The 110,884-nt window shown below is 71.7% G+C and carries 105 protein-coding genes, 1 tRNA gene, 1 pseudogene and 1 riboswitch (2 of these 108 only partly in view); of the genes and pseudogenes, 58 read left to right on the top strand and 49 right to left on the bottom strand.

Annotated elements, in window-relative coordinates; genetic code table 11:
* A protein-coding gene (locus ACIBTU_RS12270) for a TetR family transcriptional regulator (RefSeq protein ID WP_399125967.1) crosses the window boundary here: on the bottom strand, positions 1-56 show its 5' end (the start). It extends 592 nt beyond the left edge of the window; only the first 56 of its 648 coding nucleotides appear in the window; it begins with the start codon at positions 54-56; the stop codon falls past the left edge of the window.
* Between the two features lie 104 nt (positions 57-160).
* Between ACIBTU_RS12270 and ACIBTU_RS12265 the strand changes: the two genes are divergently transcribed.
* Positions 161-1,777, top strand: coding sequence for an MFS transporter (locus ACIBTU_RS12265; RefSeq protein ID WP_399125966.1), 1,617 nt, complete (start codon positions 161-163; stop codon positions 1,775-1,777).
* 144 nt (positions 1,778-1,921) lie between these two features.
* Positions 1,922-2,299 (top strand): peptidase inhibitor family I36 protein, encoded by a 378-nt coding sequence (locus tag ACIBTU_RS12260; RefSeq protein WP_399125965.1) that lies wholly within the window; start codon positions 1,922-1,924, stop codon positions 2,297-2,299.
* Between the two features lie 134 nt (positions 2,300-2,433).
* Here ACIBTU_RS12260 and aceE read toward each other — a convergent pair whose 3' ends face one another.
* Positions 2,434-5,181: a pyruvate dehydrogenase (acetyl-transferring), homodimeric type gene (gene aceE / locus ACIBTU_RS12255; protein WP_399125964.1), complete on the bottom strand. Its 2,748-nt coding sequence runs from the start codon at positions 5,179-5,181 to the stop codon at positions 2,434-2,436.
* Between the two features lie 353 nt (positions 5,182-5,534).
* Between aceE and ACIBTU_RS12250 the strand changes: the two genes are divergently transcribed.
* The 6 genes from ACIBTU_RS12250 (at position 5,535) to ACIBTU_RS12225 (ending at position 10,058) form a co-directional block, all read left to right on the top strand.
* Positions 5,535-5,966 carry a DUF3052 domain-containing protein gene (locus tag ACIBTU_RS12250; protein ID WP_188339140.1) on the top strand — a complete coding sequence of 144 codons (432 nt, stop codon included), beginning with the start codon at positions 5,535-5,537 and terminating at the stop codon, positions 5,964-5,966.
* 159 nt (positions 5,967-6,125) lie between these two features.
* Positions 6,126-6,584, top strand: coding sequence for a peroxiredoxin (locus tag ACIBTU_RS12245; RefSeq protein ID WP_399125963.1), 459 nt, complete (start codon positions 6,126-6,128; stop codon positions 6,582-6,584).
* 153 nt (positions 6,585-6,737) lie between these two features.
* On the top strand, positions 6,738-7,313 hold the full coding sequence (locus ACIBTU_RS12240; protein ID WP_188339142.1) for a TerD family protein: 576 nt from the start codon (positions 6,738-6,740) through the stop codon (positions 7,311-7,313).
* Between the two features lie 103 nt (positions 7,314-7,416).
* Complete coding sequence (locus ACIBTU_RS12235) at positions 7,417-7,992, top strand: TerD family protein (protein ID WP_188339143.1); 576 nt, start codon at positions 7,417-7,419, stop codon at positions 7,990-7,992.
* A gap of 70 nt (positions 7,993-8,062) precedes the next feature.
* On the top strand, positions 8,063-9,202 hold the full coding sequence (locus ACIBTU_RS12230) for a DUF475 domain-containing protein (protein ID WP_399125962.1): 1,140 nt from the start codon (positions 8,063-8,065) through the stop codon (positions 9,200-9,202).
* A 106-nt stretch (positions 9,203-9,308) separates the two neighbouring features.
* The gene (locus ACIBTU_RS12225) at positions 9,309-10,058 is read left to right on the top strand and encodes a Tellurium resistance (protein WP_399125961.1); all 750 of its coding nucleotides are present in this window, start codon (positions 9,309-9,311) and stop codon (positions 10,056-10,058) included.
* A 15-nt stretch (positions 10,059-10,073) separates the two neighbouring features.
* On the opposite strand, the gene ACIBTU_RS12220 is transcribed toward ACIBTU_RS12225, so the two are convergent.
* Entirely contained in the window at positions 10,074-10,931 is an 858-nt protein-coding gene (locus ACIBTU_RS12220) for a TerD family protein (RefSeq protein WP_399125960.1), read from the bottom strand.
* Between the two features lie 257 nt (positions 10,932-11,188).
* Between ACIBTU_RS12220 and ACIBTU_RS12215 the strand changes: the two genes are divergently transcribed.
* The 4 genes from ACIBTU_RS12215 (at position 11,189) to ACIBTU_RS12200 (ending at position 16,104) form a co-directional block, all read left to right on the top strand.
* Positions 11,189-12,364 carry an HpcH/HpaI aldolase/citrate lyase family protein gene (locus tag ACIBTU_RS12215; protein ID WP_399125959.1) on the top strand — a complete coding sequence of 392 codons (1,176 nt, stop codon included), beginning with the start codon at positions 11,189-11,191 and terminating at the stop codon, positions 12,362-12,364.
* Entirely contained in the window at positions 12,361-14,841 is a 2,481-nt protein-coding gene (locus ACIBTU_RS12210; RefSeq protein WP_399125958.1) for a phosphoribosyltransferase, read from the top strand. The genes ACIBTU_RS12215 and ACIBTU_RS12210 overlap by 4 nt, the downstream gene beginning before the upstream one ends.
* 17 nt (positions 14,842-14,858) lie before the next feature.
* Positions 14,859-15,686: an HAD family hydrolase gene (locus ACIBTU_RS12205; RefSeq protein WP_399125957.1), complete on the top strand. Its 828-nt coding sequence runs from the start codon at positions 14,859-14,861 to the stop codon at positions 15,684-15,686.
* A gap of 187 nt (positions 15,687-15,873) precedes the next feature.
* Positions 15,874-16,104: a zinc ribbon domain-containing protein gene (locus ACIBTU_RS12200; protein WP_399125956.1), complete on the top strand. Its 231-nt coding sequence runs from the start codon at positions 15,874-15,876 to the stop codon at positions 16,102-16,104.
* Between the two features lie 13 nt (positions 16,105-16,117).
* Here the strand turns inward: ACIBTU_RS12200 and ACIBTU_RS12195 are convergent, their stop codons facing one another.
* The 3 genes from ACIBTU_RS12195 to ACIBTU_RS12185 form a co-directional block, all read right to left on the bottom strand.
* Complete coding sequence (locus tag ACIBTU_RS12195; protein ID WP_399125955.1) at positions 16,118-16,630, bottom strand: DUF4383 domain-containing protein; 513 nt, start codon at positions 16,628-16,630, stop codon at positions 16,118-16,120.
* A 125-nt stretch (positions 16,631-16,755) separates the two neighbouring features.
* Positions 16,756-18,114 (bottom strand): hypothetical protein, encoded by a 1,359-nt coding sequence (locus ACIBTU_RS12190; RefSeq protein WP_399125954.1) that lies wholly within the window; start codon positions 18,112-18,114, stop codon positions 16,756-16,758.
* 111 nt (positions 18,115-18,225) lie between these two features.
* A complete protein-coding gene (locus ACIBTU_RS12185) occupies positions 18,226-19,008 on the bottom strand; it encodes a DUF4097 family beta strand repeat-containing protein (RefSeq protein WP_399125953.1) in 783 nt (260 codons plus the stop codon).
* A 214-nt stretch (positions 19,009-19,222) separates the two neighbouring features.
* Between ACIBTU_RS12185 and ACIBTU_RS12180 the strand changes: the two genes are divergently transcribed.
* Positions 19,223-19,294, top strand: a tRNA-Val gene (locus ACIBTU_RS12180).
* 78 nt (positions 19,295-19,372) lie between these two features.
* Here ACIBTU_RS12180 and ACIBTU_RS12175 read toward each other — a convergent pair.
* The gene (locus ACIBTU_RS12175; RefSeq protein WP_399125952.1) at positions 19,373-19,738 is read right to left on the bottom strand and encodes a hypothetical protein; all 366 of its coding nucleotides are present in this window, start codon (positions 19,736-19,738) and stop codon (positions 19,373-19,375) included.
* A 106-nt stretch (positions 19,739-19,844) separates the two neighbouring features.
* On the opposite strand from ACIBTU_RS12175, the gene ACIBTU_RS12170 reads away from it, so the two are divergent.
* Positions 19,845-20,087, top strand: a complete 243-nt coding sequence (locus ACIBTU_RS12170) for a DUF2277 domain-containing protein (RefSeq protein ID WP_399125951.1) — start codon at positions 19,845-19,847, stop codon at positions 20,085-20,087.
* Here ACIBTU_RS12170 and ACIBTU_RS12165 read toward each other — a convergent pair.
* Positions 20,075-20,704: a DedA family protein gene (locus tag ACIBTU_RS12165; protein ID WP_399125950.1), complete on the bottom strand. Its 630-nt coding sequence runs from the start codon at positions 20,702-20,704 to the stop codon at positions 20,075-20,077. The two genes, ACIBTU_RS12170 and ACIBTU_RS12165, sit on opposite strands and share 13 nt — an antisense overlap.
* A 247-nt stretch (positions 20,705-20,951) precedes the next feature.
* On the opposite strand from ACIBTU_RS12165, the gene ACIBTU_RS12160 reads away from it, so the two are divergent.
* Complete coding sequence (locus tag ACIBTU_RS12160) at positions 20,952-21,503, top strand: superoxide dismutase family protein (RefSeq protein ID WP_399125949.1); 552 nt, start codon at positions 20,952-20,954, stop codon at positions 21,501-21,503.
* Between the two features lie 63 nt (positions 21,504-21,566).
* Here ACIBTU_RS12160 and ACIBTU_RS12155 read toward each other — a convergent pair whose 3' ends face one another.
* The 3 genes from ACIBTU_RS12155 to ACIBTU_RS12145 form a co-directional block, all read right to left on the bottom strand.
* A complete protein-coding gene (locus ACIBTU_RS12155) occupies positions 21,567-22,019 on the bottom strand; it encodes a DoxX family protein (RefSeq protein WP_399125948.1) in 453 nt (150 codons plus the stop codon).
* Between the two features lie 123 nt (positions 22,020-22,142).
* On the bottom strand, positions 22,143-23,684 hold the full coding sequence (locus tag ACIBTU_RS12150) for a recombinase family protein (RefSeq protein WP_399125947.1): 1,542 nt from the start codon (positions 23,682-23,684) through the stop codon (positions 22,143-22,145).
* A gap of 165 nt (positions 23,685-23,849) precedes the next feature.
* The gene (locus ACIBTU_RS12145) at positions 23,850-24,500 is read right to left on the bottom strand and encodes an HNH endonuclease family protein (protein WP_399125946.1); all 651 of its coding nucleotides are present in this window, start codon (positions 24,498-24,500) and stop codon (positions 23,850-23,852) included.
* A 355-nt stretch (positions 24,501-24,855) separates the two neighbouring features.
* Between ACIBTU_RS12145 and ACIBTU_RS12140 the strand changes: the two genes are divergently transcribed.
* The 3 genes from ACIBTU_RS12140 (at position 24,856) to ACIBTU_RS12130 (ending at position 26,545) form a co-directional block, all read left to right on the top strand.
* Positions 24,856-25,524 carry an HAD-IA family hydrolase gene (locus ACIBTU_RS12140; RefSeq protein WP_399125945.1) on the top strand — a complete coding sequence of 223 codons (669 nt, stop codon included), beginning with the start codon at positions 24,856-24,858 and terminating at the stop codon, positions 25,522-25,524.
* 46 nt (positions 25,525-25,570) lie between these two features.
* Complete coding sequence (locus ACIBTU_RS12135) at positions 25,571-25,960, top strand: VOC family protein (protein WP_399125944.1); 390 nt, start codon at positions 25,571-25,573, stop codon at positions 25,958-25,960.
* A gap of 78 nt (positions 25,961-26,038) precedes the next feature.
* Positions 26,039-26,545: a GNAT family N-acetyltransferase gene (locus ACIBTU_RS12130; protein ID WP_399125943.1), complete on the top strand. Its 507-nt coding sequence runs from the start codon at positions 26,039-26,041 to the stop codon at positions 26,543-26,545.
* Between the two features lie 36 nt (positions 26,546-26,581).
* Here ACIBTU_RS12130 and ACIBTU_RS12125 read toward each other — a convergent pair whose 3' ends face one another.
* On the bottom strand, positions 26,582-28,696 hold the full coding sequence (locus ACIBTU_RS12125) for a DHA2 family efflux MFS transporter permease subunit (RefSeq protein ID WP_399125942.1): 2,115 nt from the start codon (positions 28,694-28,696) through the stop codon (positions 26,582-26,584).
* Positions 28,697-28,865: 169 nt separating this feature from the next.
* On the opposite strand from ACIBTU_RS12125, the gene ACIBTU_RS12120 reads away from it, so the two are divergent.
* A complete protein-coding gene (locus tag ACIBTU_RS12120; RefSeq protein ID WP_399125941.1) occupies positions 28,866-29,696 on the top strand; it encodes a peptidoglycan-binding protein in 831 nt (276 codons plus the stop codon).
* A gap of 3 nt (positions 29,697-29,699) precedes the next feature.
* Here the strand turns inward: ACIBTU_RS12120 and ACIBTU_RS12115 are convergent, their stop codons facing one another.
* Both ACIBTU_RS12115 and ACIBTU_RS12110 read right to left on the bottom strand, forming a co-directional pair.
* Positions 29,700-30,032, bottom strand: a complete 333-nt coding sequence (locus ACIBTU_RS12115; protein WP_399125940.1) for an antibiotic biosynthesis monooxygenase family protein — start codon at positions 30,030-30,032, stop codon at positions 29,700-29,702.
* Positions 30,033-30,062: 30 nt separating this feature from the next.
* A complete protein-coding gene (locus ACIBTU_RS12110; protein ID WP_399125939.1) occupies positions 30,063-30,464 on the bottom strand; it encodes a DUF1992 domain-containing protein in 402 nt (133 codons plus the stop codon).
* 101 nt (positions 30,465-30,565) lie between these two features.
* Here ACIBTU_RS12110 and ACIBTU_RS12105 point away from each other — a divergent pair, with 101 nt between their 5' ends.
* Complete coding sequence (locus tag ACIBTU_RS12105; RefSeq protein ID WP_399125938.1) at positions 30,566-30,967, top strand: hypothetical protein; 402 nt, start codon at positions 30,566-30,568, stop codon at positions 30,965-30,967.
* A gap of 19 nt (positions 30,968-30,986) precedes the next feature.
* On the opposite strand, the gene ACIBTU_RS12100 is transcribed toward ACIBTU_RS12105, so the two are convergent.
* The 3 genes from ACIBTU_RS12100 to ACIBTU_RS12090 all read right to left on the bottom strand — a co-directional run bounded on the left by ACIBTU_RS12100 (position 30,987) and on the right by ACIBTU_RS12090 (position 34,389).
* Positions 30,987-31,676 (bottom strand): O-methyltransferase, encoded by a 690-nt coding sequence (locus ACIBTU_RS12100; RefSeq protein WP_399125937.1) that lies wholly within the window; start codon positions 31,674-31,676, stop codon positions 30,987-30,989.
* 5 nt (positions 31,677-31,681) lie between these two features.
* On the bottom strand, positions 31,682-32,800 hold the full coding sequence (locus ACIBTU_RS12095) for a DUF2330 domain-containing protein (RefSeq protein WP_399125936.1): 1,119 nt from the start codon (positions 32,798-32,800) through the stop codon (positions 31,682-31,684).
* Positions 32,801-32,982: 182 nt separating this feature from the next.
* On the bottom strand, positions 32,983-34,389 hold the full coding sequence (locus ACIBTU_RS12090) for an MFS transporter (RefSeq protein WP_399125935.1): 1,407 nt from the start codon (positions 34,387-34,389) through the stop codon (positions 32,983-32,985).
* A gap of 466 nt (positions 34,390-34,855) precedes the next feature.
* Between ACIBTU_RS12090 and ACIBTU_RS12085 the strand changes: the two genes are divergently transcribed.
* Positions 34,856-37,042, top strand: a complete 2,187-nt coding sequence (locus ACIBTU_RS12085; protein WP_399125934.1) for a phosphatase PAP2 family protein — start codon at positions 34,856-34,858, stop codon at positions 37,040-37,042.
* A 52-nt stretch (positions 37,043-37,094) separates the two neighbouring features.
* On the opposite strand, the gene ACIBTU_RS12080 is transcribed toward ACIBTU_RS12085, so the two are convergent.
* Both ACIBTU_RS12080 and ACIBTU_RS12075 read right to left on the bottom strand, forming a co-directional pair.
* Entirely contained in the window at positions 37,095-38,036 is a 942-nt protein-coding gene (locus ACIBTU_RS12080; RefSeq protein ID WP_399125933.1) for a hypothetical protein, read from the bottom strand.
* Between the two features lie 53 nt (positions 38,037-38,089).
* Complete coding sequence (locus ACIBTU_RS12075; protein WP_399125932.1) at positions 38,090-38,554, bottom strand: ATP-binding protein; 465 nt, start codon at positions 38,552-38,554, stop codon at positions 38,090-38,092.
* A gap of 86 nt (positions 38,555-38,640) precedes the next feature.
* Between ACIBTU_RS12075 and ACIBTU_RS12070 the strand changes: the two genes are divergently transcribed.
* Positions 38,641-39,471: a Scr1 family TA system antitoxin-like transcriptional regulator gene (locus ACIBTU_RS12070; RefSeq protein ID WP_399125931.1), complete on the top strand. Its 831-nt coding sequence runs from the start codon at positions 38,641-38,643 to the stop codon at positions 39,469-39,471.
* Positions 39,449-39,703, top strand: coding sequence for a DUF397 domain-containing protein (locus tag ACIBTU_RS12065; RefSeq protein WP_399125930.1), 255 nt, complete (start codon positions 39,449-39,451; stop codon positions 39,701-39,703). The genes ACIBTU_RS12070 and ACIBTU_RS12065 overlap by 23 nt, the downstream gene beginning before the upstream one ends.
* Here the strand turns inward: ACIBTU_RS12065 and ACIBTU_RS12060 are convergent.
* The 3 genes from ACIBTU_RS12060 to ACIBTU_RS12050 all read right to left on the bottom strand — a co-directional run bounded on the left by ACIBTU_RS12060 (position 39,693) and on the right by ACIBTU_RS12050 (position 43,378).
* Positions 39,693-40,904: a helix-turn-helix domain-containing protein gene (locus ACIBTU_RS12060; RefSeq protein WP_399125929.1), complete on the bottom strand. Its 1,212-nt coding sequence runs from the start codon at positions 40,902-40,904 to the stop codon at positions 39,693-39,695. The genes ACIBTU_RS12065 and ACIBTU_RS12060 overlap by 11 nt on opposite strands.
* A gap of 192 nt (positions 40,905-41,096) precedes the next feature.
* On the bottom strand, positions 41,097-42,647 hold the full coding sequence (locus tag ACIBTU_RS12055; RefSeq protein ID WP_399125928.1) for a DUF6801 domain-containing protein: 1,551 nt from the start codon (positions 42,645-42,647) through the stop codon (positions 41,097-41,099).
* A 146-nt stretch (positions 42,648-42,793) separates the two neighbouring features.
* Positions 42,794-43,378 carry a hypothetical protein gene (locus ACIBTU_RS12050; RefSeq protein WP_399125927.1) on the bottom strand — a complete coding sequence of 195 codons (585 nt, stop codon included), beginning with the start codon at positions 43,376-43,378 and terminating at the stop codon, positions 42,794-42,796.
* Positions 43,379-43,852: 474 nt separating this feature from the next.
* Here ACIBTU_RS12050 and ACIBTU_RS12045 point away from each other — a divergent pair, with 474 nt between their 5' ends.
* From ACIBTU_RS12045 to ACIBTU_RS11975, 15 genes are all read left to right on the top strand, one after another.
* Positions 43,853-44,797 (top strand): hypothetical protein, encoded by a 945-nt coding sequence (locus ACIBTU_RS12045; protein ID WP_399125926.1) that lies wholly within the window; start codon positions 43,853-43,855, stop codon positions 44,795-44,797.
* 490 nt (positions 44,798-45,287) lie between these two features.
* Positions 45,288-46,298, top strand: a complete 1,011-nt coding sequence (locus ACIBTU_RS12040) for an ABC transporter ATP-binding protein (protein ID WP_399125924.1) — start codon at positions 45,288-45,290, stop codon at positions 46,296-46,298.
* Positions 46,295-47,068, top strand: coding sequence for an MlaE family ABC transporter permease (locus ACIBTU_RS12035; protein ID WP_399125923.1), 774 nt, complete (start codon positions 46,295-46,297; stop codon positions 47,066-47,068). Before ACIBTU_RS12040 ends, ACIBTU_RS12035 begins: the two co-directional genes overlap by 4 nt.
* A 7-nt stretch (positions 47,069-47,075) precedes the next feature.
* A complete protein-coding gene (locus tag ACIBTU_RS12030; protein ID WP_399125922.1) occupies positions 47,076-47,882 on the top strand; it encodes an MlaE family ABC transporter permease in 807 nt (268 codons plus the stop codon).
* Positions 47,883-47,885: 3 nt separating this feature from the next.
* On the top strand, positions 47,886-49,124 hold the full coding sequence (locus tag ACIBTU_RS12025; RefSeq protein WP_399125921.1) for an MCE family protein: 1,239 nt from the start codon (positions 47,886-47,888) through the stop codon (positions 49,122-49,124).
* Positions 49,121-50,182, top strand: a complete 1,062-nt coding sequence (locus ACIBTU_RS12020) for an MCE family protein (RefSeq protein ID WP_399125920.1) — start codon at positions 49,121-49,123, stop codon at positions 50,180-50,182. Before ACIBTU_RS12025 ends, ACIBTU_RS12020 begins: the two co-directional genes overlap by 4 nt.
* Positions 50,179-51,255 (top strand): MCE family protein, encoded by a 1,077-nt coding sequence (locus ACIBTU_RS12015; RefSeq protein ID WP_399125919.1) that lies wholly within the window; start codon positions 50,179-50,181, stop codon positions 51,253-51,255. The genes ACIBTU_RS12020 and ACIBTU_RS12015 overlap by 4 nt, the downstream gene beginning before the upstream one ends.
* An 11-nt stretch (positions 51,256-51,266) precedes the next feature.
* Positions 51,267-52,265: an MCE family protein gene (locus ACIBTU_RS12010; RefSeq protein WP_399125918.1), complete on the top strand. Its 999-nt coding sequence runs from the start codon at positions 51,267-51,269 to the stop codon at positions 52,263-52,265.
* Positions 52,266-52,267: 2 nt separating this feature from the next.
* Positions 52,268-53,488, top strand: coding sequence for an MCE family protein (locus ACIBTU_RS12005; RefSeq protein WP_399125917.1), 1,221 nt, complete (start codon positions 52,268-52,270; stop codon positions 53,486-53,488).
* Complete coding sequence (locus tag ACIBTU_RS12000; protein WP_399125916.1) at positions 53,485-54,720, top strand: MCE family protein; 1,236 nt, start codon at positions 53,485-53,487, stop codon at positions 54,718-54,720. The genes ACIBTU_RS12005 and ACIBTU_RS12000 overlap by 4 nt, the downstream gene beginning before the upstream one ends.
* Positions 54,717-55,214 carry a hypothetical protein gene (locus tag ACIBTU_RS11995; protein ID WP_399125914.1) on the top strand — a complete coding sequence of 166 codons (498 nt, stop codon included), beginning with the start codon at positions 54,717-54,719 and terminating at the stop codon, positions 55,212-55,214. The genes ACIBTU_RS12000 and ACIBTU_RS11995 overlap by 4 nt, the downstream gene beginning before the upstream one ends.
* On the top strand, positions 55,211-55,861 hold the full coding sequence (locus tag ACIBTU_RS11990; RefSeq protein WP_399125913.1) for a hypothetical protein: 651 nt from the start codon (positions 55,211-55,213) through the stop codon (positions 55,859-55,861). The genes ACIBTU_RS11995 and ACIBTU_RS11990 overlap by 4 nt, the downstream gene beginning before the upstream one ends.
* A gap of 22 nt (positions 55,862-55,883) precedes the next feature.
* A complete protein-coding gene (locus ACIBTU_RS11985) occupies positions 55,884-56,411 on the top strand; it encodes a nuclear transport factor 2 family protein (protein ID WP_399125912.1) in 528 nt (175 codons plus the stop codon).
* Positions 56,412-56,442: 31 nt separating this feature from the next.
* A complete protein-coding gene (locus ACIBTU_RS11980) occupies positions 56,443-57,189 on the top strand; it encodes a hypothetical protein (protein ID WP_399125911.1) in 747 nt (248 codons plus the stop codon).
* A 45-nt stretch (positions 57,190-57,234) separates the two neighbouring features.
* Positions 57,235-58,497 carry a lytic transglycosylase domain-containing protein gene (locus ACIBTU_RS11975; protein WP_399125910.1) on the top strand — a complete coding sequence of 421 codons (1,263 nt, stop codon included), beginning with the start codon at positions 57,235-57,237 and terminating at the stop codon, positions 58,495-58,497.
* On the opposite strand, the gene ACIBTU_RS11970 is transcribed toward ACIBTU_RS11975, so the two are convergent.
* Both ACIBTU_RS11970 and ACIBTU_RS11965 read right to left on the bottom strand, forming a co-directional pair.
* On the bottom strand, positions 58,471-60,087 hold the full coding sequence (locus tag ACIBTU_RS11970) for a hypothetical protein (RefSeq protein WP_399125908.1): 1,617 nt from the start codon (positions 60,085-60,087) through the stop codon (positions 58,471-58,473). The genes ACIBTU_RS11975 and ACIBTU_RS11970 overlap by 27 nt on opposite strands.
* 29 nt (positions 60,088-60,116) lie before the next feature.
* Positions 60,117-61,367 (bottom strand): cytochrome P450, encoded by a 1,251-nt coding sequence (locus tag ACIBTU_RS11965; RefSeq protein WP_399125907.1) that lies wholly within the window; start codon positions 61,365-61,367, stop codon positions 60,117-60,119.
* A 231-nt stretch (positions 61,368-61,598) separates the two neighbouring features.
* Here ACIBTU_RS11965 and ACIBTU_RS11960 point away from each other — a divergent pair, with 231 nt between their 5' ends.
* Both ACIBTU_RS11960 and ACIBTU_RS11955 read left to right on the top strand, forming a co-directional pair.
* A complete protein-coding gene (locus ACIBTU_RS11960) occupies positions 61,599-62,768 on the top strand; it encodes a steroid 3-ketoacyl-CoA thiolase (protein ID WP_399125906.1) in 1,170 nt (389 codons plus the stop codon).
* Between the two features lie 105 nt (positions 62,769-62,873).
* Complete coding sequence (locus ACIBTU_RS11955; RefSeq protein WP_399125904.1) at positions 62,874-64,118, top strand: alpha/beta hydrolase; 1,245 nt, start codon at positions 62,874-62,876, stop codon at positions 64,116-64,118.
* Positions 64,119-64,342: 224 nt separating this feature from the next.
* Here the strand turns inward: ACIBTU_RS11955 and ACIBTU_RS11950 are convergent, their stop codons facing one another.
* The 9 genes from ACIBTU_RS11950 to ACIBTU_RS11910 all read right to left on the bottom strand — a co-directional run bounded on the left by ACIBTU_RS11950 (position 64,343) and on the right by ACIBTU_RS11910 (position 73,534).
* Positions 64,343-64,750: a transglycosylase SLT domain-containing protein gene (locus tag ACIBTU_RS11950; protein ID WP_399125903.1), complete on the bottom strand. Its 408-nt coding sequence runs from the start codon at positions 64,748-64,750 to the stop codon at positions 64,343-64,345.
* Positions 64,751-65,014: 264 nt separating this feature from the next.
* Positions 65,015-65,839, bottom strand: a complete 825-nt coding sequence (locus ACIBTU_RS11945; protein ID WP_399125902.1) for an ECF transporter S component — start codon at positions 65,837-65,839, stop codon at positions 65,015-65,017.
* The gene (locus ACIBTU_RS11940; RefSeq protein ID WP_399125901.1) at positions 65,836-67,656 is read right to left on the bottom strand and encodes an ABC transporter ATP-binding protein; all 1,821 of its coding nucleotides are present in this window, start codon (positions 67,654-67,656) and stop codon (positions 65,836-65,838) included. Before ACIBTU_RS11940 ends, ACIBTU_RS11945 begins: the two co-directional genes overlap by 4 nt.
* Complete coding sequence (locus ACIBTU_RS11935) at positions 67,653-68,801, bottom strand: energy-coupling factor transporter transmembrane component T (protein WP_399125900.1); 1,149 nt, start codon at positions 68,799-68,801, stop codon at positions 67,653-67,655. The genes ACIBTU_RS11940 and ACIBTU_RS11935 overlap by 4 nt, the downstream gene beginning before the upstream one ends.
* Positions 68,802-68,814: 13 nt before the next feature.
* Positions 68,815-69,483 (bottom strand): SCO2322 family protein, encoded by a 669-nt coding sequence (locus ACIBTU_RS11930; protein ID WP_399125899.1) that lies wholly within the window; start codon positions 69,481-69,483, stop codon positions 68,815-68,817.
* Positions 69,480-70,706 carry a prenyltransferase/squalene oxidase repeat-containing protein gene (locus ACIBTU_RS11925; RefSeq protein WP_399125898.1) on the bottom strand — a complete coding sequence of 409 codons (1,227 nt, stop codon included), beginning with the start codon at positions 70,704-70,706 and terminating at the stop codon, positions 69,480-69,482. Before ACIBTU_RS11925 ends, ACIBTU_RS11930 begins: the two co-directional genes overlap by 4 nt.
* A gap of 91 nt (positions 70,707-70,797) precedes the next feature.
* Positions 70,798-70,913: riboswitch (cobalamin riboswitch) on the bottom strand.
* Positions 70,914-70,961: 48 nt separating this feature from the next.
* Positions 70,962-72,116 carry a flotillin family protein gene (locus tag ACIBTU_RS11920; protein WP_399125897.1) on the bottom strand — a complete coding sequence of 385 codons (1,155 nt, stop codon included), beginning with the start codon at positions 72,114-72,116 and terminating at the stop codon, positions 70,962-70,964.
* A 12-nt stretch (positions 72,117-72,128) separates the two neighbouring features.
* Positions 72,129-72,374, bottom strand: a complete 246-nt coding sequence (locus ACIBTU_RS11915) for a hypothetical protein (protein WP_399125896.1) — start codon at positions 72,372-72,374, stop codon at positions 72,129-72,131.
* Positions 72,375-72,493: 119 nt separating this feature from the next.
* Positions 72,494-73,534, bottom strand: coding sequence for an MBL fold metallo-hydrolase (locus ACIBTU_RS11910; protein WP_399125895.1), 1,041 nt, complete (start codon positions 73,532-73,534; stop codon positions 72,494-72,496).
* Between the two features lie 205 nt (positions 73,535-73,739).
* On the opposite strand from ACIBTU_RS11910, the gene ACIBTU_RS11905 reads away from it, so the two are divergent.
* Positions 73,740-75,197, top strand: a complete 1,458-nt coding sequence (locus ACIBTU_RS11905; protein WP_399125894.1) for an aldehyde dehydrogenase — start codon at positions 73,740-73,742, stop codon at positions 75,195-75,197.
* Positions 75,198-75,200: 3 nt separating this feature from the next.
* Entirely contained in the window at positions 75,201-75,434 is a 234-nt protein-coding gene (locus ACIBTU_RS11900) for a ferredoxin (RefSeq protein ID WP_399125893.1), read from the top strand.
* A 10-nt stretch (positions 75,435-75,444) separates the two neighbouring features.
* On the opposite strand, the gene ACIBTU_RS11895 is transcribed toward ACIBTU_RS11900, so the two are convergent.
* Positions 75,445-76,071, bottom strand: coding sequence for a TetR family transcriptional regulator (locus ACIBTU_RS11895; RefSeq protein ID WP_399125892.1), 627 nt, complete (start codon positions 76,069-76,071; stop codon positions 75,445-75,447).
* A gap of 198 nt (positions 76,072-76,269) precedes the next feature.
* Between ACIBTU_RS11895 and ACIBTU_RS11890 the strand changes: the two genes are divergently transcribed.
* The 4 genes from ACIBTU_RS11890 to ACIBTU_RS11875 all read left to right on the top strand — a co-directional run bounded on the left by ACIBTU_RS11890 (position 76,270) and on the right by ACIBTU_RS11875 (position 80,351).
* Entirely contained in the window at positions 76,270-77,625 is a 1,356-nt protein-coding gene (locus ACIBTU_RS11890; protein ID WP_399125891.1) for a glycosyltransferase family 4 protein, read from the top strand.
* Positions 77,619-78,362: a methyltransferase domain-containing protein gene (locus ACIBTU_RS11885; protein WP_399125890.1), complete on the top strand. Its 744-nt coding sequence runs from the start codon at positions 77,619-77,621 to the stop codon at positions 78,360-78,362. Before ACIBTU_RS11890 ends, ACIBTU_RS11885 begins: the two co-directional genes overlap by 7 nt.
* Complete coding sequence (locus tag ACIBTU_RS11880) at positions 78,359-79,435, top strand: prenyltransferase/squalene oxidase repeat-containing protein (protein WP_399125889.1); 1,077 nt, start codon at positions 78,359-78,361, stop codon at positions 79,433-79,435. The genes ACIBTU_RS11885 and ACIBTU_RS11880 overlap by 4 nt, the downstream gene beginning before the upstream one ends.
* A gap of 394 nt (positions 79,436-79,829) precedes the next feature.
* Positions 79,830-80,351, top strand: coding sequence for a hypothetical protein (locus ACIBTU_RS11875; RefSeq protein ID WP_399125888.1), 522 nt, complete (start codon positions 79,830-79,832; stop codon positions 80,349-80,351).
* A 7-nt stretch (positions 80,352-80,358) separates the two neighbouring features.
* On the opposite strand, the gene ACIBTU_RS11870 is transcribed toward ACIBTU_RS11875, so the two are convergent.
* From ACIBTU_RS11870 to ACIBTU_RS11850, 5 genes are all read right to left on the bottom strand, one after another.
* Entirely contained in the window at positions 80,359-81,366 is a 1,008-nt protein-coding gene (locus ACIBTU_RS11870; protein WP_399125886.1) for an LLM class F420-dependent oxidoreductase, read from the bottom strand.
* 135 nt (positions 81,367-81,501) lie between these two features.
* Positions 81,502-82,365 (bottom strand): hypothetical protein, encoded by an 864-nt coding sequence (locus ACIBTU_RS11865; protein ID WP_399125885.1) that lies wholly within the window; start codon positions 82,363-82,365, stop codon positions 81,502-81,504.
* 147 nt (positions 82,366-82,512) lie between these two features.
* Positions 82,513-83,529 (bottom strand): N-acetylmuramoyl-L-alanine amidase, encoded by a 1,017-nt coding sequence (locus ACIBTU_RS11860; RefSeq protein ID WP_399125884.1) that lies wholly within the window; start codon positions 83,527-83,529, stop codon positions 82,513-82,515.
* A gap of 22 nt (positions 83,530-83,551) precedes the next feature.
* Positions 83,552-84,220 (bottom strand): class I SAM-dependent methyltransferase, encoded by a 669-nt coding sequence (locus ACIBTU_RS11855; protein WP_399125882.1) that lies wholly within the window; start codon positions 84,218-84,220, stop codon positions 83,552-83,554.
* 780 nt (positions 84,221-85,000) lie between these two features.
* On the bottom strand, positions 85,001-86,749 hold the full coding sequence (locus ACIBTU_RS11850) for an MFS transporter (RefSeq protein ID WP_399125881.1): 1,749 nt from the start codon (positions 86,747-86,749) through the stop codon (positions 85,001-85,003).
* A gap of 380 nt (positions 86,750-87,129) precedes the next feature.
* On the opposite strand from ACIBTU_RS11850, the gene ACIBTU_RS11845 reads away from it, so the two are divergent.
* The gene (locus ACIBTU_RS11845) at positions 87,130-89,310 is read left to right on the top strand and encodes an acyl-CoA dehydrogenase (protein WP_399125880.1); all 2,181 of its coding nucleotides are present in this window, start codon (positions 87,130-87,132) and stop codon (positions 89,308-89,310) included.
* A gap of 4 nt (positions 89,311-89,314) precedes the next feature.
* Here the strand turns inward: ACIBTU_RS11845 and ACIBTU_RS11840 are convergent, their stop codons facing one another.
* Positions 89,315-89,905: a hypothetical protein gene (locus tag ACIBTU_RS11840; RefSeq protein WP_399125878.1), complete on the bottom strand. Its 591-nt coding sequence runs from the start codon at positions 89,903-89,905 to the stop codon at positions 89,315-89,317.
* Between the two features lie 97 nt (positions 89,906-90,002).
* On the opposite strand from ACIBTU_RS11840, the gene ACIBTU_RS11835 reads away from it, so the two are divergent.
* The gene (locus tag ACIBTU_RS11835; RefSeq protein ID WP_399125877.1) at positions 90,003-90,695 is read left to right on the top strand and encodes a TetR/AcrR family transcriptional regulator; all 693 of its coding nucleotides are present in this window, start codon (positions 90,003-90,005) and stop codon (positions 90,693-90,695) included.
* Between the two features lie 13 nt (positions 90,696-90,708).
* Here the strand turns inward: ACIBTU_RS11835 and ACIBTU_RS11830 are convergent, their stop codons facing one another.
* On the bottom strand, positions 90,709-91,926 hold the full coding sequence (locus ACIBTU_RS11830) for an alpha/beta hydrolase family protein (RefSeq protein WP_399125876.1): 1,218 nt from the start codon (positions 91,924-91,926) through the stop codon (positions 90,709-90,711).
* Positions 91,927-92,084: 158 nt separating this feature from the next.
* Between ACIBTU_RS11830 and ACIBTU_RS11825 the strand changes: the two genes are divergently transcribed.
* From ACIBTU_RS11825 to ACIBTU_RS11810, 4 genes are all read left to right on the top strand, one after another.
* Positions 92,085-92,990 (top strand): LysR family transcriptional regulator, encoded by a 906-nt coding sequence (locus tag ACIBTU_RS11825; protein WP_399125875.1) that lies wholly within the window; start codon positions 92,085-92,087, stop codon positions 92,988-92,990.
* A 63-nt stretch (positions 92,991-93,053) separates the two neighbouring features.
* Entirely contained in the window at positions 93,054-94,235 is a 1,182-nt protein-coding gene (locus ACIBTU_RS11820) for a CaiB/BaiF CoA transferase family protein (RefSeq protein ID WP_399125874.1), read from the top strand.
* A 26-nt stretch (positions 94,236-94,261) separates the two neighbouring features.
* On the top strand, positions 94,262-95,443 hold the full coding sequence (locus ACIBTU_RS11815) for an acyl-CoA dehydrogenase family protein (protein ID WP_399125873.1): 1,182 nt from the start codon (positions 94,262-94,264) through the stop codon (positions 95,441-95,443).
* A gap of 772 nt (positions 95,444-96,215) precedes the next feature.
* On the top strand, positions 96,216-97,406 hold the full coding sequence (locus ACIBTU_RS11810) for a lipid-transfer protein (RefSeq protein WP_399125872.1): 1,191 nt from the start codon (positions 96,216-96,218) through the stop codon (positions 97,404-97,406).
* A gap of 13 nt (positions 97,407-97,419) precedes the next feature.
* On the opposite strand, the gene ACIBTU_RS11805 is transcribed toward ACIBTU_RS11810, so the two are convergent.
* Both ACIBTU_RS11805 and ACIBTU_RS11800 read right to left on the bottom strand, forming a co-directional pair.
* On the bottom strand, positions 97,420-97,983 hold the full coding sequence (locus tag ACIBTU_RS11805) for a GNAT family N-acetyltransferase (RefSeq protein ID WP_399125871.1): 564 nt from the start codon (positions 97,981-97,983) through the stop codon (positions 97,420-97,422).
* Between the two features lie 67 nt (positions 97,984-98,050).
* Positions 98,051-98,710 carry an SUKH-4 family immunity protein gene (locus tag ACIBTU_RS11800; RefSeq protein WP_399125870.1) on the bottom strand — a complete coding sequence of 220 codons (660 nt, stop codon included), beginning with the start codon at positions 98,708-98,710 and terminating at the stop codon, positions 98,051-98,053.
* Positions 98,711-98,828: 118 nt separating this feature from the next.
* Between ACIBTU_RS11800 and ACIBTU_RS11795 the strand changes: the two are divergent.
* Positions 98,829-100,282: pseudogene (locus tag ACIBTU_RS11795) on the top strand (MFS transporter).
* A gap of 186 nt (positions 100,283-100,468) precedes the next feature.
* Here the strand turns inward: ACIBTU_RS11795 and ACIBTU_RS11790 are convergent.
* From ACIBTU_RS11790 to ACIBTU_RS11775, 4 genes are read right to left on the bottom strand one after another with little or no spacing between them, the layout of a single operon-like run.
* Positions 100,469-101,101, bottom strand: coding sequence for a response regulator (locus ACIBTU_RS11790; RefSeq protein ID WP_399126219.1), 633 nt, complete (start codon positions 101,099-101,101; stop codon positions 100,469-100,471).
* Positions 101,102-101,148: 47 nt separating this feature from the next.
* Positions 101,149-102,423 (bottom strand): sensor histidine kinase, encoded by a 1,275-nt coding sequence (locus tag ACIBTU_RS11785; protein ID WP_399125869.1) that lies wholly within the window; start codon positions 102,421-102,423, stop codon positions 101,149-101,151.
* A gap of 21 nt (positions 102,424-102,444) precedes the next feature.
* Positions 102,445-103,161, bottom strand: coding sequence for an ABC transporter permease (locus ACIBTU_RS11780; RefSeq protein ID WP_399125867.1), 717 nt, complete (start codon positions 103,159-103,161; stop codon positions 102,445-102,447).
* 1 nt (position 103,162) lies between these two features.
* A complete protein-coding gene (locus ACIBTU_RS11775) occupies positions 103,163-104,095 on the bottom strand; it encodes an ATP-binding cassette domain-containing protein (RefSeq protein ID WP_399125866.1) in 933 nt (310 codons plus the stop codon).
* Positions 104,096-104,406: 311 nt separating this feature from the next.
* Here ACIBTU_RS11775 and ACIBTU_RS11770 point away from each other — a divergent pair, with 311 nt between their 5' ends.
* The 3 genes from ACIBTU_RS11770 to ACIBTU_RS11760 all read left to right on the top strand — a co-directional run bounded on the left by ACIBTU_RS11770 (position 104,407) and on the right by ACIBTU_RS11760 (position 107,533).
* On the top strand, positions 104,407-105,261 hold the full coding sequence (locus ACIBTU_RS11770; RefSeq protein ID WP_399125865.1) for a MaoC/PaaZ C-terminal domain-containing protein: 855 nt from the start codon (positions 104,407-104,409) through the stop codon (positions 105,259-105,261).
* 62 nt (positions 105,262-105,323) lie between these two features.
* A complete protein-coding gene (locus ACIBTU_RS11765) occupies positions 105,324-106,400 on the top strand; it encodes a Zn-dependent alcohol dehydrogenase (RefSeq protein WP_384629788.1) in 1,077 nt (358 codons plus the stop codon).
* 194 nt (positions 106,401-106,594) lie between these two features.
* Entirely contained in the window at positions 106,595-107,533 is a 939-nt protein-coding gene (locus ACIBTU_RS11760; protein WP_399125864.1) for a 3-oxoacyl-ACP reductase, read from the top strand.
* A 103-nt stretch (positions 107,534-107,636) separates the two neighbouring features.
* On the opposite strand, the gene ACIBTU_RS11755 is transcribed toward ACIBTU_RS11760, so the two are convergent.
* Positions 107,637-107,807, bottom strand: coding sequence for a hypothetical protein (locus ACIBTU_RS11755; protein ID WP_399125863.1), 171 nt, complete (start codon positions 107,805-107,807; stop codon positions 107,637-107,639).
* A gap of 97 nt (positions 107,808-107,904) precedes the next feature.
* Positions 107,905-109,059 carry a hypothetical protein gene (locus ACIBTU_RS11750; RefSeq protein ID WP_399125862.1) on the bottom strand — a complete coding sequence of 385 codons (1,155 nt, stop codon included), beginning with the start codon at positions 109,057-109,059 and terminating at the stop codon, positions 107,905-107,907.
* A gap of 285 nt (positions 109,060-109,344) precedes the next feature.
* On the opposite strand from ACIBTU_RS11750, the gene ACIBTU_RS11745 reads away from it, so the two are divergent.
* Positions 109,345-110,397 carry an ABC transporter substrate-binding protein gene (locus ACIBTU_RS11745; protein ID WP_399125861.1) on the top strand — a complete coding sequence of 351 codons (1,053 nt, stop codon included), beginning with the start codon at positions 109,345-109,347 and terminating at the stop codon, positions 110,395-110,397.
* Between the two features lie 61 nt (positions 110,398-110,458).
* Positions 110,459-110,884, top strand: partial view of a Nif3-like dinuclear metal center hexameric protein gene (locus ACIBTU_RS11740; RefSeq protein ID WP_399125860.1) — the beginning only. It continues 435 nt past the right edge of the window; only the first 426 of its 861 coding nucleotides appear in the window; the start codon lies at positions 110,459-110,461; the stop codon falls past the right edge of the window.

Below are 110,884 nucleotides of genomic sequence, written 5' to 3'. Positions count from 1 at the left end.
TCCCGGGTGCGCGCCTTCTTGAGTTCACGCAGGTTCAATCCGGCCGCCCTGGTCATCTCTCCGGCTGTTCTCGCAGTTCAGCATAGTGTGAGCGACCTGACAGTTACCGACTTGTGAAATGCTTTGTCAACTGTCAGAGGCTGTCACTAGCGTGTCCCGCATGACTAGTCGGATCACCATCGACAAGGCGGACCGGATACCGGAACCCGCCGCGGCGCCGGACCCCGCACCGGCCAGGGGGCTGCGGGGGCATCCCTGGCTGACCCTGTTCGCCGTCGCGATCGGCGTCATGATGGTCGCCCTCGACGGCACCATCGTCGCCATCGCCAACCCGGTCATCCAGGACAAACTCGACGCGAGCTTCGCCGACGTCCAGTGGATCACCAACGGCTACTTCCTCGCTCTCGCGGTCACCCTGATCACCGCGGGCAAGCTCGGCGACCGCTTCGGTCACCGGCAGACCTTCCTCATCGGCGTGGTCGGCTTCGCCGCCGCGTCCGGCGCCATCGGGCTGTCCGACAGCATCGCGTTCGTCATCACGTTCCGCGTCTTCCAGGGCCTGTTCGGCGCGCTCCTCATGCCCGCCGCGCTCGGCCTGCTGCGCGCCACGTTCCCGGCCGAGAAGCTGAACATGGCGATCGGCATCTGGGGCATGGTCATCGGCGCCTCCACCGCGGGCGGCCCGATCCTCGGCGGTGTGCTCGTCGAGCACGTCAGCTGGCAGTCGGTGTTCTTCATCAACGTGCCGGTCGGCGTGATCGCCCTCGTCCTCGGCCTGTTCATCCTGCTCGACCACCGCGCGCAGAACGCGCCGCGCTCCTTCGACGTCCTCGGCATCGTGCTGCTCTCCGGCGCGATGTTCTGCCTCGTCTGGGCCCTCATCCAGGCCCCGACCTGGGGCTGGGGCGACGGCCTGACCTGGGCGTTCATCGCCGGCTCCGCGCTGTGCTTCCTGCTGTTCGCGGTGTGGGAGAACTTCGTCTCCGAGCCACTGATCCCGCTGGGCCTGTTCCGCTCGGTGGCCCTGTCGGCCGGTGTGGTCCTGATGGTCCTCATGGCCATCGCCTTCATGGGCGGCCTGTTCTTCGTGACGTTCTACCTGCAGAACGTGCACGGGATGAGCCCGATCGACAGCGGCCTGCACCTGCTGCCGCTCACCGGCATGATGATCGTCGGCTCCCCGCTGGCCGGCGCCCTCATCACCAAGGCCGGCCCGCGCATCCCGCTCGCTGGCGGCATGGCGCTCACCGCGATCGCCATGTACGGCATGTCGACGCTGGAGCCGGGCACCGGCAGCGGCGTCATGTCCATCTGGTTCGCCCTGCTCGGCCTCGGCCTCGCCCCGGTCATGGTCGGCGCCACCGAGGTCATCGTGGGCAACGCCCCGATGGAGCTGTCCGGCGTCGCCGGCGGACTCCAGCAGGCCGCGATGCAGATCGGCGGCAGCCTCGGCACGGCCGTCCTCGGCGCGGTCATGGCCTCCAAGGTCGACACCGACCTCCCGGGCAACTGGGCGGCGGCCAAGCTCCCCGAGCTCCCGCCCGCCCAGCTCGACCAGGTCTCCGAGGCGGTCCAGGTCGGCGTCGCCCCGGTCCCGCCGGGCACCCCGGCCCCGGTCGCCGCGCAGATCACCCAGGTCGCGCACGACACGTTCATGTCCGGGATGGGTCTGGCCTGCCTGGTGGCCGCCGCGGTCGCCGCCTTCGCGGTGCTGGTCGCCCTGCTCACCAAGCGCGGCGAGAACGCCGAGGCGGGGGCCGGCGCGGCCCACATCTGACCGTGCCCCGCGTCAAGCCCCCGGGGTTCTCCCCGGGGGCTTTCGCTTATCCGGGTGACGCGCCCCGCCGCCCCCTTCCCCGAAGTCGATCAAGGCCGCAAGAGTCGGACCGGCAACTGATCAACACACCACGGGGGTTGACCCATGCGTACATCCACGACCGCACTGACCGTCTCGGCACTCGCCCTCGCCGCGACGGCCCTCGCACCCGGCCTCGCCACGGCGGCGGCCCCGCCCACGCTCGGCGCCTGCGCCAAGGGCGAGCTCTGCCTCTGGTCGAAGCAGGACTTCAAGGGCGCCCGGCACGTCTACGAACTGTCGGGCACCGACATCGAGAGCTGCACCGCGCTGCCGGCGGGCGTCAGCGCGTCCTCCCTCGCCAACCGCACGGGCCGCCCCGTGACCACGTACCAGTCCGCCGAGTGCGCCGAGACGGGCGAGTTCCAGACCTACCCCGGCACCGGCACGTACGAGCCCGAAAGCCCGTACCGAGTCCGGGCTTTCAAAATCTGGGAGAGCTGAGGTCTCGCCGACGTGCGAGCGCCCCTGGAGACAGCGCACGCAGTGCGCATCTCCAGGGGCGCGGGGAACTGCGCGAGAAGCCCCACCGGCCCGCAGCCGACAATTCGAAGCTCCCCGCACCGACCCGTCAAGCCCTACGCGTCACCACCGGCCGATCCCGGATCGGCCGCCGCGACGTCCAGCAGCTGATACCGGTCGATGGCCTGCTTCAGCACAGACCGGTCGACCTTCCCGTCCCGCGCCAGCTCCGTGAGCACCGCCACCACGATCGACTGCGCGTCGATGTGGAAGTACCGCCGCGCCGCCCCCCGCGTGTCGGCGAACCCGAACCCGTCCGCGCCCAGGGACTGGTACGTACCCGGCACCCAGCGCGAGATCTGGTCCGGCACCGACCGCATCCAGTCCGAGACCGCGACGAACGGCCCCTGCGCCCCGGACAGCTTCTGCGTGACGTACGGGACGCGCTGCTCCTCCTCCGGGTGCAGCAGATTGTGCCGCTCCACCTCGACGGCCTCGCGCCGCAGCTCGTTCCAGGACGTCGCGGACCACACGTCGGCCCGCACGTTCCACTCCGCGGCGAGGATCCGCTGCGCCTCCAGGGCCCACGGCACGCCGACACCGGAGGCCATGATCTGCGCCGGGATCGTGCCCGCGGTCCCCGCGCTGATGCGGTGGATGCCCTTGAGGATGCCCTCGACGTCCACGTCGTCCGGCTCGGCGGGCTGCTGGATCGGCTCGTTGTAGACGGTGAGGTAGTAGAAGACGTCCTCGCCGGGCTTGCCGTCGGCCGTCGGCCCGTACATGCGGCGCAGACCGTCCTGGACGATGTGCGCGATCTCGTACCCGTACGCCGGGTCGTAGGCGACGCACGCCGGGTTGGTCGAGGCGAGCAGCTGGGAGTGGCCGTCCGCGTGCTGGAGGCCCTCACCGGTCAGCGTGGTGCGGCCGGCCGTCGCGCCGAGCACGAAGCCGCGGGACAGCTGGTCGGCCATCTGCCAGAACTGGTCGCCGGTGCGCTGGAAGCCGAACATCGAGTAGAAGACGTAGACCGGGATCAGCGGCTCGCCGTGCGTCGCGTAGGCCGAGCCCGCCGCGATCAGCGAGGCGGTGCAGCCCGCCTCCGAGATGCCGTCGTGCAGCATCTGCCCGGTCGGCGACTCCTTGTACGCGAGCAGCAGCTCGCGGTCCACGGACTCGTACTGCTGCCCGAGCGGGTTGTAGATCTTCGCGCTCGGGAAGAAGGCGTCCATGCCGAACGTGCGGTACTCGTCGGGCGCGATCAGCACGAACCGCTTGCCGATCTCCTTGTCCCGCATGAGGTCCTTGAGGAGCCGGACGAAGGCCATGGTCGTCGCGATGGACTGCTGGCCCGAGCCCTTCTTCACGTTCGCGTACGTCTTGTCGTCCGGCATCTGGAGCGGCTTCGCCCGCACGACACGCGTCGGCACGTACCCGCCGAGCGACTGCCGGCGGTCGTGCATGTACTGGATCTCCTCCGACTTGCGGCCCGGGTGGTAGTACGGCGGCAGGCCGTCCTCGAGCTGCTTGTCGGTGATCGGCAGGTGCAGCCGGTCGCGGAAGCCCTTCAGGTCGTCGACCGTGAGCTTCTTCATCTGGTGCGTCGCGTTGCGGCCCTCGAAGTTCGGGCCGAGCGTCCAGCCCTTGACGGTCTGCGCCAGGATGACCGTCGGCTGCCCCTTGTGCTCCTTGGCGGCCGTCATCGCGGCGAAGATCTTCCGGTGGTCGTGGCCGCCGCGCCCCAGGTGCAGGATCTCCTTGTCGCTCATGTTCTGGACCATGGCGCGCAGCCGGTGGTCGTCGCCGAAGAAGTGCTCGCGGATGTACGAGCCGGTCTCCGTGGCGTACGTCTGGAACTGGCCGTCCGGCGTCGTGTTGAGCCGGTTGACCAGCGTGCCGTCGCGGTCCTGCGCCAGCAGCGGGTCCCAACTGCGGTCCCAGACCAGCTTGATGACGTTCCATCCGGCGCCGCGGAACTGCGACTCCAGCTCCTGGATGATCTTGCCGTTGCCGCGCACCGGGCCGTCGAGCCGCTGCAGGTTGCAGTTGACGACGAAGGTCAGGTTGTCGAGGCCCTCGCGGGCCGCGATGGACAGCTGGCCGAGCGACTCCGGCTCGTCCATCTCGCCGTCACCGAGGAAGGCCCACACATGCGACTTGGAGGTCTCGGCGATGCCGCGCGCCTCCATGTAACGGTTCATCCGGGCCTGGAAGATCGCGCCGAGCGGGCCCAGGCCCATCGAGACGGTCGGGAACTCCCAGAAGTCCGGCATCAGGCGCGGGTGCGGGTACGAGGAAAGGCCGTTGGGCGCCTTCGAGTGCTCCTGGCGGAAGCCGTCGAGCTGGTCCTCGGTGAGCCGGTCCAGGAGGTAGGCGCGGGCGTAGATGCCGGGCGAGGCGTGCCCCTGGAAGAAGACCTGGTCGCCGCCGTCGCCCTCGTCCTTACCGCGGAAGAAGTGGTTGAAGCCCACGTCGTACAGGGAGGCCGAGGACGCGAAGGTGGCGATGTGGCCACCGACGCCCACCCCCGGGCGCTGCGCACGCGACACCATCACCGCGGCGTTCCACCGCGTCGCGTTGAGGACCTTGCGCTCGATCTCCTCGTTGCCGGGGAAGTAGGGCTCGTCCTTGGTCGCGATCGTGTTGATGTAGTCCGTGCTGCGCATCTCGGGCACGGCCACGCGCTTCTCGCGGGCCCGCTCGATCAGCCGGAGCATCAGGTACCGTGCCCGCTCCCGGCCGCGTTCGTCGACCGCGGCGTCCAGGGAGTCGAGCCACTCCTGGGTCTCATCTGGATCGAAGTCCGGGACCTGGCTGGGAAGACCGCCAATGATGATCGGGTTGCGATCGGATCCGGAAGCCACGCTGTTCCCTCACTGTCGGTGATGCCACTGTTCCACTGTCGGTTTGCGCCGAGTCCATCGTGGACCTTGGAAACCGAATCGTCATCTCTACCGCGAGGTATTCGCGGTGCCGCGAACAAATCGCAACGATACGCTCAAGCTGGTGTGGCACAGATCACGATCCGTCGGAGATTCTCGACTGAGGTTGGGGTGAGACGGCCCGGAACGTCACCGTTTAGGCGGTCTCGGCGGCCGGGTACTTGCGCGATCCGTCGCGCACGTGTGGACTACGGCCAACGCTTCGCGCGTGCGCGAGGCTCTGGGGACACCCAGGCAACCAAAGAACTTTCGTAAACATGATCAGGAGGCAATCCGTGAGCGCGACCGCGGACCACGCGGAGAAGAACCTTGCCGAAAGGCTCGGTTTCCAGCCCGACCAGGTGGTCCAGGAGATCGGCTACGACGACGACGTCGATCAGGAGCTCCGCGAGAGCATCGAGGAAGTCATCGGCTCCGAGCTCGTCGACGAGGACTACGACGACGTGGCTGACGCCGTGGTGCTCTGGTTCCGTGAGGACGACGGGGACCTTACCGATGCGCTGGTGGATGCCATCGCGTACATGGAGGAGGGCGGCTCCATCCTGCTCCTGACGCCGAAGACGGGCCGTGACGGCTACGTCGAGCCCAGCGAGATCGGGGAGGCCGCCACCACCGCCGGTCTCACCGCCGCCAAGAGCGTCAGCGCCGGCAAGGACTGGACCGGCAGCCGGCTGGCCACGCCGAAGGCGGCCGCCAAGAAGCGCTGAACCGTCCCGGCGAACGGGACCAGAAGAGAAGGCCCCCGGGGGCGCGCACCGCCGCGCCCCCGGGGGCCTCACCCGTTCCCGGAGCCCGCGCCGCGTCCCGAACCCCCCGCCAACTACGCTGAACCCACCCGAACAGCCCCACCGAGAGGAAGCTTCACCATGGCGATCGCCGTCGGCACCAAGGCTCCGGACTTCGAGCTCAAGAACCAGCACGGCGAGACCGTGAGGCTCTCGGACTTCCGGGGCGAGAAGAACGTGGTGCTGCTCTTCTACCCGTTCGCCTTCACCGGGGTCTGCACCGGCGAGCTCTGCGCCCTGCGCGACGAGCTGCCCAAGTTCGTCAACGACGACGTGCAGCTGCTCGCCGTCTCCAACGACTCCCCGTTCTCCCTGCGGGTCTTCGCCGAGCAGGAGGGCCTCGAGTACCCGCTGCTCAGCGACTTCTGGCCGCACGGCGAGGCCTCCCGCGCCTACGGCGTCTTCGACGAGGAGAAGGGCTGCGCGGTGCGCGGCACCTTCATCATCGACAAGGAGGGCGTCGTCCAGTGGACCGTCGAGAACGCGCTGCCCGACGCGCGTGACCTGAACGAGTACGTCCGGGCGATCGACGCTCTCTGAGCCGCTCCCGGGAGCAGGCCCGAGGGGCGACACCCGGCGACACCCGGCGGGAACCCTCGCGGGGTACGGGAACCCCTCACTAGGATCCAGACGTTGATCCGATGCCAGACGCACTACGGGGGCTCCCCGCCCCTCAGACCACAGGGAGGACTCGTGGGAGTCAGCCTCAGCAAGGGCGGCAACGTATCGCTGAGCAAGGAGGCTCCGGGCCTCACAGCGGTCGTCGTGGGCCTCGGTTGGGATGTCCGTACCACGACGGGTACGGACTTCGACCTCGATGCCAGCGCCATTCTGACGAACGCCGAGGGCAAGGTACGCAACGACCAGGACTTCGTGTTCTTCAACAACCTGAAGAGCGCGGACGGCTCGGTCGAGCACACCGGTGACAACCTGACCGGTGAGGGCGAGGGCGACGACGAGCAGGTCAAGGTCAACCTCGCGGCCGTGCCCGCCGACGTGGACAAGATCGTGTTCCCGGTCTCGATCTACGACGCCGAGAACCGCCAGCAGTCCTTCGGACAGGTGCGCAACGCGTTCATCCGCGTCGTGAACCAGACGGGCGGCGCCGAGATCGCCCGCTACGACCTCTCCGAGGACGCGTCGACGGAGACCGCCATGGTCTTCGGCGAGCTGTACCGCAACGGGGCGGAGTGGAAGTTCCGCGCCGTCGGCCAGGGGTATGCCTCGGGTCTGCGCGGCATCGCGCAGGACTTCGGCGTCAACGTCTGAGCGGACCACCACCACCCAGACACCGTCCGGCGCCGCACTCCAGCAGTGCGGCGCCGGACGCGCTCGATCACAGCACCGTTCCACATCGGGGAGGACCACGATCATGGGCGTCACGCTCGCCAAGGGGGGCAATGTCTCCCTCTCCAAGGCCGCACCGAATCTGGCCCAGGTCCTGGTGGGCCTCGGCTGGGACGCGCGTTCCACCACGGGAGCCGACTTCGACCTGGACGCCAGCGCGCTGCTGTGCAGCGGCGGCCGCGTCATGGGCGACGAGTGGTTCATCTTCTACAACCAGCTCACCAGCCCCGACGGCTCGGTCGAGCACACCGGTGACAATCTGACCGGTGAGGGCGACGGCGACGACGAGTCGATCATCATCGACCTTTCCCGGGTCCCGGCCGGCTGCGACAAGATCGTTTTTCCGGTCTCCATTCACGACGCGGACAACAGGGGCCAGACCTTCGGTCAGGTCAGCAATGCGTTCATCCGCGTGGTGAATCAGGCGGACGGTCAGGAACTGGCGCGCTACGACCTTTCCGAGGACGCCTCCACGGAGACGGCGATGATCTTCGGCGAGGTCTATCGCTATGGCGGCGAGTGGAAGTTCCGTGCGGTCGGTCAGGGGTACGCGTCCGGGCTGCGGGGCATCGCTCTAGACTTCGGAGTCAATGTTTCGTAAAGCCGTGCGCGGAGCGGGGGAGCCCCGTACAACCAGCACGGGGAAACCCGTACACACGATGGGGTAGTCAGTGGTTCTGAAAACCTTCGGCTGGTCGTTCGCGATCACCGTGCTCGGTTTGATCGCGGCGGTGTTCTACGACGGATGGACGGCGTTCGGGGTCGTCGCGATTCTCGCGGTCCTCGAGATCTCTCTGTCCTTCGACAACGCGGTGGTCAACGCCGGTGTCCTGAAGAAGATGAACGCCTTCTGGCAGAAGATCTTCCTCACGGTCGGTGTGCTCATCGCGGTCTTCGGCATGCGGCTGGTGTTCCCCGTCGTGATCGTCGCGATCAGCGCCAAGCTGGGCCCGATCGACGCAGTCCAGCTGGCCTTCGACGATAAGGAGCGCTACCAGCAGCTGGTCACGGACGCGCACCCGTCGATCGCCTCGTTCGGTGGCATGTTCCTGCTGATGATCTTCCTCGACTTCATCTTCGAGGAGCGCGACATCCAGTGGCTGCGCTGGATCGAGCGGCCGCTGGCCAAGCTCGGCAAGGTCGACATGCTGTCGGTCTGCATCGCCCTGATCGTCCTGCTCGTCGCCTCCCTGACCGTCGCGCTCAACGCGCACCAGCACGGCGGCGTCCACGTCGACAAGCAGGCGACGGTGCTCCTCGCCGGTGTCGGCGGCCTGATCACGTACCTGATCGTCGGCGGCCTCTCCGGCTACTTCGAGAACCGCCTCGAGGAGGAAGAGGAGCGCGAGCACGAGGAGGAGGAGCGCGCCGCACGCGAGGGCAAGCCCAAGTCGGCCGTGCTGCTGGCCGGACAGGCCGCGTTCTTCATGTTCCTCTACCTCGAGGTCCTCGACGCGTCGTTCTCCTTCGACGGTGTCATCGGCGCCTTCGCCATCACCAACGACATCGTGCTGATGGCCCTCGGCCTCGGCATCGGCGCCATGTACGTCCGGTCGCTCACGGTCTACCTGGTCCGCCAGGGCACCCTCGACGACTACGTCTACCTCGAGCACGGCGCGCACTACGCGATCGGCGCCCTCGCCGTGATCCTGCTCGTCACCATCCAGTACGAGATCAACGAGGTCATCACCGGCCTCGTCGGCGTCGTCCTGATCGCCTGGTCCTTCTTCTCGTCCGTACGGCGCAACAAGCGCCTGGCGGCCGAGGAGGGCGGCAGCCCGGACAAAGCCGAGGTGACGTCCGGGGTTTGACCCGGGGGTCATTTCTGGAACGCTCTGGACGGGGCGGCCGTACGAGGACGAGTCCTCCGCGGCCGCCCCGTCGGCATGTGGAGGACCACGGAAAGTGGGGGCGGAGATGTCCTTCTGGGACCGGTTGTGGAGCGGACGCTCGGCGCAGTTCGACTTCGACTCGGGCAGCGCGGCGACCAACGCGATCGAGCTGACCAAGCGGCACCCCACGGTCTCCCTGTCCAAGCAGGGCGCCGCGACGGGCAACCTGCGGGTGAACCTCTCCTGGCGGATGCGCACCTCGGACATCGGCCGGCCCGAGAAGAACAGTGTGCTGCGCCATCCGTCCCGCATGTTCAAGCCGGACGTCGTCCAGGCGCACACCCAGTCGATGGTCAACGTCGACCTGGACCTCGGCTGCCTGTACGAGCTGAAGGACGGCGAGAAGGGCGTCGTGCAGCCGCTGGGCGGCTTCTTCGGGGACCTGAACGCGCCGCCGTACGTGAAGCTCAGCGGCGACGACCGGTTCGGCTCGGCGTCGGGCGAGACGATCTACGTCAATCTCGACCACCGCGACGCCATCAAACGCCTGCTGGTGTTCGTCTACATCTACGACCAGACGCCGGCGTTCGACCGTACCCACGCCATCGTCACGCTCTTCCCGAGCAACGGGCCGCGCATCGAGATCAGCCTCGACGAGCGGGCCCCGCAGGCCCGCTCCTGCGCCGTCGTCTCGATCGAGAACGTCAAGGGCGACCTCGTCGTACGGCGCGAGGTGAAGTTCGTGTACGGGTTCCAGTCCGAGCTGGACCGGCTGTTCGGCTGGGGCCTGCAGTGGGGCCGGGGCTACAAGCCGAAGGTGGGCGAGCGCCCCTGAGGCGCCCGCCCCGGGTCACCGACCGATGAACTGGGGGCCCTGCGGCGGCATGCGGAACGCCGGGTCCGGCGCCCCGGCGGCGGCCGCCACCGGCTGCGGATAGCCGTACGCGGGCTGCGAGGGCGGCGCCGGCTGCGTCGCCGGGGCCGGCGGGTACCCGTAACCCGGAGGCTGCTGCGGGGGCACCGGGAAGGCGGGGGAGGGCGGCGGCTGGTGCGGGACCTGCGCCGTGACCGCGGACTCGTCGGACGCGGGGGCCACCGGGGCCGTGACCGGGGTGGCCGAGGCCGGCGGGGCGGGCTCCGGCGCCGGCTCGGGAGCCGTGGCCTCGTCGACCAGGATGCCGAAGTCGGTGGCGAGCCCGACCAGACCGCTCGAGTACCCCTCACCCACCGCGCGCAGCCGCCAGCCGCCGTCCCGCCGGTACAGCTCCGCGCAGATCAGCGCGGTCTCGGCGCCCGTCTCCGGCTTGATGTCGAAGTACGCGAGCGGCTCGGCGGCCTCGCCGGCCCCCGCGTCGTACACGCTCATCCGCAGGCCGGGCACCTGGTCGAAGCTGACACCGTCGTCCGGGGACGCCGTCAGCAGGACCCGGGAGATCTCCGGGGGTATTCCCACCAGATCCGCCTGGATCGTGTCCGTCATCCCGTCGGGGACCCGCTTCTGGCCCAGCCGCCAGACCTTCCCCGAAGGGTGGCGCGGCTGGTTGTAGAAGACGAAGTCGTCGTCGGAGCGGACCCGGCCGTTCTGGCCGAGCAGCAGCGCCGACGCGTCCACCGGCGGCACGCCCTGCCCCGGGGACCACCGGAGAATGGCGCGCACCCCCGTGGCGTCGAGCGGGATGTTCGCCCCCTTGAGCATCGCGTGCGTCATGCGGTCATCCTGCCTTCCCGGCCCCGGCCCGGACAATGCGGGGCCCCGTCATCGCCTGCGCACGACCCTGCACACACCGTCCGGAAGGACGTGTACGACATGCGTGGGTTACCTGAATTTCATGGCACACGGGAACCCTTGACACACGTTTGTACGTACTATTACCGGCCACCTCTTGTCAGCGCGGTCCTGTCTGTGCCGCCCATGTCTGCCGGCACACCAACATCACACCAACGGGAAATCATCGGGGGACTCACATGCGTCATTTCGGGCACATAGCCCCTGAGGTGCGGGAACGGCTGTTCCACGAGGAGCCGCGCGCCTTCACGGCGGAATCCTCGCCCCGGCTGCTCGCGGCGGCGCTCGGCGCCACGCTCTACAGCCCGGCCACCCGCCCGCGCCTCGCCGACGACGTGCTCAAGCAGGCCGGGCGCGGGGTCGTGTCCATGGTGCTGTGCCTGGAGGACTCGATCGACGACGCCGAGGTCGCCGACGCCGAGGACAACCTGGTCCGCCAGTTCGCCGACCTGCACACACGTGTCACGGACGGCGCCGCCGAGCCCCCGCTGCTCTTCATCAGGGTCCGCACGCCCGAGCAGATCACCACGCTCACCGACCGGCTCGGCCCCTCCGTCGCGCTGCTGTCCGGATTCGTGCTGCCGAAGTTCACCGAGGAGCGCGGCGTCCCGTTCCTGGAGGCGCTGACCGGCGCCGAGGCGGCCACCGGGCGACGGCTCTTCGCCATGCCGGTCCTGGAGTCCCCCGAGCTGCTGCACCTGGAGACCCGCACCGAGGCGCTCGCCGGGATCTCCCGCACCGTCGACAAGTACCGCGACCGCGTCCTCGCCCTGCGCCTCGGCGTCACCGACTTCTGCTCCGCGTACGGACTGCGCCGGCCGCCGGACATGACCGCGTACGACGTCCAGATCGTGGCCTCCGTCATCGGCGACGTGGTCAACCGGCTGGGCCGCTCCGACGGCACCGGCTTCACGGTGACCGGGCCCGTCTGGGAGTACTTCCGGCACCAGGAGCGCATGTTCAAGCCGCAGCTGCGCCGCAGCCCCTTCCTCGAGGTCCGGGCCGACGAGCTGCGCCAGGCCCTCATCCAGCACGACATGGACGGCCTGCTGCGCGAGATCGAGCTCGACCGGGCCAACGGACTGCAGGGCAAGACCTGCATCCACCCCTCCCACGTCCTGCCCGTGCACGCGCTGTCCGTGGTCAGCCACGAGGAGTACAGCGACGCCTGCGACATCCTGCGCCCCGAGCGCGACGGCGGCGGCGTCATGCGCTCCGCGTACACGAACAAGATGAACGAGGTGAAGCCGCACCGCGCCTGGGCCGAGCGCACCCTCCAGCGCGCCGAGGCCTTCGGCGTGGCCCGCGAGGACGTCGGCTTCGTGGAACTCCTCGCGGCGGGCCTGCCCGCATGAGCCGTACGAAGCACGCCGGGAAGAACGACGGAAGGAACGAGAACGACGTGGTGTGGACGGGTACCTGGGTCGCCGAGCGGCTCGGCGTCGAGCTGAACGGCGAGCGGCGACTGACGGAGCTGCTCGGCCTCGCGCTGCGCCGCAACCCCAAGCGAGCCCATCTGCTCGTGTCGAACGTGCTGGGCAAGCACGTCCCGCAGCGCCCCTCCGTGGTCCGGTCCTGCGGCCACGACCTGGGCGTACGGGTCCGTGAGCTGCTCGGCGACGCGCAGGCGGCCCGCGCCGTCGTGCTCGGCTACGCGGAGACCGCGACCGGCCTCGGCCACGCCGTCGCCGACGGCATCGAGCTGGCCCCCTACCTGCACTCCACGCGCCGCCCCGTCGAGGGCGTCGCCCGCGCCGGCGGCTTCGAGGAGTCCCACTCCCACGCCACCTCGCACCTCCTCCTCCCCGAGGACCCCGCCCTCCTCGCCGGCGACGGACCGCTCGTCCTCGTCGACGACGAGTTCTCCACGGGGAACACGGTGCTGAACACGATCCGCGCCCTCCACGAGCTGCACGCCCGCGACCACTACGTCATCGTCGCGCTCGTCGACATGCGCTCGCCCGGCGACCAGGGCCGCCTCGACACGTTCGCCGCCGAGATCGGCGCCCGCGTCGACCTCGTCGTCGCCGCGCGCGGCACCGTCGCACTGCCCGACGGCGTGCTGGAGAAGGGGCAGGCGCTCGTCGAGGAGCACGAGGGCGCCGCCGGGCCCCCGCCCCGGCGCGAGCGCGGCGAGATCGTCCGCGTCACCGGGCTCGGCTGGCCCGCCGGTGTGCCCGACGGCGGCCGGCACGGCTTCACGCCCGCGCACCGCACCGCCCTGGAGGCCGCGCTGCCCGCCATGGCCGCGCGCATCGCCCCGCACATCGAAGGCCGCACCCTCGTCCTCGGCAACGAGGAGCTGATGTACGCCCCGCTGCGCCTGGCCACCGCCCTGGAGGACACCGGCGCCGACCTCGCGTACTCCACCACCACCCGCTCGCCCGTCCTCGCCGTCGACGACCCCGGCTACGCGATCCGCACCCGCCTCGTCTTCCCCGCGCACGACGCCCCGGCCGACGGCCCCGGCGACCGCTTCGCGTACAACGTGGCGGGCGGCGGCTTCGACACCGCCGTCGTCTGTCTCGACTCGGCCGGCGACACCCCCGAGCTGAGCGCGCCCGGCGGCCTCCTCGACCGGGTCGCCGAGCACGTCGCCCGCGTCGTGGTCGTCGTGATCCCCTCCTACACGCCCGCGCCTGCCGACGCGCCCGAAAGGCCCCCCATGTCCCTGCCCGAGCCGCTGCGCGGCCCCGACTTCTCCTCGTACGCCCCGGACGAGGTCGGCTGGCTGCTCCAGGACCTCTCGGACGTGACCCTGGAGGCGCCCACCGAGGAGCGCGAGGAGGCCATCCAGAGCGGCGGCGCGCACTACGCGGAGTCGCTGCCGGTCGAGTACCAGCCCAGCGAGCAGTACCAGGAGCTGTTCCACGCCGCGCTCGACAGCTCCGGCGAGCGGATCGCGCGGGCCGTCGGCGTCGTCACCGAGACCGTGCTCGCCGAGCGCCCCGGCCGGCGCCCCGTGCTCGTCTCGCTCGCCCGCGCCGGTACGCCCGTCGGCGTGCTCATGCGCCGCTGGGCGCGCCACCGGCACGACATCGACCTGCCGCACTACGCCGTCTCCATCGTCCGCGGCCGCGGCATCGACGCCAACGCGCTGCGCTGGCTCGCCGCCCACCACGACCCGCGCGACATCGTGTTCGTCGACGGCTGGACCGGCAAGGGCGCCATCACCCGCGAACTCGCCGCGGCGATACGGGAGTTCGAGGCTTCCGGCGGCGCGGCCGGCTTCGACCCGGAGATCGCGGTGCTCGCCGACCCCGGCTCCTGCGTGCGCACCTACGGCACCCGCGAGGACTTCCTCATCCCCTCCGCGTGCCTCAACTCGACGGTGTCCGGGCTGATATCGCGCACCGTGCTGCGCGCGGACCTCGTCGGACCGGACGACTTCCACGGCGCGAAGTTCTACCGCGAGCTGGCGGGCGCGGATGTCTCCGGGGCCTTCCTGGACACGGTCGCCGGACGCTTCGACGAGGTCGCGGACGCGGTGGACGTGGCCGTCAAGGAGCTCCTCGGGGCCGACCGGGAGCCCACCTGGGAGGGCTGGGCCGCCGTCGAGCGGATCAGCGAGGAGTACGGCATCCACGATGTGAACCTGGTCAAGCCCGGCGTCGGCGAGACGACCCGGGTGCTGCTGCGTCGCGTGCCGTGGAAGATCCTGGCCCGCGCGGACGCCGGAGCGGACCTCGACCACGTCCGGCTGCTCGCCGAGCAGCGCGGCGTCCCGGTCGAGATCGTGGACGAACTGCCGTACAGCTGCGTCGGATTGATCCACCCGCGGTTCACGCGCGGGGCGACGGGTGCGGACGGCAAGGCGGTGGCGGCGAAGTGAGCGCGGGGAGTTCTGCCGTGGATGTGAGTGCCGGCGCGAGCGCGGGTGTGTCCGTCGTCGCGAGCGACCTCGACCGTACGTTGATCTACTCCGCCGGAGCGCTCGGGCTCACCATGCCCGACGCGCGGGCGCCGCGGCTGCTGTGCGTGGAGGTCTACGAGAGCAAGCCGCTGTCCTACGTCACGGAGGACGCGGCCGAGCTGCTCGTCGAGCTGGGCCGGCGGTCCGTGTTCGTGCCGACGACGACGCGGACGCGGGAGCAGTACGGGCGGATCCGGCTGCCCGGACCCGTGCCGAAGTACGCGATCACGGCCAACGGCGGGCACCTGCTGGTCGACGGCGTCTCCGACCCGGACTGGCGGGCGGCCGTGGGGGAACGGCTGGCGGACGAGTGCGCGCCGCTCGCCGAGGTGCGGGAGCGGATGGTCGCCGCCGCGGATCCGCAGTGGCTGCTGAAGGAGCGGGTCGCGGAGGACCTGTTCGCGTACCTGGTCGTGGACCGGGCGCGACTGCCCGAGGGCTGGGTCAAGGAACTCGGGGCGTGGGCGGACGGGCTGGGCTGGTCCGTGTCGCTGCAGGGCCGCAAGGTGTACGCGGTGCCGAAGCCGCTCACGAAGGGCGCGGCGGTGCGGGAGGTCGCGCGGCGGGTCGGGGCCGGGCGGGTGCTCGGGGCCGGTGACTCGTTGCTGGACGCGGATCTGCTCGGCGCGGTCGATCTGGGCTGGCGCCCCGGCCACGGCGAACTGGCCGACCTGGGCTGGACGGGGCCCGGGGTGACGGTGCTCCCGGACCGCGGCGTCCTGGCGGGCGAGACGATCCTCCGCGCCTTCCTGAACGCACTCTGATCCGGCGCCGGGAGCCGGATCAGCGGCTCCGCGACGGCGCGTGGTCAGCGGTCCTGGGGCGCACGGAGTGTGCCTTCAGGGGCGCGGGGAACTGCGCGACCAGCCACGACGGCGCGGCACTCGGCGACGATCCGCGGCCCCTGCGGCGGCGACGCTTTCGCGAACCCCCACGCCGTAGGCTGTCCGCATGCCTCGTTATGAATACCGGTGCCGGGAGTGTGGGGAGCTGTTCGAGATGGCTCGGCCGATGGCCGAGTCCTCCGCTCCGGCGAGCTGCCCCGCGGGCCACTCGGACACGGTCAAGCTCCTGTCGACCGTCGCGATGACCGGCGGCGCCGGCCGCGCCGCAGCCCCCGCCCCGGCCCCCAGCGCCGGAGGCGGAGGCGGCGGTTGCTGCGGAGGCGGCTGCTGCGGCTAGGTCCTGGCTGGACCTAGAACTCGTCGGGCCGGTGGCGGGCCTGCCAGTACGGGTTGTCGTGCGGCAGGCCCCCGCTGACCCGCCCGTACATGCCGAAGAACATCAGCAGCAGCCCGACGACAAAGCTGAACAGCACGTTCTGCATCTTGAACGCCAGGAAGTTCGCACCGGTGTCGAGCAGGGCCAGGTTCACGAAACCGCTGAGGATGAACAGGACGCCCAGCGTCATGTTCAGGGTCGAGGCGAAGTTGCCGCCGACGACCATGCCGGCGAACAGCAGCAGGCCGACGCAGATGGACAGCACGCTGAGCGCGCCGTTCGTGTTCAGCCCCGCGACGGTGTCTCCGCCCGTGTCGAAGAAGCCGATCCTGTCGATGAGGCCGAGGATGCCGAAGGCCAGCAGCACGAGACCCATCAGACCCGCCCCGGCACGGTAGACCTGGCTGAGCCGGTGATCGACGGGCAGATGCTCGTCCAGCCTGACGCGCCGCCGGGAGCCTGGGTGGAGTGCTTGCGTGGCCGCCATGGTCGCCTCGCCTCCTCGCGCGTACAACACGTACGGCGCGTACGGCATGTACCGCGCGTACGTACTCCAAGGATCCGCCCGCCGCACGGCGAGTGCCAACATCGCCGGTACCTCCGGCGCGCCGGTCAGGCGACCCCGCCGCGGTCCTCCCGGATCTGGGCGACGACATGGGCGACGGTCTGCCGCACCGCCTCCGTCTCGGTCAGGAAGTGCCAGTAATCGGGGTGTCGGCCCTCCAGGCCGGCGACGGCGCGGTCGAGCCGGGCCACGGAGTCGTCCAGCGGGCGGGCGTGCCGCGGATCGGGCGTCGCGCGGCCCGCCATCGCGAGGCGCTGCGCGTCCCGGATCGCGAACCGGGTGCGGTCGATCTCCTGCTGCGGGTCCTTCGCCACCGCGTTCAGCCGCCGCAGCCGGTCGGAGGCGGCGGAGACCGACTCGTCCGTCGTGTTGAGCAGGGCGCGGACCGTGGAGAGCCGGGACGTGGCGTCCGGCCAGCGCTGCTCGTCGCGGGCCGTGCGGGCCTCGGCGAGCTTGGTCTCGGCCTGTTTCACGTTCTCCGCGGCGAGCTCCGGGACGCGCTGGAGGTCCTGCCAGCACGCGGCCGCGAACCGGCGCCGCAGCTCGCTCAGGACCGGCTCGACCTGCCCGGCCCGGGTGGTCAGGGCCTGCGCCCGGGTGCGCAGCGAGACGAGCCTGCGGTCGATCTCGGCGGCCTTCTCCGGCAGCCGCTGCGCCTCCGCTCGCACCGCCTCGGCGTCCCGGGCGACCCGCTCGGCCCGCTCCAGGGTCTCGGGCACACCGTGCTGCCCCGCCCCCTGGTTGAGCTTCGTCAGCTCGGGGCCGAGGGCGGCGAGCCGGGCCGCGAGGTCGTCGGCCTTGAGCCCGGCCTGCCGGACCGCGTCCAGCGCGGTCGTCGCCGCGAGCAGGGCCTGACGGGCGCGCTCCACGGCGGGCGCGAGCCGCGCCAGCTGGGTCTCGGCCTTGCCGAGCAGCGGGCCGAGCCCCTGCGCGAACCGGTCGAGGTCTCGCTTGACCTGGACCAAGTCGTCCTTCGCCCGCGCCAGTTCGCCCCGGGCGCGGGCGGCGACGGAGGCCTCCAGGTCGTCCCGGTCCAGGTCATGGGCGTCGACCGCGCTGATGTACCGCCCGCTGGCCTCGTCGATGCGGGCGCCGAGCTGCTGGAAGTCGGTGACGGCGCGGCGGGCGGCGGGGGAGTCGTCGACCGCCGTGATGGTCTCGATGGAGATCCGCAGGTCGCGCTGGGCGGTGTCCAGCTCGTAGAACGCCGCGGCGGCCGCGTCCTTGGCGGCCTGCGCCTCGGCCCGCTGGCTCTCCGAGCGGCCGCCGAACCAGCGGCGCGTACCGCCCGCGTGGAACGACGCGGTGACGGCGGCGGCCAGCAGCGGCACCGGCAGCAGGGTCAGGGTGAGGAGGTCCCGCCAGGGGGACGCGGGGACGGGGCGCCGAACGACAAGGCCACGCACCCCTCGGGGACGCTTCGTCGCCGTCGTCACTAACCTCTGACCTCTCCCGTGCCGTCACCAGCCTGACCGGTGTTCATTCTCCCACCGGTTAATGACGAACACACGGCCCGGTTAGTTCGCGGTTCGGAGGGTGACTTTTCCGTCCTGGGTGCGGACCGTGACCCGGTGCGCGCTGTCGGCGTCGCGCGGCACGGACACCCGGACCGAACCGTCGTCCGAGTGCGAGCTCACCTTGTACGCGGCGGAGCCGGGCAGCGCGACATCGACCGAGCCGTCGTCGCTGACGGCGTCGACCCGGTCGGGCACGGTGCGCAGGTCCAGGTCCGCCGAGCCGTCCTGGGTGCGCACGGACACCGTGCGGGCGTCGATCCCGGTGGCCTTCACGGAGCCGTCGTCGGTGCGCACCCGCAGCGGCCCGGCGCTGTCCGTGATCCGGACCGAGCCGTCCTGCGCGGTGATGTCGAGGCCGTGCCGGAAGCCGGTGGCGCGCACGCTGCCGTCGTCGTCCCGTACGACGACCTTGACGTCGCGCGGCACCTCGAGGCGGTGCCGGGCCGAGCAGTCGGCGATGAAGCCGGAGCAGTCGAGGCGCAGCGTCAGCCGGTCCTCGCTCTTGTCCCAGCGCCAGGTGGTCCTCGGGTCGGAGCCGATCACGGTGGAGCCCTCGAACCACCGGGTGACCTTCACCTCGTCGCCGTCGGCGGGGACGAGTTCGAGCGCGGAGTCGTCGGAGTCGACGGTGAGCGTGCGGCCCTGGAGGGCGAAGGAGCGGTGCTCGGGGCGGGTGTCGTCGCGGGCGTCGGCTCCGCAGGCCGTCACGCCGGCCGCGAGGGCGGCGGTGGCGGCGGTGACGGCGAGCACGCGGGCGGTGCGGTGCGGACGACGGACGGTCATGGCGAACTCCCCCTGGGGCGACGGCTGGTGCGGGCCGCCTCGGCGTCCGGCCCGTCATGAACGTACGGGGGGAGCGGCCGGGGCGGGATCCGGCCGGCCACCGGATCCACGGTGGGGTAAACCCCCGCAGTGGCCCGGCCCGATACGGGTTTGCGGTGCACGGCCGTCGGCAAGGTACGCTGTCGGCTCGTCCTGGTCGCAGCGCCAGGCTGCCGGGTGCGTAGCTCAGGGGTAGAGCGCCTGCCTTACAAGCAGGATGTCGGCGGTTCGAAACCGTCCGCGCCCACCGGTTCCACCTCGTACGAAGCCTCTCACCGCGACCGGTGAGGGGCTTTCGTCGTTCTCCGGCGGGAACGGGCCGGGGTCAGCCGGGCTCGTCCGTGCCGGAGCGCTCGGGGAGGTGCTTGAGGGCGGCGCGGGCGCGGACCGCCTCGGTGCCGCTGAGGCCTGACCAGTAGCGGTGGCACGTCACGAAGACGGCCAGCTCCAGCTCGCGCTGCCGGAGCTTCTCGACCTCCGCCTGCTCGTCGCCGGTCCAGCCCGGGGAGGCCGGGCGCTCCAGCTTGCGCCAGCCCTGGGTGTCGCTCACCGCGTCGAGGGGCTCCACGGACCAGGGGAGCCGCTTGAGGAGGGCCTGGAGATCGGCCCGGACCTGGTGCAGCTCCTCCTGGCCGGCGAGGAGATCGCTCGGATAGTCGAAGTCGGGGGCGGAGTCATCGTTCGCTGCCACCCCTCAATGGTACGTCTGTTCGATTTAGTGAGGCGAGCTACTCGGCCCGGTTCACGCGAACGTGTGTACGTCTGACAGGTGCTCCCCGGCGCGTCAGACTGAAGACATGTGCCGCAGCATCAAAACGCTCCGCCCGCCCGCCCAGCCCGAAGAGGCGACCGAGGACGAGATCAGGGCCGCCGCCCTCCAGTACGTGCGCAAGGTGTCCGGCTTCCGGGCCCCGGCCGCGCACAACCGCGAGGTGTTCGACCGGGCCGTGGACGAGATCGCCCGCGCCACCGCCGCCCTGCTCGACAACCTGGAGGTACGCGGCGCGCACTCCAAGCCCGCCGAGGCTCAGGCCTCCTGAGCCCGCGGGGCCGGGCGGCGCATGACGTAGGCCGCGAGGAAGCCCGCGCCCACCAGGGCGAGCAGCGAGACCAGCGTGGACATCCAGCCCGCGCCGAGCCAGTGCGCCCCGAAGTAGCCGAGCGCGACGCTGTACGCGGCCCAGGCGAAGCCCGCCAGGGCGGACCAGGGCAGGAACTCGCGGACCCGGCGGTGCGCGGTGCCGGCCGCGAAGGACACTACCGAGCGGCCCGCGGGCGCGAACCGGGCGATGATCACGAGCAGTCCGCCGCTGGAGCGGCCGAGCGCCCCGCCGAGACGTTCCTGCGCGGTGGACAGCCGCCGGGAGCGGGCGATGGCGCGGTCGAGGCGCTCGCCGCCGCGCCAGGCGAGCCGGTAGGCGACGAGATCGCCGAGGACGGAGGCGGTCGCCGCGCTCAGTGTGAGCGCCAGCAGGTCGGGTACCCCGTGCGGGACCTCCCCGGTGGCCGCGCCGGTACCGGCGGCCGCCGCGGTCGCCGCGGTGATCACGAGGACACCGCTCGGCAGCACGGGCAGGAAGACGTCACAGAGGACCGAGACGGCGACGATCACGTAGATCCAGGGACTGCCGGTCAGCGACCCCACACTCTCCAACACCGCGTGTCCACTCCCCGTACGTCGACCCGTACGACCGTTTTCGTCTTGTTCCTCCGACCGTTCCTCCGGGCTGGGAGCGGCTGATGACAGCTGTACAGCGTACGCCTCAAGAGTTGCTGAAGTGACGCAAGGGGTACAGATGTTCCCCACGTCACGTTCACTCGATCGCCGTGTCGGACCGGGCGCCGGAGGCCGGTGTCCCGTACCAACGGACCAGGGATGCGGGGGGTGCGAGGAGGAACCGGTGATGGTTACAGGAATGGTGAGCGGCGTCCTCGCGGCGGCCGTGCTCGCGGCGGGCGGCGCCGGCGGCGCGAGCGGTGCGCCGGGCGGCGGCGGATCGGACGCGTACTGGCTGCGGGTCGAGGCGCGCTTCGCACCGCCGACGGCGTTCGTGCCGTCGGCCGCGGTCACCTACGACGACCGGCTCGTGCCGCCGGGCGCGTCGATCGAGGTCGAGCAGGAAGGCAGCCGGTCCGAGATGACCGTGCGGCTCGCCGTCGAAGGGCTGGAGCCGGGCCGTGCCTACGGGGCGCACGTCCACCAAGAGCCCTGCGGGGCCGATCCCGAGGCGGCGGGCGGCCACTACCGGCACGAGGAGGACCCCGGGCGGGCGGACGCCGCGAACGAGGTCTGGCTGGACTTCACCACCGACCGGGCGGGCGACGGACGGGCCGTCGTGCACAAGGCGTGGGGGCTGCGCCGCGGCGAGGCCAATTCGGTGGTGCTGCACGACGCGCCCGGTGGGGCGGGGAACCGCGTGGCCTGCTTCACGGTGCCGTTCGCGTCGCTGACCTGACGGCCGGACGCGTCGTGCGGGTGGTGCGGATGGAGCGGGTGGTGCTTGCGGTGCGGGGTGCGGTCAGGCCGTGACCTTCTCGCGCTCGGGGCTCTGCTCCCCGGACGTGCGCGCACCGCGCGCGGCGAACAGCCGGTCCAGGCCGAGGGCGCCGGAGCCGGTGAAGACGAGCAGCAGCATCGCCCAGCAGAACAGCGCCGCGGCGTCGCCGCCGTTGGCGATGGGCCACAGGGCCATCGACTGGTGGACGTCGAAGTAGGCGTAGGCCATCGCACCGGAGGCCAGGAAGGCGGCCGCGCGGGTGCCGAGGCCGATCAGGACGAGGGCGCCGCAGACGATCTCGATGACACCGGCGTACCAGCCCGGCCAGGCGCCGACGGCGGGAGCGGCTCCGCCCATCGGGCTCTCGGGGTAGCCGAAGAGGGAAGCGGTGCCGTGGCAGGCGAAGAGCAGGCCGACGACTATGCGGAACAGGCCGAGGGCGTAGGGCTGGGCGCTGTTCAGACGTCCAGTCATGGTGGGGACTCCTCATGTTGGGGGAGCCCAGAGATTAGGGGAACCTTACTTGAACTTGCAAGTTCAACATTTAGCCATTTGCCCGGGGAGCTGCAAGTGCCGACGCATCCCTTCTCGGTGCGCTCATTCCGTCGCGTCCCGTGCCACGGCGGTGAGCTCGTCAGTAGCCTCCGCGAGGGAGGTATTCGTCAGCCGAAAGGTGACCCGTGAGGTGTCCAAGCTGCGCCAGCCGCCGGCGCGCCCAGGGCGGACGCGGACTTCGGCTCCGGCATTCAGCAGCATCTGGCGACGGGCCACCCTGTCGCTGTCGGTGGCCGTCCACTCCTCCGCGTAAGTAGTCTCGCCGCTGATCACTTCGACGCGCGCCGGTACGGTCTCGGCGGCTTCCAGTACGGCCATGCGCGCGTCCAGTGCACCGATCTTGGCCCGCAGTGTGCGTTGCGCCATCTGCGACTGAGCCGGTTGTTCGAGCAGCAGCGTCATCTCCGCGCTGAGCTCGCCGAGTTCGATCGACGGATCGTAGCCAGGAACCTCGCGCGTCTCGGTGACCCGAATGTCGCGGGCTGTTGCGAGGAACTGTTCGGCCACCCACTCTTCCAGCCAGTCCGCGCGCAACGAGACTGGCTCGTCGCATGGCCGACCGTTGGCGCGGCTGTTGCACTTGTACGTAGGTCGCTGCCCAGGTCGCGACTGCTGCATGTTGAGGTACAACTTCCCTCCGCAGCTGTCGCACAGTGCGACGCCGAGCAGCAGCGACTGTGTGTCCTTCCGGACCGCAGGCTCGCGTGCCCGCTTGTCGATCAGCGCGCCGACGGCGTCGAATTCAGCGGGTGACAGGATCGGCTCGGCGGCGGCCGGGACGGCCTTCCCGTCGGAGTCCAGCACTGCTCTGCCTTGATGGGTCTTGTGGCCGAGTAGTGCCGGGGAGCGCAGCAGTCCCGTGATGGCGGTAGCCGTCCACGGGTGGTTTTCCTGCATCCGACCCTTTTGTTCCCGCCAGTGATCGCGTGGAGATGGCACCCCGTCGGCCGTGAGCGTCAGTGCGATGGACTGCGGCGATTTCCCGTCGGCGAGGGCGGCGACAATCCGCTCGATGACGGCAACGGCCTCCTGGTCCGGTACAAGCGTCCACCCGCCGGACGGCAGCTTTTCCGGCCGGTAACCGTATGGCGGTCGACTGCCGCGCCAACGCAGCGGCATGGTCCGCAGCGCGGCCTGGGCACCGATGACTCGATCGCGAATCGACGCGGCTTCAAACTCGGCGGCGAACGAGAACACCTGCAGCAGCAGCTTCGTAACCAGGTCGAGGCCTTGCCGGAAGTCCAGTACCAGCCGTCCGCCCGGACCTTCGGCGAATACGAGGATCTTCTGGTGATCCGCTGCCCAGTCGGCGAGGCGGGTCATGTCGTGCATGGACCGCACGGCGCGATCGAAGCGCCACCACACCACCACGTCGAAGGCGGAGGCCCGATCGGTCAGCCACGGGCCGAGCTCCGGGCGGCCGAACGGTGAGGTCTTGGAGGCTGACACGCCGAGATCGAGAGCCTCTCCGATGATGTGCGCGCCAATGGCGGCAGAGGCCTGCTGGTTGGCGGCCCGCTGACGTTCCGGTGACGTGCTCTCGTCCGTGAGGACCGACAGGCGGATGGCGCTCAGTGCCTTCATGGTGACGAGTGTTTCAGAACAGCCACTCGTCGGTATCTGGATTGTCAAAACTCATGCAGTTATGCCTCGTGTGTCGTCGTCGGACTTCCTCCGGCGTCCCGCGCCTGTGTGTCAGGAGTGGCACGCCGGAGGCAGGTCGCGTGATTCGGGGGCTCGGAGGTCGGTTCAGCAGCCGCTGAGGCCGGACTGGATCGCGCTCTTCTCCGCCGAGTCGACCGTGAGGTTGTAGTAGTGCTTCACCTGGACCCACATGCGCAGGTACGTGCAGGTGTACGCGGTGCGCGAGGGCATCCACTCGGCCGGGTCCTGGTCGCCCTTGGACTGGTTGACGTTGTCGGTGACCGCGATGAGCTGGGGGCGGGTCAGGTCGTTGGCGAAGCCCTGGCGCTGCGCCGTCGTCCAGGAACTGGCGCCGGACTTCCAGGCCTCGGACAGCGGGACGACGTGGTCGATGTCCAGGTCCGACGCGGCGGTCCAGGTGGCGCCGTCGTACTCCGAGTACCAACGTCCGGACGTGGCTGCGCAGTTGGAGTCTGTGACGACGTTCGTGCCGTCGCGCTTGAGGACGACCTCGCGGGTGTTGCAGGTGCCGGACTGGGTGATCCAGTGGGGGAACTTGTCGCGGCTGTAGCCGTCGCTCGATCCCTCGGCCCTGACGGTCAGTTCGGAGAGGTAGGTGCGGGCGGTGGCGGCGCTGACGGGGGTCGGCGGGGAGGCCTGCGCGGGGGTGGCGGTCAGTGCCGTGAGGAGGGCGGTCGCCGCTCCGGCGGTGATCAGGGCCGTGCGTCGACGCGCGTAGAAGGTGCGGCTGAGCATGTGAACTCCCTGGGTGTGGGGGGCCGTTCGGACGCGTGGTCGTTCGGATGGTGGCCGAGTGGGGTGTCGGGCGGGCGTCCGTTGAGTGACAGGGTCGCGTCAAGTTGACGGTTCGACAAGGGGTCGATCAGGCCCGCGCCGTTGCCAGTTGGGGTCTCGTCACCGGTTGGAGTGTCGTCGTGGCTGGTCGTACGGCTGCCCGCGCCCCTGGCGGCGTTCCGTTCGGGGCGGATTTGGATATTGCGGGCCCGCTTTGTACCGTGGGGGAACAAAGTGGTTCCCGCCCGCCTCCCTGACCGGCGGGCGGGGCCCGCTTTGGACCCGCACCCCCGCCTCCGTTCCCTGGAGCCCCCCGATGACGGCCACGCCCACCGTTCTGTCCGCACGCGCCCTGCTGCTCGACATGGACGGCACCCTCGTCAACTCCGATGCCGTCGTCGAACGCTGCTGGCTCCGCTGGGCCGCCGGTCACGGGCTCGACCCGGACCAGGTCATGCGGGTCGTGCACGGCCGCCAGGGCTACGCCTCGATGGCGCTGCTCCTGCCCGACCGCCCCATGGCCGAGAACCACGCGGACAACGCCCGCATGCTCGCCGAGGAGACCGCCGACATGGACGGCGTCGTGCCCGTGCCGGGCGCGGCCGCGTTCCTCGACACGCTGCTCACCGGCCGGCTCCCGCACGCGCTGGTCACGTCGGCCGACGTCGCCCTGTCGACCGGCCGGATGGCCGCCGCGGGCCTGCCCTACCCGACGGTCCGGGTGACCGCCGAGAACGTCGGCGCGAGCAAGCCCGACCCCGAGGGCTTCCTCAAGGGCGCCGCGGAACTGGGCGTCGACCCCGCCGACTGCGTCGTCTTCGAGGACTCCGGCGCGGGCATCGCGGCGGGCCTCGCCGCCGGCATGCGGGTCGTCGGGATCGGACCCCGGGCCGCCGAGTACGGCCCCACCGTCCAGGTCGACGACCTGACCTCCGTACGCGTCGAGGCGGCGGCCGACGGGGAGATCCTGCTGCACGTGGGCTGAGGAAATTGGGGTGTGGGAGCGCCGGGCGCCCTCCTACGATGGCCCGATGACGTCGATCAAGGAAATCCAGGTCACCTTCGACTGCGCCGAGCCGGTGCGCGTAGCCCACTTCTGGTGCGAGGTGATGGGGTACGTGCCGACGGTCGACGAGGACGGGGACGACGCCTGGGCCGCGGCCTCCGACCCCACCGGCAAGGGCCCGCGCATGTACTTCCAGCGCGTCCCCGAGGGCAAGGTCGTCAAGAACCGCGTGCACCTCGACGTCCGGGTCGGCAAGGGGCTCGTCGGTGAGGAGCGGCTCGCCGTGATCCTGGCCGAGGAGGCCCGTCTGGAGAAGCTCGGGGCGACCCGTGTGCTGCTGCAGCTGGCCGACGAGGAGAACGAGTCGTGTCTGACGATGCAGGACATCGAGGGCAACGAGTTCTGCCTCGACTGACCCGGACGATCCCCGAGCGGCGCCGGTCCCGCGAATATCCGGTTGCGGGGGCACCCCGGGGGTGGAACATCATCGGGGATGCCTGACGTCAGCTGGACCATCGCCGCCGAGCCCCACGACTCGCCCGACGCGCTCGCGCTCTGGCGCGCGTACTACACCGAGGTGAGCGACCGCTGGTACCAGCGGTACGAGGGCCGGGACACGGACGCCGACGAGCTGGAGCGGGAGATCGCCGCCGACCCGGGCGGCCATCTGATGCCGCCGAAGGGCCGGCTCCTCGTGGGCCGGTACCGCGGCGAGCCCGCAGGAATGGCCGGGGTGTGGCTCGCCGACGCCGGCACCGCCGAGCTGACCCGGGTCTACGTGCGCGCGGATCTGCGCGGCACCGGTGGCGCCGCCCGCCTCGTCGCCGCGGCCGAGGACGCGGCCCGGGACCTGGGCGCCGAGCTGATCCGGCTCGACACCCGCACCGACCTCGTGGAGGCCCGCGCCCTGTACGCCCGGCTCGGATACACGGAGACCGAGGCGTTCAACGACGCCCTCTACGCCGAGCACTGGTTCAGCAAGGACCTCAAGGCGGCGTGAAAGGAAGACCTCAAGGCGCCGTGACAGCAGACGGGGTCAGGCGGCCAGGCCCGCCCGCCCGCGCTCCTGCCTCCCGTCGTGCGGCCGCTCCTCGTCCGAGCCGCACATCTCCGTGTTGAGCTCGGCGACGAGCTGGTTCAGGTCGGTCGGGCGGTCCGGCCCCCACCAGTCGCCGAGCAGCTCCGCGAGGGACTCCTCGCGGGCCTTCGCCAGCCGGCCCGCGACCTCGCGGCCCTGCTCCGTGAGCACCAGGTCGAGCCCCTCGCGCCGCGCGAGGCGCCGCTCCTCGACCTGCCGGGCCGCCGCGATGATCACCGGGAGCGGCACGCGACTGCGCTCGGCGAGCGCGGACGGCTCGGCCCAGCCGTACCGGTTGATCCGCAGCACCAGCCAGCTCGCCGCCGGCAGCAGGTCCTCACCCGCGCGGGCCGTGATCTTCTCGTAGATCGCCCGCCGCCCCTCCCGCGTCCCGAGCGCGGAGAGCGCCCGCGCGCACTCGTCGTACGAGGACCGCTCCACGGGGTTGGAGGCGAGGGTCTCGGTCGTGTCGGGGGCGGTCACGGAGGCACGCAGCTTGTCCTCGCGCAGGAACCAGGACAGGACGAACGCGAGCAGCGCGACCGGCGCCGCGTACAGGAAGACGTCGGTGATCGACGACGAGTAGGCGTGCAGCACCTGCGGCTGGAGCGCGGGCGGCAGGCCGGCGATGCCGCGCGGGTCCGCGCCCAGCGACTCCGGGCTGACACCGGGGGGCAGCTGCTGTCCGGCCAGGGCGTCGGTGAGCTTCGTGCCCAGCCGGTTGGTGAAGATCGTGCCGAAGATCGCGACGCCGAACGAGGCGCCGATGGAGCGGAAGAAGGTGGCGCCCGAGGTGGCGACGCCCAGATCCTCGTACGGGACCGCGTTCTGCACGATCAGGACGAGCACCTGCATGACGAGGCCGAGCCCGAAGCCGAAGACGAGGAAGTAGCCGCTCATCTCCAGGGTCGAGCTGTTCTCGTCGAGGTTGTGCAGGAGCAGCAGGCCGAGCGCGGTGACGGCGGTGCCGACGACGGGGAAGACCTTCCAGCGGCCGGTGCGGCTGACGATCTGCCCGGACCCGGTGGACGCGATCAGCAGCCCGAACACCATCGGCAGCATGTGCACACCCGACATGGTCGGCGACACCCCGTGCACGACCTGGAGGAACGTCGGCAGGTACGTCATCGCGCCGAACATCGCGAAGCCCACCACGAAACTGATCACGGCGGACAGCGTGAACGTCCGCACCCGGAACAGCTTCATCGGCAGCACCGGCTCCGCCGCCCGGAACTCGACGAACACGAACACGACCGCGAGCAGCACGCCCAGCACGGCGAGCCCGACGATCTGCGCCGAACCCCAGTCCCAGGTGGTGCCGCCCAGCGAGGCGACGAGCACGAGACAGGTCGCGACGGACGCGATGAGGAAGGTGCCGAGATAGTCGATGCGGTGCTTGCGGGCGCGGACCGGGATGTGGAGCGCGGCGGCGATCACGGCGAGCGCGACGACCCCGATCGGCAGGTTCACGTAGAACACCCAGCGCCAGCTCAGATGCTCCGTGAACAGCCCGCCCAGCAGCGGGCCGAGGACGCTCGTCGCGCCGAAGACCGCGCCGAACAGGCCCTGGTACTTGCCGCGTTCGCGCGGCGACACGATGTCGCCGACGATCGCCATCGACAGGACCATCAGGCCGCCGCCGCCCAGACCCTGGAGCGCGCGGAAGCCGATGAGCTGCGGCATGTTCTGCGCGACGCCGCACAGCGCCGAACCGATCAGGAAGATCACGATCGCGATCTGGAAGAGCTTCTTGCGCCCGTACTGGTCGCCGAGCTTGCCCCACAGCGGGGTCGCGGCCGTCGACGCCAGCATGTACGCGGTGACCACCCAGGACAGATGGTCGAGGCCGCCGAGGTCGCTGACGATGGTCGGCAGGGCCGTGGAGACGATCGTCTGGTCGAGCGCGGCGAGCAGCATCCCGAGCAGCAGCGCGCCGATGGACACCAGGACGCTGCCGCTCTTCGCCGTGTCGTCCGGTACTGGCGCGTGGGTACGGGCCCTGCCCGTGCCGCCGACCGGAGTGTCACCGCCCCGCGTACCACCGTCCTGAGTGCCGCTGTCCTGGGTGCTCATGGCCACCTCCACGGGCCCTTCGGCCCGAACCGGCCGGAGAGCTGACTCCTCCATCCTGGTGGCTGTGCCCCGTTTTGGCCTGTTGAGTCCGGGGCGCGGTGTCCGTTTTCCCCGGACCGACACCACAGGTTCTTCATACGGTCTGCATAATGCGGACAACGCTCAGGGGATGGGGAACAGCACGGTGAGCGACCAGTTCGACAACGACCACGAAGCGACGAACCACCCGGGGACCGACCCGGGCCAGGACCTGGGGGAGGCGGAGGGATTCGGGCCGCTGCGGGTGCGCCCGTACGTCACGCTGCCCGAGCCGGAGGAGCCCGAGCCGCCGCGCGCCTCCCTCCCGTACACGCCCGCGCCGCTGCCGCCGCAGCGCGCGGTGCCGGACGCCGAGCGCGACGATCCCGAGCCGGAGGAGCCGCAGCGCCGCAAGGCGCCCGTGGCGCTGCTCGCCGCCGTCGCGGGCGTACTGAGCGTGGCGGCGCTCGTCACGGTGCTGGTCACCTCGGGCGGCGACTCCTCGAAGGTCACGGCGGACGAGGCGCGGCCCTCGGACCTGGTCGCCTCGTCCGCGCCCGGTACGACGCCGGGGGCGCCGTCCCCGGAGTCCTCCGCGCCGTCGGCCTCCGCCTCCACCTCCGCGTCGGCCTCGGCCTCCGTCTCGGCGTCGCCGTCACCGACCCCGAGCCGCACCAGCGCGAGTCCCACCCCGAGCGAGGAGCGCACCAGCACCGCGCCGAGCCCCTCCCGCTCCGAGCGCGAGGAGTGGGGCGCCGGCTCCGACACCCTGAGCCGAGGCGACCGCGGCCCGGAGGTCTCCGAACTCCAGCGCCGCCTCCAGCAGCTCAACCTCTACACGGGCGAGCCGAACGGCAACTACAACAGCCCGACGGAATGGGCCGTGCGCCGCTACCAGGTGGCCCGGGGCATCCCCACCAGCACACCGGGCGCGTACGACGCCCCGACACGGGCGATGCTGGAGTCGGAGACGAGCGGCTAGACCTCAGGCCTGGTTCTTCGGCGCCGCCTGCTGGACGACCTCGAAGGACCACACCGTGGAACCGGAGGCGGCGGGCTTGGGGCGGTCGCCGCCGGCCTGCGGGGCGCCCTGGTGGGCGGACTTCATCGGGCCCTCCATCCAGGCCTGGAAAGACTCCTCGTCACGCCAGCGCGTGTAGACGAGGTAGTCGTCGGTGCCCTCGATGGGACGCAGGAGCTCGAACCATTCGAAGCCGTCGGAGTTCTCGACGGCACCGGCCCGCGACGCGAACCGCTTCTCCAGGACCTCGCGCTGCTCGGCGGGGACGGTCAGGACGTTGATCTTCACTACGCTCATGACGTCATCCTGCCGCACCCGCCGGGCGCGTCAGGCGCGGGCCTGCCGCCAGCGCTCCACGATCTCGTCCACGTCGTAGGGCTTCAGGCCGAGGGGCGGGCCCGGGGGCGGCTTGAACATCATGTCGCGGATCTTGGCGTTGAGTTCCGTCATGCGGGTGCGCACGACGCGCTCCGAGGGGGCCGACGTGATCGCGGCCAGGGTGTCCTCGGCTTCCTTGCGCAGTTCCAGGGAGGGCGGCAGGACGGAGATGCCCTCGCGGGCGAGCTTCTGCTTCACCCACCAGTTCTCGTCGTAGAGGGTGTCGGGCGATGTGTCGAGCGGCTTGCCGGCGCCGGGCAGCGAGGAGAAGTCGCCGCGGCGCTGCGCGTCACGGATCTGATGGTCGACGAATGACTCGAAGCTGACGCCGGGTGGTTTGCGTTCGGTCATGGGAACAGTGTCCCAGAGGCGGCGTCGGCGGCCTATGATGCGCGGCGTCCCGGCCGAACGACAGGCCGGGAGGAACAGCGCGGAACGCTTGGGGGAGTGCGGTGCTCGAACTGACCATGGCCACGGTGGGTGGCGAGGACGCGGGGGCCACGGCCGGCATGGTGATGGCCGAGGCGGACAGTGTGCCGGGCGCCGTGCTGCGCGTGGGGCGGGACACCGCCCAGTGCCGGCTCGTGACGCCCGACGACTGGCTGTTCGTGTCGCGGGTGCATCTGGAGTTCCGGTGCGGGCCCGGCGGCGAGTGGAGCATGGAGTGGCTGCGCGGCTCGCAGGACGATCCGGCGTCGGAGGTGCGGGTGCGGTTCGGCAGCCCGCAGGGGCCCGGGCAGCCCGTCCCGTACGGCGGGGTCGTCGAGCTGCCGCGCGGCGCGTCCGGTGAGGTCGTCGTCCTCGACCGGAGCGGGCCGCGCAGCGTCAACGTGGGCTTCTACCAGGAGGATTGAGCAGAGGGCCGGGCGGGCGTCAGTCCTTCACGCGGGCTAGCGCGAAGCCGTCGTAGCCCTTGACGCCGACCGTCTGGATCGCGGTCGCGTCCAGCTTCGGGTGCTCGGAGAGGAACTTGAGGGCGGCGCGGGTGCCGGTGATGTCCGGCTCCGTGTCGTCCGGGTCGACGACGCGGCCGCCGCGCACCACGTTGTCGACGACGATCAGGCTGCCCGGGCGGGTCAGCTTCACCGCCCACTCCAGGTAGTTCGGGTTGTTCGCCTTGTCCGCGTCGATGAAGACCAGGTCGAAGACGTGGCCCTCGTCGGCGAGGACCGGCAGCGAGTCGAGGGCCGCGCCGACCCGTACCTCGACCGTCTTGTCGAGGCCGGCGCGGGCCAGGTTGGTCCGCGCCACCTCCGCGTGCTTCGCGCTGTACTCCAGGCTGATCAGCGCACCGTCGGCGGGCAGCGCGCGGGCCAGCCAGATGGTGCTGTAGCCGCCGAGCGTGCCGATCTCCAGGATGCGTCGGGCGCCCTGGGTGAGGGCCAGCAGGTGCAGGAGCTTTCCGTTGGTGGCCGAGACGTTGATCCGGGGGAGACCGGCGGCCTCGCTGTCGGCGAGGGCCGCGGCGAGGGCCTCGTCGGCCGGGGCGAGGAGTTCGCTGAGGTAGGCGTCGACAGCGGTTGCGACATCGGGCTGGCGGGCTGCCGGGGAGTCTGTCGTCATGTCCGTCAGCGTAGGGGCGGCGGCGCCTGCACGGGGGCAGGCGGGACGACGGGTCGCCTGCGCCGGGCGCGGATCACGAGCAGGATCACCGTCGTCGCCACGGCGGCCAGTGCGCCGAGCACGGTCAGGAGCCAGACGGGCAGGTCCGGTCCGACGGTCAGCAGTTCGTCGTCGTAGTCGACCTGCCGGTACGCGGTGTCGTGCGCGGAGCGGCGCAGTTCGTGGTCGCCGTCGATCGCGGACGGGGTCGGGAAGTCCTGGGTGTACGCGGTCAGGTACGGGGTGCCGGCGGCGAGCTCGGCGAGTGGGCCCTGCGTGTTGGTGACCCGCCCCGCGTACGTCAGCTCGGGTTCGTCGCCGCCGATCGTCGAGCGGGGTTCCATGCGGTGGCCGGCGAGCACGTACAGGTTGAGGTGCTGTTCGGTGCGGGCCAGGCGGGACAGCCGCATCGGGTAGACGGGGCGCTCGCTGGCGAAGGTGAGGTGCAGCGGGTCGAGGCGGCCGGTCATCGGGAGGTTGTCGGCGGTGGCCGGGGCGAGGCGGACCGCCACGTACTCCCAGCCCTGGTCGACGTAGGGGCGCAAGGCGCGGTCGAGGCGGTCGGGCAGTTCGAAGCCGTTGTCGTGCAGCCAGTCGGCCAGCGCGTCCGGGTCGGTGGCGGTGAGCCGGGCGACGTCGAAGGGGCCCAGGCGCTCGCGGCCCACGACACCGACGCCGGAACCGGCGGCGGACGGGGTGGCGGCGGCGCCGTCTCCGGCGCCGCCGTCGAAGGGCCAGTCGTCGCCGCGGGGCCAGAAGTAGTGCCGGGTGCGGATCTCCGGGGCGGTCGCCAGGGTCAGGTCGTCGAACAGGGCGACGTCGCCGAGCTTCACGGTGGCGCGGTGCGGGACGGGCATCACCCACGCCGCGTCGTGGGCGCTGCCGTGCACCGCGAGGCGCATCACGATCTGTTCCGTGCGGCCGTCCCAGCGCAGCACCGAGGTCTCGTCGTCCACGCTGATCTGGCCTCGGCTGGGGACCATGGCTCCGCAGCCGCACGCATTCGCCGGGGCGGCGAGCGTGAGGAGCTGGAGCAGGAGTGCCGCCAGGGTGATGAGGGCGGCCCGGGCCCGGTTGGTCTGCATGTCCGTTCCGACGGGGTGATCGTCGGGGCGGGTTCCCGTCGTTACGGGGCTGTTGCGTGGCGCGCAGGCGCGAAAGCCGCAGACGCGTCTGCTCGTTCACCGAGTAGTCGCGTCTGCGGCTTTCGTCGTGGTTGCTCGCGCAGTTCCCCGCGCCCCTGACGGGGCGCGTCAACCCGCCGCCGTCAGACCGCCGGAGCCGAACCCGGCAGCGGCTTGCCCGCGCTCTCGCGCATGCGCCACGCCGCGATTCCGCCGATGACGGCCGCGGCCATCATGTAGTACGCCGGGATCATCAGGTTCCCCGTGGCCGCGATGAGCGCGGCGGCGACCAGCGGGGTCGTGCCGCCGAACAGGGACACGGAGATGTTGAAGCCGACCGACAGGGAGCCGTAGCGGACCTTCGTCGGGAAGAGGGCCGGGAGCGCCGACGGCATCGAGGACGTGAAGCCGACCAGGAGCAGACCCAGCGCCGCGAGGCCGAGCGCGATGGACCAGGTCGAACCGGCGCGGATGAGCAGGACGGCCGGGACGGACAGCAGGACGAAGCCGACGCAGGCCGCGCCGATGACCTTGCGGTGACCGAAGCGGTCGTTGGCGGCGCCCATCGGGATCTGCACGCACATCATCAGGACCATCACGCCGATGAGGATCAGCGTGCCGTGCGTGGCGTCGTAGCCCATCTCCTCGCTGAGGAAGGTCGGCATGTACGACAGCAGCATGTAGTCGGTGACGTTGAAGACGAGGACCAGCGCGATGCACAGCATCATGGCGTTGCCCGCGCCCTTGCCGACGAACATCTCGCGCAGCTTCGGCTTGGGCTGCGCCTTCTGCTTGGCCTCGGCCTCCTCCGCGAGCTTCTGGAAGGCCGGGGTCTCCTCCAGCTTCATCCGCACGTACAGGCCGACGAGACCGATCGGACCGGCGACGAGGAACGGGATGCGCCAGCCCCAGCCGTACAGGTCGCCGGACGACATGAGCGTCGTCAGGGCGGTGGCCAGGCCCGCACCGGCGACGTAGCCGATGAGCGTGCCGAACTCGAGGAACGAGCCGAAGAAGCCGCGGCGCTTGTCGGGCGCGTACTCGGCGATGAAGGTGCACGCGCCGCCGTACTCGCCGCCCGTCGAGAAGCCCTGCACCATGCGCGCCACGATCAGCAGCACGGGCGCCCACACGCCGATGGTGTTGTAGGAGGGGATCAGGCCGATCGCGAAGGTGCCCGCCGCCATCATGATCATGGTGATGGCGAGGACGCGCTGCCGGCCGATGCGGTCGCCGAGCGGGCCGAAGAAGGCGCCGCCGATGGGGCGGACCAGGAAGGCCGCGGCGAAGGTGCCGAGCGTGGACAGGACCTGCGCGGTGCTGGACGCCGTCGGGAAGAAGACGTGTCCCAGGGTCGCGGTCAGGTAGCCGTAGACACCGAAGTCGAACCACTCCATCGCGTTGCCGAGCGCTGCCGCCTTGACCGCCCGCTTGACGAGGGACGGGTCGGTGACGGTGACGTCTTGCTGCTCGGCGGTGGTGCGGCGGTCCGGTGCCGGGGAGGCTCCGGACCTGCTGGTACCGGGGGCGACGGAGAGAGTGGACGACAAGGTCTCGCTCGCCTGCCTTTCGTGGGGGACAAGGGCAAAGGCCGTTCACGCGGAACGGCCCTGAACGGACGATAGGGGCGCACCGGGCGGTAACGGGTAGTGTTCGCTCCGCAGCGCTCCGTGGTGATATCCGGCCTGGCCTGGGGAAACGCGGGAGCGGGCGCGCCTTCGCGATCAGGCTTCCTGTGAGGTTTGTCGCGGAACCGATCCATGTAGCACGCAATTAACGCGTGATGTGGCACGCAATCGACACGCGATCCGCACGCCATGCATCGGGCCCGTTGTGCCGCCCTCCGGCCGGAAACAGGTCGAAGTCAGGTGAACCGGTGGCAGCCCGCGTCTCTCGGTACGGGACGGTGCGAACCTCTGAAGAGGACGCCAAAAAGTCCACGGAGGAGGATTCAGGGACGGAACGGGCGCTCGCCGTGCGCGGGTGTCGAGACAGGCGGCTGGAGGCCGACGGCACGTGGCGAACGCGGAGCGGGCAGGACGACGGGACACCGGGCGCGGGACGGGACCGGCGGGCAGGACGGGACCGGCGGGCGGTACGCACGGCTCCCCGGGCCCCCAGGGCACACCCGGCACCCTCGGCAGACCCGGTGCCACCGCCCTCGCCGCCGGTCTCACCGACGGCACCGGCCGGCTCACCGCCGCCCGCGCCCTCCTCTGGCTGCTCGCCGCGCTCCTCGCGACCCGTCAGCTCGTCGCCGTCCTGTCCACCCCGCGCGGCGAACGCCTCACCGACCTGGAGACCTGGATCGGCCCCGAGGGCGTCCTGCACGTCAGCGGCTCCCTCTACGAAGGCGCCGACGGCAGCGACCGCTTCACCGGCACCCCGTTCTCCGGGCTCGTCCTCAGACCCTTCTCCATCGCCGCCGAACAGGCGCTCGGCTGGGGCTGGACCTTCGGCTCCCTCGCGCTCGTCGTCGCCCTCGGGCTGATCGCCGCCCGCACCCTCCCGCAGCCCGCGGCCCGCCGCACCTCGCTCCTCGCGGCCCCCGTCGCGATCAGCCTGCTCATGCTGTCCCTGCCGGTCCGCAACACCTTCACCACCGGCCAGACCAGCATCATCCCGGTCCTCCTCGTGCTGCTCGGCTGCTTCGTCGTCCCCGGAGAGAAGGCCTCCGGCGTCCTCATCGGCGTGGCCGCCGCGCTCCAGCCGACGGTCCTCCTCTTCGCCCCGCTCCTCTGGTTCACCGGCCGCCGCCAGGCCGCCACGACCACCCTCGGCACCTTCGGCGCGGCCACGCTCCTCGCCTGGGCCGTCATGCCGCAGGACTCCTGGACGTACTGGATCCACCACCTCGCCGGCGCGGGCCTCGCCGCCGACCCCGCCGCCACCGCCAACCAGTCCCTGCACGGCGCGCTGCTCCGCCTCGGCCTCGAAGGCGGGCCGGAGATCGCCCTCTTCCTCGCCCTCGGCGCCGCCGTCACCTTCATCGGCCTGCGCCGCGCCGTCCGCTACGCCCGCGACGGACAGCTCCTCCTCGCGGTCGCCGTCACCGGCTGCGTCGCCGTCGCCGTCTCCCCGACCACCTGGCAGCACCAGCTCCTCTGGGTCCTGCTCGCCGTCGTCGGCCGTGTCGGCAAGCGCGCCTGCGACCGGAACATGTGGCCGGTCCTCGTCGTCCTCGCGCTCACGCTGCCCGCGACGATGATGCTGCCGAACATGACGTTCCTGGATCCCGTCCGGGACAACGTCGTCCTCATCGCGGCCCTCGCCGCGGCCGTCGCGGTCCCCTTCCTCCCGCGCACCTCACCCCTGTACGCGACCCCGATCCCCGTCACGTACGCGCCCCAGGCCCCCGCCCGCTGGAAGCACGTCCCGCTCCTGCCGTTCCTGCGCCGGGTCACGGACCGCCCGAACCTGATCCTCGAACTCATCCTGATCCGCGTCGGCTACTCCGCCTACCAGCAGGTCCGCCTCGCCGCGACGGGCGGCACGATCTCCGGCGGCCGCGCGACCGCCGAGGCCCACGGCCACCAGATCCACACGATCGAACGGATCCTCGGCCTCGACGTCGAGCACGGGATCAACCACACGGTCGCCACCCAACTCCCGTGGCTGAAGGACTTCTTCAACTTCTACTACACGACCTTCCACTTCATCGTCCCGCTCGCGGTCCTCGGCTTCATGTACGTGCGCCGCCCCGCCGAGTACCGCTGGGGCCGCGCCGCGCTCGGCTTCGCGACCCTCCTCGCCCTGATCGGCTTCTGGGCCTACCCGCTCGCCCCGCCGCGTCTGATGCCAGGCCTCGGCTTCATCGACACGGTCCACGGCGTCCAGGACTTCACCAGGCCGGACTACGGCACCCTCACCCAGCTCACCAACCAGTACGCCGCGATGCCGTCCCTGCACTTCGGCTGGTCCCTGTGGTGCGGCATCGTCATCGCGATCCTGGCCCGCCAGTGGTGGCTGAAGGCGCTCGCCCTCCTCCACCCCCTGTTCACGGTCTCCGCGATCGTCGCGACGGGCAACCACTGGGTCCTCGACGCGGTCGGCGGTGCGGTCGTCGTCGGCCTCGGCTTCCTTCTGACGTACGTGCTTCAGGGCCCCCGCGCCAGAACGCCCAAGTCCCGCCCGTCGCGGCCCGAGCCACGGTCGGACAGTGACGCGGGGGAGGTCACGGCCGGCGCATCGAGCCCGTCATGACGACGGCCCCACCGACGCGGAGTCGGCGGGGCCGTGGTCGGGGGGAGGGGTGTCAGGCGGACGTGGTGTCGCCGAGTACCTGGTCGATTGACGTGGCGGTGATGGCGCGGTCGAGCCAGGTGTCGAGGACGTAGGTGTCGGAGCAGCCGGAGATCGTGGCGCGGGCCTCGTCCGGGACAGCGATGCCGCGCGCGTCGAGAACCCGGAGCACGGCCTTGGCCTCGCCCTTGGCTTCGCCCTCCTCGCGGCCCTCCTCGCGGCCCTCCTCGCGGCCCTCCTCGCGGCCCTCCTTGCGGGCCTCCGCCCGGATGTTCTGTGCGGTCTGGGAGCGGAAGAAGGAGAGGTCGACAGCCACCAGGTGCCTCCAGATGTCTGCGGCCGGGATGCCCTCCAGGCCGAGTTCGGTGAATTCGGAGAAGATCATCGCCGTGTCCAGGTCGATGGTCTTCAAGGCGCTGCTCAGCGCTTTGAGTATGGCAGCGATGTCCGGGTTCTTCCCGTGTGTGATCGCGGAAAGCGTGGCGAGCGGGATGTCCTGCGCGGCCTCCTCCGGGTCCGTGATCATCGGCACGTTGTGCGGGCCGAGGACCAGTGGCCGGACGGTGAGCGCCGGCCACTGCGGGGGCCCGATGTCGATGGGACGCTCCGCCCAGTGCGCCGTGTGCTTGTCCTGCGTCGTGACGACAAGCACCGGCGGAATCCGGTACTTGGCGTACACGAAGGCCAGGTAGTACGCCCAGGCGCTGGGCTTCTCCGTGGAGGGACGGCCCTGTGACTCGACGGCGAGAAGGTAGCCGTCGCCGCGGGCTGTGTCGAAGCGCAGCAGTGTGTCCACGCGCCGCTCCACCGGGCGCAGTTCGGTGAGGTCCGTCGGCATCAGGGAGACGGCGACGGGTTCGGGGAAGTCGATGCCCAGTTTGCGGAAGGACCGGACGAACATCGCCGGGTCCTCCTGAAGGATCTGGTGCATCGCCTCGTGAGGTGAGCTGACCATGAGAGGGACCGTACGAGCGGAGCCGAATATTCCAGAGGGATATGCCGCACCGTTCACCCGCACGGGTTGGCTCTGGCCAGAGGTCCGGACTCCTGCGGTACCGGGGCCTGCGCGCACTCGAACCACACGGCCTTGCCCGCCGGCAGCAGCTGAACGCCCCACTTCTCCGTCACCGCCGCGACCAGCGCCAGGCCGCGCCCCGACTCCTCGTACGGGTCGGCCGGGCCGGGCAGCCGGAGCGGGAACGGCGGACCCTCGTCCGTCACCTCGACCCGGACGCGCCCGGCGTCCGGATCGTGGCGCAGTCGGACCACGGCCCGGCTCCCCGGCACATGCCGCACGACGTTCGACAGCAACTCCGTGACGCCCAGGGCGACGTCGTCGCGTACGCCTGCCGGGACCGACCAGTCGGCGCACAGGGTGTGGACGATGCGGCGGACGTGGCGGGCGGAGTGCGTGCCGACGGTCAGATGCAGGGTGTAGGCGTGCGGCTCGCTCCGCTGATTCTGCTGGTTCATGGGACGAGCGTCCCGAGTGCTGGTTACGCTGTGCAATCGACCGGATACAACTGGCCCCTCTGTGGGCCTGGTTGAGGGGGCTGCGCATGGTCCACATCAATGTCCTCGACCCGAGCGCCTCGCCGCTCGACTACTACGGCTTCGAGCTGCGCCGCCACCGGGAGGCCGCGGGCCTGACCCAGAAACAGCTCGGCCAGATCGTCAATTACACGGGTTCCTTGGTCGGCCAGATCGAGACGGCCCGGAAGCTGCCGACGCTCGAGTTCAGCGAGCGGTGCGATGCGGCTCTGGGGACGGAGGGGTTGCTTTCGCGGTTGATCGACCTTGTGTTGCGCAGCGAGCTCCCGGCCTGGTTCCGCCAGATCGCGGAGTTGGAGTCCCGGGCGACGGAGATCCAGGCTTTCCACACGCACCTGATACATGGGCTTCTGCAGACCGAGGAGTACGCCCGGGCCGTACTCGGCTACGTGGACCGGACCGGCCTGGATCGCAAGGTGGCGGCTCGGTTGGGCAGGCAGCGCATCCTGGAGAACGGGCAGGCCCCGCTCCTGTGGCTCGTCCTCGACGAGGGAGTGCTCCACCGTCAGGTGGGAGGCGCCGCCGTCATGCGAAAGCAACTGGCGCACCTGTTGGGCTACGAGGCGAATCCTCGGGTGAACGTTCAGGTGCTGCCGTTCGGCGTCGGCGCGCACGCGGGGAGCCCCGGGCCCTTCGACATGTTCCGGTTCAGCAAGGACCCGGCCATCGTCTACACGGAGGACTACGAGACCGGTCGTTCGACCGCAAACCCGGAACGGGTCGGTGAACACTCGCTCCGTTACGCTCATTTGCAGGCGGCGGCTCTGTCGCCCGTGGACTCAGCGCTGCTGATCCGGAGCGTGATGGAGGAACGGTATGGCGAGCATCCCCTGGCGTAAGTCCACCTACAGCTCGGACACGGGCGGCTCCTGCGTCGAGTGCGCCCCCCTGGGCGGACTGACCTGGCGCAAGTCCTCGTACAGCGGCGATCAGGGCGGCGCTTGCGTAGAGATCGCCGAAACCCCCCACGCCCACGTAGTCGTCCGGGACTCCAAGGACCCGGCCGGCCCCCGGCTCACGTTCACGCCGGAGGCGTTCCGCGTGTTCGTCGCGGGGCAGGTCAGCGGGTGACGCTGCCGCCATGGAGGTGGAGTGCTCGTAGCGCCGCCTCCATGGCGAATCGACGGTCCGCGTCGTCGAGTTGGCCGTTGAAGTGGGCCTCCAGGTTGCGCAGGCGGTAGCGGACCGTCTGGGCGTGGACGCCCAGGGCGTCGCCCACCTGCTCGGCGGTGCCGCGCGTGGTCAGCCAGGCGTGGAGGGTTTCCACGAGGCGGGCGCGGCGGGTGCCGGTGGACTTGTCGAGCGGGGCCAGTTCACGGGTGGCGATCTCGGTGACGAGGGCCGGGTCGGAGAGCAGCCACAGGGTCACGAGATGGTCGGCCGTGTCGAGGACCCGGGCGTCGGCAACGATGTCGTCGTCGACGAGTTGAAGCGTGCGGCGGGCCCAGCGGAGCGAGTCGGCGGCCTGTGCGGTGGGCAGCGGGAGGCCGATCGCGATCGGGGTGCCGTAGGTCGCGGACTCCAGCATCGCGCGGCGCTCGGGGGTGAGCGGGCCGGGGATCAGGAGATGAGGCTGCGGGGCGCCCAGGTCGGCGAGGACATCGATGTCCAGGTCCGCCTGGATGGCATCGGGCGCCGGGGTGCGCAGGGCGATGAGGGTGGCCTGCTCGGGCAGCGGCCAACTGGCCTGTTCGCACAGTTCGTTGATCGTGGCGTGAGTGAGCGGGGTGCCGGCGAGGAGAAGGTGGAGCAAGCGTCTTCGGAGCGTTTCCATTGCCGAGCCGGACTTCGCCTGTACTTCCAGATAGCCCTCGCGTGAGAGCGCTCCCAGTTCGTCGATGTACGCGAAGAGCGCGTCGGCGAAGGTGAGCAGGAGAGTGGGGGACAGGTCGAAGCGGCGGCCGATCGTCTTGGCGCGGCGCAGGGCGACCCGGGCGCCGAGCCGGTAGGCGCTCTGGAGGGTTTCCAGGTCCCGGCCCTCGTAGGCCTCGACGCGGCCGAACTTGCGGAGCAGCTCGTCGCGGGCGATGGAGGGCGCGGCGGGGTCGGCGACCCGGTCGACGAAGGCCGACAGGGCGTGCTCGACACCCTGGCGGATCGCCGCCCCGCTCGGGCCGTTGAGGAGTTGGGCGTACTCGGGATACGCGCGGGTGACCTCGACCCGGATCTCCTTGATCAGGCCGGGGATCTCGGGCCGCATGATGGCGGCGAACTCGCGGGGGAGCGGACCCAGCGGTTCGTTGACGTCAGGGGGCTGTACGCGCGGAGGCATGTGCGGTCCTCGCTGTCCGGGCGCCCGGTGGGGAACGGCGTCGCAAGGGCCGAAGGGTGTGGCCCGTGTGGCCCTTGCGTGGCCGTCAGGTGCGTACCTTTGGGAGCTCCTGAAACTAGAGCAACTTACGTGTGATGTACACCACTCGGCTTGAGGTTGGCTGTAAAGCGCGGGTGGTGCACGTCGGAGGGGTCAGGGGGTGGGGAGGGTCAGTGCGGGGAGCGTGGTGGGGGCAGGGGGGCAGCCGTTGCGGCCGGCGGGGAACTTGGGGATGCAGGCCGTCGCCTGATTCATGGCGACCAGGTTTCCTGGCCCGCTGATCGCCGCAGTGAACAAGGCGTCGATGTCCTCACCCTTGGAGCCGCATCCCGAGAAGGCCGGGATGTCGACCAGGTGGTTCTTGGTGGTGAGGAGTCCTCCGAGAAGCACGTTGGTGTAGGTGCCTTGGGTGCCGTTGGGGCCGAAGGAGCCTTCCAGTACCACGCGGAAGGGTGCCTTGGTCCGACAGTTCGGCCCGACGTTCAGCGGTGTTCCGTTCACTTTCACATCGTGCAGGCGAAGGCTCTGGTCGAAGCTGATGGCAGCCCAGGTTTCCCTGTTGGGGCTGGCGCCGCGGGTTCCGGTGGTGGCCGTGACGGGACCGGTTTCGAAACTCACTTTCGCGGATACGGGGGTGAAGCCGAAGGTGAGGAACGTCGACTCGGCGTCGGGGAGATCGATCCGGCCGATCGAATCGGTTCGATTGTAAACAAGGGGGGTTCCGGGCTTGGAGGAGTAAGTGTTCACGCTCGCTCGAATATTCATGAGCGCAGGTCGACGCGAGGGGTCATTGATGATCATGGAGCCGTTCTGTTTGCGCACGGTGGCGACACCCGCCGCATAGGCGCAGACTCGAGCCTCACTTCCGTGGTACACGTCCTTCAGCTGTGTGCCCGGCAGCCACTGCAGTCCGTAGGTCATGTCCGGTTCGCCCTCAATGGTGACGTCAGGGCAGGTCTCCGGGACATCGGGGGTGGTCTCGTCCACCTCGGGGGACACCGACAGACCGGTGCGGCCTTCCTTGTCCGAGGGGGCGCTGCTGCTCGGCGTGGCTGAACCCTCGCCACCCGACACCGGCACGGTCGCCAGGATGCCGTCCTGTCCTTCCGCGAGCGAGCACACCAGTGCCACGGGACCGCCGCCGGGGGCCATGTCCGCGGACGGGATGAAGCTCAGGCGCAGTTCGCCGACAGACAGGGCGACGTCGCCCGGTGATCCCACGGTGATCGTCGATGCCTTGCCCATGTGGGTGAGGCGAAGTTCCTCACCGGGGCCGGGGACGAGACTCTGGGCGGTCAGCTGGGACCATGTCGCGTCGGCCGTCTCGCCGTCGTGCCGGACATGTATGGCCAGCTCGGCATTGCTTGCCAGTGTCGTGGTTCCCTCGGGCAGCAGGCCGGCGAGGTCGTCGAATGACTGCGTCGTGTCGACCGTCACCTGACCCGGATCGATGGGTACGCCGACCGAGGCGTTGGCGGGCAGGCCGGTCTGCACGCGAGCCGTCACCCGCGTCGATCCGGCCGAACTGCCCGGCAGCGGGCAGTCGTAGGTCAGTGTGACGGCGTCGAGCGCCTCGTCGGCACGGGAACCGGCGCCGGACGTCACGCCCAGGACGAGGGCGATCGCCGTCGCCGTGGCGATACGACGGGTCGTCCGTCGTCCCCTGCGGCCGGCCCGCGAAGGGTGCTGCTCGCTGACGTTCATCGTGGGCTGTCTCCTCTGCCCGGCTGCCGCCCTCCGGCATCCGTCGTCGTCTCGTGGTGCGGCCTGCTCCGGGACGCGCCGAGCGCCCGCCGCCGAGTGTCAGCTCGGTGGCGGGCGTCGGTCGGTGCCTGGTGCGTGATCGTCGGTCAGCCCTGGGAGATCGTCTGGGCGCTCGTCAGCTGGTAGTCGCCGAAGAAGTCCGCCGGGTCGCCCGGGTTGATGAGGCCGAGACAGTTCGCGTCGTCCTGCGCCGCCAGGGTGCCGCCACCGGTGACGTGCAGGATGTTGGCGCCGTTCTCGTACCAGCCGGTCACGCTGCCGGCGAAGGTCGCCTCGCAGCCGAAGCCGGTGATCTTCGCGACGATGCCGGTGATGGTTCCGTCGGCGCGGGTGGCGCTGCTCATGCCGGTGACGTTGATCTTCCACGGCAGCGCGGACGGCGTCACGTCGAAGTCGATGCCGTTCACGTTGCAGCCGGTGAAGGAGATGCTGTTGATGTCGCCGATGCCGACACCGTCGGCGGAGGAGGACTGCAGGGTGCCCGCCGCGTGAGAGCTGTCGCAGGTGAGAGTGGCACCCGGCACGCCCAGCGTCGGGTTGACCGCGTTGGCCGCGAAGGCGCCGCCCGGGGACACGACGTAGCCGGCCTGGGCGGTGGCGGAGGCGGAGGACACGGAGAGGCCGACTGCGGCGGCGAACGCGGCGGCGGCTACGGCGGTGTTGCGGGTCATTCTGCGCACGGTGAATCCCTCCAGGGATGTATGGCGTACGAGATGGGAAGGGCCGTCCCTCGGGAGGTGCGGGACGGATTGTGTGCAACTCCGGGCGGAAGAGGGGTGAGTGGGGGGCGCGCCCCTTCCCTCGCCTGCCTCATGGACGTTACGAGCAAGTAACCAGGGCTCGCAATGGGATGCCGGAAGAATTCGGCGAAGTGGTTGAAGTCGGGGTTCTTTTTGTCTTCGGCCGATCAGGCCATCGCGCGGGCCTTGTCCGAGAGTGAGCATTTTCCGGGCCGGGCATATTTCTGCTCACTTGCCGAGTGAATGCCCGGACGGATTGCTCACTCGTTGATAAACGGGGCGGTAGTGGAATTTCTGTCAACGAGGGGCATTGCCGCAGGGGTTTCCCGCCAGTAACGTCCCGGCTGCTCCCGCAGTTCTCCCCGCTCACGCCCGACTTCTGCCCTCCGTGAAGGGAAATCCGCCATGCGCTCGACGAGACGTACGCAGAATCTGACCCGTGCCGGTGTCGTGACCGCCGCGACGGCGCTCGCCACCCTCGCCTCGCTGGCTCCGGCCGGCGCCGCCACCGAGATGGACGGCGCCTGGGCCCCGTTCAGCCGGTGTCCCGTCGACGCCCCGAGCATGCTCGCCGCCGACGGCAAGACCGACGTGGCGATCTGCATCTCCTCCAGCTCGGACAGCGGCTCCATCAAGATGGGCAGCTCTGTCGTGCCGACCGGTCGCACCGACCTCCAGGCCGGGGTCATCACCCACTCCGACGGCACGACCACCGTCGTTCCGCCGGCCGACGGCGCTCTGGTCGCGGCCCCGGCTCAGCTGCCGGGCGGGCTGCTCGGGCTCATGTGCCCCAGTGACATCCCGCTGGTGACCGACATCTGCAGGCAGCTCACGGACGTCAACCTCAACCGGGTGACCGCGAAGGTCCAGTCCGTGAACACGCCGACCGACTTCAAGCTGCTCGCGGGCGTGACGCAGGGGCAGCCGATCATCAGCCTGCCGGTCCGGATCAAGCTGGAGAATCCGTTCCTCGGTGACAAGTGCTACATCGGCTCCTCCTCGAACCCGATCGTGCTGCGGCCGCAGAACACCTCGGCGCCGGCGGTCAAGCAGCAGCGCTTCAACCCCGACGGCACCCTCAACTCCACGGGAGTGCTCAATCAGCTGAGCATCCTCGGGGCGAACCAGGGCGACTCGACGTACGCCGTCCCCGGGGCGAACGGCTGCGGCCTGCTCGGCGCGCTCGACTGGGCGGTCAACCTCAAGTCCGGGCTGCCGTCCGCGTCCGGCGGCAACAGCCTCGCGCTCAACAGCACGTCCACGTATGTCGCGGCCTTCGCGTCGCCGAGCAGCGTGGTGCCGAACGAGGGCAAGCTGCTCTCGCAGTACTGGCACGAGGGCGTGAAGTGACGGACGTGAGCGCGCGCCGTTTCATCACTCGCTGACAGAAGGCGCGGCCGAATCCATTTCCCGGCATCAAAGAATTCCGGGTCGGCGGCGGGCTACGGGAAAGTTCCGAGCCCGCTATTGCGAGGCAAGGTTACTCGGCCGTAGCGTCGATGCGGTGGCCACTGGACTCCTCGTCGACACCCCCCTGTCGACCAGGAGTTAAAACGGGGAACGCCGGTCCGATCCTCCTTCCGGGGCGGTCCCCGAGGGTGGGGTCTCGTGAAATCCACCCCCCCGGAACACGAGACCCCGCTCGCCCCCACCCCCATGCAACTGCTCAGCCGGAGACAAACGCCCCGCGCAAGTTTGTCAGCCGGTGACAAAGCCCGGATGACAAAAAGGAATTCACCGTCCGACCGCTTGTCCCGGCGCAGGAAATCTACTTACCGTGCGCCCCCGGTGCACATCGAGCAACAGAGCAACCGAACCACGAGTGCTTGCTGGAGGTGACATGGGAATCGAAGTAAAGGTCGAGGGCCTCACGAAGTCCTTCGGCAAGCAGCAGATCTGGCAGGACGTCAGCCTCACCCTGCCGGCCGGCGAGGTGAGCGTCATGCTCGGACCCTCCGGTACCGGCAAGACCGTCTTCCTGAAGTCCCTGATCGGGCTGCTCAAGCCCGAGCACGGCCGGGTCCTGGTCGACGGCGTCGACATGGCCCGCAGCCCCGAACGGGACATCATGGAGGCCCGCAAACTGTTCGGGCTCATGTTCCAGGACGGCGCCCTGTTCGGCTCCATGAACCTCTTCGACAACATCGCGTTCCCGCTGCGCGAGCACACGAAGAAGAAGGAGTCCGAGATCCGTCGCATCGTCATGGAACGGATCGACGTGGTCGGCCTGTTGGGCGCCGAGGGCAAGCTCCCCGGTGAGATCAGCGGCGGCATGCGCAAGCGGGCCGGCCTCGCGCGGGCCCTCGTGCTCGACCCGCAGATCATCCTCTGCGACGAGCCGGACTCCGGCCTCGATCCCGTACGGACCGCCTTCCTCTCGCAGTTGCTGATCGACCTGAACACGCAGATCGACGCGACCATGCTCATCGTCACCCACAACCTCGACATCGCGGCGACCATGCCCGACAACATGGGGATGCTCTACCGGCGCAACCTGGTCACCTTCGGGCCGCGGGAAGTCCTGCTGACCAGCGAGGAGCCGGTGGTCCGGCAGTTCCTCACCGCGGATGTGGTCGGGCCGATCGGCATGTCCGAGGAGAAGGACGCGGCGACGCTGGCCGCCGAGGCTGCCGGCGGGGCGGCGGCCGTCTCCGCCCCGCGGTCGCTGGTGCCGCAGCTCCAGCCCTCGCCCGGGCTGGGGGAGCGGGCGGCGGTGGCCCGGCGCCGGGAGCGGGTGCTGAAGCTGCTGCCCAGCCTGCCGGAGTCCGCGCAGACCGCGATCCGGGCCACGTACGGGGCGGAGCCACTTGAGCCGACGGTGGTCATGCCCGGGGCGAAGGGCGCCGTATGAGCACCCCGCTTCTCGGCCCCCTCAGACAGACCGGGCAGCTGTTCGCGCTCGCGCTTCAAGTGGCTCGGGCCGTCTTCCGCAGGCCGTTTCAATTCCGTGAGTTCATCGAGCAGTTCTGGTTCGTCGCCAGTGTGACCATTCTGCCGGCGGCGCTCGTCTCGATCCCGTTCGGCGCCGTCATCGCCCTGCAAGTCGGGTCGCTCACGCAGCAGTTGGGGGCGCAGTCCTTCACGGGAGGCGCCAGCGTACTGGCCGTCATCCAGCAGGCCAGCCCGCTCATCGTCGCCCTGCTCATCGCGGGCGCCGGCGGATCCGCCATCTGCGCCGACCTCGGGTCGCGGAAGATCCGCGAGGAGCTCGACGCCATGACCGTCATGGGTGTCTCGCCCGTGCAGCGGCTCGTCGTGCCCCGCGTCCTCGCCACCATGTTCGTCGGCGTGCTGCTCAACGGCATGGTCTCCGTCGTCGGCACCCTCGGCGGGTACTTCTTCAACATCGTGCTCCAGGGCGGCACCCCGGGCGCGTACCTCCAGAGCTTCTCCGCGCTCGCCCAGCTCCCCGACCTCTACATCAGCGAGCTGAAGGCCCTCATCTTCGGGTTCATCGCCGGGATCGTCGCCGCCTACCGGGGGCTCAATCCGCGGGGCGGGCCCAAGGGGGTCGGTGACGCCGTGAACCAGTCCGTCGTCATCACCTTCATCCTGCTCTTCTTCGTGAACACCGTGATGACCGGCATCTACCTCCAGATCGTTCCGCCGAAGGGAGGCTGAGCCCGTCATGACCTCCCCCCTCGTCTGGCTCGACCGTGGTGGCGACCAACTCCTGTTCTACATACGGGCGTTGGTGTGGATCCCGCGCACACTGCGCCGCTACACCAAGGAGGTTCAGCGGCTGCTCGCCGAGGTCGCCTTCGGCTCCGGCGGACTCGGAGTCATCGGCGGCACCATCGGCGTGATGATCGCGATGACCGCCGCCACCGGCACCGTCGTCGGCCTCCAGGGCTACGCCGCCCTGGACCAGATCGGCACCGCCGCCTTCACCGGCTTCGTCTCCGCGTACTTCAACACCCGCGAGATCGCCCCGCTCGTCGCCGGACTCGCCCTGTCCGCCACCGTCGGCGCCGGCTTCACCGCGCAGCTCGGCGCCATGCGGATCAACGAGGAGGTGGACGCGCTCGAAGGGATGGGCGTGCGGTCCATGCCGTACCTCGTGACCACCCGGATCATCGCCGGCGTCGTCGCCATCATCCCGCTCTACGCGATCGGCCTGCTCTCCTCGTACCTCGCCTCCCGCATCGTCACCACCGTCTTCAACGGGCAGTCGCAGGGCACGTACGACCACTACTTCAACCTCTTCCTGTCGCCCACGGACGTGATCCTGTCGGTGCTGAAGGTGCTGATCTTCAGCGTGATGGTGATCGTCGCCCACTGCTACTACGGGTTCCGGGCGAGCGGGGGACCGGCCGGGGTCGGCATCGCGGTCGGGCGGTCCGTGCGGAACGCCATCGTGCTGATCTCCGTCACCGACTTCTTCCTCTCGCTGGCGCTCTGGGGTGCCACGACGACCGTGAAGGTGGCGGGCTGACCCATGGAGACCCTGCGCCGCCGGCTCGCCGGAGTCGTCTTCCTCGTCGTGCCCGCCCTGCTGATCTGGCTCGCCGTCGCCGTCTACAACAAGGACTTCGTCGACTCCGACGAGGTCGTGGTCGAGACCGGCAGCGTCGGCAACGAGATGCACCTGGGGGCCGAGGTCAAACTGCGGGGCGTCGTCCTCGGCGAGGTGCGGGACATCGACGCCACCGACACCGGCGCCCGGCTCACCCTCGCGCTCGAGCCCGGCGCCCGCGACCACATCCCCGACGACGTGCGCGCCCAGATGCTGCCGACGACCCTGTTCGGCGAACGGTACGTCGCGCTCGTCCCGCCGAGCGCGCCCAGTACGCGGATGCTGCCGGCCGGGGCGACCATCCCGCAGGACCGGTCCGCCAACGCCATCGAGCTCCAGCAGGTCCTCGACGACGTCCTGCCGATGCTCACCGCCGTGCAGCCGCAGAAGCTGTCCTCGACGCTGTCCGCTGTCTCGCAGGCGCTCGAAGGGCGCGGCAGCAAGATCGGCGAGACGCTCAGCACGCTCGACGCGCACCTGAAGAAGTTCAACCCGAACCTGCCGACCCTCAACGAGGACCTCAAGCAGCTGGTCAGGGTCTCGCACGTCTACGCGGACGCCGCCCCCGGCATCCTCGACGCGCTCACCGACTTCACCACCACCAGCGGCACGATCGCCGAGAAGGAGAAGGACCTCGCCGCGGCCTACGGCAGCACCACGCGCACCGCCGAGGACCTCGACGCCTTCCTGCGGGCCAACCAGGACAACATCATCCGGCTGTCCGCCACCTCACGGCCCACGCTCGAACTGCTCGCCAAGTACTCGCCGTCGTTCCCGTGCACCCTGCGCACCCTCGTCGACTTCGTGCCCCGCATGGACAAGGCGCTCGGCAAGGGCACCGACGAACCCGGGCTGCACGTCGACGTCACCACCGTCGCCTCGCGCGGCAACTACGTCCCCGGACGCGACACCCCCTCCTACTCCACCGGCGGCGGCCCGAACTGCTACCCGGTGCCGTACCTCGGCGCCGCCGCCCGCGCGCCCGTCACCGCCACGGCCTCCGCCGAGCAGAACCTCGGGCCCGCCAACTCGCCGCAGGAGAACGACCTGGTGAACGAGCTCATCGCACCGGCCGCCAAGACCGCGCCGGGCGACCTGCCCGACTGGTCGAGCCTGCTCGCCGGACCCGTCTACCGGGGGACGGAGGTGAAGCTCAAGTGAGTGCCAGCGACACCGAGTTCGCGCACGTGCGGCGGCGGTCCGTCGCCGGGCCGCTCGTCAAGTCCCTGATCTTCCTCGTCGTCACCGCGCTGGCCACCGCCCTGCTCGGCCTGTCCATCGCCAACACGGGCGTCGGCACCGACACCACCACCTACCGCGCCCTGTTCACCGACGTCACCGGACTCATCGACGGCGACGGCGTGCGGATCTCCGGCGTCAAGGTCGGCGAGGTCACCGACGTACGCGTCGTCGACCACCGCACCGCCCAGGTCACCTTCACCGTCGAGAAGGGCCGGGAACTGCCCCGCACCACCACGGCCGCCGTGAAGTACCTCAACATGGTCGGCCAGCGGTACGTGGCCCTCGAGCGTGGCACCGGGGACGACACGGGGGATCTCGACCCCGGTGCCACCATCCCGCTCGCCCGCACCCGTCCCGCCCTCGACCTCACCCTCCTCTTCAACGGCTTCAAGCCGCTCTTCGAGGGCCTCTCCCCGAAGGACGTCAACGAGCTGGCCGGCTCCATCGTCAAGGTCCTCCAGGGCGAGGGCGGCACCGTCGACAGCCTCATCCAGCACGTCGGCTCCCTCACCACCACCGTCGCCGCGAAGGACCAGGTCATCGGGCAGGTCGTCGGCAACCTCACCGAGGTCCTGAAGACCATCAACGACCGCGAGGACAAGTTCGACGACCTCGTCACCACCCTCACCCGGCTCGTCTCCGGCTTCAACGAGGACCGCAAACCGCTCGGCGACGCCGCCCAGGCCATGGGCGACCTCACGACCGTCACCGCCGGGTTCCTCCAGGACGCCCGTAAGCCCCTGAAGAACGACATCAAGCAGCTCGGCCGGCTCTCCGGCACCCTCGGCGACGGCATCCCGCAGATCGAGAACTTCCTCGACAAGACGCCCGCCAAGATGACCGCCCTGTCCCGCCTCTCGTCCTACGGCTCCTGGTTCAACCTCTACCTGTGCCGGGCCAAGGTCGACGGCGTCACCATGTCCGACGGGTCGAAGCCCCCCACCGGCATCGTCGTCGAAGATGCGAGGTGCCAGTGAAAAGGCCCAGCGCGAAACGGCCCCGGTTCCTGGAGATCAAGCCGGTCCAGGAACGCAACCCCGTCGGCATCGCCCTCGCCGGACTCCTCGTCCTGGCCCTGCTGGCCCTCGCCGCGCTCAACGTCAGCAGCCTGCCCCTCGTCGGCGGCGGCACCGACTACAGCGCCGACTTCAGCGAGGCCGCCGGACTCGGCGACGGCGACGAGGTACGCATCGCCGGCGTCAAGGTCGGCGAGGTCACCTCCGTCAGCCTCGACGGACCCAAGGTCAAGGTCGCCTTCCGCATCGAGGACGACAGCACCTGGATCGGCGACCGCACCACCGCCGCCATCGCCATCAAGACCCTGCTCGGCGAAAAGTACGTCGCCCTCGACCCGCTCGGCGGCGGCGAGCAGGACCCCGGGTCCCGGATCCCGCTGGCCCGCACCACCTCCCCGTACGACGTGACGGAGGCGTTCGAGGACCTCAGCGGGACCATCGACGCCATCGACACCAAGCAGCTCGCCAAGAGCTTCGAGACGATCTCCGAGACCTTCAAGGACTCGCCGCCCGACGTGCGCGCCGCCGTGAAGGGCCTCTCCGCCCTGTCGAAGACCGTCTCCTCGCGCGACACGCAGCTCGCCGAACTCCTCGCGGGCAGCAAGCAGTTGACGAAGACGCTCAAGACGAAGAAGTCGAGCTTCGAGACCCTCATCGACGACGGCGGCTCGCTGCTCGGCGAGCTCAAGAAGCGGCGTACGGCCATCAAGGCGCTGCTCACCGGCAGCAAGGCGCTCGGCGTCCAGCTCGACGGGCTCGTCGACGACAACGAGAAGCAGCTGAAGCCCACCCTCCAGGCCCTCGGCCGCGTCACCACCGTCCTGGAGAAGAACAAGAAGAAGCTCGACCGCACCCTCGCGCTCGTCGGGCCCTACTACCGGCTCATCGGCAACACCCTCGGCAACGGCCGCTGGTTCGACAGTTACCTGTGCGGCGTCGTGCCCCGCAACTACCTGCCGGAGACCTCGCTGCCGAAGACCTCCTGCATGCCGCCCAAGAACGGGAAGTACGACGTGAAGGGTGGGGGCCAGTGACATCCGCGGGCATGTCCCTCAAGTGGAAGCTGCTGGTCGGCGGGGTCGCCCTCGCCGTGCTCGTTGCGGCCGGCGTCGTCGGCGTACGCGCCGCGGACTCCGGCGGGATGCGGATCACCGCCTACTTCGACCGGGCCGTCGGCATCTACGCCGGCTCCGACCTGCGCGTCCTCGGCGTCCGCGTCGGCAAGGTCGCCGAGGTGCGGCCGCAGGGCACCCGGGTCCGGGTCACCCTCGCCGTCGACGACGGGGTGAAGATCCCCGCCGGGGCGCGTGCCGTCGCCGTCGCACCGAGCGTCGTCGCCGACCGGTACGTGCAGCTGACGCCCGCGTACTCGAGCGGGCCGCAGCTCAAGGACGGGGCGAAGCTGTCCGCGTCCCGCAACCGCACCCCCGTCGAGGTCGACCAGCTCTACGACAGCATCACCGAGCTCAGCAAGGCGCTCGGACCCGGCGGCGCCAACGAGAAGGGCGCCCTGTCCGACCTCCTCGGCACCGGGGCGAAGAACCTCAAGGGCAACGGGGCCGCGATGGGCGACAGCATCGAGCAGTTCGGCAAGGCCGCCAAGACGCTCGACGGGCGCAGCGACGACCTGTTCACCACGCTCGCCCAACTCCAGTCGTTCACGACCATGCTGAAGAAGAAGGACGGCGGGGTGCGCACCGCGCAGGAGAACCTCGACGACGTCACCAGCTACTTCGCCGACAACCGGGACGATCTCGCCGGCGCGCTCAAGGAGCTGGGGATCGCGCTCGGGCAGGTGAAGAAGTTCATCAAGGACAACCGGGGCGAGCTGCGCAAGAACGTGCGCAAGCTCGTGCCGATCACACGGGCGCTGGTGGAGCAGCGGGCGTCGTTGGCGGAGGCGCTGGACGTCGCGCCGCTCGCCGCGCAGAACGTCGTCAGTGCCTACAACCCGCGGACCCGGACGCTCGACGGGCGGGCCAACCTGAACGAGCTCAGTCAGGGCGGGCCGTTGCTGCCGCTGCCCGCCGTGGGGGGTGAGTAGCCATGCGGCGAGGTCTTCTCGTCGGCGGGGCCGTCTCCGTCGCCGTCGCCTTCTGCGTGACCCTGGGTGTCGTCGCCCTGCCCGCTCCCTCCTTCAGCGGCATCGAGGACCTGCCGCTGCCCGGCGGCGCCGACCTCGGGGACCACCCCTACACCGTCACCGCCGACATGAAGGACGTGCTCAGCCTCGTCCCGCAGTCCGCGGTCAAGGTCAACGACGTCGCCGTCGGACGCGTCACCAAGATCCGGCTCGGCAGCGGGCGGAACTGGAACGCCCGCGTCACCATGCGGATCAACGGCGACGTGCAGCTCCCCGCCAACACCGGGGCCCGGCTCGAACAGTCCAGCCTCCTCGGCGAGAAGTACGTCCAGCTCGTCGAACCCGCCAAGGGCGCCACCGGCGCCCTCACCGCCGGCGACCGCATCCCGCTCTCCCGCACCGGACGCAACTCCGAGGTCGAAGAGGTGTTCGGCGCCCTGTCCCTGCTGCTCAACGGCGGCGGCGTCAACCAGCTCAAGAGCATCACCAAGGAACTCAACTCCGCGCTCGGCGGACGCGAGAGCGAGGTCCGCTCCACGCTGCGCCGCGTCAACACCCTCGTCACCAACCTCGACACCCACCGCGGCGACATCACCGCCGCGCTCGACGGCGTCAACCGGCTCTCCGCGACCCTCGCCCACCGCAAGGAAGACGTGGCCACCGTGCTCACCGATCTGTCGCCCGGCCTCAAGACCCTGGAGGACCAGCGGGGTTCGCTCATGACGATGCTGCGCTCCCTCGACCGGCTCAGCGGCGTCGCCGTCGACACGGTCGACCGGGGCAAGGCCGACATGGTCGCCGACCTCAAGGCCATCGCCCCCACCCTCAAGGCGCTAGCCGACTCCGGCAAGGACCTGCCCGACTCGCTCCAGGTGCTGCTCACCTACCCGTTCACGGACGAGGTGCTGCGCGGCGTCAAGGGCGACTACCTCAACGTCTATCTGAGCATGACGGCGGCGCCGGGCACCCAGCTCATCCCGCCGCTCACCAAGGGCTCGCCCTCGCCGACGCCGAGCGCGACCGCGCAGAAGCAGACGCAGCGGCAGAAGGAGGCGCAGAAGACGGCCTCCGGTGGTGCGAGCGAGCCCGCGCTGCCGCTGCCCGCGACCTCGGACCCCGGTCCGTCCGCCTCGGCGTCGGCCCCCGGCCCGTCGGCGTCGGCCTCAGGGGGTGAGGGGCAGTGATCACGCTCGCCATCCGCCTCAAGAACCTCGCGTTCCTCGTCATCGCCGTCCTCGTCCTCGCCTTCCTCGGGATCCGGTACGCCGACCTGGGGAGGTACGTGGGGGCCGCCGACTACTACACCGTCACGGTCCAACTCCCGCGTACGGGCGGCTTGTTCACGCACTCCGACGTCACCTACCGGGGCGTGTCCGTGGGGCGGGTCGGACCCATCGGGCTCACCGCCGACGGGGTCGAGGCCGAGCTGCGGATCAAGAAGTCCGCGCCCCGCATCCCCGACGACACCCAGGCCGTCGTCGCCAGCCTCTCCGCGGTCGGCGAGCAGTACATCGACCTTCGGCCCAAGCGCGGGGACGGCCCGTACCTGGAGGACGGTGCGCGGATCGACGCGAGCCGGACCGCCGTGCCGCGGCCCGTGACCGACGTGCTCGCGAGCGTCGACGACCTCACCACCTCGGTGCCGCTCGACGACCTGCGCACCGTCGTCGACGAGTTCGGCAAGGCCTTCGAAGGACGCGGCGAGGACCTCCAGGTCCTCCTCGACAACGGCACCGACTTCGTCCAGGCCGCCGACCGGGCGCTGCCCAGCACCACGACCCTCATGAACGACGGCGCGATCGTGCTCCGCACCCAGGCCGAGGAGGGCAAGGCCATCCGCGACTTCGCGTCCGGCGCCAAGGACCTCGCCGCCACGCTCAAGGGCTCCGACGCGGACCTGCGCCGGCTCGTCATGGCCGCCCCGGACGCCGCCACGCAGGTCAGCGGGCTGCTCCGGGACATGGACCCGGACCTGAGCGTCGTCCTCGCCAATCTGCTCACCACGTCCGAGGTCGCCGTCACCCGGCAGCGCGGCACCGAGGAGCTGCTCGTGCAGCTGCCCCGCGCCGTCGCCGCCGGCGCCACGGCCGTCGACGGAAAGAAGGTCAACTTCGGCATGACGGTCACCTTCTTCAAGCCCCTCCCGTGCACGGCCGGCTACGGCGGCACCCGCTACCGCCTCGGTACGGACACGAGCCCCGCGCCCGCGCTCAACACCAAGGCCCGCTGCACCGCGCCCGCGTCCAGCGGGGTCGGCGTGCGGGGATCGGCGCATGCACCGGGCGGCGGTCCCGTGCCGAAGCCGGCCCGACCCGGCGCACTGAACCTGCCCTCCCTCAAGGAGAGCGGCGCCGACGGCTCCTCCGGCGACATGGCCGGACTGCTCGGCCTGAACGGAACGGGGGACGGCTCATGAGACGGGTCCTCACGGGCATCGGGCTCGCCGCGGCCGTCGCCCTGTGCGGGGCGGGCACCTGGTCGTACGCGCAGGCCCGCGGCGACGACGACCTCGCGTACGCGCGGGCGCGGGACGCCGCGCTGGACGACGGCCGCGCCGCCGTGGCCACGCTCTCCACCCTGGACGCGTCGTCGACGGCCCGCGCCAAGGCCGGCATCGGCACCTGGAAGTCGGTCACCTCCGGCCCCCTGCGCACCGAACTCGCCCGCCTCGCCCCGGCCACCGGCCCGTCCTCCCGCGGAGTCGTCACGGACGCGGCGCTCACCGCCCTCGACGATCACGCGGGCACCGCCAAACTCATCGCGACCCTGCGCGTGGAGACCACCCCGAAGGGCGCCAAGTCCCCGGCCACCGACCGCAAACGCCTGGAGGCGACGCTGTCCCGGTCGGACGACGGCACCTGGAAGGTACGAGCACTGAACGCGATCCCGGTGACGGCGGTGGGCGGATGAGCGACACCAAGAGCGAAGCAAAGAGCGACACCAAGAACGACACGAAGAGCGACGCGAAAGGCGACGCGAAGAGCGAGGCCATCGGGCCCGTCCTCAAAGCCGAGCCCGAGGAGACAGACGCCGCCGGGACCGACGCCCGGCCGACGCGGTGGAGCCGCGCGGCCATCGGCGTCGTCACCCTCGGCGTGCTCCTCGCCCTCGCCGGCGGCGTGCTGCTGTTCCAGGCACACTCCCTGCGCGCCGCCCCCGCCGCCCGCAACCACGCCCTCACCGACGCCGCCGCCACCGCCCGGGTCAACGGGGACGTGAGCAATGCGCTCGGCAAGGTGTTCTCGTACACGCCCGACGGGACCGAGGCCACCGAGCGGTCCGCGCGGGCCGCCCTGTCGGGGCGTGCCGCGAAGCAGTACGCGCAGCTCTTCGCGCGGGTCCGGGCCGACGTACGGGACCAGAAGGTGAGCCTGTCCACGCAGGCCGTGCGCGTCGGCACCGTCAGCCTGCGCGGGCGCACCGCGCACCTGCTCGTGTTCCTCGACCAGACCGCCCGGCGCGGCACCAAGAAGCCCACGACGTCCGCCGCCCAGCTGTCCGTCACCGCCGAACTGCGCGGCGACGTCTGGCGCATCGTCGACATCAAGGCCCGGTGAACGGCCGTTGAAAGGAACCCGGATGGACCGCATCGGACGGCCGCTGCTGCTCGCCGCGCTCGCCCTGACCCTCGTCGCGGGGGCCTTCGCCGCCTGGGCCGGCTGGTCCTGGTACGGCGCGGCGCACGACGACACCGCCGCCTACGCCACCGCCCGCGACGACGCCCTGGAGGCCGGCGAGCAGGCCGTGCAGAACCTCAACACCCTCGACCACAAGAACCTCGCGCACGGTCTCGACCTGTGGGAGTCGTCCACCACCGGCGAGCTGCACACCCAACTCGCCGGAGGACGTTCCGGGTTCGAGAAGCAGGTGCGGGAGGCCCGCACGGTCAGCACCGCGAAGGTCCTCGACGGGGCCCTCACCGAGCTGGACGAACGCGCCGGCCGCGCCCGGGTCATGGTCGCCCTGCGCGTCACCGTCACCGCCTCCGGCGGCAAGTCCTCGCAGAAGGACAGCCGCATGCTCGGCGAACTCACCCGCACCGACGGCCACTGGAAGCTCAGCGCCCTCGGCCAGGCCCCGGTCGGCGACAGCGCGACCACCGACTGACCGACCCCCGAACCGTTGGGAGCGGACCCCGATGTCCACGACGCGCCACACCACCCGCCACCACCTCAACCGGCAGCGCCGCCTCGCGGCCGTGCCCGCGCAGACGCCGGTACGTGAGAAGCCCGAACTCAAGACGCCCGAGCTCAAGACGCCCGAGCCGACGAAGCCCGACCTCAAGAAGCCCGCGCCGAACAAGTCCGCGCCGAAGAAGCTCGTACCGAAGAAGGCCGTACCGAGCAGGCCCGTGCGGCAGGCGCCCCGCGTCCCGAAGGCCCTCGTCGCCCTCTGTCTGCTCACCCTCCTGCTCGGCACCTTCGCCGGCTGGGCGTTCCACCGGGCGCAGAGTCTCGACGGCGGGGCCGCGGCACGGAACTCCGCGTTGTCCGATCCCGCCCGGACCAGCGAGGTCAAAGGGCAGGCGGAGAAGGCGGTCGAGGCGCTGTTCTCGTACGACCAGGCGGATCCCGGCGCGGCGCGCACGGCGGCCGGCCGGCTGCTCACCGGGAAGGCGGTCGAGCAGCACCGCAAGCTGCTCGCGCCGGTGCTCGCGCAGGCCGAGAAGCAGAAGACGGTCGTCACGACGACCGTCACCGACAGTGCCGTCGAGCGGATCGACGGCGCCCGCGCCCGCGTCCTCGTGTTCGCCGACCAGAGCAGCACCGGCACCGCCGCCAAGTCCGGGGCCGCCGCGAACTACGCGGGCGCCATGCTCGCCGTCGACCTCGTCCGGAAGGACGGCCGCTGGCTCGTGTCCGGCATCGACACGTTCGGCAACTGACCGGCACCCCACCGACCCGCACGCGACGAACGAGAGGGGCACCCCTTGCGCACCCCGCGCAGCACCCTGCGTATCCGACGCCGCCCGCGCCGCGCCACCCGGCTGAGCCGGGGCCTGCGCGGCACCGCCGTGGCCGTCGCCGCCACCGCCCTGCTCACCGCGTCCCAGGCGCCGGAACTGCTCGGCGACGCCGGCTCCGGTGCCGACAAGGCGGGCCGCAGCGACCCGTTCGCCGTGCTCGACGAGCCGTTGCCGCCCGTCACCTCGCAGGGCGACGACTCGTACCACACCGAACTCCCGCCGCTGAAGATGCCGGACGCCCCGGGCACCACGTTCCCCCGCGAGCAGGTGCGGGCGGAGGCCGGCATCCCGGCGACCGTCCTCGCCGCCTACCGCCGCGCCGAGGCGTCCGTCGGCCGCACCGACCCGGGCTGCCGGCTGCCCTGGCAACTGCTCGCCGGGATCGGCAAGGTCGAGTCCGGGCAGGCCCGCGGCGGTGACGTGACCGCCGACGGCACCACCCGCCACCGGATCACCGGACCGCCCCTGAACGGCAAGGGGTTCGCCCTGATCCGGGACACCGAGGGCGGCGCCTGGGACGGCGACGCCGTCTACGACCGGGCCGTCGGCCCCATGCAGTTCCTGCCCGGCACCTGGCGCCGCTGGGGCGCCGACGGCAACGGCGACGGCCGCGCCGACCCGAACAACATCTTCGACGCGGCCCTCGGCGCCGGGCACTACCTGTGCGCGGGCAGCCGGGACCTCGGCACCGCGCGCGGCCTGGAGCGCGGCATCCTCAGCTACAACTACTCGCGCGACTACGTGCGTCTCGTCCTGTATTGGATGGAGTTCTACCGCAGCGGCGTCCACAAGGTGCCGGACGGGAAGGGCGTCGTGCCGGTCAGCCCCGGCGCCGGGTCGAAGACGCCCGCGACGAAGCCCGTCGGCGACGGCCGGGACGGCGGATCCGACGGCGGAAAGGGCGGGGGCGGCGGCATCGTCATCGGCCCCGAGCCGACCCGCACGCCCGGCACACCGAAGCCGTCCGACCGGCCCACGGAAGGACCGGACCCCAGCCCGGGCCCCTCGGACAGCGCGCCGCCGCCCACGACGGAGCCGCCCACCACACCGCCCGTCACTGGTGACCCCACCGGCGACCCCACGGGCGATCCGACCGACACGCCCACCGACCCGGGCACCCCGACCGACTGCCCCTCCGACAGCGCGAGCCCGACCGACTCCCCGAGCCCCAGCCCCACCGACACCCCCACGGAGACCCCGTCACCCTGCACCACACCCGGCACCTGACGGCCCCTTCGACGGCTCCTTCAGCGCCGAGCCGACCCGGTACGTCCCGGCGGCGGGTGCGGTCAGCTCGGTGAACTCGCCGCGCTGCCGCACCCGCAGGCACCCGTGCTCGGCCCGGAGCCACGGCGAGTACGCGACCCGCAGCGTCGCCGTGCCCGCCCGCCGGAAGCGCACCGTGACCCGCGCCCCGTCCGCATCCGTCACGGACGCGGGCGCGGACACCAGCGGCACCGCGCCCCGCACCCGGTAGACCCGCCAGTGCGCGTCCCGCCACACCGGCTCCAGAAAGCGCGTCCCGTGCCGCACGAGCGCCGCCTCCTGCTCCGCGAACCCGTCCGGCTTCCCCTCGGGCAGCACCACGAACCCGACCGCCCAGCGGTCCAGCCAGGCCCGGTACGTCGCCGCCGAGAACGAGCCGTCGTAGAAGAGGCGCCCGCGCTCCACGTCCAGCTGCCGGTTCCAGCCGCGCGCCATGTTCACGTGCGGGGCGAGCGCGCTCGCCTCGCGGTGATTGCGCGCGGGGACGACCTCGACGCGCGTACGGTCCGCGCCGAGTCGCTCCAACTCCCGTACGACACCGTCGGTCCGCTGCGCCCAGGCCGGGACCCGCGTCGACACCCTCAGGTCGTCGAGCGTCTTCTGCCCGACCCAGTACGAGGACCAGACGAGCGCCGCCGCAAGGAGGAACACCTGGAGCCGGCGCAGGCCGGGGACGCGCAGGGCGGCCAGGAGGACGGCGGGCGCGGCCAGTTCGGCGAGCCGCTCCACGTTCGTACCGACGGGGGAGGGGACCAGATACGTGAGGACCGTGCCGAGCGCGTACACGGCGGCGGCCCCGCGCGCCGCCCGCCACCGCGCCGGCCCCGCCACCACCAGCGCGAGCGCGAACAGGAACGGCGGCCAGATCCGGCCCACCGGCATCAACTGCTCGCCCTGGAACGGGAAGAGGACGGTGGTGACGCCCACGACGGCCGCGGGCGGCAGCAGCAGCGCCGCCGCCGGACCCCACCTCCGTACGAGGAACTGGCCGGCCCCGACGACGGCGAGGAAGAGTCCGGCGACCGGTGACGCCAGCGTGGCGAGCGCCGCGCACACCGCGGCCGCCGCGCACCGCCGCCGCCCGGTGACCGCCACACACGCGCCGAGCCCGAACGCGACCCCGAGCGCGAACGTCGTACGGCCCGACGCCACGTCGCACCACAACGCCAGCGAGAGGAGGACGGCGGGCAGGGCCGGGCGGCGCACCCCGCAGCGCACGAGCAGCACGGCGCCCAGCCAGGACGCCGCGATCCCGGACAGCACGGTCACCGTCCGCACCCCGGCCCACGCCATCAAGTAGGGGGACAGGACGGAGTAGTTGGCGGTGTGCGTGCCGCCGTACCAGAACAGGTTGTACGCCGACCCGCCGTGCTCGGCGGCGAAGGCGGCCCACGCCTCCTGGGCCGCGAGGTCGCCGCCGCCCGTCGCGAGGAACAGCGCCCAGACCGCGTAGAGCGGCAGCACCGGCGCCGTCGCGCACAGTGCCGTCCGCTGGGACGCGGTCAGGGTGAAGCGGCGGAGGAGTAAGAAGGGCAGTTCGACCGTGGCCACGGTCGCCGATCCTACGACCCCCGGGTCACTCATGGTGCCGAGGTGGACACCTGCAGTTCCTTCACGCCGTTGAGCCAGGCGGCGCGCAGCCGGCGCGGTTCGCCGGTCAGCCGCAGGTTCGGCATGGCGTCCGCGATGGCGTTGAAGATGAGGTCGATCTCCAGGACCGCGAGGGACTTGCCGAGGCAGAAGTGCGGTCCGCCGCCGCCGAACCCGAGGTGCGGGTTCGGGTCGCGCTTGATGTCGAAGGTGTCCGGGTCGGTGAAGACCTCGGGGTCGTGGTTGGCGGAGGAGTAGAAGAGGCCGACCCGGTCGCCCGCCTTGATCTTCTGGCCGCCCAGCTCGGTGTCCTGGGTGGCGGTCCGCTGGAAGGAGACGACCGGGGTCGCCCAGCGCACGATCTCCTCGGCCGTCGTGCTCGGACGCTCCCGCTTGTAGATCTCCCACTGTTCGGGGTGGGTGAGGAAGGCGTGCATCCCGTGCGTGATCGCGTTCCGGGTCGTCTCGTTGCCGGCGACGGCCAGCAGGATGACGAAGAAGCCGAACTCGTCGGAGGACAGGCTGCCCTGGTCCTCGGCCGCGACCAGCTGGCTCACGATGTCCTGGGCCGGGCACTCCTTGCGCGCCGCCGCCAGGTTCATCGCGTACGAGACGATCTCCATCGCCGCCTCGGCGCCGATCTCCTCGGTGATCGCGTACTCCGGGTCGTCGTACGCCACCATCTTGTTCGACCAGTCGAAGACCTTGGCGCGGTCCTCCTGGGCGATGCCGATGAGCTCGGCGATCGCCTGGAGCGGCAGCTCCACCGCGACGTTCGTGACGAAGTCGAAGCCACCGTCGCTCGTGTCCCGCTCCACGGCCTTGGTGACGATGTCGAGGGCCCGGTCGCGCAGCTTCTCCTCCAGGTAGCGGATCGAGCGCGGGGTGAAGCCGCGCTGCACGATCTGGCGCACCCGGGTGTGCTCCGGCGGGTCCATGTTCAGCATGATCATCTTCTGGACCTCGATCTGGTCACGCTGGATCGAGGAGTTGAAGCGGATCACCGCGGTGTTGGTGTTGGAGGAGTAGATCTCCGGGTGCGTGGAGACGTATTTGACGTCCGCGTGCCGGGTCACCGCCCAGTAGCCCGCGTCCGCGAAGCCGGAGATCCCGGGCTCCTGCGGTATCCAGCGAACCGGTTCGGCCTGCCGCAGCTGGGCGAACTCGGGGTACGGCACACGGTCTTGCAGCAGATCGGGGTCCGTGAAGTCGAACCCGTCGGGCAGCGCGGGGCACGGCATGAGTCACTCCCGTATTGGTTCTGACGATCCGTCAGTTCTGGCTCGAAAGGTAGTAACCGGTTCTAGAAGTGGCAAGGGCTGTGGCTGTGTCGGTTCCGTGCGATGTACGTGCACGCCCCTTGCGTACCCGGGGTAAGCGCGTCGAGACTGCACGGAGAACTGGTACGCGTTCTAGTTTTGCGCGTCGCCCGTCGGTCCGGTGGTCCGGGATTGTGTGGAGGGACGAAGGTCATGGCAGCGGAACCCGTCATCGTCGAAGCCGTACGTACTCCGATCGGCAAGCGCGGTGGCGCGCTGGCCAATCTCCACCCCGCGTATCTGCTGGGCGAGACCTACCGCGAACTCCTCGGCCGCACCGGCATCCAGGCGGACTGCGTCGAGCAGATCGTCGGCGGCACCGTCACGCACGCGGGCGAACAGTCCATGAACCCGGCCCGCACCGCCTGGCTCACCATGGGCCTGCCCTACGAGACCGCGGCCACCACCGTGGACTGCCAGTGCGGCTCCTCCCAGCAGGCCTCGCACATGACCGCCAACATGATCGCGGCCGGCGTCATCGACGTCGGCATCTCCTGCGGCGTCGAGGCCATGTCCCGGGTGCCGCTCGGCTCCGGCTCCAAGCACGGCCCCGGCAAGCCGTTCCCCGACGAGTGGAACGTCGACCTGCCCAACCAGTTCGAGGCCGCCGAGCGCATCGCCCGGCGCCGCGGACTGACCCGCGAGAACGTCGACTCCCTCGGCCTCATCTCGCAGGAGCGGGCGGCCGCCGCCTGGGCCGAGGAGCGCTTCAAGCGCGAGACCTTCGCCGTGCAGGTGCCCACCACCGAGGAGGAGCAGGCCGCGGGACACGGCATGTGGCGGCTCGTCGACCGCGACGAGGGCCTGCGCGACACCACCATGGAGGGCCTCGCCCGCCTCAAGCCCGTCATGCCGACCGCGATCCACACCGCGGGCAACTCCTCGCAGATATCCGACGGTGCCTCCGCCATCATGTGGGCCTCCAAGCGCATGGCCCGCGCCCTCAAGCTCAAGCCGCGCGCCCGCATCGTCGCCCAGGCCCTCGTCGGCGCCGACCCGCACTACCACCTCGACGGGCCCGTCGACGCGACCCGCGCGGTCCTCGGCAAGGCCGGCATGACCCTCAAGGACATCGACCTCGTCGAGATCAACGAGGCCTTCGCGTCGGTCGTCCTCAGCTGGGCCCAGGTCTTCGAACAGGACCTGGAGAAGGTCAACGTGAACGGCGGCGCGATCGCCCTCGGCCACCCCGTCGGCGCGACCGGCGCCCGCCTCATCGCCTCCGCCCTCTACGAACTGGAGCGCAGGGACAAGGAGTTCGCCCTGATCACCATGTGCGCGGGCGGGGCGCTCGCCACCGGCACGATCATCCAGCGGCTCTGACCCGCCGCCCGGGGCCGCCCCCTGGTGCGGGTGGACATAACACCACCCCGCACCAGGGGGCGCCTCGGATGTCGCCGTACGGGCTCCGCTCCCTACGGTCGTCCCATGACCTCGAACCCGGACAACTCCCGTGCCCGCACCACGACTTCACGCATCCGTAGAGGCCTCGCCGCGACCGCCGCGCTGCTCCTCGCCGGAGCCCTCGCCGCCCCGGCCGCCGCGGCTTCCGCCCCCGGCGCCGACCGCGCCCCGGCCGCCCGCGGCACCCTCGTCTCCGTCACCCCGCTCGACGGGCTCGACCGGGCCGGGGTCACCCGCTGGCTCGCCGACCGCGACATGGACACCGGCACCGTCCGCCACGGCGTACGCGCCTACCGCCTGACCTACCGCACCGTCGACGCCTACGGCCGCCCCACCACCGCCACCGGCCTGCTCGCCCTCCCGGCCGGCGGCCCCCGCCGCCTCGACCTCGTCTCCGACACCCACGGCACGATGGTCCACCGCGACTACGCGCCCTCCGTCACCACCGACTTCGGCCGCGTCCCCGCCTACCTGAACGCCGCCGCCGGCAAGGCCGTCGCCGCACCCGACTACCTCGGCCTCGGCAAGGGCCCCGGCGTCCACCCCTACATGGACACGGCGTCCTCCGTCACCGCCTCCCTCGACATGCTGCGCGCCGCCCGGCACGCGTCCGCCGGGCTCGGCCGGCCCCTCACCGGCGACGTCTACGCCACCGGCTTCTCGCAGGGCGGCCAGGTCGCGATGGCCCTCGGCAAGGCCCTCGAATCCGGCGCGGACCACCACTTCAGGCTCCGCGCCCTCGCCCCCGTCAGCGGCCCCTACGACCTCTCGGGCCAGGAGATCCCCGCGCTCTACGACGGCCGCGTCAACGACACCAGCGGCCTCTTCTACACCGCGTACTTCCTCGTCGCCCAGAACCGCCTCCACCCGATCTACAAAGACCCCGCCGAGGTCTTCCGCGCGCCCTACGCGGACCGCGTCGAGGCGCTCTTCGACGGGGAGCACGGCGAGGAGGACATCGTCGCGGCGCTCCCCGCGTCCGTGAAGCAGCTCCTCACCCCCGAGTTCTACGCCCGCATGCAGCACCCCACCGGAGCCCTGAGGGACGCCATCGCCGCGAACGACGGCGCCTGCGCCTGGAAGCCCTCGGTTCCGGTCCGCCTGTACGCGGCCGAGGGCGACACGGACGTCCCGATCGGCAACGCGCGGAGCTGCGCGGCTCAGCTGGGTTCTGGGGCCCCGATCCTCAACCAGGGCCCCACGGACCACTTCGGCAGCTTCAAGGCGGCCGCCCCCAAGATCACGAAGTGGTTCAACAGGACGTCGTGAATCCGCGCCCCGGTGGGGGCTGGTCGCGCAGTTCCCCGCGCCCCTGGAGGTGCGCACTTCGTGCGCTACCTCCATAGGGGGCTGGGCTATCGGGGAAATGCGCCCGAAGGGCATGCATTTCAGGGGCGCGGGGAACTGCGCGACCAGCCCCCACCGGCCGGCACTGTGACGACAACCCAAAAAAGGCGGGCGGCACCCGAGGTGCCGCCCGCCTAAAGTCCAGCTCAGTACCAACCGTTGACCTGCCAGTGCGCCCAAGCGCCGCAGGCACTCCCGTACCGGTCCTTCATGTAGTCGATGCCCCACTTGATCTGCGTCTCGGGGTTCGTCTTCCAGTCGGACCCGGCGGACGCCATCTTGTTGCCCGGCAGCGCCTGCACCAGCCCGTACGCGCCGCTGGACGCGTTCGTCGCCTTCGGGTTCCAGCCGCTCTCGTGCGACACGATCTTGTCGAAGCAGGAGAACTGCGCCGAGTCCGCGATCTTCTGCTGCGCGATCGCCTTGGCCGAGGTCGGCGCGGCGGCCTGGGCCGAGGCCGAGGAGAAGATCAGGCCGGTCGTGGCGGCGGCGAGCGCGGCACCGGCGAGAGCCTTCTTCGGGGTGGCGATGCGGCGCAGGAGCGTGGCGGTCAAGGCGGAACCTTCCGTGGGGGACGGGGGGCGTACGTCGGCGCCGGGCCCTGGCGGGGGCTGCGGCGCCGTGCGACTCCTCCACAGAAACAGCCCGGCGAGGCCCGCGCAATGCCCCCCTTTACTAGTGGAAGTCGCATCAGGGTGAAATGTCCGCGATGTGACGTGGCTCGCAAAGTCCAGGTCAGAAGGGGTGCGACCCCGCCCGCCCCGCTCGGCGCCGCCTACGACCGCGCCTAGTACGTGACCTGGGTCATGTGGGCCGGTTCACGGGCGCGGCCCGTCGAAAGTGACCTGCGCCTCGAAGGCGGCCCGCCGCGTCGCCCGCCGCAGCGCCTTCAGGACGGCGCCGCCCGCGACGAGCGTCAGCACGACGGTCAGCGCCGCCCGCCCCAGGTCCCAGCCCAGCGACGTCGCCAGGCAGTACGCGAGGAACCGGGCCAGATTGTCGTGCAGCGCCGCGTCCGGCTGGTACGCGACCGAGGAGGCCAGCGCGTTCATGAACGGCCACCCCGCCAGATTCATGAGCGTCCCGTACGCGAACGCGGCCAGGAACCCGTACGCCGCGAGCATCGCCAGCTCGGCCCGGCCGCGCAGGGCGTGCGGCCCCGGCAGCAGCCCGGCCCCCATCGTGAACCAGCCCATCGACAGCATCTGGAACGGCATCCACGGCCCGACCCCGCCGGTCAGCAGCGCCGACGCGAACATGCTGAGCGAGCCGAGCACGAACCCGAACCCGGGCCCGAGCACCCGCCCGCTCAGCACCATCAGGAAGAACATCGGCTCCAGGCCCGCCGTGCCCGCCCCGATCGGCCGCAGCGCGGCGCCGGCCGCGGCGAGCACCCCGAGCATCGCGACCGCCTTCGGGCCCATCCCGGACTCCGAGATCGTCGCCGCGACGACCGCGACGAGCAGCACCAGCAGCCCGGCGAACAGCCACGGGGCGTCCTGCGCGTGCGCGTTCACCTCCGACCCGGGGCCGGTGATCAGCGGCCAGCCGATCGCCACGAGCCCCACGGCGCCGACGAGCAGCAGCGCCGCCACCGAACGCGGCCCGAGCCGGACCGCCCGCACCTGCCGGTCGCCGCTCATGCCAGCGCCTCCCGCACCTGCGTGACCGTGAGCCACTCCTGCGGGGCGAGGATCTTCGCGACCTGCGGGGCGAAGGAGGGGGACGACACGACGATCTCCGGGGTCGGCCCGTCGGCCACGATCTCGCCGTCCGCGAGGATCGCCACCCGGTCGGTCAGCTCGGCCGCGAGTTCCACGTCGTGGGTCGCCATGAGCACGGCGTGTCCCGCGTCGGCGAGCCGCCGCAGGATCGTGACGAGGCGGGCCTTCGCCGCGTAGTCCAGACCCCGGGTCGGTTCGTCGAGCAGCAGCAGGGGAGGGGCGGCGGTCAGCACGATCGCCAGCGCGAGCGTGAGCCGCTGTCCCTCGGACAGGTCCCGGGGATGGGTGGCGTCGTCGATCCCCGGCAGCAGTTCGCTCAGCAGCCCGCGACAGGTCCCGGGCTCGACGCCCGCGTCCTGATCGGCGGCCACGCACTCCGCGCCCACGGTGTCCGCGCACAGCAGATCCCGGGGCTCCTGCGGCACGAGCCCCACCTTCCGGATCAGCTCACGCGGCTTGACCCGCCGGGGATCCACCCCACCGACCCGCACGTCCCCCGCCCCGACCTTGACCATCCCGACCAACGCCCCGAGCAACGTGGACTTCCCGGCCCCGTTCCGCCCCATGAGCGCGACGACCTCACCCCCACACACCTCCAGATCCACCCACCGAAGCACCTCGCTCCGCCCCCGCCGAACCCCAAGTTTCCGCACGACAGCAGCAGCCTCGCCCTTCTCGCCCCCGGGCCGCACCGAGCGCCGCCCCGAGCGCCGCTCCTCAGGCGCACGGAGTGCGCCTTCAGGGGCGCGGGGCTGTGACACGTGCGGCTCCGCCGCGGGGCGCGACGGCCGAAGCCGGGACCCGCGCTTGCCGGACGCGGGCCGATCCGAGCGCTCCTGAGGCGCACGGAGTGCGCCTTCAGGGGCGCGGGGAACTGCGCGCTCAGCCCCCACCGGCCCGCGCTCGGCGGACGACCCCAACCCGGCAAGACGTTCCCGCAACGGCCCGGCCGCACGCCGCGCGTCCCGAACCGTGAGCGGCAACGGCGACCACCCGGCCACCTTCCCCAACCCCACCACCGGCGGAAAAACGGGCGACACAGCCATCACCGCCGCCGGATCCCCCACCAGCAAAGGCTCCCCGCACCCCCCGAGCAGCGCCACCTGGTCCGCGTACTGCACCACCCGCTCCAACCGGTGCTCAGCCATCAGCACGGTCGTCCCCAGGTCGTGCACGAGCCGCTGCAACACGGACAGCACCTCCTCCGCCGCGGCCGGGTCGAGCGCGGACGTCGGCTCGTCGAGCACCAGCACCCGCGGATGCGGAGTGAGCACGGACCCGATCGCGACCCGCTGCATCTGCCCGCCCGAGAGCGTCGAGATCGGCCGGTCCCGCAGCTCGACGAGCCCCAGCAGATCGAGCGTCTCCTCGACCCGCCGCCGCATCACCGGCGCCGCGAGCCCCAGCGACTCCATCCCGTACGCCAGCTCGTCCTCGACCGTGTCGGTCACGAAGTGGGCGAGCGGATCCTGCCCCACCGTGCCGACGACATCGGCGAGCTCGCGCGGCTTGTGGGTCCGGGTGTCGCGCCCGGCGACCGTGACCCGCCCGGCGAGCGTCCCCCCGGTGAAGTGCGGCACGAGCCCGCTGACCGCACCGAGCAGTGTCGACTTGCCGACCCCGGAAGGGCCGGCGAGCAGCATCAGCTCGCCTTCCGGCACGTGCAGCTCGACGTTCCGCAGCGTCGGCCCAAAGGCTCCTTCGTACGTCACCGAGACGTCCTCGAAGCGGATCATGACGAGGCCTCCACGGGTACGGCGGCGGACGGGACGGGATCGGTACGAGGAGCGGGCACGGGCGCGACGAACGCCGGGAGCAGCCCGACCAGCACGCCGGCCGCGGGCAGCAGGGGCAGCGCGGGCAGCGTCAGCGGCACCACGGACGGCTGGAGGGAAGCGGGGTCCCGCACCCCGCTGACGATCATCACGGCCGCGGCGACGACCCCGGACGCGGCGACGAGCCAGGCCCGCACACCCCACACATCGGGCCGGTACCGGGTCCGCACCGAGCGCCGCCCGCCGAGCCACAGCCCGCCGAGCGCGGCAGCGACCCCGCCGAGCAGCACCGGCAGCCCGTACCCGGCACCGGACGCGGCGAGCAGCCCGTACGTGCCGGCGCAGACGCCGATCAGCCCGCCGAGCGTCAGCACGGCCGTGGCCCGGCGCACCCCGCGCGGCACCTTGGCCGTGCGCCCGTACCCGCGCGCGTCCATCGCGGCGGCCAGCGCCACGGACCGCTCCAGGGCACCTTCGAGCACCGGGAGACCGACCTGGAGCAGCCCGCGCAGCCCGCTGTCGGGCCGCCCGCGCAACCGCCGCGCGGCCCGCAGCCGGCGCACGTCCGCGATCAGGTTCGGCGCGAACGTCATCGCCACGACGACCGCCACACCGGCCTCGTACAGCGCGCCCGGCAGCGACTTCAGCAGCCGGGACGGGGACGCGAGGGCGTTCGCCGCGCCGACGCAGATCAGCAGCGTGGCCAGCTTCAGACCGTCGTACAGCGCGAAGGCGAGGCCCTCCGCGCTGACCCGGCCGCCGATCCGCACGCCCTGCGCCCAGTCCGGCAGCGGCACCTCCGGCAGCGTGACCAGCACGTGCGTGCCCGGGATCGGCGAACCGAGGACCACCGCGAACACGAGCCGGATCCCGAGCACGGCGAGCCCCAGCTTCACGAACGCCCCGTACGAGTGCGCCCACGGCGCCTCCGTGCGGCGCGCCGCGACGACGTAACCGGCCACGCCGATCAGCAGCGCAAGGAGCAGCGGGTTCGTGGTGCGGGACGCGGCCGTGCCGAGACCGAGCGCCCAGATCCACCAGGCGCCGGGATGCACGGAGTTCGCACGGTGAGCCCTCGGGGCCCGCAGGGTACGGCCGGAATCCATGGTGACGAGCCGCTCAGCCGCGGCGGCGCCGCGCCTGCCAGACGGCGCCCACACCGAGCGCGGCGACGAGCACGACCGCGGTGATCACACCGACGGACGGCCCGTGCGTGCCGGACGAACCGGTGGACCTGGGGGTGGCGTCCGGCGAGCCCGCCGGCTCGGCCTCACCGCTGCCGGACACCTGCTCGCCGCAGCCCGCCGACGGGTAGCCGGCGATGGCGCACAGCAGCGCGTTGCTGTTGTAGCGCAGCGGCTTGGCGACGGAGGCGAGCGCGTCCGCCGTCGTCGCGTCCTCGTCCACCAGCGCGCACGCCTGACGCGGCTTCGGCGGGTGGTCCCCGGCGGACGGCGCGTCCTTCGCCGTACCGAAGTCGATGACGAGCGCGATCCGCTTGCTGCCGTCCTTCGCGGGCGTGTCCGCGCAGATCGCGTCGAAGTCGGCGGCGCCGCGCGGCTGCGTGGCGTCGGCCGAGTCGGCGCTCACCGCGAACCGGAAGCCCTGCACGTCCCCGTCCGACGGCTTCGTCTGCGAGGGGCCCGTGGACGCGTACGACCACGCCTTGCCGTCCCGCTCCCAGAACGACCAGTACCGGTACCCGGCGGCCTGGGCCGGGGCGACCGTCACCGCGAGCAGCGCGCCGAGCAGCGCGAGCACGAGGCCGGCGCATCTGCCGCGGGTCACAGCTGCTGCTTCTTGCGGCCGCTCAGCAGGAATCCGGCGCCGACGGCCGCGACGAACATCACGCCGACGATCCACCAGGTGCCGAACCCGCCCTTGTCGTCGTCCTTCTTCTTCTCGTCGGACGCGCTGTCGCCGGACTTCGCGGAGGCGGGCGCGGGGCCCGTCTCGTTCAGGGCGCTCACGAGGTCGGTGCCGCCGAAGTCGCGCGGGTCGTTGCCCGTGGCGTGCGCGGCGAAGATCAGCTGGGCGTAGGCGGCGGGACCGGACTGCTTCGCCCAGTCACCCGCGTTCTTCTCCAGCCAGGCGTACGGGTCCTTCGTGTACTTGACGCCCTCCGCGGCGGCGACGGCGGCCACCGCGTCGGCCGTGTTGCCGAAGTCGGGCTGGTCCTCGGCGCCGGCCAGCTGCGACTTCAGGTACTCGTGGGTGTTCAGCTGGTTCTGCAGGTACACGGCGCCGTTGTGCGCGAGGTCCGCGGGCTTCCTGCCGTTCTCGCAGGTGTACGCGTCGGGGGCGTCGCCCTTGCCGGGCGCGAACCCGGAGCCGAGCGAACCGAGCACCGAGGCGGCCGTCGCGTCGGCGTTCGCGGCGAGCTTGCCCTTCTTGTCGGGCTGGTAGGCGAACGCGCCGCCGTCCTTGCCCTCGGAGCAGGGCAGGGCGAGCTCGGCCAGAGCGTCCATCCCGGACTTCCCGGTGCTCGACTTCACCTCGGCGGGCTTCTCACCGGCGGCGACGAGGGCGCCGATCACGACGGACGTGGAGTTCGCGTCGCTGGCGCCACCGGGGTTGTAGCCCCAGCCGCCGTCGGCGTTCTGGTTCTTCTTCAGCCAGCCGACACCCAGGTCGACCTCGCCGTCGCGGCCGCCGACCGCGGCGAGGGCCTGCACGGCGGCGGCCGTGCTGTTGCTGTCGACGACCGTCTTCTTGTCGCACTCCTTGCCCGGCACGGCGCGGAACGCGGCGAAGCCGCCGCCCTGGCACTGCTGGCCCGCCAGCCAGTCCACGGCCTTGTCGGCGGGCTTCACGCCCACCGTGTCCTGCGCGACGAAGGCCAGCGACTGCCGCCACACGCCGTCGTACGTCGGGTCGCCCTTGCCGTACAGGCCCGAGGGCGTGACGACCTTCGGCGAGGGGGAGGCACCGTCCGCGACGGCGGCCGGCGCGGCGGCCGCGCCGATCACGACGGTCGCGGCGACGAGCGCGGCGCTGCGGCGAATGTTCATGGTGGGGCGGGTGCCTCTCCCTGCGGGGGGCCGGGAGGCGCGGCACGCGTCGGCGCCGGGCGGCTCCGGCTCCGTGTGCCTCGACGGTTCCGAGCCGATCACTACGGGCGTGAGGCATTCCGGCTCTACGGCTGCGGGTCAGCGCCGGACTCCCACCGGCTTCCCCTCACACACGCACAATGACGACGCACCTACCTTACCGGCGCCCCTGGAGGTACCCGCAGTGTGCCCTCCAGGGGCGCCGGGACAGACGAGTCACCGAATATCGACGGGCCCGTCATCGTTCCGCTCACCCGAACCCCGATACGGCTCCACATCCGACCCCACGGGCTCACCGCCGAGGTTCTTGCGCACCGAGTCGAGAATGGTGAGCCCCTGCCCGACAAGACCGGCCGCGATCTCCCCGAGCCCGTCGGCCCCGTTCAGCACGTTCACGTTGGCCCCGGCGAGGCCCGCCGACGCCTCCTTCACGATCTGCGGCAGCTGGTCGATGAGCATCCGGTCCAGCGCGACCCGGTCGTAGGACGCCGCCGCCTCCGCCTGGATCTTCATCCGCTCGGCCTCGGCGAGGGCAAGGACCCGGATCCGCTCCGCGTCCGCCTGCGCCGGCTTCACGACCTCGGCGATCAGCTGCTTCTCCCGCAGCTCGGCCTGGCGCAGCGCCAGCTCGGTCTGCGCGGCGAGCACCTCCTGCTGGGCGTGCGCCATGGCCAGCGGTCCCGCCTGGTCGGCCTGCGCCTTGGCCCGGTCGACCTCGGCGTTGTACTCGGCCTGCACGACCGCGGTCTGCCGCGCGTACTCGGCCTGCTTGCGCGCCGCCGCCTGCTCCGCCTCGGCGGCGGCCTGCGTGGCCTGCGCCTGGGCGATCTGCGCCTGCCGCTGGATGGCCGCCTTGTGGGGCCGCGACATGGCCTCGATGTACCCGGTGTTGCCGTCGTCGATGGACTGGATCTGCAGCGAGTCGACGTGCAGCCCGATCTTCGCCATCTCGGACTTCGACGTGTCGAGGACCTCGGTGGCGAGCTTCTGCCGCTCGGTGACGATCTCCTCGACGGTCATCGAGCCGATGATGGAGCGCAGGTGACCGGCGAAGATCCGCCCGGTGAGGACGGACATCTGCTCCTGGTCGGACAGGAAGCGCTGACCGGCGTTGACGATCGACTCGTGGTCGTTGCCGACCTTGAAGGCGATGACGGCCCGGACGGTCAGTGCGATGCCCTGTTTGGTCACGCACTTCTCGACGACCTCGGACTCCATCATCGCGAGCGAGAGGAAGCGGGTCTTGCGGAAAACGGGCAGGACGAACTTCCCGTGCCCGGTGACGACGCGGAACGGCGCTCCCCCAAGTCCCCGCCTGCCGCCCGAGATCAGCATCGCCTCGTCGGGTGCGGGAACGCGATAACCGAACATGCTCACGTCTCCTTAGCGGGCGTCGCCGGTGCCGTCGCCGAGCAACGGATCGGTCCAGGCGATGACTTCGACCTGCCGGGTGCCGCGGGACTCGATGACCAGCACGGTCGAACCCTGCTCCAGCGGAGCGTCCGACCACGCGAGGAACGTCTCGGTCCCGCCCCTGACGCGCACCAGCACCTCGCCGGGGCCCGCGGGCCCCCGGGTGCCGATGAGCAGTCTCCCCGTACAGCCGACCACGGCCTCGTCCGGCGCCATCGGCGGCCGCCCCCTTGTCGTTCCGGCTCGTGAGAGCCCTGAGAGCCAGACCATACGCCCGCCCGGACCCCCCGAACCATCACCGGGTGGCAAAGACCGTCACCGCGTCGCCGCCCTCGTCAACCCGTCGCCACGTATGTCACCGGATCGCTGCCGTGGACCGTTTCCACGTGTCCCAGTTTCACCAGTCGGCGCAGGTGTGCCTCGGCCTCGGAGACCGCGATGTTGCGGGAGCCGTAGGGGATGTCGGCCCAGGGGCGGTTCCACTCCATGCGCTCGGCGAGCTGCCACGGGGTGAGCGGGGTGGCGAGGAGGGCGCGCAGATCGGCGAGGCGGGCCTCGTGGTGCTCGAGCAGTTCGGCTACGCGGGCGGGGGCGTCGGTGAAGGGGTGCTGGTGCGCGGGCAGGACCTCGGCCGGGCCCAGGGCGCCGATCAGTTCGAGCGAGGCCAGGTAGTCGCCCAGGGGATCCGTGACGGTGGCGTCGTCGGGGTCCTCGTACAGGCCGATGTGGGGGGTGATGCCGGGCAGGACGTGGTCGCCGGAGAACAGGCGTCCGCGGCCAGGGAGTTGGAGCGGGTGGTCCTCCTCCAGGTGGAGGCAGACGTGGCCGGGGGTGTGGCCGGGGGTCCAGATGGCGCGCAGCCGGCGGCCGGGCAGGTCGAGGAGGTCGCCGGGGGTGATCGCGCGGTCGGGCAGCGCCGGGTCGAGGCCCGGCAGCTTGCGGGGGCGGCCCGCGTCCCGGGCCGCGATCAGCGGGGCCACGTGCGCCTCGGGCGCCCCGGCGGCCACCAGCTTCGCCGCCATGTACGCGTACCAGCGCGAGGTCGGGTTCTCCCGGGTGCGGCGCACGACCGCCGCGTCCGCCTCGTGCATCGCGATCCACGCGCCCGACGCGTCCCGCACCTTCGCCGACAGGCCGTGGTGGTCCGGGTGGTGATGGGTGATCAGGACACCGGTGACGTCCCTGACGTCGGTGCCGCAGGCGGTCAGGCCGGCGGCCAGGGTGTCCCAGGACTCCGGGTCGTCCCAGCCGGTGTCGATCAGGACCGGGCCCGCGTCGGTGTCCAGGAGGTGGACGAGGGTGTGGCCGAGCGGGTTGTCGGGGATCGGGACGCGGATGCTCTGCACACCGCCGCCGTGGTCGGTCACCTGCGTCATGGGTCCGCCTCTCCGCCCGATCGCCGCGATCGATGCCACGGGCACTGTAAGGAACACCTAGAACTTGTTTCAATGGTCGCCCCGGCAAACCGGTTCCGCCGCCCTCCTCGCCCTTCCGCATCGGAACTAGAACTGGTATCAGTTCTGAAACACGGTTCTGAAACACCGTCAGAAAGCGACACGCCTCACGGAAGCGGAAGCCGCCATGCCCGAGCTCGTGGAACACGGACAGCTGTTCATCGGCGGGGAGTTGACCGATCCCCTCGGCAAGGACGTCATCGAGGTCGTCTCCCCGCACACCGGCGAGGTCTTCGGGCGGGTGCCGCACGCCGCGCCCGCCGACGTCGACCGCGCCGTGGCCACCGCCCGCCGCGCCTTCGACGAGGGCCCCTGGCCCCGCATGACCCTCGAGGAGCGCATCGAGGTCGTCGGCCGCATCAAGGACGCCATCGCCGTCCGCCACGAGGAGATCGCCAAGGTCATCTCCCAGGAGAACGGCTCCCCCTACTCCTGGTCCGTCCTCGCCCAGGCCCTCGGCGCGATGATGGTCTGGGACAGCGCCATCAACGTCGCCCGCGGCTTCACCTACGAGGAGACCCGCGACGGCGCCCTCGGCAAGCTGCTCGTCCGGCGCGAGCCCGTCGGGGTCGTCGCCGCCGTAGTCCCCTGGAACGTCCCGCAGTTCGTCGCCGCCGCCAAGCTCGCGCCCGCGCTGCTCGCCGGCTGCACCGTCGTCCTCAAACCCTCGCCCGAGTCGCCGCTCGACGCGTACCTGCTCGGCGAGATCGCGCGGGAGGCGGGGCTGCCGGAGGGCGTCCTGTCGATCCTGCCCGCCGACCGCGAGGTCAGCGAGTACCTCGTCGGGCACCCCGGCATCGACAAGATCTCCTTCACCGGATCGGTCGCGGCCGGCAAGCGCGTCATGGAGGTGGCCTCACGCCATCTCACCCGCGTGACCCTGGAGTTGGGCGGCAAGTCCGCCGCCGTCGTCCTGCCGGACGCCGACCTGGAGTCCACCGTCGCCGGGGCCGTCCCCGCCGCCTGGATGAACAACGGGCAGGCCTGCGTCGCCCAGACCCGCATCCTGCTGCCCCGCTCCCGCTACGACGAGTTCGCCGAGGCCTTCACCGCCGCCGCGTCCGCCCTCGTCGTCGGCGACCCGCTCGACCCGGCCACCCAGGTCGGCCCGCTCGTCGCCAGGCGCCAGCAGCAGCGCAGCCTCGACTACATCCGCATCGGACAGGACGAGGGCGCCAAGATCCTCACCGGCGGCGGGGTCCCCAAGGGGTACGAGCAGGGCGCGTACGTCGAGCCGACCCTCTTCGGCGACGTCCACAACGGCATGCGCATCGCCCGCGAGGAGATCTTCGGCCCGGTCATCTGCCTGCTCCCGTACGGGGACGAGGACGAGGCCGTGAAGATCGCCAACGACTCCGACTACGGGCTCAGCGGCAGCGTCTGGACCGCCGACGTCGCCCACGGGATCGAGATCGCGCGGCAGGTGCGGACCGGGACGTACAACGTCAACACGTTCAGCCTCGACATGCTCGGACCGTTCGGGGGCTACAAGAACAGTGGTCTCGGGCGGGAGTTCGGGCCGGAGGGGTTCGGGGCGTACCTCGAGCACAAGATGATCCATCTGCCGGCCGGCTGGGAGGGCTGAGTCTTGGGTGACCGGTGGCATGTGGAGGTCGACCGCGGGGTCTGCATCGGGTCCGGGATGTGCGTGAGCCATGCGCCCGGGGCGTTCCGGCTGGACACGGCTCGGCAGTCCCGGCCGATCGAGGCGGATGTGGATGCGGGTGAGTCTGTGCTGGCGGCGGCTGAGGGGTGCCCCGTCGAGGCGATCTCGCTGGCGCTGGCCGAATCGGGGGAGGTCGTGTTTCCGCCGGAGGAGTAGGCCCGTCCCCTCACGGGGTGGGCTTGTCCTCCTCGACCAGGTCGATCAGGCGGCAGACCGTTTCGATGTCGATCTTCACCTGGGCGATCGAGGCCCGGCCCGAGAGCCAGGTGATCAGGGCCGAGTGCCAGGTGTGCTCGATGACCCGGACCGCCGAGAGCTGCTCGGGGGTCGGGTCGTCGAGACCCATCGCGTCCAGGATGATCGCCGTCGTCTGGCGGGACACCTGGTCGACCTCGGGGCTGACGCTGCGGTCCGCGAAGGTCAGCGCCCGCACCATCGCGTCGGCCAGATGCGGCTCCCGCTGCAGGGCGCGGAACGCCCGCATCAGGGTGTCCGCGACCTGCTCGGCGGGGGAGTCGGAGGACGGCGGGCGCTTGCGGACCGTCGTGTGCATGTGCTGGAGCTGGTCCTGCATGGTCGCGACCAGCAGATGGACCTTGCTCGGGAAGTACCGGTACAGCGTGCCGAGGGCCACCTGCGAGGACTCGGCGACCTCGCGCATCTGCACCGCGTCGAACCCGCCGCGCGCCGCCAGCTGCGCACTCGCGTGCAGGATGCGGCGGCGCCTGGCCTCCTGGCGCTCGGTGAGCGCGGGAGTGCCGTGCGTGCTGGTTCTGGCGTCCGGAGCTGTCATCTGTCCGCTTCCGTCGTGGCCGTGGCGTGAATCACCTGATCCACCGGTCACAGCGTGGCTACCTGCCGGTAGATTCGGTGCTCCTTGAACGATCAAGTCTGGAACTTGTTCTAGATTAGCGTCCCCACGTAGTGTCGGCGGTCCCCAGGGGGCAGGCCGGGATGTCCACGGGCAAGCAGGAGAGAAGGGTGGCCTGGAGTGACCGCGGAGTCGTTGCGCATCGCTCTCCTCACGTACAAGGGCAACCCGTTCTGCGGTGGCCAGGGCGTGTACGTACGACATCTCTCCCGTGAGCTGGCCCGCCTCGGCCACCGCGTCGAGGTCATCGGCTCCCAGCCCTACCCCGTGCTCGACGAGGGCGAGGACCTGGACGGGCTGCGCCTCACCGAACTGCCCAGCCTGGACCTCTACCGCAGCCCCGACCCGTTCCGCACCCCCAAGCGCGACGAGTACCGCGACTGGGTGGACGCGCTCGAGGTCGGCACCATGTGGACCGGCGGATTCCCCGAGCCGCTCACCTTCTCGCTGCGCGCCCGCCGCCATCTGCGCGCCCGCCGCGGCGACTTCGACGTCGTCCACGACAACCAGACGCTCGGCTACGGCCTGCTCGGCGACCTCGGCGCCCCGCTCGTCAGCACCATCCACCACCCCATCACCGTCGACCGGCAGCTCGAACTCGACGCCGCCGCCGACTGGAAGCGCCGCATGTCGGTGCGCCGCTGGTACGCGTTCACCCGCATGCAGAAGCGCGTCGCCCGCAAGCTGCCCTCCGTGCTCACCGTCTCCGGCACCTCGCGGGACGAGATCGTCGAGCACCTCGGCGTACGCCCCGGCCGCATCCGCGTCGTCCACATCGGCGCCGACACCGACCTCTTCTCGCCGAACCCGGCGATCGCAGAGGTCCCCGGACGCATCGTCACCACCTCCAGCGCCGACGTCCCCCTCAAGGGCCTCGTGTACCTCGTCGAAGCCCTCGCCAAGGTCCGGGCCGAGCAGCCCGACGCGCACCTCGTCGTCGTCGGCAAGCGCGCCGAGGACGGGCCCGTCGCCCAGGCCATCGAACGGTACGGCCTCGAAGGCGCCGTCGAGTTCGTCAAGGGCATCAGCGACCAGGAGCTCGTCGACCTCGTCCGCTCCGCCCAGGTCGCCTGCGTGCCCTCCCTCTACGAAGGCTTCTCGCTGCCCGCCGCCGAGGCGATGGCCACCGGCACCCCGCTCGTCGCCACCACCGGCGGCGCCATCCCCGAGGTCGCCGGACCCGACGGCGAGACCTGCCTCGCCGTGCCGACCGGCGACGCCGGCGCCCTGGCCGCCGCGCTGACCCGACTGCTCGACGACCCCGCGCTGCGCACCCGGCTCGGCGCCGCGGGCCGCACCCGGGTCCTCGACCGGTTCACCTGGGCGCGGGCTGCGCAGGGCACCGCCGAGCTCTACCGGGAGTCGATGGACGCGGCGCCCCCGCGCCCCGCCGCCGACGGCTCCGTACGACCGCGATCGCAAGCGCACGCACACGCGCACCAGGAAACCCCCCAGGAAAGCAGGGCCACGTGCTGACCGTCGACTTCACCCGTTTCCCGCTCGCCGCGGGCGACCGCGTCCTCGATCTCGGGTGCGGGGCCGGACGGCATGCCTTCGAGTGCTACCGGCGCGGGGCCCAGGTCGTCGCCCTGGACCAGAACGCTGAGGAGATCGCCGAGGTCGCCAAGTGGTTCGCCGCCATGAAGGAGGCCGGCGAGGCCCCGGCCGGCGCCACCGCCACCGCGATGGAGGGCGACGCGCTCGCGCTGCCGTTCCCCGACGAGTCCTTCGACGTCGTCATCATCAGCGAGGTCATGGAGCACATCCCCGACGACAAGGGCGTGCTCGCCGAGATGGTGCGCGTCCTCAGGCCGGGCGGCCGCATCGCCGTCACCGTGCCGCGCTACGGGCCCGAGAAGGTCTGCTGGGCGCTGTCCGACGAGTACCACGAGGTCGAGGGCGGCCACATCCGCATCTACAAGGCCGACGAACTGCTCGGAAAGATGCGCGAGGCCGGCCTCAAGCCGTACGGCACGCACCACGCGCACGCGCTGCACTCGCCGTACTGGTGGCTCAAGTGCGCCTTCGGTGTCGACAACGACAAGGCGCTGCCGGTCAAGGCGTACCACAAGCTCCTGGTCTGGGACATCATGAAGAAGCCCGCCCTGACCCGGGTCGCCGAGCAGCTGCTCAACCCGGTCGTCGGCAAGAGCTTCGTCGCCTACGCCACCAAGCCGCACCTGCCCGCCGCCGACGCCGAGGCCACTGCGTGAGCAGCCCCGAGCGGACCGAACTCCTGGTCCTGGACGGGGTGCTGACGGCCGATCAGGCGCGCCGGACCGTGCGCGGGATACTCGACGTGCAGCGGCCGGACGGCGCCATACCGTGGTTCCGCCGGCACCACCTCGACCCGTGGGACCACACCGAGGCCGCCATGGCGCTCGACGTGGCCGGCGAGCACGAGGCCGCCGAGCGCGCCTACGAGTGGCTGGCCCGGCACCAGAACGCGGACGGGTCCTGGTACGCCGCCTACCACGACGGCGACGCGGACGACGTCACCGACCGGGGGCGCGAGTCGAACTTCGTCGCCTACATCGCGGTCGGCGTCTGGCACCACTACCTGTCCACCGGCGACGACGCGTTCCTCGACCGGATGTGGCCGGCCGTGTGCGCCGCCGTGGAGTGGGTGCTGCGGCTCCAGCAGCCCGGCGGGCAGATCGGCTGGAAGCGCGAGGACGACGGCACGGCGGTGAACGACGCGCTGCTGACCGGCAGTTCGTCCGTCCACCATGCACTGCGGTGCGCGCTCGCCATCGCCGAGCAGCGCGAAGAGCCGCAGCCGGACTGGGAGTTGGCGGTCGGCGCGCTGCGGCACGCCATCCGGCGGCATCCCGAGCGCTTCCTCGACAAGAGCCGGTACTCGATGGACTGGTACTACCCGGTCCTTGGCGGTGCGCTGCGCGGCGACGAGGCCGCGGCCCGGATCGCCGGGGACTGGGACAAGTTCGTCGTGCCCGGGCTCGGGGTGCGGTGCGTCGTGCCGAACCCCTGGGTCACCGGGGGCGAGAGCGCCGAGCTGGCGCTCGCGCTCTGGGCCGTCGGCCAGTCGGACCGGGCGCTCACCATCCTCCAGGACATCCAGCATCTGCGGGATCCGCGGACGGGGCTGTACTGGACGGGCTACGTCTTCGAGGACCGGGCGATCTGGCCCGAGGAGTTGACGTCCTGGACGGCGGGATCGGTGCTGCTGGCCGTCGCCGCGCTGGGCGGGGACGAGGCGACCTGCGCGGTCTTCGGCGGCGACTCCCTCCCCAACGGCATCGACCCCGAGTGCTGCCCCGCCTAGGCGCCACCTCGCCGTAGCGGCCTTCGTCGCGGCGGCCCAGGCGCCGTAGCAGCCTCGGCCACGGCACGACTGCCGCGCCGTCGTGGCTTCCCGCGCCCCTTTTGCCTGGCCTCGGGCACGGGTTCTTGTCGTCCTGGGTGGGTGGGAGGAGGCCTGGGGTAGGGGCGCGGAGGTATGGGTACGGGTGGCGTCCCGGCGGCGGGGCGCGTTCAGTCGGCCGCGGGGCACGTCGGACCGGCCCCGCGCGGCAGCGCCCGGCGCCGGAGTTGGTCACCGTGTGTGAGGTCGAGTGGCGGGTGCGGGGATCGCGGGGGAGGGTGCTGGGAGGGGGATCTGCCTGGAGGTGTGCGTGGTCGGGAAGTCTCTTTCGGCGCGACGGGGAATCATCGCCCTGATGTTGTGCGGCGCACTGCTCGTGGGTGGCACAGCCTGTGCCGGTGGCAACGGCAGTACGGAGGCCGTGGCAAGGCCGGCGGCGGCCAGCAGCAGCCCGGCGGTCGAGCGCCAGAAGCTCGCCAAGACACGGTTCGTGGCCAACGCGGGCCTCGCCGCGGGCGCCACGTACCAGTGGATCGTGAAGCCGTGGAAGGCCGGGAAGTTCAAGAAGGGCGCGAAGGGCCGGAAGTTCGCCCTCGTCAAGGCGGGCCTCGCGGGCGCGTTCACGTACAACCGGCTCAAGGCCGCGCAGCGCAACGCCAAGGGTGACCCGACGCTGTCGAAGGCGGTCGCCCCGCTGACCGCCGGCATCGACAAGCTGAAGGACCTGCCGAAGCAGCTGCGCAAGGGTGACGGCGTCGACTCGGTCTCCGGTTCGTTCGACGACATCATCAACGGCGTCAAGGACGCCGGGAAGAGCGCCGGTGCCGAGGTGAAGGACAAGGTCCCCTCGGCGAAGGAACTGGCGAACGGGTCCTAGGACAGGGCTAGTTCAGCTCGGCCAGGACGCGGAGCGTCTCGGGGTCCGGTGACAGGAGCAGCAGATCCGTCACCGGGCCCTTGCGCCACAGCTCCAGGCGTTCGGCGATCCGCTCGCGCGGCCCGATCAGGGAGATCTCGTCGGCGAACGCGTCCGGCACGGCCAGCACCGCCTCCTCGCGCCGGCCCTCGGCGAACAGTTCCTGGATGTGCCGTGCCTCGGCCTCGTACCCCATGCGTGCCATGAGGTCGGCGTGGAAGTTGCGGCTCGCGTGCCCCATGCCACCGATGTAGAAGCCGAGCATGGCCTTGACCGGCAGCAGTCCCTCCGCGACGTCGTCGCAGACCTTGGCGCGGGCCATGGGCGCGATCATGAAGTTCTCGGGGAGGTCCGTCAGGGACGCCTCGTAGACGTCGGTGCGGGTCGGGGACCAGTACAAGGGGAGCCAGCCGTCCGCGATGCGGGTCGTCTGCGCGATGTTCTTGGGGCCCTCGGCGCCGAGCAGGATCGGCAGATCGGCGCGCAGCGGGTGCGTGATCGGCTTGAGGGCCTTGCCGAGGCCGGTGCCGTCCTCGCCCCGGTACGGATGCTGGTGGAAGCGCCCGTCGACTTCGACCGGCCCCTCGCGGCGCAGCACCTGCCGCACGGCGTCCACGTACTCGCGGGTCGCGGTGAGCGGTGAACGCGGGAACGGACGCCCGTACCAGCCCTCCACCACCTGCGGCCCGGACAGGCCGAGGCCCAGCGTCATGCGGCCGCCGGAGAGGTGGTCGAGGGTGAGGGCGTGCATCGCCGTCGTCGTGGGGGAGCGGGCCGCCATCTGCGCGATCGCCGTGCCCAGGCGGATGCGGGAGGTGTGCGCGGCGAGCCAGGTGAGCGGGGTGAACGCGTCGCTGCCCCAGGACTCGGCCGTCCACACGGAGTCGTAGCCGAGCGCCTCCGCCTCCCGGACGAGCCCGACATGGCGGGGGTCGGGGCCGCGCCCCCAGTAACCGAGTGCGATTCCGAGCCGCATCTCCCCACACTCCCTCCGCCGCCCACCGCCAGGTATCTGACGGTCCGTCAGTTCAGCTGTCGCCGGGTGACTGTACGCGAAAGGCCTCCCGCCCGGAAGTACGGGCGGGAGGCCTTTCGGCGAACGGGGTCCGGATCAGCCGCGCTGGATCCCGGACGTGTCCTGCAGGACGCCGCGACGACCGTCCTGCGTCTGGGCGACGAGGCCCGGGCCGCGCTGCTCGACGGCCAAGTACCAGGTGCCCGGCGCCAGTTCGGCGATCGGCGACGGCGAGCCGTCCTCCGCGTACAGCGGACGCGGCACCGGCACGGCGAACCAGAACGGGGAGAAGTCCCCGGCCGGCTGACCGCCCTGCGCCGGCTGACCACCCTGCGCGGCCTGCGGCGCCGGAGCGGCCGCCTGCGGCTGCGGCTGGCCGCCGTAGGGCTGGCCCGGACCGGGCTGACCCGGCTGCGCGCCGTAGGGCTGACCCGGCTGCTGCTGGGCGCCCGGGTAGCCGTAGCCACCCTGCGGCTGCTGGCCGCCGTACGGCTGCGGCTGGACGGGGCGCGGGGCGCCGACGAGCGGGGCCTTGAGAGCGGGGACGAGCGAACCGGCGACGGCGCCGCCCGCGAGGGCGAGCGAGGCGATGAGGCCGATGATCAGGCCGGCACCCGCGTCGAGGTTGTCACTGACGTCGATGAGCGTCCACAGCATCGTCCAGGCGGTCAGGACGGCGAAGCCGGTGCCGACCATGCCGAGGTCCAGACCGAGCACCTTGCGCGGCTGCGGCTGGGCCCGGTTGAAGACGATGAGAGCTGCGCCGATCACTCCGCCCATGAACGTGCCCAGGCCGTAACCCAGGTTGTCCCAGGCGTTGGGGCCGTCGATGTTCGCCGACGCCGAGCCACCGAAATTCGTGCCCGAGTAGGAGTAGAACTCGAGGAACGAGGCGATGAACAGCAACACCGCTGCTCCGATCACCACGCCGTCGCCTCGAGTGAGGGAGCGGATATTCACTTCAGGGTCCTTCGTAAGTCGTCCGGTCGCCCGGTCAAGTCGTCCGGTCATCGGTGGAGGCGGCGCAAGGCGCAGGGGTGGCCCCACATCGTAGGGACACTATCGTCCGCGAGCTGGAGGTGTCTGCCGGGTTCCACAGCGTGACCTCTACCTGTGCAGGAAACTCACGATTCCCGCCGAGATACCCTGGGCCGCCTTCTGCCGCCAGGAGCCGGACGTGAGCCTGCCCGCGTCCTGCGAGTCCCTCATGTTGCCGCATTCGATGAAGACCTTGGGCACCGTCGACAGGTTGAGTCCGCCCAGGTCGCTGCGGGTGTCCAGGCCGGTGCGGTCCCCTACGTAGTTCGACGGGCCCATGCCCGTGAACTGCACGAACTTGCCCACGATGCGCTCGCCGAGGTCCTTCGACGGGTCCACGATCGGGCGGGTGTCGGCGGCGCCCGCGTGCACGGATGCGGGAAGGATCACATGGAATCCGCGGTTGCCCTCGGCGGAGCCGTCCGCGTGCACGGAGACGACGGCGTCGGCGTGCGCCACGTTCCCGATCTGCGCCCGCTCGGTCACGCACGGGCCCCAGGCGCGGTCCCCGTCCTGCGTGAACTTCACCGTCGCGCCCTGCTGTTCGAGGATCGTCCGCGCCCTGCGCGCGACGTCCAGGGTGAACCGGGCCTCCGTGTAACCCGAGTTGGTGGACGTGCCCGTGGTGTCGCACTCCTTCGAGCCGTTGCCCACGTTCACGCTCTTGTTGATATCGGACGGGTGCGAGAAGTTTCCCGGATTGTGACCCGGGTCGATCACGACGACCTTGCCCTTGAGGGGGCCGGTGCCGCCGCCGGCGGGCTTGTGGGGCTTCTTCGACGCGGAGGCCGAGGCGGACGCTGAGGCGGACTTCGAGGGGGACTGCGAGGGCTTGCGCGACGCCCCCTCCTTCGACGGGGTCGGCGTCGCGCTCGACGAGGCGCCCGGCGCGGGCAGCACCTTCGGCGGCTCGCTCTCCCCGGGACCGCTCACCACCTGCCACACCATCCAGCCCGCCAGGGCCGTCGGCACCAGTGCGGCGAGCGCGACGAGCAGGGGTCGGCCACCGAAGCGACGGCCCTCCCTCGGGGCGTCGCTCCGGTAGAACTCGTCGAAGTCATCGGGGTCCGGGCCTACGTACGACACGCCCTAGACCCTAACCGTGACCTCAGAGTCCCGGGCCCGTTCGGCGCAGGACGCGCAGCGAGTCACATACCGAGACCTCGGTGAACGCGCCGGACTCCAGTGCCCTGAGGTACACGCGGTACGGGGCCTGGCCGGTCCACTCGTCGTGCTTGACGGGGAACACGTCGTGGATGAGCAGCAGCCCGCCCTCGGCGACGTGCGGCGCCCAGCCCTCGTAGTCCGCGGTGGCGTGCTCGTCGGTGTGGCCGCCGTCGATGAAGACGAGGCCGAGCTTCCCGCCCCACGCCTTCGCGACCCGCGGCGACTTCCCGACCAGCGCGACGACGTGGTCCTCCAGGCCCGCCGCGTGCAGCGTGCGCCGGAACGTCGGCAGCGTGTCCATCAGGCCGACGACCGGGTCGACGGTCTCCGGGTCGTGGTACTCCCAGCCCGGCTGCTGCTCCTCGCTGCCGCGATGGTGGTCGACCGTGAGGGCGCTCACGCCGGCCGCGCGGGCGGCGTCGGCGAGCAGGATCGTCGAACGCCCGCAGTACGTGCCGACCTCCAGGAGCGGCAGCCCGAGCGCCCCGGCCTCGACGGCGGCCGCGTACAGCGCGAGCCCCTCGTCGAGCGGCATGAACCCCTTGGCGCCCTCGAAGGCGGCGAGGACGTCGGCGGCGGGACGTGCGCTTGTGGTGGTCATGCCGCACATGCTGCCGCAAGCGGGTGTAGGGGCCCGCACCGGGGGCGCGGGCCCGCCCAGCTCTCCGGCTCCGTCGCGGCCGGCGATGACGGTGGGCGGCCAGTGGTACGCGGCGCCGGGTGCCGCCCGATCGGCCAGACCCCGTTCCCACCCACCCGCCCCCTCCGGGGGCGTCGGCCCGGCACCGGGGCGCGGCACAGCACGAATCAGCGGCTCCGCCGCGGGGCGAGATTCAGGCGAGGGCAGATGTGCCCCGTCAGGGGCGCGGGGAACTGCGCGACCAGCCACGATGGCGCTGTAGCCGGCGACGATCCTCAGGCCCTGCGGCGGCGGCGCTGGAGCCGAGGCCGACCGATTGGCGCATCCGGCGCCGGGGTGCCGCTTTGCCCACCCGTGCCGCCCCAGGCGGCAGACTGCCCAAGGCTAGGTCGACCGGAGGGCGTACCCGGAGTTGGGGTGCGGCCTCAAGGCGGGGGAGTCCGGAACCCGTGCCCAGGGCTGGGAGCGCTGCCCGAGGCCGGGCGCCGGGCCCGACGCCCCCGGAGGGCGCGGGTGGTGGGATATGGGGGCGGGCCAAGGGGGAGGCGCCGGGGGCGCTATTCATCCGGCTCCGGATACGGCCTCCACCGTAGGGCCGAACGCCGTCGCCGGTTACAGCGCCGTCGTGGCTGGTCGCGCCCACGCGGCGGAGCCGCATGTCGATACAGCCCCGCGCCCCTTGCGGGGCGCACTGGGTGCTGCCAGGTGCTGCCCGAGGCCTGGCGCTGGGCTGCCCCGCCGCCGGGCTCGTCAGCGGACCTGTTCCGTGAGGGGGGTCAGGGAGAGGTCCAGGGGGATCGGGTGCGGGGCGCCGGGGTGGGTGGCGGAGGAGGCGTGCGGGGCGTGGCCGGGGGCGGTCGCGGCCAGGACGTAGGCGCCGCCGTCCGGGACCGACAGGGAGTAGCTGCCGTCCGCGTCCGTGAGGGCCGCCCCCGCCTGCCGGCCGCGCCGGTCGATCAGGGTGACCTTGGCGCGGGGCAGCGGGACCCCGGCCGGATCGAGGACCCGGCCGCGGAACGCCGCGAGGGCCTCCTCGGCGCGGGCCAGACCCGCGTCCTCCTCGCTACTGGCCCGCAGCTGCACTGCCGCGGCGCGCCGCCCCGGCAGGAACACGGCGAGCACCACTCCGCCCACCACCGCACCGGTGGCGATCAGGAACGCGATGCGGAAGCCGTGCATCGTCGGGATCGCGGCGCCGCCGACGTGGTCCGCGGTGTTCGCGAGGACCATGCCGATGACGGCCGAGGACACCGAGGTGCCGATGGAGCGCATCAGGGTGTTCAGGCCGTTGGCCGCACCCGTCTCGGACGGGTCGACCGCGCCGATGATGAGCGCCGGGAGCGAGGAGTAGGCGAGGCCGATGCCCGCGCCGATCACGACCGAGATGATGATGGTCTGCCAGGCCGCGCTCATCAGGCCGAGCCCGGCTCCGTAGCCGACGGCGATGATCAGCATGCCGAGGATCAGCGTGATCTTCGGGCCGAAGCGGGCCGAGAGACGGGCGTACACCGGCGCGGTCAGCATCATGGTCAGGCCCAGCGGCGCCACGCACAGCCCCGCGACGACCATGGACTGGCCGAGGCCGTACCCGGTGGCGGTGGGCAGCTGCAGCAGCTGGGGCAGGACCAGGGAGATCGCGTAGAACGCGACGCCGACCATGATCGAGGCCAGGTTGGTGAGCAGCACCTCGCGGCGGGCGCTGGTGCGCAGGTCGACCAGCGGGGCCTTGCGGCGCAGCTCCATGACGCCCCAGCCGACGAGCACGACGAGGGCCGCGGCGAACAGGGCGAGGGTCGTCCCCGAGCCCCAGCCCCAGTCGCTGCCCTTGGTGATCGGCAGGAGCAGCAGGACCAGACCGGCGGAGAGACCGATGGCGCCCGCGAGGTCGAAACGGCCGGGGGCGCGCAGCGGGCTCTCCGGCACGAAGGCCAGGGTCAGCGCGATCGCGACGACGCCGAGACCGGCCGCGCCGAAGAAGAGGGCGTGCCAGTCGGCGTGCTGGGCGACGAGCGCGGCCAGCGGCAGCGCGAGACCGCCGCCGACGCCGATCGAGGACGACATCAGGGCCATCGCCGAACCGAGCTTCTCCGGCGGCAGCATGTCGCGCATCAGGCCGATGCCGAGCGGGATGGCGCCCATGGCGAAGCCCTGGAGGGCGCGCCCCGCGATCATCACGAGCAGGTTGTCGGTGAAACCGCAGACGAGCGAGCCGACGACCATGACGGCGAGACTGGCGAGCAGCATCCGCCGCTTGCCCGCGAGGTCACCGAGGCGCCCCATGATCGGGGTGGAGACGGCGCCGGCGAGCAGGGTGGCGGTCAGGACCCAGGTGGCGTCGGAGGGCGCGGTGTCCAGCAGCGTCGGCAGGTCCTTGATGACCGGGACGAGCAGGGTCTGCATGACGGCGACGACGATGCCGGTGAAGGCGAGGACGGGGACGATGCCGCCGGCACGGCGCGGCGAGGTCGTCGGTGGGGACATGGTCGTCGGTAGGGACATGAAGGAGGGCCTCCGGAGGCGTTCTCGGTCGAGCTGCGGGACGGCGGTGCTTCGGTGCTCCTGATCTCGGAGCGGCGGGACGGCGGATGCTGCGGGACGGCGGGTGCTTCGGGACGGCGGTGCTGCCGATGTCGGAAGAGCGGGGCGGCGGACCGGGTGTCACGCGGGAGCGTCACGCACACCGCTGTGCGTGACGCTTGCGTGTATCCCGAACCCGTTTCCTCGGGCGACTATTCCGACGATCTTCGTACGAGCCGGAAGCTTGACCTTTTCATTACGGACCCGGCGTGCGCCCGCCCCCGGTCCCGGCCGCCGGGATTTCTGACACAGCGTCAGATTGGGTCTTCCGCTCTACTGGAACGTGTTCTACCGTGCGCCGCATGGGCATCGCCATCACGCAGGAACAGCGGGAACTCGCGGACTCCGTGCGCGGCTGGATCGCGCGCGCCGTACCGCCCGACGAGGTGCGCAAACTGCTCGACGCCCCGGCCGCCCCGGGCGTCCGGCCCCCGCACTGGGACGGCCTCGCCGCCCAGGGCCTGCTCGGCCTGCACCTGCCCGAGGACAGTGGAGGCGGAGGCGGCACCCTGCTCGACCTCGCCGTGGCCGTCGAGGAGGCCGGCCGCGCCGCGCTGCCGGGCCCCTTCCTCGGCAGCGCCCTCGCGGCCGAGGTGCTGCGCCGGGCCGGGGAGCGCGAGCTCGCGGGCGCGCTGGCCGGCGGGGAGCGGATCGGCGCCGTCGCCTTCGGCTCTGGCGGGCTCACCGCCGTCACCGGACCCGACGGACTCGTCCTGGACGGCGCCGCGCCGCCCGTCCTCACCGGCGCCGACGCCGACCTCCTCGTCCTCGCCGCCGAGACCGCCGACGGCACCGTGTGGCTCGCCGTCGACGCCGCCACCCCCGGCCTCACCGTGCGCGCCCACGACAGCGCCGACCCGACCCGGCCCACCGCCGGGATCACCGCGAGCGGCGCCGCCGTCCCCGCCGACCGCGTCCTCGCCGTCGACGCCGGGCTCGTCCGCGACCTCGCCGCCGTACTGCTCGCCGCCGACGCGTGCGGCGGCGCCGCCTGGGCGCTGGCCACCGCCGCCGAGCATGCCAAGGTGCGCGAGCAGTTCGGGCGGCCCATCGGCCAGTTCCAGGGCGTCAAGCACCTCTGCGCCGACATGCTCGTCCGCGTCGAACAGGCCTGCGCGCTGGTGTGGGACGCGGCCCGCGCCCTGGGCGAGGAGCACACCGCCCCGGAGGCCGGGGCGCTCGTCGCCGCGCTCGCCGCCGGGACCGCCCTCGACGCCGCCTACACCTGCGCCAAGGACTGCATCCAGATCCTCGGCGGCACCGGCTTCACCTGGGAACACGACGCCCACCTCTACCTGCGCCGCGCCGTCGTCGCCCGGCAGCTCCTCGGCGCCGGCGACGCCCACCGGCTGCGCGCCGTCCGCCTCGCCGAGACCGGCGCCCGCCGCGAACTCCGCCTCGAGCTGCCCCCCGAGGCCCAGACCCACCGCGACAGCGCCCGCGCAGCGCTCGCCCCGGCCCACGGACTCGACCCGCGCGCCGCCCGCCGCGCGCTCGCCCCCACCGGATACGCCGCCCCGCACCTCCCGCCCCCGTACGGACTCGGCGCCGGACCCCTCCAGCAGCTCGCCGTGCAGCAGGAACTGGCGGCCGCCGGGATCAAACTCAGCGACCTCGGCATCGCCACCTGGGTCGTCCCCTCGCTCCTCTCCCACGGCACCCAGGAGCAGCGCGACCGCTATCTCGCCGCGACCCTGCGCGGGGAACTCCTGTGGTGCCAGCTCTTCTCCGAACCCGGCGCCGGATCCGACCTCGCGTCCCTGCGCACCCGCGCCGAGCGGCTGCCCGACGGGCGCTGGCGGATCAACGGGCAGAAGGTGTGGACGAGCGCCGCCCAGTGGGCCGACCACGGCATCCTGCTGGCCCGCACCGACCCCGACGCCCCCAAGCACAAGGGGCTCACGTACTTCCTCGTCGACATGAAGAACACGGAAGGCATCGACGTCCGCCCGCTGCGCGAGATCACCGGCGACGCCCTCTTCAACGAGGTGTACTTCGACGACGCCGTCCTGCCCGCCGACGCGGTGGTCGGCGAGGTCGACGACGGCTGGCGGGTCGCCCGGCACACCCTGGGCAACGAACGCGTCCACATGGCCGACCAGTTGACCTTCGACACCGGTCTGGAGGCCCTGCTCGCGCGGGCCGGCGATCTCGACGGCTCCTACCGGGCCCGGATCGGCTCGCTCGCCGCCCAGGCCCACGCGCTCGCCTGCATCGGGCTGCGCACGACGCTCCAGCAGGTCGCGGGGGAGGGGCCCGGGCCCGGCGCCTCCGTCCGCAAACTCGTCCAGACCCCGCACCAGCAGCAGGTCGCCGAACTGGCCCTCGAACTCCTCGGCCCCGCGGGCGCGTTGCGCGAGGGACCCGGGCAGCGGGCCCTGCACGGCTTCCTGATGTCCCGCTGCCTCACGATCGCGGGCGGCACGACACAGGTGCAGCTCAACGTGGTGGCGGAACGGATCCTGGGCCTGCCCCGCGACTGAGGTCCTAGGTGTGGGTGGCGGTGTGGGTGGCGAACACCTCCCGCACCGCCGCCAGGTCCACCGGCCGCTCGTAGTACTCCTGCGCCCAGTCGCGGAACGCCTCCGGGGTGCCGTCGACGAGCAGGCGGAGCAGCCAGGCCGCGCCGTCGCCGTCCGGCTCGCCCTCCGGGAAGGTGATGTCGCCCGTGTGCCAGCGGGAGTCGCCGGTCTCGCGCCAGATGCAGGCGGTCACGAGCGGGATGTGCTCGTCGTTGAACGCCGGCTCGTCCACGTACCGCCGGAAGACGTCCGGGACGGAGTCGAGCACGCCGGGCCACGGCTCCTCGTCGTCGGTCGTGTACGGGCTCATCCACGACTCGTGGTCGAAGACCCGTATGTAGACCCCGGCGGGCGAGAAGACCACCGCGGCGTCGTCGCCCGACCCGTTGACCACGAGGAGCACGTCCTCCCCGGCGCCGCCCCAGCCGGTCTCGTACGCGTAGTAGGTGTACCTGCCCGACGGGTTGACCATGGCCTCCGCCGCCGCGACGGCGCGGCAGCGGGCGCGGAGGGTCGGGATGTCGGGCAGTCGGCAGGCCACGTCAGGTGCGCTCATGAGCAGATTCCAGCACGGGCCACTGACAGCGGCCCGGGGCGGAAAGTGACGCCCGCTCCGGCGGTCGACCGGCGACTGGGAGCGGCATGATGGGCCCATGTCCGCAACGCCCGTGTCCGAGACACCCGCAAGCGCCCCGCGAGGGACCCGAACGGGCCGCCCCCGCGTCACCTCGCGCGAGCAGATCGTCGCGGCGGCCCGCCGGCTCATCGACGAGGACGGCTGGGAGAAGCTCTCCATGCGCCGGCTCGCCGCGGAGCTCGGCATCGGCGCGACGACCCTCTACCACCACATCGAGGGCAAGGACGACCTCCTCGTCCTCCTCCTCAACCACTACGTCGAGCAGGTCGAGCGCCCGGCCCTGCCCGACGACCCGCGTGACCGCGTCGTCGCCGCCGCCCTCGCGATGCACGACGCGCTCGCGGCCTGGCCCTGGGCCGCGGAGATCCTCACCGCCGACGGCTTCGTCGGCCTGCTCGACGAGTCGGCGCTGTGGATGGTCGAGGCCGTCCTCGCCGCCGCCCAGGACCACGGCTGCACCCCGGACCGATCCGTCGAGGTCTTCCGGCACCTCTGGTACTACACGGTCGGCGAGATCCTCGTCCGCGCCCACTCCCCGCACCGCCGCGCCGACCGCACCCCGGCCGCCTTCCGCGCGACCTTCGACGCCGGCCGGGTCCCGCACCTCGCCGACGTCGCCCCCCGCTGGGCCGCACTCACCGCCCGCGACACCTACCCCGAGGGGCTGCGGACCTTCGTCGACGGCCTGCTGGGGCCGGCCGGGGCCTGAGCGGGCCGGGCCGTCAGGCCGCCGGGCGCTGGAAGACGACCTCCGGGTTCGCGGCCGAGGGGCCGTCGAGCAGCGGGGCGGACCGGCCCCGCAGATGGCGGTCGAAGAAGGCGGCCACGTACGCGCTGGTGATCTGCCAGCTCCGCGTGCCCGACAGCGGCACCGACGGGTCCGGCAGGCCGAGCCGCTCCGCCACGTAGGGCAGGTCGGTGAACGTGTAGTGCCCGGAGCCGGTGACCGTCAGCCACCGCTTCCAGCCGTCGAGGCGGGACCAGGCGGCGGGCCAGTCCGTGCCCGGTGAGCCCGGGGCGTGGGTGCCCGCGGTGCCCATCATCAGGAACGGGCGCCGGCCGAGCCCGGCACCAGGCTCGGGCAGGTAGAAGTCGCCGTCGAGGTTCACCCCCGCCCGTACGCGGTCGTCGGCGGCCATCGTCGCCGCCGCGGACGCGCCCCCGATCGAGTGCCCGGCGGCCCCGACCCGCCGGAAGTCGATCATGCGGGACACGGCGCCCGCCCGGTGCGGATCCGCCAGCTCGTCGAGCACGAAGGACAGGTCGGCGGCCCGGTTCCGTACGGCGGCCACCCGTGCCACCGGGTCGTTGTCGACCGGCTCGCACGCCGCGCAGGGCAGGATGCGGTGCCCCGGATACTCGGTGCCGACCGACTCGTACGCGTGGTCCACCGTCGCGACGACGTAGCCGCGACTGGCGAGCTCGTCGGCGAGCGAGGTCAGCGTGGTGCGCGGCATCGAGAAGCCCGGCGAGAGCAGGACCAGGGGGAAGCGCCCCGGCGCGGGAGCCGCCGACAGGTACGCGTGCGTGCGCGTCCCGGCGACCGTCTCGGCCCGCACCAGACCGCCGAGCCCGCGCGCCTTCAGCAGGAGCCGCGCCTCGTCGACGGTCATGTACGGCGCGGCCGCGCCCCGGGCGGACCGGGCCGGATAGGACAGGGACACCATCAGCTCCCGCCCCTGCGCTGTCGGCATCCAGAGGTCCTGACGGCTGCGGTCGACGAGATGCAGCGTGCGGCGCCCCACGGGGTGCGCACCGCCGGGAACCGGCAGTTCCGGTACGACGGCGTCCGGCGCCGGGGCGGACGCGTAGATCCCCGCGGACGGCGACGGAGACGGCGACGGTGACGCGGACGCGGACGCGGCGGCCGGGAGGAGCGGCACGGACAGGGCGAGGGCGAGGGCCACGGTCACGGCGGACCGGCGTGAACTGATCGTCATGCAGAGGAAGTTAGGGCCTGGAGCGGGCCGGGTCGTCGGCGCACGGGGGGACATCCGCGTAGTACCACGGGCCGACCACCGCCGCCCGGACGGCACCCCGGGCCCACGGGCGGCGCCGCCACGGGCGGCGGCACCGGCCGGGCCGTATCGTCGCACCCGTGGAGCTCAGACACCTCACCGGATTCGTCGCCGTCGCCGAGGAACTGCACTTCGGGCGGGCCGCCGAGCGGCTGCACATCGCCCAGTCGCCGCTGAGCCAGCAGATCCGGCTGCTGGAGCGGGACCTCGGGGTGCGGCTCTTCGAGCGCACCACCCGGACCGTGCGGCTCACCTCCGCCGGACAGGCACTCGTCGAGCCGGCCCGGCGGCTGCTCGCCGACGCCGCCGCCCTGCGTCGCACCGTGCGCGCCGCCCAGCTCGGCGAGACCGGCCGGGTCACCGTCGGCTTCGGCGGCGCCAGCGCCTACGCCGCGCTGCCCGCCCTGACCCGCGCCGTGAACGCCGAACTCCCCGGCGTGGAGCTGGTCCTGGAGGGCCAGATCTTCACCGGCGAGGCACTCGCCCGGCTCACCGACGGCACCATCGACCTCGGCGTCGCCGCCCTGCCCGTACGCCGCGGCATCACCGCCCGCGTCGTCCGCGCCGAGCCCCTCGTCTGCGCTCTCCCCGAGGACCATCCGCTCGCTGCCCGGGACGGGGTGACCTTTGCCGACCTCGCCGACGAGCGCGTCGTCACCTTCCCCGTCGCCCGCGGCTCCGCCGTCCGGGAGGCCATGGTGCAGGGCTGCCACGACGCCGGGTTCGCCCCGCGCATCGCGCAGGAGGCCCCGGACTCGTACAACCTGCTCGCCCTGGTCGGCGCCGGGGTCGGGGTCGCCGTCGTCGTCGGCTCCGCGCGCTCGATCCACCTGGAGCACGTGGTGTTCCGGCCACTGGTCGGCGCGGGCGTGCCCGTCCTGCCGATCGCGCTCGCCTGGCGCACCGGCAACGACAGCGCCGCCCTCGCCGCCGTCCTGGAGATCGCCGAGCGCGTGCTCCCGACTCCGGCGGATTATGTGGCGTAGCGGCACACTGCGGTCCGGAATCGGTCTTGGACAGCACTTAATCCCCGGGGCAGAGTGAACGCCATGCCCGATCCGCAGCCGCAGCAGCCCCAGACGCAGGTACGGCAGCCCGCCGTGCCGCTCGCCGGGATCAAGGTCGTCGACCTGTCCAAGATCCTCGCGGGGCCGTACGCCACCATGTCCCTCGCCGACCTCGGCGCCGACGTGACCAAGGTCGAGCACCCCGAGGGCGGCGACCCGACCCGCCGCTGGGGCCCGCCGTTCCAGGGCGAGGACGCCACGTACTACCTCGCCGCGAACCGCAACAAGCGCTCCGTCACCCTCGACCTCAAGTCGGCCGACGGGCAGGCGGCCGTGCACCGGATGCTCGCCGACGCCGACGTCCTCGTGGAGAACTTCCGCCCCGGCAGCAGCCTCGCCCGCCTCTTCGACTACCGCGAACTCACCGCCCGCTACCCGCGCCTGGTCGTCCTGCACATCTCCGCCTTCGGCGAGAGCGGCCCGCTGCGCGACGAGCCCGGCTACGACATGGTCGCCCAGGCCGCCGCCGGCCTCATGTCCCTGACCGGCGAGACGGACGGCCCGCCCGTCAAGGCGGGCTTCGCGATGGGCGACCTCGGCGCCGCCCTCTTCGGCCTCATCGGCATCACCTCCGCCCTCGTCGAACGCGCCCGCACCGGACGCGGCCAGTACGTCACGACGTCCCTGTACGAGACCCAGCTCGCCCTGCACGCCAACTGGGCCACCGCCCACTTCGCCACGGGGGAGCGGCCGACCCGGCTCGGCTCCGGGCACCCGAGCCTCGTCCCGTACCAGGCCTACGAGGCGTCCGACGGGCACTTCGTGATCGCCGTCGGCAACGACGCGCTGTTCCGCCGCCTCGGCGAGGCGCTCGGCCTCGACTCTCTCGCCGACGACCCGCGCTACGCGACGAACGCCGCCCGCGTCGTCAACAGGGCCGACCTGAACGAGCAGTTGGGCCGTGTCCTGAAGGGCGACACCGTCGCCGGCTGGTGCGAGCGGCTCAAGGCGGCGGGCGTGCCCGCCGCCGCCATCCGCCACCTCGACGAGGTCTACGCCTGCCCGCAGACCGAGGCGCTCGGCATGGTCCAGGAGGTGGACCATCCCACCGCCGGGCGCTTGCGCCAGGTCGCTTTCCCTGTGAGTTTCGACGGCGTACGCCCCGCCGTACGCACCGCACCGCCCCTGCTCGGCCAGCACGACGACGACGACCGTAACCAGTAGTGATCAGCAAGGAGTCTGAGACCCTCATGGCGTTCCCCGCACTCGACCCCGTCGACCCGCTGAACCTCGAAGCCCTCCTCACCGACGAGGAGCGCGCCGTGCGCGACACCGTGCGGCAGTACCTCGACGACAAGGTCGAGCCGCACATCGCCGAGTGGTTCGAGAGCGGCGAGATGCCCACGCTGCCCGAACTCGCCCGCGAGTTCGGCAAGATGGGCCTGCTCGGCATGCACCTGGAGGGCTACGGCTGCGCGGGCATGTCGGCCCGCGCGTACGGCATCGCCTGCCGGGAGCTGGAGGCCACCGACTCCGGCCTGCGCTCCTTCGTGTCCGTGCAGGGCTCCCTCGCCATGTTCGCCATCCACCGCTTCGGCTCGGAGGAGCAGAAGCAGGAGTGGCTGCCGCGGATGGCCTCCGGCGAGGCCATCGGGTGCTTCGGTCTGACCGAGCCCGACCACGGCTCGGACCCCGCGTCCATGACGACGCGGGCCCGGCGCGACGGGGACGACTGGATCCTCGACGGCCGCAAGATGTGGATCACGAACGGGTCGGTGGCCGCCGTCGCCGTCGTCTGGGCGCAGACCGAGGACGGGGTCCGCGGCTTCGTCGTGCCGACGGACTCGCCCGGCTTCTCCGCGCCGCTCATCAAGCACAAGATGTCGCTGCGGGCCTCGGTGACCAGTGAGCTGGTGCTCGACGGGGTACGGCTGCCCGCCTCGGCCCGGCTGCCCGAGGCGCGGGGTGTCGGTGCGCCGCTGACCTGCCTGAACGAGGCCCGATACGGCATCGTGTGGGGCGTCACGGGTGCGGCCCGTTCGGCCTGGCAGTCGGCGCGCGACTACGCCCTTCAGCGGGAGCAGTTCGGCAAGCCGATCGCCGCGTTCCAGCTCACGCAGCAGAAGCTCGTCGACATGGCGCTCGAACTTCACAAGGCGACGCTGACCGCGCTGCACCTCTCGGCGCTGAAGGACTCGGACGCGGGTGTCCACCCGGCCCAGATCAGCTTCGGCAAGCTGAACAACGTCCGCGAGGCCATCGAGATCTGCCGCACCGCCCGTACGATCCTCGGCGCCAACGGGATCTCCCTCGAGTACCCCGTGATCCGCCACGCCAACAACCTCGAATCGGTCCTCACCTACGAAGGCACCACGGAGATGCACACCCTGTCCCTGGGCCAGGCCCTGACGGGTCACGCCGCGTTCCGCTGACCGGGGTTCGCCCCTGCCGTCGGGCCCGCGCCGCCATCGCGGCCGCGGCCTGGCAGGGCCTGACCGCGCAGTTCTTCGCGCCCCGCCCCGGGGGACTCCCGCCCCAGGGCACTCCCCGCCCCAGGGCACTTCCCGCCCCAGGGCACTCCCCGCTCCGGGGGGCTCCCACCCCGGCGCCTCACGCCTCCGGCGCGGGGAGCGTCTCTCGTAGCCCGCCCCCTTCTCCCACCCACCCGCCCCCTCCGGGGGCGTCGGCCCGGCGCCCGGCCTCGGGCAACACCCCAGTCCCGGCCCGCGTTCCAGTTCTCAGGTCCGCACTCCGGCACCGGCTACGGCGCCCCGCCGTAGGGGCCGAACATCATCGTCGACCATCGCGCCGTCGTGGTTGCTCGCGCAGTTCCCCGCGCCCCTTACGGGGCGCACCTGCTCCTGCCGGCGCCTTGATCGCGCTCACGCGGCGGAGCCGCACATCGAAACAGCCCCGCGCCCCTTACAGGGCACGCCTGCTCTCGCCTTGATCGCGCTCACGCGGCGGAGCCGCTGATTCGCCCAGCCCCGCACCCCGGTGCCGGGCCGACGCCCCCGGAGGGGGCGGGTGGGTGGGAGCGGGGCTGGGCCAGTGACGGTCGCGACCCCGTGGTGGAGTCGCACATCGGCGCCGGGGATGGAGGGGACGGCCCCTCTCGCGGTGCGGGCCCCTTCACATGCGGGCCCCGGGGTGTCAGTATCTGACGGTCCGTCAGGTGCTGGGAGTCGGGAGGGGACCGTAGCCATGAAGTCGTACATAGTCGGCGTCGGCATGACCAAGTTCGAGAAGCCGGAGAGTCGCGACTGGCAGTACTGGGACATGGCGAAGGAGGCGGGGGAGGCCGCGCTCGCCGATGCCGGGGTCGCGTACGAGGACGTGCAGCAGGTGCCCGTCGGATACTGCTTCCAGGCGTCGACGGCCGGCCAACGGGCCGTCTACGAACTCGGGTTGACCGGCATCCCGGTCTACAACGTCAACAACAACTGCGCGACGGGCTCGAGCGCCCTGATGCTCGCCCGCCAGTTCGTCGAGAGCGGCGTCAACGACTGCGTCCTCGCCCTCGGCTTCGAGAAGATGCAGCGCGGGGCGCTGGGGGGAGGAGCCGACGGCGGGGACTTCAAGACCTCACCCGTCGCCCGTCACTACGGCATCATGGCCGCCCGCCACGGCTTCGAGATGAGCCCGCCCACCGCCCAGATCTTCGGCGACGCGGCCCGCGAGCACATGGAGAAGTACGGCACGACCGCCGCCCAGCTCGCCGCCGTCGGCGCCAAGAACCACCGCCACTCGGTGAACAACCCCTACGCCCAGTTCCAGGACGCGTACACCGTCGACGAGGTCCTCGCCGCGAAGACGATCCACCAGCCGCTCACCAAGCTCCAGTGCTCCCCGACCTCCGACGGCGCCGCAGCGGCCGTCGTCGTCTCCGAACGCTTCGTGGAGGAGCGGGGGCTGGGGGACAAGGCCGTCGAGATCGTCGCCCAGGCCATGACCACCGACACCGAGGAGTCCTTCGCGTCCGGCTCCTGCATCGACGTCGTCGGGCAGCCGATGTCCCGCGAGGCCGCCCGCCAGGTCTACGCCGCGTCCGGCCTCGGCCCCGAGGACCTCGACGTCATCGAGCTCCACGACTGCTTCTCCATCAACGAACTCCTCACCTACGAGGCCCTAGGCCTGTGCGACCCCGGCGAGTCCGGCAAGCTCGTCGAGTCCGGCGCCACGACGTACGGCGGCCGCTGGGTGGTCAACCCGTCGGGCGGACTGATCTCCAAGGGCCACCCGCTCGGCGCCACCGGCATCGCCCAGGCCGCCGAACTCACCTGGCAGCTGCGCGGCACCGCCGGCGCCCGCCAGGTCGAGGGCGCCCGCGTCGGACTCGCCCACAACATCGGCCTCGGCGGCGCCGCGGTCGTCACCCTCCTGCGCCGCCCCTGACCCGCGGCAGGCCTCAGGCCGCCCCGGGCCACTCGTCGGCGAGGGCCGCCATCAGCACCGCGTCCCGCCATCGCCCGTCCCACCGTTCGGCCTGGCGCCGTACGCCCTCGACGACGAAACCGGCCTTCGCGTACACATGCAGGGCCCGCTCGTTGTCCGCGTACGCCTCCAGCTGGATCCGGTGCAGCCCGGCCGACTCGAACGCGTACCGGACGACGAGCCGCAGGGCCTCCGAGCCGAGCCCGCGGCCCCGCCCGCGCGCCCCGATCGCCGTACGGAACGTGGCGCAGCCGTGCTCCGGCTCCCACTCGTTGAGGACGACCTCGCCGACCAGCTCGCCCGTCGCCCGGTCCGTCACGGCCAGGTCGAGCCGGTCGGTCTGCGCGGCGCGCGAGCCGTACCAGGCGCGCAGCCGCTCCAGGGTGAACGTGCCGCCGCTCGTGAACCGTTCGACCTCCGGGTCGGTGACGACCCCGGCCATCACGACCGCGTCCTCCTCGGTGAACGGGCGCAGCAGCACCTTCTCGCCGGTCAGTACGGGTTTGTGGGTGAAGGCGGTCTCCGCCGGCGTCGTCATCCGGTGCATTCTGGTCGAGGCGGCGCGGGCCCGGCCACAGAATTACGACCGACCCCGCGCGCCGGGCTCAGTCGTCCAGCTCGCACTCGAGGTCCTCGCGCAGCTCCTCCAGGCGCGTCTCCCAGAAGTCGGAGAACTCCGGGCCCAGACGCAACCGGTTGAGCACCGCGGTCAGTTCGTCCAGGCCGTCCAGTGCCGCCCGCGGCTCCGCGTCCTCGAACTTGCGCCGGTACAGGGTGACCACCCCGAGCGCGATCAGGAACTCGGGGACCGAGTCCGCCGCGTAGCCGCCGTAGCCCGCCGCGTGGTCCCAGCCGTCCGGGTCGTAGACCTCGACGGTGCCGGAGTCGCCCGACACCATCAGGTGCAGCACGCCCCACATACCGATGCAGTACGAGTAGCGGCTCGGCGGCGAGTCGTCGTCGGGGTAGCGCTCGCCGAACAGTTCGTCCGGGTCCGCCTCCCACATGCCCTCCTCGGGCAGCTTCGCCGAGTCGTAGTCGACGGCCTCGGGCCGTACCGCCGGGACGCCGATCTCGGTGAGGAAGGCCCGGGTCGGCTCGTGGGTCAGCGCGGCGGGCAGGCCGGCGGGGGAGGGGCGCCACAGGCTGCCCGCGCCGAAGCAGGACTCCAGCCAGGCGGCGCTGGGCTTCCCGGCGGACAGTTCGGGGAGTTCGGAGAGTTCGGAGAGTTCGGGGAGTTCCGAGGGTTCGGTGGTGGAGATCATCGAGTCACCCTAAGGACGCGCCCGCCGGGGCCGGGACCTAGGTCCCGGGACGTATGACCTGAGACCCGTCACAGGTGCACCGAAATCCTGATGTACGGGGCGTCGGCGGCCTGGGACCATGACACCCATGCTGCGAACGCCCGCCGGCTCCACCGGCTCCGAGACCGAGATACGCGCGGCCAGGCCCACCCCGCCCGCCTGGCTCGTCGTGGCCGTGGCCTGCGCCGGACAGTTCCTCGTCGTCCTCGACGTGTCCGTCGTGAACGTCGCCCTCCCTTCCATGCGCACGGACCTCGGGCTGAGCGCCGGCGGCCTGCAGTGGGTCGTCAACGCGTACTCGATCGCCTTCGCCGGTTTCATGCTGCTCGGCGGCCGGGCCGGCGACCTCTACGGACGCAAGCGGATGTTCCTCGTCGGGCTCGGCCTGTTCACGCTGGCCTCCCTCGGCGGCGGGCTCGCCCAGGAGGGCTGGCAGCTGCTCGTCGCCCGCGCCGTGCAGGGCCTGGGCGCCGCCGTCCTCGCCCCCTCCACCCTGACCCTGCTCACCGCCGCCGTGCCCGAGGGCGCCGCGCGCGCCCGCGCCATCGCCACCTGGACCGCCGTCGGCGCGGGCGGCGGGGCCGCGGGCGGACTCGTCGGCGGCGTGCTCACCGAGGCGCTCGACTGGCGCTGGGTCCTGCTGATCAACGTGCCGCTGGGCGCCGTCGTCCTCGCGGCCGCCGCCCGCTGGATCCGGGAGTCCCGGGCCGGCGGCACCCGCCGGCTCGACCTGCCCGGCGCGGTGCTCGTCACCGCCGGCACGGCCGTCCTCGCGTACGGCATCGTGCAGACCGAGGCGGAGGGCTGGGGCGCGGCCGGCACGCTCGTGCCGCTGGCGGCCGGCGTGCTGCTCATCGCGGCGTTCCTCGTCGTCGAGGCCCGTACGAAGGTGCCGCTGATGCCGCTCGCCCTGTTCCGGGTGCGGACCGTGGCCGTCGCCAACGCGGCGATGTTCGTGTGCGGCAGGGCAGTTTCGCCATGTGGTTCTTCATGACCCTCTACGCGCAGAACGTGCTCGGGTACACCCCGATCGAGGCCGGACTCGCCCTCGTGCCCAGCTCCCTCGCGGTCGTCGCCGGCTCCAAGCTCGCGCCGCGCCTGATGCGCAGGATCGGGGCGCGGAACGTGGCCGCGCTCGGCGTCGCCGTCACCGTCGCCGGATTCTTCTGGCAGTCGACCATGACGGAGCACGGGGTGTACGTGACGACGATCATGCTGCCCGGGATCCTGATGATGGCCGGCGCCGGGCTCGCCATGACACCGCTCGCCTCGCTGGCCACGTCGGGGGCGGCGGCCGCGGACGCGGGGCTCGTCTCCGGGCTGGTCAACACGTCCCGCACGTTGGGCGGGGCGTTGGGGCTCTCGGTGCTGTCGACCGTCGCGGCGAGTCGCTCCGCGGGTCGGTCGGATCCGGCGGGGCTCACGCATGGGTATGCGGGGGCGTTCCTCTGGGGCGGGTCCATATTGCTGGTGGCGCTGGTGATCCTGATCGCGGGGCTGTCGGGAGGGCGCGGCAAGGCGTCTGCCCAGTAGCTGTCGCGTTGCCGGGTGCGCGCTTCGTCGTGGCTGGTCGCGCAGTTCCCCGCGCCCCTGAGATGCGCACTCCGTGCGCGATCTCAGCGGGCGCTGGCGCATCGGGGAAATGCGCCCGAAGGGCATGCATTTCAGGGGCGCGGGGAACTGCGCGACCAGCCCCCACCGGCCCGCAGCCGCCGACGGTCAGAGCCACCCCCGCTGCCGCGCCTCCCGCACCGCCTCCATCCGATTCCGCGTCCCGGTCTTGCCGATGGCCGACGAAAGATAGTTGCGCACCGTCGACTCCGACAGGTGCAACTTCCCGGCGATGTCGGAGACGGTCGCACCATCCACGGACGCGCGGAGCGCATCCGCCTCGCGCGCCGTCAAAGGGCTGGGCCCCGCCGAGAGCGCGGCCGCGGCGAGCGCCGGGTCCACCACGGTCTCCCCGCGGAGCACCGCCCGGATCGCCTCGGCGAGTTCCTCCACCGGCCCGTCCTTGACGAGGAACCCGGCGGCGCCCGCCTCCATGGCCCGCCGCAGATACCCGGGCCGCCCGAACGTCGTCAGGATGAGCACCCGACAGTCGGGCACCTCCTCGCGCAGGTCCGCCGCCGCGTCGAGCCCGCTGCGGCCCGGCAGTTCGATGTCCAGGAGCGCCACGTCGGGCCGGCACTCCAGGGCCTTGTCGACGATGACGTCACCGGCCGCGACCTGCGCCACGACCTCCAGATCCGGCTCCAGGCCGAGCAGCAGCGCCAGCGCGCCCCGCATCATGCCCTGGTCCTCGGCGAGCAGCACCCGCACGCTCTTGGCGGGCCGGTGGTCCTGCGGCATCTCGGTCACAGGGGAGAGATTACGGGCCCGGGGCGCGCCCGGCGCGTTCAAGCCCGCTCGGCGAGCGCCGCGTCCGGCGTCGACTCCGGTTCACCGGCCGGGAGTTCGGCCCGTACGACGAACCCGCCGCGCGGACCGGGCCCGGCCTCCAGCGAACCGCCCGCCGTCGCGAGCCGCTCGGCGAGCCCCTTGAGCCCGGTCCCGCCGACGGCGCCCGGCGCGGGGGCCGCCTCGCCCACCCCGTCGTCGGAGACCCGCAACCGCACCCGCTCGCCCGTACTGTCGACGGTGATGGTGCAGCGCTCGGCCCCGCTGTGCCGTACCGCGTTGGTGACCGCCTCCCGCACGACCCAGCCGAGCAGCGCCTCGTTCTGCGCGGACAGCGGCGCCCCCGACTGCCGTACGACGGGCTCGATGCCGGCCGCGGTGAGCGCCGAGCGGGCCCGGTCCAGTTCGGTGGCGAGGCTGCCCTCGCGGTACCCGGTGACGGCCTCGCGGATCTCGGTGAGCGCCTGCCGGCCGACCGCCTCGATGTCGGAGACCTGCTCCAGGGCCGCGTCGAGACCGTGCGGGGCGAGCCGCCGGGCCGCCTCCGCCTTCACGACGATCACCGACAGGGTGTGCCCGAGCAGATCGTGCAGGTCGCGCGAGAAGCGCAGCCGCTCCTTCTCCACGGCCTGCCGCGCCAGTTCCTCGCGGGCCGCCCGCAGTTCCCGTACGGCCTCGGACAGGGACAGGATCGCGGCGGTCACCATCGTCGACAGGAACGTGCCGTACGCGACGCCGATCGCGCCCCAGCCGTCGCGCAGTCCGGCGACCACCGCCGACAGGACGGTCAGCGCGAGGCCGATCCTGCCCAGGTGCGGGCCCCGGGCGACCGCGCCGACGGCGAGGCCGAGCAGCGGGAAGAACGCCAGCCAGCTGCCCCCGTAGACGCTGACGAGACCGCAGGTCAGGAGCGTCATGACGACGAGCGCCAGGCGGGTCGACAGAGCCTTGCGGGTCTGTGGCCGGAACGCGCGGAACACCACGAAGATGTAGAGGGAGTTGAAGGTCAGCAGACCCAGGCCGCCGATGACCGGGTCGGTGGTCCTGTCCTGGAACAGGTTGGACAGGGCGCCCATGCCCATGAGCAGCCAGGGCAGCAGGGCGAAGCCGTTGGGCGCGGGGGCCATCTCCTCCGGCGGCCGGCCCTCGCCCTTGGCCCGCCGCTCGGCCTTCACGCGCCGGTGCTCCTCCTTCGCGTACGCGTGCTCCGTCTTCCACACGTCCAGCGAGCGCCGCCACGCGGTCCAGCCCTGTCGGATTCTCGTCCCGGCCATGTCTCTGACTCCCCGTCCCGATCAGATGGTGCGCGCGGCCCTGCGGTACGAGACCACAGCGTACGAACCGAAGGCCAGCAGCCAGGCGGTCAGGACGGCGAGCGCCGCGAGCGAGGGCGCGTGCCCGTCGGCGACGGCCGTGCCGAGCTGCGAGAAGCGGTTGGTGGGCGTGAAGGAGGAGACCCGCTGGAGCCAGTCCGGGAACAGGGTCACCGGGAACCACAGGCCGCCGAGGACCGCGAGGCCCAGATAGCAGAGCATGTTGATGCCGCCCATGGCCTGCGAGGTCATCCGGTAGCCGTTGCCGAGGCCCAGCATCGTGAACGGCAGCGAGCCCAGCCACAGCACGAGCGCGATCACCGGCCACTTCCACCAGTCGAGCCGCACCCCGTTGACCAGCGCGCCGGCCAGCATCACCGCCGTGATGGCGGGCAGCACCGTCACCGCGCCGGTCAGGGCGCGCCCGATCACGCCCTGACGCGGGGTCATCGGCGTGATCCGCAGTTGCCGCAGCCAGCCGATCGCCCGGTCCTCGGCGACCCCGCCCGCCGTGTTCAGCGCCGCGCCGAGCGCCCCGTAGGCCGCCATGCCGATCATCGAGCCGGTCTTCCAGGTGCCGTCCACGTCACCGAGGTTGGTGAACAGCAGGTACATCATCACCGGCATCGCGACCGAGCCGATCACGAACCGGCCGTCGCGCAGGGTGCGCCGCACTTCGAGCCGCAGGTAGTCCCACATGTCACACACGCTCCAGGTCGCGGGGGTCCGCGGTCAGCGCCATGAAGGCGTCGTCGAGGGAGGCCGGTGCGACCTCCAGGTTCCGTACGGCGTCCAGCGCGGCCAGCGCCATGACCGTCGCGTCCGGGTCCTCGGTGCGCAGCCGGGCCCGCTCGCCCGTCACCTCGACGGACACGACGCCCGGCAGCAGCGCGAGGCCCTCCGTGCCGCGCCCGGCCAGGTCGAAGCAGACCAGGCTGCCGCCGGCCGCCCGGCGCAGCTCCTCGCCCGTGCCGTCGGCCACCACCCGGCCGTGGTCGATCACCACGATCCGGTCCGCGTGCGCGTCGGCCTCCTCCAGGTAGTGCGTGGAGAACAGGACCGTGTGGCCGCGCCGCGCGTACGCCCGCATCGACGCCCAGAAGGCGTGCCGCGCCTCCACGTCGAGGGCGGCGGTCGGCTCGTCGAGGACGATCAGCGCCGGGTTCCCGGCGAGCGCCACCGCGAAGCGGACCCGCTGCGTCTGACCGCCCGACAGCTTGTCGACCCGGCGGCCGGCCAGCTCCTCGATCCCGGCCAGGCGCAGCGCCTCGCCCACGTCCATCGGGTCCGGGTAGCGCCCGGCCACGAAGGAGACCAGCTCGCCGACCGTGACCCGGGGCACCGCCTTGCCCTCCTGGAGCATCGCACCCACCCGGCCGGCCCGCACCGCGTCCTGCGGCGCCCCGCCGAACAGTTCCACCCGGCCCGCGTCCGGCTCGTCCAGGCCGAGCAGCAGGGAGATGGTGGTGGACTTGCCCGCGCCGTTGCGGCCGAGCAGCGCGACCGTCTCGCCGGGCGCGATGGCCAGGTCGAGCCCTGCCACGGCCCTGACCTCGCCGAACGTCTTGACGGCCCCCGTGAAGGACACGGCGGGCGCGGGGCCCGGGCCGGTGTGCGTCGTCTTCGTCGTCATGTCCGAGACGCTACGGATCCGGGGTGGTCCGGCGGCAGATCCGCTTGTCCGGACATCGGCAGTACAAATGTCACGGCCCCCGCGCGGCACAGTTTCTGACGCCACGTCAGAAATGCGGGCCTCGGCCCTTCCCAACATCCGCCGCCTTGGCTATACATGAGGATCGCCGGACAGAATGAAACAGGTTCTAGATCCGGCCCCTGACGACCTCGGCGCGACCGACGGTGCGGACGGCCGCGCCGAGGTCTTTCACCACCCGCACCACCAAGCACCACCCGTACGAGACGTACGACGTGAGGAGCGCTCGCCCCATGCCCATCGACGCCGCGAAGGCCGTAGCCGCCGAGCCCCGGTCCGCCGAGATCACCTGGGACCACAAGGACATCCAGCTCTACCACCTGGGCCTCGGTGCCGGCATCCCCGCCACCGACCCCGACGAGCTGCGCTACACCCTCGAGTCGAAGCTGCACGTCCTGCCCAGCTTCGCGACCGTCGCGGGCGCCGGCATGGGGGTCGTCGGCGGCCTGTCCAGCCCCGGGGTCGAGGTCAACCTCGCCCACGTGCTGCACGGCGGCCAGACCATCGAGGTGCACCGCCCGATCCCCGTCAAGGGCAGGGCGACCACCACCTCCCGCGTCGCCGCCGTCTACGACAAGACCAAGGCCGCCGTCCTCGTGCTGCGCTCCGAGGTCGCCGACGAGGACGGCCCGCTGTGGACCAGCGACGCGCAGATCTTCGTCCGCGGCGAGGGCGGCTTCGGCGGCGAGCGCGGACCCTCCGAGCGACTGGAGGTCCCGGACCGCGCGCCGGACCGCACCGTCGACCGGCCCATCCGCGAGGAACAGGCCCTCCTCTACCGCCTGTCCGGCGACTGGAACCCGCTGCACGCGGACCCCGAGTTCGCCAAGCTCGCCGGCTTCGACCGGCCCATCCTGCACGGCCTGTGCTCGTACGGCATGACGCTCAAGGCCGTCGTCGACCACGCGCTCGGCGGCGACGTCTCCCGCGTCACCCGCTACAGCACGCGCTTCGCCGGTGTCGTCTTCCCCGGCGAGACGCTGCGCGTGCGGATGTGGCAGGAGCCCGGCCGGGTCCAGGTGACGGTCTCGGCGGTGGAGCGGGACGAGGCGCCGGTCCTCGCGGACACCCTCATCGAGCACAGCTGACCGAGCACAGCTGACAGAAGGCATCCGTACCCCACCGGTACTCAGGCGAAGGAGCCGCACCCATGCGAGCAGCCGTACTGCACGAGATAGGCCAGGACAAACTCGAGGTACTGGACGACGTCGAGGCGGTCGGCTTCGGTCCGGGCAAGGTGAAGATCCGGGTACGGGCGACCGGCCTGTGCCACTCCGACGTGTCCGCGATGAACGGGGTGCTGCCGCAGCCCGCCCCGTTCATCCCCGGCCACGAGGGCGCCGGCGAGATCCTCGACGTCGGCGACGGCGTCACCCACGTCAAGCCCGGCGACCGCGTCCTCATGTGCTGGCTGCCCTCCTGCGGCGCCTGCCCCGCCTGCAAGCGCGGCCAGACCCAGCTGTGTCTCGCCGGGTTCATGAACGCGGGCACGCCCAACTTCAAGCGGCCCGGCGGCGACGTGTTCGGCTTCGCCGGGACCGGGACCTTCGCGGAGGAGGTCGTCGTCGACGCCGGGTGCGCCGTGCCGATCCCCGACGACGTGCCCTTCGACATCGCCGCGCTCATCGGGTGCGGAGTGACGACCGGGCTCGGCGCCGCGGTCAACACGGCGGACGTGGAGGCCGGTTCGTCGGTCGCGGTCATCGGCTGCGGCGGCGTCGGCATCTCGGCGATCCAGGGGGCGCGGCTCAAGGGCGCGGCCCAGATCGTGGCGGTCGACCCGGTCGCCTCGCGGCGGGAGGCGGCGCTCAGGTTCGGGGCGACGGAGGCGGTCGCGCCGGACGAGCTCGCGGACGCCAAGCAGCGGATCACGGCGGGGGAGGGCTTCGACTACGTCTTCGAGGTCGTCGGCAAGTCGGCCACGGCCCGGACGGCGTACGAGACGACCCGCCGCGGCGGCACCCTCGTCGTCGTCGGCGCCGGCGCCCTCGACGACTTCCTCCAGCTCAACATGTTCGAGCTCTTCTTCGACGAGAAGCGGATCCTGCCCTCCATGTACGGCGGCGGCGACGTCCTCACGTCCTACGAGCGCGCCATCGCCCTCTGGCGCGCGGGCCGCATCGACCTGGCCTCCCTCATCACCCACCGCGTCCCCCTGACGGACATCAACGAGGCCCTGACCCAGATGCGCACGGGAGTAGCCCTGAGGACCTGCATCGAGCTGTAGCAACCCTCGAAGCTGCAACGCCCCTGAGATGCCACCCGAAGGGTGTGCATCTCAGGGGCGCGGGGAACTGCGCGGCCAGCCCCCACCGGGGCCGCACCCGGCAACGAGCCACCACGCCCCCCACGGCGCTGAGCCGTGCCCTGAACACCAGCCACGACGACACCCGCACAGGCACACGGACAAGGAGCCCCACCATGGACCAGCCGCTCAAGGGCCGCACGGCAATCGTCACCGGAGGTGCCCGCGGCCTGGGCCGGGCCGAGGCCCTGGAACTGGCCCGCCTCGGCGCGAACGTCGTCGTCAACGACTTCGGCCAGCCCGGCCGGGACGGCTCCGGCGCGGCCGACACCAGCCCCGCCGAACTGGTCGCCCAGGAGATCCGCGCGGCCGGCGGCGACGCGACCCCCCACACCGGCGACGTAGCCGACCACCAACAGGCCGGAGAACTCGTCCAGTTGGCCGTCGACACCTACGGGCAGCTCGACATCCTGGTCAACAACGCCGGCATCCTGCGCGACCGCATGATCTTCTCCATGTCGGAGGACGAGTGGGACTCGGTGATCCGCGTCCACCTCAAGGGCCACTACAACACCACCCACTTCGCGGCCCGCCACTGGCGCGAGCGCTCGAAGACCACCGGCGCCCCGGTCTACGGCCGCATCGTGAACACGTCCAGCGAGGCCTTCCTCGCGGGCTCCGCCGGCCAGCCCAACTACGCCGCCGCGAAGGGCGGCATCGTCGGCCTGACCACCTCGACCGCCCTGGCCCTCGCCAAGTACGGCGTCACCGCGAACGTCATCTGCCCGCGCGCCCGCACCCGCATGACGGAGGACGTCTTCGCCGGGTTCGCCGAGCCGGAGGAGGGGCTCGACCCACTGGCCCCCGAGCACGTCGCCCCGCTCGTCGGCTACCTGTCCTCGCCCGCCGCGGCGAACGTCAACGGCCAGCTCCTCGTCGTGCACGGCGGCATCGTCGTCGTCGTCGACCGCCCCCGCGTCCAGGCCAAGTTCGACACCGCGCACGAGGCGTTCACGTACGACGAACTGGACGCGCTGCTCACCCCGCACTACAAGGACCGCCCCGCGAACGAGACCTTCGCCGCGGCGGAGATCCTCGGCCTCAAGCACGACTGACCCGAGGCGGCACACCCGCACCCGCACCCGCATACAGGAACGGGCCCGGCGACATCCGAGATGTCGCCGGGCCCGTCACGCGTCCCGCACCGAAGCGGAGCGCCTACGCCTCGTCGGCGCGCGCCCCCCGGTGCCGCCCGCGCGGCTGCGGCTGCGACTGCTCATGGCTGTCACTCTGCGCGGACGCGGAGACCGCTCCACGGTGCCGCCCGGAGCCGGATCGTTCCTGCTCCGGCATGCACACCGCGACGTTCGTACCGTTGCCTTCCGTCATGGGAGAGCTCACCCCGTAACTTCTTTTCCCCGTTGACTGAACACCTGCCCGGACAACACGCCCCGGACAAGATCTTTCTCGATACAGCCGGGCGAGTCTAACCGGCCGCCGGACGCCCACCGAGGGGCGCCTGCCCCAACGGCACCGGCCGCTGTACCGCAGGTGCCTGAGGCGCCTGCACGACCGGTTCGCGCGGCTGTGGCGGCTCGGGGGCGGGGATGCGCGCGAGCCCGCACGACACGTCGTCCGTGACGTACGGCAGCGCCAGGACCCCGTCCCGCGACCAGAAGCCCGTACCGGCCAACCACCCTACAGGCGCCGCCAGTTGATGCAGGTGCGACACGGCGGGACGCCACACGCCGAACCACGGCGCCCCGCCCTCGGCCGCGGCCGGCCCGTCGATGCGCAGCGCCACCGCGCAGCTCTCGGGCAGCAGGGTCTGCCCGGGCTGGACGGCGAACGGGGTCAGCGTGCAGTCCGCGAGCCGCAGCGCCTGCGGGAAGCGGATCGGCAGCGTGCTGCCCAAGACCCCCCAGCCCAGCCGGAGTTCGCCCGGGGTGGCGGCGTCCGAGCGGAGCAGGATCAGACCGCTGTCGGGGTCCGCGAGCAGCAGCCGGTCCTCGCTCTCCTCGGTGATCTGCAGCAGCGGCGACACCTCGCCGTCCCGGTCCAGATCCACCGCGACGGTCTTCACCGGGCCGTCCCCGTCGGCCGGTTCGCGGTCGAGGGCGAGCAGTCGGCCGGTGCGGTCCAGCCACACGCCGCCCGAGCAGCGCCCCGGCACCGAGGCCACGTGCTCGGGCCCGAACGCCCCGCCCGCCACCCGCCACACGTCGGTGCTCTGCTCGCCCGGGGCGAGCGCGTACGCGCACCGGCCGTCCGGCGCGGGCGGAAGCAGGGTCAGCTCCTCGCACTCCACGGATCCGAGGAGCACCTCGCCGGTGCCGGGGCCGGTCGGGTAGAGCAGCGAGAACAGATGGCGGCCGTCGGCCCGGCGCCGGACCAGGACCCGGCCGTCGGACAGCGGCAGTACCGCCGTGTCCGGTTCCTCCGGCTGGTTCGTCGGCAGCGGCACCGCGTACGGCTCCGGTCCGTCCAGCGTCCAGCGCTCGGGGAACCAGGAGGGGGCCGCGCCGTCCGCCCCGTCGTGCGCGAGCCGGGCCGCGTAGGACCCGTCCGCCGTGATCACGCATCCGGTGCGCGGCGGCTCCGGCCGCGTCCCGGTCGTGGGCTCGATCGCCAAGGCCGTCATGGATCTGCCACCTCCGGTTCTGTCCCGGTTCTGTCGCCTCCGGTCGTTCGCGGTCGAAGCTAGTTTTCGCACGCACCTCCGTGGCACCGGGCGCCCGACGCTTCACCCCAAAGGGTGGCGAAGCGGCGAATCCGCTGAGGGCGCTGTGCCGGGTGTGCTCGCGGGGTGCGGGCGGGCCCGGAGAGGCCCGCCGGGGACGTGACTGTAAGGTTTGCCTAACCAAACCATGCGGGTGGGCGGAGTGCCGCACGCCCGCACCCCTGTGACCGCTGGAGCCGAGCCGAGATGTCCCTACGCCACCACCGCACCCGGATCGTGGCCGCCGCCGTCACCGCGGCCGCCGCCCTCACCCTCACCGCCTGCGGTTCCGGCGGCACCGGCGGCTCCGGCAAGGACGACAACGGCACGGGCTCCAAGGCCGTCGCCCAGGGCGGCGACGACTTCTCGAAGGCCGCCGAGCAGACCGCGAAGATGGGCACGACCGCGAAGGGCGGCCAGTTCCCGCGCACCGTCACGCATGCCATGGGCAAGACCGAGCTGAAGGCCCAGCCCAAGAGGGTCGTCGTCCTCGACGTCGGCGAGCTCGACAACGTCGCCTCCCTCGGCGTCAAGCCCGTCGGCTACGCGCCCACCGAGGGCGACGAGGGCATCCCGTCCTACCTGAAGAAGGAAGCGGGCAGCCCGAAGAACGTCGGCACGATCAACTCCCTCAACCTCGAGGCGATCGCGAACCTCAAGCCCGACCTGATCCTCGGCAGCGAGCTGCGCGCCGCCAAGCTCTACCCGCAGCTCTCCAAGATCGCCCCCACCGTCTTCTCCATCCGCCCCGGCTTCACGTGGAAGGAGAACTACCTCCTCAACGCGTCCGCCCTCGACAAGAAGGACCGGGCCGAGGCGAACCTCGCCGCGTACGAGAAGGACGTCAAGCAGCTCGGCGCCGACGTGAAGAAGGCGAACGGCGGCAAGGCCCCGACCGTCACGATGCTCCGCTACATGCCGGACCGCATCCGCCTCTACGCCAAGGCCTCCTTCATCGGCACGATCCTCGACGACGCCGGCATCCCGCGGCCGAAGAATCAGCAGATCAACGACCTGGCGACCGAGATCAGCCCCGAGAAGATCGACTCCGCGGACGCCGACTGGATCTTCACCGGCGTCTACGGCGACGCGAAGAAGACCCAGCGCTCGAGCGCCGAGGACAACCCGCTCTGGAAGAACCTGAAGGCCGTCAAGGACGGGCAGGCCAAGGACGTCCCGGACGAGACCTGGTACCTCGGCCTCGGCGTCACCGCCGCCCACGAGGTCCTCGACGACCTCCGAGGCGACCTCGTCAAGTAAGGCCCTGCCCGGACCTGACCACGCTTGGGGCTGGGGCGCGCGGCGCAGGTAACCTGTCTGCGTGCCCCGTCTGTCTGAAGTCACCGCCGCGCTCGACGCCCTCTGGCCCCCGGCCCTCGCCGAGGGATGGGACGCGGTCGGCACGGTCGCCGGCGATCCGGACGCCGAGGTCGGCCGGGTCCTCTTCGCCGTCGACCCGGTCCAGGAGATCGTCGACGAGGCGGTGAAGCTGGGCGCGGACCTGCTGGTCACGCACCACCCGCTCTACCTGCGCGGCACGACGACCGTCGCCGCGGACACCTTCAAGGGCCGCGTCGTCCACACGCTGATCAAGAACGACATCGGGCTGCACGTCGCGCACACCAACGCCGACCGGGCCGACCCGGGCGTCTCCGACGCGCTCGCCGGCGCCCTCGACGTCCGCGTCGTACGCCCCCTAGTGCCGGACCCGACCGACCCCGCGGGACGCCGCGGCCTCGGCCGGATC

This window comes from Streptomyces sp. NPDC050145 (assembly GCF_044460245.1).
Lineage (GTDB): Bacteria > Actinomycetota > Actinomycetes > Streptomycetales > Streptomycetaceae > Streptomyces.
This window is presented reverse-complemented; position numbering and strand designations above follow the sequence as displayed.

Bases quoted from the DNA above. Each gene is read 5' to 3' on its own strand.
- ACIBTU_RS12265 (WP_399125966.1), top strand. From the start codon at position 161: ATGACTAGTCGGATCACCATCGACAAGGCGGACCGGATACCGGAACCC.
- ACIBTU_RS11895 (WP_399125892.1), bottom strand. From the start codon at position 76,071: ATGACAGCTCCGGACGCCAGAACCAGCACGCACGGCACTCCCGCGCTC.
- ACIBTU_RS11855 (WP_399125882.1), bottom strand. From the start codon at position 84,220: ATGTGCGGCATGACCACCACAAGCGCACGTCCCGCCGCCGACGTCCTC.
- ACIBTU_RS11875 (WP_399125888.1), top strand. From the start codon at position 79,830: ATGTTGTGCGGCGCACTGCTCGTGGGTGGCACAGCCTGTGCCGGTGGC.
- ACIBTU_RS12260 (WP_399125965.1), top strand. From the start codon at position 1,922: ATGCGTACATCCACGACCGCACTGACCGTCTCGGCACTCGCCCTCGCC.
- ACIBTU_RS11910 (WP_399125895.1), bottom strand. From the start codon at position 73,534: ATGACGCAGGTGACCGACCACGGCGGCGGTGTGCAGAGCATCCGCGTC.
- ACIBTU_RS12195 (WP_399125955.1), bottom strand. From the start codon at position 16,630: ATGGCGGCCACGCAAGCACTCCACCCAGGCTCCCGGCGGCGCGTCAGG.
- ACIBTU_RS12025 (WP_399125921.1), top strand. From the start codon at position 47,886: ATGGAGACCCTGCGCCGCCGGCTCGCCGGAGTCGTCTTCCTCGTCGTG.
- ACIBTU_RS11805 (WP_399125871.1), bottom strand. From the start codon at position 97,983: ATGACGACGCCGGCGGAGACCGCCTTCACCCACAAACCCGTACTGACC.
- ACIBTU_RS11765 (WP_384629788.1), top strand. From the start codon at position 105,324: ATGCGAGCAGCCGTACTGCACGAGATAGGCCAGGACAAACTCGAGGTA.
- ACIBTU_RS12030 (WP_399125922.1), top strand. From the start codon at position 47,076: ATGACCTCCCCCCTCGTCTGGCTCGACCGTGGTGGCGACCAACTCCTG.
- ACIBTU_RS11835 (WP_399125877.1), top strand. From the start codon at position 90,003: ATGTCCGCAACGCCCGTGTCCGAGACACCCGCAAGCGCCCCGCGAGGG.
- ACIBTU_RS11775 (WP_399125866.1), bottom strand. From the start codon at position 104,095: ATGACGACGAAGACGACGCACACCGGCCCGGGCCCCGCGCCCGCCGTG.
- ACIBTU_RS11980 (WP_399125911.1), top strand. From the start codon at position 56,443: ATGTCCACGACGCGCCACACCACCCGCCACCACCTCAACCGGCAGCGC.
- ACIBTU_RS12005 (WP_399125917.1), top strand. From the start codon at position 52,268: ATGCGGCGAGGTCTTCTCGTCGGCGGGGCCGTCTCCGTCGCCGTCGCC.
- ACIBTU_RS11925 (WP_399125898.1), bottom strand. From the start codon at position 70,706: ATGAACATTCGCCGCAGCGCCGCGCTCGTCGCCGCGACCGTCGTGATC.
- ACIBTU_RS12225 (WP_399125961.1), top strand. From the start codon at position 9,309: ATGTCCTTCTGGGACCGGTTGTGGAGCGGACGCTCGGCGCAGTTCGAC.
- ACIBTU_RS12115 (WP_399125940.1), bottom strand. From the start codon at position 30,032: ATGAGCGTAGTGAAGATCAACGTCCTGACCGTCCCCGCCGAGCAGCGC.
- ACIBTU_RS12210 (WP_399125958.1), top strand. From the start codon at position 12,361: ATGAGCCGTACGAAGCACGCCGGGAAGAACGACGGAAGGAACGAGAAC.
- ACIBTU_RS12140 (WP_399125945.1), top strand. From the start codon at position 24,856: ATGACGGCCACGCCCACCGTTCTGTCCGCACGCGCCCTGCTGCTCGAC.
- ACIBTU_RS12150 (WP_399125947.1), bottom strand. From the start codon at position 23,684: ATGAAGGCACTGAGCGCCATCCGCCTGTCGGTCCTCACGGACGAGAGC.
- ACIBTU_RS12135 (WP_399125944.1), top strand. From the start codon at position 25,571: ATGACGTCGATCAAGGAAATCCAGGTCACCTTCGACTGCGCCGAGCCG.
- ACIBTU_RS12095 (WP_399125936.1), bottom strand. From the start codon at position 32,800: ATGCAGACCAACCGGGCCCGGGCCGCCCTCATCACCCTGGCGGCACTC.
- ACIBTU_RS11935 (WP_399125900.1), bottom strand. From the start codon at position 68,801: ATGGATTCCGGCCGTACCCTGCGGGCCCCGAGGGCTCACCGTGCGAAC.
- ACIBTU_RS11940 (WP_399125901.1), bottom strand. From the start codon at position 67,656: ATGATCCGCTTCGAGGACGTCTCGGTGACGTACGAAGGAGCCTTTGGG.
- ACIBTU_RS11815 (WP_399125873.1), top strand. From the start codon at position 94,262: ATGGCGTTCCCCGCACTCGACCCCGTCGACCCGCTGAACCTCGAAGCC.
- ACIBTU_RS11750 (WP_399125862.1), bottom strand. From the start codon at position 109,059: ATGACGGCCTTGGCGATCGAGCCCACGACCGGGACGCGGCCGGAGCCG.
- ACIBTU_RS12110 (WP_399125939.1), bottom strand. From the start codon at position 30,464: ATGACCGAACGCAAACCACCCGGCGTCAGCTTCGAGTCATTCGTCGAC.
- ACIBTU_RS12170 (WP_399125951.1), top strand. From the start codon at position 19,845: ATGTGCCGCAGCATCAAAACGCTCCGCCCGCCCGCCCAGCCCGAAGAG.
- ACIBTU_RS11850 (WP_399125881.1), bottom strand. From the start codon at position 86,749: ATGTCCCTACCGACGACCATGTCCCCACCGACGACCTCGCCGCGCCGT.
- ACIBTU_RS11820 (WP_399125874.1), top strand. From the start codon at position 93,054: ATGCCCGATCCGCAGCCGCAGCAGCCCCAGACGCAGGTACGGCAGCCC.
- ACIBTU_RS11745 (WP_399125861.1), top strand. From the start codon at position 109,345: ATGTCCCTACGCCACCACCGCACCCGGATCGTGGCCGCCGCCGTCACC.
- ACIBTU_RS12055 (WP_399125928.1), bottom strand. From the start codon at position 42,647: ATGAACGTCAGCGAGCAGCACCCTTCGCGGGCCGGCCGCAGGGGACGA.
- ACIBTU_RS11960 (WP_399125906.1), top strand. From the start codon at position 61,599: ATGGCAGCGGAACCCGTCATCGTCGAAGCCGTACGTACTCCGATCGGC.
- ACIBTU_RS12160 (WP_399125949.1), top strand. From the start codon at position 20,952: ATGGTTACAGGAATGGTGAGCGGCGTCCTCGCGGCGGCCGTGCTCGCG.
- ACIBTU_RS11870 (WP_399125886.1), bottom strand. From the start codon at position 81,366: ATGCGGCTCGGAATCGCACTCGGTTACTGGGGGCGCGGCCCCGACCCC.
- ACIBTU_RS12080 (WP_399125933.1), bottom strand. From the start codon at position 38,036: ATGGTCAGCTCACCTCACGAGGCGATGCACCAGATCCTTCAGGAGGAC.
- ACIBTU_RS12155 (WP_399125948.1), bottom strand. From the start codon at position 22,019: ATGACTGGACGTCTGAACAGCGCCCAGCCCTACGCCCTCGGCCTGTTC.
- ACIBTU_RS11990 (WP_399125913.1), top strand. From the start codon at position 55,211: ATGAGCGACACCAAGAGCGAAGCAAAGAGCGACACCAAGAACGACACG.
- ACIBTU_RS12100 (WP_399125937.1), bottom strand. From the start codon at position 31,676: ATGACGACAGACTCCCCGGCAGCCCGCCAGCCCGATGTCGCAACCGCT.
- ACIBTU_RS11830 (WP_399125876.1), bottom strand. From the start codon at position 91,926: ATGACGATCAGTTCACGCCGGTCCGCCGTGACCGTGGCCCTCGCCCTC.
- ACIBTU_RS11945 (WP_399125902.1), bottom strand. From the start codon at position 65,839: ATGAGCGGCGACCGGCAGGTGCGGGCGGTCCGGCTCGGGCCGCGTTCG.
- ACIBTU_RS11955 (WP_399125904.1), top strand. From the start codon at position 62,874: ATGACCTCGAACCCGGACAACTCCCGTGCCCGCACCACGACTTCACGC.
- ACIBTU_RS11755 (WP_399125863.1), bottom strand. From the start codon at position 107,807: ATGACGGAAGGCAACGGTACGAACGTCGCGGTGTGCATGCCGGAGCAG.
- ACIBTU_RS11915 (WP_399125896.1), bottom strand. From the start codon at position 72,374: ATGGCGCCGGACGAGGCCGTGGTCGGCTGTACGGGGAGACTGCTCATC.
- ACIBTU_RS12220 (WP_399125960.1), bottom strand. From the start codon at position 10,931: ATGACGCACGCGATGCTCAAGGGGGCGAACATCCCGCTCGACGCCACG.
- ACIBTU_RS12125 (WP_399125942.1), bottom strand. From the start codon at position 28,696: ATGAGCACCCAGGACAGCGGCACTCAGGACGGTGGTACGCGGGGCGGT.
- ACIBTU_RS11920 (WP_399125897.1), bottom strand. From the start codon at position 72,116: ATGTTCGGTTATCGCGTTCCCGCACCCGACGAGGCGATGCTGATCTCG.
- ACIBTU_RS11760 (WP_399125864.1), top strand. From the start codon at position 106,595: ATGGACCAGCCGCTCAAGGGCCGCACGGCAATCGTCACCGGAGGTGCC.
- ACIBTU_RS12120 (WP_399125941.1), top strand. From the start codon at position 28,866: ATGGGGAACAGCACGGTGAGCGACCAGTTCGACAACGACCACGAAGCG.
- ACIBTU_RS12200 (WP_399125956.1), top strand. From the start codon at position 15,874: ATGCCTCGTTATGAATACCGGTGCCGGGAGTGTGGGGAGCTGTTCGAG.
- ACIBTU_RS12050 (WP_399125927.1), bottom strand. From the start codon at position 43,378: ATGACCCGCAACACCGCCGTAGCCGCCGCCGCGTTCGCCGCCGCAGTC.
- ACIBTU_RS11965 (WP_399125907.1), bottom strand. From the start codon at position 61,367: ATGCCGTGCCCCGCGCTGCCCGACGGGTTCGACTTCACGGACCCCGAT.
- ACIBTU_RS12010 (WP_399125918.1), top strand. From the start codon at position 51,267: ATGTCCCTCAAGTGGAAGCTGCTGGTCGGCGGGGTCGCCCTCGCCGTG.
- ACIBTU_RS11845 (WP_399125880.1), top strand. From the start codon at position 87,130: ATGGGCATCGCCATCACGCAGGAACAGCGGGAACTCGCGGACTCCGTG.
- ACIBTU_RS12185 (WP_399125953.1), bottom strand. From the start codon at position 19,008: ATGACCGTCCGTCGTCCGCACCGCACCGCCCGCGTGCTCGCCGTCACC.
- ACIBTU_RS12040 (WP_399125924.1), top strand. From the start codon at position 45,288: ATGGGAATCGAAGTAAAGGTCGAGGGCCTCACGAAGTCCTTCGGCAAG.
- ACIBTU_RS11800 (WP_399125870.1), bottom strand. From the start codon at position 98,710: ATGATCTCCACCACCGAACCCTCGGAACTCCCCGAACTCTCCGAACTC.
- ACIBTU_RS12130 (WP_399125943.1), top strand. From the start codon at position 26,039: ATGCCTGACGTCAGCTGGACCATCGCCGCCGAGCCCCACGACTCGCCC.
- ACIBTU_RS12045 (WP_399125926.1), top strand. From the start codon at position 43,853: ATGCGCTCGACGAGACGTACGCAGAATCTGACCCGTGCCGGTGTCGTG.
- ACIBTU_RS12035 (WP_399125923.1), top strand. From the start codon at position 46,295: ATGAGCACCCCGCTTCTCGGCCCCCTCAGACAGACCGGGCAGCTGTTC.
- ACIBTU_RS11905 (WP_399125894.1), top strand. From the start codon at position 73,740: ATGCCCGAGCTCGTGGAACACGGACAGCTGTTCATCGGCGGGGAGTTG.
- ACIBTU_RS11810 (WP_399125872.1), top strand. From the start codon at position 96,216: ATGAAGTCGTACATAGTCGGCGTCGGCATGACCAAGTTCGAGAAGCCG.
- ACIBTU_RS12145 (WP_399125946.1), bottom strand. From the start codon at position 24,500: ATGCTCAGCCGCACCTTCTACGCGCGTCGACGCACGGCCCTGATCACC.
- ACIBTU_RS12070 (WP_399125931.1), top strand. From the start codon at position 38,641: ATGGTCCACATCAATGTCCTCGACCCGAGCGCCTCGCCGCTCGACTAC.
- ACIBTU_RS12065 (WP_399125930.1), top strand. From the start codon at position 39,449: ATGGCGAGCATCCCCTGGCGTAAGTCCACCTACAGCTCGGACACGGGC.
- ACIBTU_RS12235 (WP_188339143.1), top strand. From the start codon at position 7,417: ATGGGCGTCACGCTCGCCAAGGGGGGCAATGTCTCCCTCTCCAAGGCC.
- ACIBTU_RS11770 (WP_399125865.1), top strand. From the start codon at position 104,407: ATGCCCATCGACGCCGCGAAGGCCGTAGCCGCCGAGCCCCGGTCCGCC.
- ACIBTU_RS12060 (WP_399125929.1), bottom strand. From the start codon at position 40,904: ATGCCTCCGCGCGTACAGCCCCCTGACGTCAACGAACCGCTGGGTCCG.
- ACIBTU_RS11840 (WP_399125878.1), bottom strand. From the start codon at position 89,905: ATGAGCGCACCTGACGTGGCCTGCCGACTGCCCGACATCCCGACCCTC.
- ACIBTU_RS11785 (WP_399125869.1), bottom strand. From the start codon at position 102,423: ATGGCCGGGACGAGAATCCGACAGGGCTGGACCGCGTGGCGGCGCTCG.
- ACIBTU_RS12245 (WP_399125963.1), top strand. From the start codon at position 6,126: ATGGCGATCGCCGTCGGCACCAAGGCTCCGGACTTCGAGCTCAAGAAC.
- ACIBTU_RS11985 (WP_399125912.1), top strand. From the start codon at position 55,884: ATGGACCGCATCGGACGGCCGCTGCTGCTCGCCGCGCTCGCCCTGACC.
- ACIBTU_RS11790 (WP_399126219.1), bottom strand. From the start codon at position 101,101: ATGCCGCAGGACCACCGGCCCGCCAAGAGCGTGCGGGTGCTGCTCGCC.
- ACIBTU_RS11995 (WP_399125914.1), top strand. From the start codon at position 54,717: ATGAGACGGGTCCTCACGGGCATCGGGCTCGCCGCGGCCGTCGCCCTG.
- ACIBTU_RS12215 (WP_399125959.1), top strand. From the start codon at position 11,189: ATGCGTCATTTCGGGCACATAGCCCCTGAGGTGCGGGAACGGCTGTTC.
- ACIBTU_RS11780 (WP_399125867.1), bottom strand. From the start codon at position 103,161: ATGTGGGACTACCTGCGGCTCGAAGTGCGGCGCACCCTGCGCGACGGC.
- ACIBTU_RS12075 (WP_399125932.1), bottom strand. From the start codon at position 38,554: ATGAACCAGCAGAATCAGCGGAGCGAGCCGCACGCCTACACCCTGCAT.